General features: G+C 59.0%; 99 protein-coding genes (2 of these 99 cut by a window edge). 39 read left to right on the top strand and 60 right to left on the bottom strand.

Annotated elements, in window-relative coordinates; translation table 11 throughout:
* Positions 1–1,703: the 5' portion of a tRNA uridine-5-carboxymethylaminomethyl(34) synthesis enzyme MnmG gene (gene mnmG, locus ACXZ1M_RS13655; protein ID WP_459053678.1), read on the bottom strand. The gene continues 223 nt to the left of window position 1, outside the view; only the first 1,703 of its 1,926 coding nucleotides appear in the window; it begins with the start codon at positions 1,701–1,703; its stop codon lies off the left edge, out of view.
* 158 nt (positions 1,704–1,861) lie between these two features.
* Positions 1,862–2,626, bottom strand: a complete 765-nt coding sequence (locus tag ACXZ1M_RS13650) for a sulfite exporter TauE/SafE family protein (RefSeq protein ID WP_373992204.1) — start codon at positions 2,624–2,626, stop codon at positions 1,862–1,864.
* Positions 2,627–2,749: 123 nt separating this feature from the next.
* Here ACXZ1M_RS13650 and ACXZ1M_RS13645 point away from each other — a divergent pair, with 123 nt between their 5' ends.
* On the top strand, positions 2,750–3,907 hold the full coding sequence (locus ACXZ1M_RS13645) for an iron-containing alcohol dehydrogenase (RefSeq protein ID WP_459053677.1): 1,158 nt from the start codon (positions 2,750–2,752) through the stop codon (positions 3,905–3,907).
* Between the two features lie 77 nt (positions 3,908–3,984).
* Here the strand turns inward: ACXZ1M_RS13645 and ACXZ1M_RS13640 are convergent, their stop codons facing one another.
* The 8 genes from ACXZ1M_RS13640 to ACXZ1M_RS13605 all read right to left on the bottom strand — a co-directional run bounded on the left by ACXZ1M_RS13640 (position 3,985) and on the right by ACXZ1M_RS13605 (position 13,643).
* Positions 3,985–6,042, bottom strand: coding sequence for a 3-hydroxybutyrate oligomer hydrolase family protein (locus ACXZ1M_RS13640; RefSeq protein WP_459053676.1), 2,058 nt, complete (start codon positions 6,040–6,042; stop codon positions 3,985–3,987).
* Positions 6,043–6,049: 7 nt separating this feature from the next.
* Positions 6,050–7,033, bottom strand: coding sequence for a branched-chain amino acid ABC transporter permease (locus tag ACXZ1M_RS13635; RefSeq protein ID WP_459053675.1), 984 nt, complete (start codon positions 7,031–7,033; stop codon positions 6,050–6,052).
* A complete protein-coding gene (locus tag ACXZ1M_RS13630) occupies positions 7,033–7,917 on the bottom strand; it encodes a branched-chain amino acid ABC transporter permease (RefSeq protein WP_373989792.1) in 885 nt (294 codons plus the stop codon). The genes ACXZ1M_RS13635 and ACXZ1M_RS13630 overlap by 1 nt, the downstream gene beginning before the upstream one ends.
* 116 nt (positions 7,918–8,033) lie before the next feature.
* The gene (locus tag ACXZ1M_RS13625) at positions 8,034–9,233 is read right to left on the bottom strand and encodes an ABC transporter substrate-binding protein (protein WP_459053674.1); all 1,200 of its coding nucleotides are present in this window, start codon (positions 9,231–9,233) and stop codon (positions 8,034–8,036) included.
* Positions 9,234–9,261: 28 nt separating this feature from the next.
* Positions 9,262–9,969, bottom strand: coding sequence for an ABC transporter ATP-binding protein (locus ACXZ1M_RS13620; protein ID WP_459053673.1), 708 nt, complete (start codon positions 9,967–9,969; stop codon positions 9,262–9,264).
* Positions 9,969–10,739: an ABC transporter ATP-binding protein gene (locus ACXZ1M_RS13615; RefSeq protein ID WP_459053672.1), complete on the bottom strand. Its 771-nt coding sequence runs from the start codon at positions 10,737–10,739 to the stop codon at positions 9,969–9,971. The genes ACXZ1M_RS13620 and ACXZ1M_RS13615 overlap by 1 nt, the downstream gene beginning before the upstream one ends.
* A gap of 106 nt (positions 10,740–10,845) precedes the next feature.
* Positions 10,846–12,468: a GMC family oxidoreductase gene (locus ACXZ1M_RS13610; protein ID WP_459053671.1), complete on the bottom strand. Its 1,623-nt coding sequence runs from the start codon at positions 12,466–12,468 to the stop codon at positions 10,846–10,848.
* 20 nt (positions 12,469–12,488) lie between these two features.
* Complete coding sequence (locus tag ACXZ1M_RS13605; protein ID WP_459053670.1) at positions 12,489–13,643, bottom strand: NAD(P)H-dependent flavin oxidoreductase; 1,155 nt, start codon at positions 13,641–13,643, stop codon at positions 12,489–12,491.
* Between the two features lie 286 nt (positions 13,644–13,929).
* Here ACXZ1M_RS13605 and ACXZ1M_RS13600 point away from each other — a divergent pair, with 286 nt between their 5' ends.
* Positions 13,930–16,623: a bifunctional diguanylate cyclase/phosphodiesterase gene (locus tag ACXZ1M_RS13600; RefSeq protein ID WP_459053669.1), complete on the top strand. Its 2,694-nt coding sequence runs from the start codon at positions 13,930–13,932 to the stop codon at positions 16,621–16,623.
* Between the two features lie 346 nt (positions 16,624–16,969).
* Positions 16,970–17,656, top strand: a complete 687-nt coding sequence (locus ACXZ1M_RS13595) for a 5'-methylthioadenosine/adenosylhomocysteine nucleosidase (protein ID WP_459053668.1) — start codon at positions 16,970–16,972, stop codon at positions 17,654–17,656.
* Between the two features lie 44 nt (positions 17,657–17,700).
* Here ACXZ1M_RS13595 and putA read toward each other — a convergent pair whose 3' ends face one another.
* Positions 17,701–21,354: a trifunctional transcriptional regulator/proline dehydrogenase/L-glutamate gamma-semialdehyde dehydrogenase gene (gene putA / locus ACXZ1M_RS13590; RefSeq protein ID WP_459053667.1), complete on the bottom strand. Its 3,654-nt coding sequence runs from the start codon at positions 21,352–21,354 to the stop codon at positions 17,701–17,703.
* 213 nt (positions 21,355–21,567) lie between these two features.
* Between putA and ACXZ1M_RS13585 the strand changes: the two genes are divergently transcribed.
* Both ACXZ1M_RS13585 and ACXZ1M_RS13580 read left to right on the top strand, forming a co-directional pair.
* Entirely contained in the window at positions 21,568–22,023 is a 456-nt protein-coding gene (locus ACXZ1M_RS13585; protein ID WP_008443393.1) for an Lrp/AsnC ligand binding domain-containing protein, read from the top strand.
* 57 nt (positions 22,024–22,080) lie between these two features.
* Positions 22,081–23,640: a methyl-accepting chemotaxis protein gene (locus tag ACXZ1M_RS13580; protein WP_459053666.1), complete on the top strand. Its 1,560-nt coding sequence runs from the start codon at positions 22,081–22,083 to the stop codon at positions 23,638–23,640.
* On the opposite strand, the gene ACXZ1M_RS13575 is transcribed toward ACXZ1M_RS13580, so the two are convergent.
* On the bottom strand, positions 23,641–24,612 hold the full coding sequence (locus ACXZ1M_RS13575; RefSeq protein ID WP_459053665.1) for a LysR family transcriptional regulator: 972 nt from the start codon (positions 24,610–24,612) through the stop codon (positions 23,641–23,643).
* A 185-nt stretch (positions 24,613–24,797) separates the two neighbouring features.
* On the opposite strand from ACXZ1M_RS13575, the gene ACXZ1M_RS13570 reads away from it, so the two are divergent.
* Positions 24,798–25,043 (top strand): hypothetical protein, encoded by a 246-nt coding sequence (locus tag ACXZ1M_RS13570; protein WP_459053664.1) that lies wholly within the window; start codon positions 24,798–24,800, stop codon positions 25,041–25,043.
* Positions 25,044–25,078: 35 nt separating this feature from the next.
* Here the strand turns inward: ACXZ1M_RS13570 and ACXZ1M_RS13565 are convergent, their stop codons facing one another.
* The 5 genes from ACXZ1M_RS13565 to ACXZ1M_RS13545 form a co-directional block, all read right to left on the bottom strand.
* On the bottom strand, positions 25,079–25,672 hold the full coding sequence (locus tag ACXZ1M_RS13565; protein WP_459053663.1) for a chalcone isomerase family protein: 594 nt from the start codon (positions 25,670–25,672) through the stop codon (positions 25,079–25,081).
* 89 nt (positions 25,673–25,761) lie between these two features.
* Positions 25,762–26,016, bottom strand: a complete 255-nt coding sequence (locus ACXZ1M_RS13560) for a YfhL family 4Fe-4S dicluster ferredoxin (RefSeq protein WP_459053662.1) — start codon at positions 26,014–26,016, stop codon at positions 25,762–25,764.
* A gap of 12 nt (positions 26,017–26,028) precedes the next feature.
* On the bottom strand, positions 26,029–26,520 hold the full coding sequence (gene coaD / locus ACXZ1M_RS13555) for a pantetheine-phosphate adenylyltransferase (protein ID WP_373989778.1): 492 nt from the start codon (positions 26,518–26,520) through the stop codon (positions 26,029–26,031).
* Positions 26,521–26,628: 108 nt separating this feature from the next.
* Positions 26,629–27,276, bottom strand: a complete 648-nt coding sequence (gene rsmD / locus ACXZ1M_RS13550; RefSeq protein WP_459053661.1) for a 16S rRNA (guanine(966)-N(2))-methyltransferase RsmD — start codon at positions 27,274–27,276, stop codon at positions 26,629–26,631.
* A 63-nt stretch (positions 27,277–27,339) separates the two neighbouring features.
* On the bottom strand, positions 27,340–28,236 hold the full coding sequence (locus ACXZ1M_RS13545) for a DUF6279 family lipoprotein (RefSeq protein WP_459053660.1): 897 nt from the start codon (positions 28,234–28,236) through the stop codon (positions 27,340–27,342).
* 26 nt (positions 28,237–28,262) lie between these two features.
* On the opposite strand from ACXZ1M_RS13545, the gene glmU reads away from it, so the two are divergent.
* On the top strand, positions 28,263–29,627 hold the full coding sequence (gene glmU, locus ACXZ1M_RS13540; RefSeq protein WP_459053659.1) for a bifunctional UDP-N-acetylglucosamine diphosphorylase/glucosamine-1-phosphate N-acetyltransferase GlmU: 1,365 nt from the start codon (positions 28,263–28,265) through the stop codon (positions 29,625–29,627).
* A gap of 421 nt (positions 29,628–30,048) precedes the next feature.
* Here the strand turns inward: glmU and ACXZ1M_RS13535 are convergent, their stop codons facing one another.
* On the bottom strand, positions 30,049–30,501 hold the full coding sequence (locus ACXZ1M_RS13535) for an Lrp/AsnC family transcriptional regulator (RefSeq protein WP_459053658.1): 453 nt from the start codon (positions 30,499–30,501) through the stop codon (positions 30,049–30,051).
* A 131-nt stretch (positions 30,502–30,632) separates the two neighbouring features.
* Between ACXZ1M_RS13535 and glmS the strand changes: the two genes are divergently transcribed.
* The 4 genes from glmS (at position 30,633) to ACXZ1M_RS13515 (ending at position 36,874) form a co-directional block, all read left to right on the top strand.
* A complete protein-coding gene (glmS, locus tag ACXZ1M_RS13530) occupies positions 30,633–32,462 on the top strand; it encodes a glutamine--fructose-6-phosphate transaminase (isomerizing) (protein WP_459053657.1) in 1,830 nt (609 codons plus the stop codon).
* 675 nt (positions 32,463–33,137) lie between these two features.
* Positions 33,138–34,280, top strand: a complete 1,143-nt coding sequence (locus ACXZ1M_RS13525; protein WP_459053656.1) for a dsDNA nuclease domain-containing protein — start codon at positions 33,138–33,140, stop codon at positions 34,278–34,280.
* A 38-nt stretch (positions 34,281–34,318) separates the two neighbouring features.
* Complete coding sequence (locus ACXZ1M_RS13520; RefSeq protein ID WP_459053655.1) at positions 34,319–36,064, top strand: hypothetical protein; 1,746 nt, start codon at positions 34,319–34,321, stop codon at positions 36,062–36,064.
* 45 nt (positions 36,065–36,109) lie between these two features.
* Positions 36,110–36,874, top strand: a complete 765-nt coding sequence (locus tag ACXZ1M_RS13515; RefSeq protein WP_459053654.1) for a hypothetical protein — start codon at positions 36,110–36,112, stop codon at positions 36,872–36,874.
* Between the two features lie 144 nt (positions 36,875–37,018).
* Here ACXZ1M_RS13515 and ACXZ1M_RS13510 read toward each other — a convergent pair whose 3' ends face one another.
* The 3 genes from ACXZ1M_RS13510 to ACXZ1M_RS13500 all read right to left on the bottom strand — a co-directional run bounded on the left by ACXZ1M_RS13510 (position 37,019) and on the right by ACXZ1M_RS13500 (position 39,672).
* Positions 37,019–38,779 (bottom strand): TnsD family Tn7-like transposition protein, encoded by a 1,761-nt coding sequence (locus tag ACXZ1M_RS13510; protein WP_459053653.1) that lies wholly within the window; start codon positions 38,777–38,779, stop codon positions 37,019–37,021.
* 65 nt (positions 38,780–38,844) lie between these two features.
* Entirely contained in the window at positions 38,845–39,183 is a 339-nt protein-coding gene (locus ACXZ1M_RS13505) for a hypothetical protein (RefSeq protein ID WP_459053652.1), read from the bottom strand.
* A 12-nt stretch (positions 39,184–39,195) separates the two neighbouring features.
* Positions 39,196–39,672 (bottom strand): helix-turn-helix domain-containing protein, encoded by a 477-nt coding sequence (locus tag ACXZ1M_RS13500; protein WP_459053651.1) that lies wholly within the window; start codon positions 39,670–39,672, stop codon positions 39,196–39,198.
* Between ACXZ1M_RS13500 and ACXZ1M_RS13495 the strand changes: the two genes are divergently transcribed.
* The 4 genes from ACXZ1M_RS13495 to ACXZ1M_RS13480 all read left to right on the top strand — a co-directional run bounded on the left by ACXZ1M_RS13495 (position 39,661) and on the right by ACXZ1M_RS13480 (position 44,606).
* Positions 39,661–39,948, top strand: coding sequence for a DNA-binding protein (locus ACXZ1M_RS13495; protein ID WP_459053650.1), 288 nt, complete (start codon positions 39,661–39,663; stop codon positions 39,946–39,948). The genes ACXZ1M_RS13500 and ACXZ1M_RS13495 overlap by 12 nt on opposite strands.
* Before the next feature lie 663 nt (positions 39,949–40,611).
* Complete coding sequence (locus ACXZ1M_RS13490; RefSeq protein ID WP_459053649.1) at positions 40,612–41,181, top strand: PDDEXK family nuclease; 570 nt, start codon at positions 40,612–40,614, stop codon at positions 41,179–41,181.
* 3 nt (positions 41,182–41,184) lie between these two features.
* Complete coding sequence (locus ACXZ1M_RS13485; protein WP_459053648.1) at positions 41,185–43,263, top strand: hypothetical protein; 2,079 nt, start codon at positions 41,185–41,187, stop codon at positions 43,261–43,263.
* Positions 43,260–44,606, top strand: a complete 1,347-nt coding sequence (locus ACXZ1M_RS13480; protein WP_459053647.1) for a hypothetical protein — start codon at positions 43,260–43,262, stop codon at positions 44,604–44,606. The genes ACXZ1M_RS13485 and ACXZ1M_RS13480 overlap by 4 nt, the downstream gene beginning before the upstream one ends.
* Before the next feature lie 168 nt (positions 44,607–44,774).
* Here the strand turns inward: ACXZ1M_RS13480 and ACXZ1M_RS13475 are convergent, their stop codons facing one another.
* The 4 genes from ACXZ1M_RS13475 to ACXZ1M_RS13460 all read right to left on the bottom strand — a co-directional run bounded on the left by ACXZ1M_RS13475 (position 44,775) and on the right by ACXZ1M_RS13460 (position 47,162).
* Entirely contained in the window at positions 44,775–45,539 is a 765-nt protein-coding gene (locus tag ACXZ1M_RS13475; RefSeq protein ID WP_459053646.1) for a hypothetical protein, read from the bottom strand.
* Between the two features lie 247 nt (positions 45,540–45,786).
* Positions 45,787–46,026 (bottom strand): hypothetical protein, encoded by a 240-nt coding sequence (locus ACXZ1M_RS13470; protein ID WP_459053645.1) that lies wholly within the window; start codon positions 46,024–46,026, stop codon positions 45,787–45,789.
* On the bottom strand, positions 46,023–46,709 hold the full coding sequence (locus ACXZ1M_RS13465) for a TniQ family protein (RefSeq protein ID WP_459053644.1): 687 nt from the start codon (positions 46,707–46,709) through the stop codon (positions 46,023–46,025). The genes ACXZ1M_RS13470 and ACXZ1M_RS13465 overlap by 4 nt, the downstream gene beginning before the upstream one ends.
* Before the next feature lie 27 nt (positions 46,710–46,736).
* Complete coding sequence (locus tag ACXZ1M_RS13460) at positions 46,737–47,162, bottom strand: helix-turn-helix domain-containing protein (RefSeq protein ID WP_459053643.1); 426 nt, start codon at positions 47,160–47,162, stop codon at positions 46,737–46,739.
* 57 nt (positions 47,163–47,219) lie between these two features.
* Here ACXZ1M_RS13460 and ACXZ1M_RS13455 point away from each other — a divergent pair, with 57 nt between their 5' ends.
* Positions 47,220–47,969, top strand: a complete 750-nt coding sequence (locus ACXZ1M_RS13455) for a hypothetical protein (RefSeq protein ID WP_459053642.1) — start codon at positions 47,220–47,222, stop codon at positions 47,967–47,969.
* A gap of 38 nt (positions 47,970–48,007) precedes the next feature.
* On the opposite strand, the gene ACXZ1M_RS13450 is transcribed toward ACXZ1M_RS13455, so the two are convergent.
* The gene (locus ACXZ1M_RS13450) at positions 48,008–49,138 is read right to left on the bottom strand and encodes a hypothetical protein (RefSeq protein WP_459053641.1); all 1,131 of its coding nucleotides are present in this window, start codon (positions 49,136–49,138) and stop codon (positions 48,008–48,010) included.
* A gap of 248 nt (positions 49,139–49,386) precedes the next feature.
* Here ACXZ1M_RS13450 and ACXZ1M_RS13445 point away from each other — a divergent pair, with 248 nt between their 5' ends.
* Positions 49,387–54,585 carry an NACHT domain-containing protein gene (locus ACXZ1M_RS13445; protein ID WP_459053640.1) on the top strand — a complete coding sequence of 1,733 codons (5,199 nt, stop codon included), beginning with the start codon at positions 49,387–49,389 and terminating at the stop codon, positions 54,583–54,585.
* Between the two features lie 17 nt (positions 54,586–54,602).
* On the opposite strand, the gene ACXZ1M_RS13440 is transcribed toward ACXZ1M_RS13445, so the two are convergent.
* Positions 54,603–55,700 carry a hypothetical protein gene (locus tag ACXZ1M_RS13440; RefSeq protein WP_459053639.1) on the bottom strand — a complete coding sequence of 366 codons (1,098 nt, stop codon included), beginning with the start codon at positions 55,698–55,700 and terminating at the stop codon, positions 54,603–54,605.
* Positions 55,701–55,913: 213 nt separating this feature from the next.
* Here ACXZ1M_RS13440 and ACXZ1M_RS13435 point away from each other — a divergent pair, with 213 nt between their 5' ends.
* From ACXZ1M_RS13435 to ACXZ1M_RS13410, 6 genes are all read left to right on the top strand, one after another.
* Entirely contained in the window at positions 55,914–56,732 is an 819-nt protein-coding gene (locus ACXZ1M_RS13435; RefSeq protein ID WP_459053638.1) for a hypothetical protein, read from the top strand.
* The gene (locus ACXZ1M_RS13430) at positions 56,704–57,699 is read left to right on the top strand and encodes a TraB/GumN family protein (RefSeq protein ID WP_459053637.1); all 996 of its coding nucleotides are present in this window, start codon (positions 56,704–56,706) and stop codon (positions 57,697–57,699) included. Before ACXZ1M_RS13435 ends, ACXZ1M_RS13430 begins: the two co-directional genes overlap by 29 nt.
* A 55-nt stretch (positions 57,700–57,754) precedes the next feature.
* Positions 57,755–58,456 carry a hypothetical protein gene (locus ACXZ1M_RS13425; RefSeq protein ID WP_459053636.1) on the top strand — a complete coding sequence of 234 codons (702 nt, stop codon included), beginning with the start codon at positions 57,755–57,757 and terminating at the stop codon, positions 58,454–58,456.
* On the top strand, positions 58,453–59,571 hold the full coding sequence (locus ACXZ1M_RS13420; RefSeq protein ID WP_459053635.1) for a hypothetical protein: 1,119 nt from the start codon (positions 58,453–58,455) through the stop codon (positions 59,569–59,571). The genes ACXZ1M_RS13425 and ACXZ1M_RS13420 overlap by 4 nt, the downstream gene beginning before the upstream one ends.
* Before the next feature lie 154 nt (positions 59,572–59,725).
* Positions 59,726–62,269 carry a hypothetical protein gene (locus ACXZ1M_RS13415; protein ID WP_459053634.1) on the top strand — a complete coding sequence of 848 codons (2,544 nt, stop codon included), beginning with the start codon at positions 59,726–59,728 and terminating at the stop codon, positions 62,267–62,269.
* 2 nt (positions 62,270–62,271) lie between these two features.
* Positions 62,272–64,815 (top strand): hypothetical protein, encoded by a 2,544-nt coding sequence (locus tag ACXZ1M_RS13410; RefSeq protein ID WP_459053633.1) that lies wholly within the window; start codon positions 62,272–62,274, stop codon positions 64,813–64,815.
* Positions 64,816–65,078: 263 nt separating this feature from the next.
* Here ACXZ1M_RS13410 and ACXZ1M_RS13405 read toward each other — a convergent pair whose 3' ends face one another.
* Complete coding sequence (locus ACXZ1M_RS13405) at positions 65,079–65,861, bottom strand: hypothetical protein (protein ID WP_459053632.1); 783 nt, start codon at positions 65,859–65,861, stop codon at positions 65,079–65,081.
* A gap of 429 nt (positions 65,862–66,290) precedes the next feature.
* Between ACXZ1M_RS13405 and ACXZ1M_RS13400 the strand changes: the two genes are divergently transcribed.
* Both ACXZ1M_RS13400 and ACXZ1M_RS13395 read left to right on the top strand, forming a co-directional pair.
* Positions 66,291–67,289 carry an ImmA/IrrE family metallo-endopeptidase gene (locus tag ACXZ1M_RS13400; protein WP_459053631.1) on the top strand — a complete coding sequence of 333 codons (999 nt, stop codon included), beginning with the start codon at positions 66,291–66,293 and terminating at the stop codon, positions 67,287–67,289.
* A complete protein-coding gene (locus tag ACXZ1M_RS13395) occupies positions 67,286–67,939 on the top strand; it encodes a hypothetical protein (RefSeq protein ID WP_459053630.1) in 654 nt (217 codons plus the stop codon). Before ACXZ1M_RS13400 ends, ACXZ1M_RS13395 begins: the two co-directional genes overlap by 4 nt.
* Here the strand turns inward: ACXZ1M_RS13395 and ACXZ1M_RS13390 are convergent.
* Complete coding sequence (locus ACXZ1M_RS13390) at positions 67,936–68,511, bottom strand: hypothetical protein (RefSeq protein WP_459053629.1); 576 nt, start codon at positions 68,509–68,511, stop codon at positions 67,936–67,938. The two genes, ACXZ1M_RS13395 and ACXZ1M_RS13390, sit on opposite strands and share 4 nt — an antisense overlap.
* The gene (locus ACXZ1M_RS13385) at positions 68,511–69,344 is read right to left on the bottom strand and encodes a bis-aminopropyl spermidine synthase family protein (protein WP_459053628.1); all 834 of its coding nucleotides are present in this window, start codon (positions 69,342–69,344) and stop codon (positions 68,511–68,513) included. Before ACXZ1M_RS13385 ends, ACXZ1M_RS13390 begins: the two co-directional genes overlap by 1 nt.
* 396 nt (positions 69,345–69,740) lie before the next feature.
* On the opposite strand from ACXZ1M_RS13385, the gene ACXZ1M_RS13380 reads away from it, so the two are divergent.
* From ACXZ1M_RS13380 to ACXZ1M_RS13370, 3 genes are all read left to right on the top strand, one after another.
* Positions 69,741–70,295, top strand: coding sequence for a hypothetical protein (locus ACXZ1M_RS13380; protein WP_459053627.1), 555 nt, complete (start codon positions 69,741–69,743; stop codon positions 70,293–70,295).
* A gap of 136 nt (positions 70,296–70,431) precedes the next feature.
* Positions 70,432–70,617, top strand: a complete 186-nt coding sequence (locus ACXZ1M_RS13375) for a hypothetical protein (protein WP_459053626.1) — start codon at positions 70,432–70,434, stop codon at positions 70,615–70,617.
* Between the two features lie 1,102 nt (positions 70,618–71,719).
* Entirely contained in the window at positions 71,720–72,469 is a 750-nt protein-coding gene (locus ACXZ1M_RS13370; RefSeq protein ID WP_459053625.1) for a hypothetical protein, read from the top strand.
* An 896-nt stretch (positions 72,470–73,365) separates the two neighbouring features.
* Here ACXZ1M_RS13370 and ACXZ1M_RS13365 read toward each other — a convergent pair.
* From ACXZ1M_RS13365 to ACXZ1M_RS13355, 3 genes are read right to left on the bottom strand one after another with little or no spacing between them, the layout of a single operon-like run.
* Positions 73,366–73,827: an RES family NAD+ phosphorylase gene (locus ACXZ1M_RS13365; RefSeq protein WP_459053624.1), complete on the bottom strand. Its 462-nt coding sequence runs from the start codon at positions 73,825–73,827 to the stop codon at positions 73,366–73,368.
* A gap of 7 nt (positions 73,828–73,834) precedes the next feature.
* On the bottom strand, positions 73,835–74,125 hold the full coding sequence (locus ACXZ1M_RS13360; RefSeq protein WP_459053623.1) for an MbcA/ParS/Xre antitoxin family protein: 291 nt from the start codon (positions 74,123–74,125) through the stop codon (positions 73,835–73,837).
* 50 nt (positions 74,126–74,175) lie between these two features.
* Positions 74,176–74,583, bottom strand: a complete 408-nt coding sequence (locus ACXZ1M_RS13355; protein ID WP_459053622.1) for a GFA family protein — start codon at positions 74,581–74,583, stop codon at positions 74,176–74,178.
* Between the two features lie 113 nt (positions 74,584–74,696).
* Here ACXZ1M_RS13355 and ACXZ1M_RS13350 point away from each other — a divergent pair, with 113 nt between their 5' ends.
* Positions 74,697–75,176 (top strand): nuclear transport factor 2 family protein, encoded by a 480-nt coding sequence (locus tag ACXZ1M_RS13350; RefSeq protein ID WP_459053621.1) that lies wholly within the window; start codon positions 74,697–74,699, stop codon positions 75,174–75,176.
* A 29-nt stretch (positions 75,177–75,205) separates the two neighbouring features.
* Here ACXZ1M_RS13350 and map read toward each other — a convergent pair whose 3' ends face one another.
* The 8 genes from map to ACXZ1M_RS13310 all read right to left on the bottom strand — a co-directional run bounded on the left by map (position 75,206) and on the right by ACXZ1M_RS13310 (position 83,903).
* Positions 75,206–75,973 carry a type I methionyl aminopeptidase gene (map, locus tag ACXZ1M_RS13345; protein WP_459053620.1) on the bottom strand — a complete coding sequence of 256 codons (768 nt, stop codon included), beginning with the start codon at positions 75,971–75,973 and terminating at the stop codon, positions 75,206–75,208.
* Positions 75,970–76,182 carry a ParD-like family protein gene (locus tag ACXZ1M_RS13340; protein WP_459053619.1) on the bottom strand — a complete coding sequence of 71 codons (213 nt, stop codon included), beginning with the start codon at positions 76,180–76,182 and terminating at the stop codon, positions 75,970–75,972. The genes map and ACXZ1M_RS13340 overlap by 4 nt, the downstream gene beginning before the upstream one ends.
* A 66-nt stretch (positions 76,183–76,248) precedes the next feature.
* A complete protein-coding gene (locus tag ACXZ1M_RS13335; protein ID WP_459053618.1) occupies positions 76,249–77,508 on the bottom strand; it encodes an MFS transporter in 1,260 nt (419 codons plus the stop codon).
* 80 nt (positions 77,509–77,588) lie between these two features.
* Positions 77,589–79,454: a putative bifunctional diguanylate cyclase/phosphodiesterase gene (locus ACXZ1M_RS13330; protein WP_459053617.1), complete on the bottom strand. Its 1,866-nt coding sequence runs from the start codon at positions 79,452–79,454 to the stop codon at positions 77,589–77,591.
* The gene (locus ACXZ1M_RS13325) at positions 79,451–79,969 is read right to left on the bottom strand and encodes a YfiR family protein (protein ID WP_459053616.1); all 519 of its coding nucleotides are present in this window, start codon (positions 79,967–79,969) and stop codon (positions 79,451–79,453) included. The genes ACXZ1M_RS13330 and ACXZ1M_RS13325 overlap by 4 nt, the downstream gene beginning before the upstream one ends.
* On the bottom strand, positions 79,959–81,956 hold the full coding sequence (locus ACXZ1M_RS13320; RefSeq protein WP_459053615.1) for a TonB-dependent receptor plug domain-containing protein: 1,998 nt from the start codon (positions 81,954–81,956) through the stop codon (positions 79,959–79,961). The genes ACXZ1M_RS13325 and ACXZ1M_RS13320 overlap by 11 nt, the downstream gene beginning before the upstream one ends.
* Positions 81,957–82,074: 118 nt before the next feature.
* The gene (locus ACXZ1M_RS13315) at positions 82,075–82,827 is read right to left on the bottom strand and encodes a LytR/AlgR family response regulator transcription factor (RefSeq protein WP_459053614.1); all 753 of its coding nucleotides are present in this window, start codon (positions 82,825–82,827) and stop codon (positions 82,075–82,077) included.
* A complete protein-coding gene (locus ACXZ1M_RS13310; RefSeq protein ID WP_459053613.1) occupies positions 82,824–83,903 on the bottom strand; it encodes a sensor histidine kinase in 1,080 nt (359 codons plus the stop codon). Before ACXZ1M_RS13310 ends, ACXZ1M_RS13315 begins: the two co-directional genes overlap by 4 nt.
* A 136-nt stretch (positions 83,904–84,039) precedes the next feature.
* On the opposite strand from ACXZ1M_RS13310, the gene ACXZ1M_RS13305 reads away from it, so the two are divergent.
* Positions 84,040–84,828 carry a DUF2306 domain-containing protein gene (locus ACXZ1M_RS13305; protein WP_459053612.1) on the top strand — a complete coding sequence of 263 codons (789 nt, stop codon included), beginning with the start codon at positions 84,040–84,042 and terminating at the stop codon, positions 84,826–84,828.
* Positions 84,829–84,880: 52 nt separating this feature from the next.
* On the opposite strand, the gene ACXZ1M_RS13300 is transcribed toward ACXZ1M_RS13305, so the two are convergent.
* The 4 genes from ACXZ1M_RS13300 to ACXZ1M_RS13285 all read right to left on the bottom strand — a co-directional run bounded on the left by ACXZ1M_RS13300 (position 84,881) and on the right by ACXZ1M_RS13285 (position 92,474).
* Positions 84,881–87,259: a catecholate siderophore receptor Fiu gene (locus tag ACXZ1M_RS13300; protein ID WP_459053611.1), complete on the bottom strand. Its 2,379-nt coding sequence runs from the start codon at positions 87,257–87,259 to the stop codon at positions 84,881–84,883.
* A 202-nt stretch (positions 87,260–87,461) separates the two neighbouring features.
* Positions 87,462–91,043, bottom strand: coding sequence for a response regulator (locus tag ACXZ1M_RS13295; protein ID WP_459053610.1), 3,582 nt, complete (start codon positions 91,041–91,043; stop codon positions 87,462–87,464).
* 95 nt (positions 91,044–91,138) lie between these two features.
* On the bottom strand, positions 91,139–91,885 hold the full coding sequence (locus ACXZ1M_RS13290) for an alpha/beta fold hydrolase (RefSeq protein WP_459053609.1): 747 nt from the start codon (positions 91,883–91,885) through the stop codon (positions 91,139–91,141).
* A gap of 154 nt (positions 91,886–92,039) precedes the next feature.
* Complete coding sequence (locus tag ACXZ1M_RS13285) at positions 92,040–92,474, bottom strand: MarR family winged helix-turn-helix transcriptional regulator (RefSeq protein ID WP_373989733.1); 435 nt, start codon at positions 92,472–92,474, stop codon at positions 92,040–92,042.
* A gap of 102 nt (positions 92,475–92,576) precedes the next feature.
* Here ACXZ1M_RS13285 and ACXZ1M_RS13280 point away from each other — a divergent pair, with 102 nt between their 5' ends.
* From ACXZ1M_RS13280 to fnr, 3 genes are read left to right on the top strand one after another with little or no spacing between them, the layout of a single operon-like run.
* A complete protein-coding gene (locus ACXZ1M_RS13280) occupies positions 92,577–92,795 on the top strand; it encodes a YgaP family membrane protein (RefSeq protein ID WP_459053608.1) in 219 nt (72 codons plus the stop codon).
* Positions 92,795–93,313 (top strand): RNA polymerase sigma factor, encoded by a 519-nt coding sequence (locus tag ACXZ1M_RS13275; RefSeq protein ID WP_459053607.1) that lies wholly within the window; start codon positions 92,795–92,797, stop codon positions 93,311–93,313. The genes ACXZ1M_RS13280 and ACXZ1M_RS13275 overlap by 1 nt, the downstream gene beginning before the upstream one ends.
* Before the next feature lie 46 nt (positions 93,314–93,359).
* Complete coding sequence (fnr, locus tag ACXZ1M_RS13270) at positions 93,360–94,118, top strand: fumarate/nitrate reduction transcriptional regulator Fnr (RefSeq protein WP_459053606.1); 759 nt, start codon at positions 93,360–93,362, stop codon at positions 94,116–94,118.
* Positions 94,119–94,128: 10 nt separating this feature from the next.
* Here fnr and ACXZ1M_RS13265 read toward each other — a convergent pair whose 3' ends face one another.
* From ACXZ1M_RS13265 to ACXZ1M_RS13205, 13 genes are all read right to left on the bottom strand, one after another.
* The gene (locus ACXZ1M_RS13265; protein ID WP_459053605.1) at positions 94,129–94,626 is read right to left on the bottom strand and encodes a FixH family protein; all 498 of its coding nucleotides are present in this window, start codon (positions 94,624–94,626) and stop codon (positions 94,129–94,131) included.
* 11 nt (positions 94,627–94,637) lie between these two features.
* Entirely contained in the window at positions 94,638–96,023 is a 1,386-nt protein-coding gene (ccoG, locus tag ACXZ1M_RS13260) for a cytochrome c oxidase accessory protein CcoG (RefSeq protein WP_459053604.1), read from the bottom strand.
* Positions 96,020–96,967, bottom strand: a complete 948-nt coding sequence (gene ccoP, locus ACXZ1M_RS13255) for a cytochrome-c oxidase, cbb3-type subunit III (RefSeq protein WP_459053603.1) — start codon at positions 96,965–96,967, stop codon at positions 96,020–96,022. Before ccoP ends, ccoG begins: the two co-directional genes overlap by 4 nt.
* The gene (locus ACXZ1M_RS13250; protein WP_459053602.1) at positions 96,960–97,127 is read right to left on the bottom strand and encodes a cbb3-type cytochrome oxidase subunit 3; all 168 of its coding nucleotides are present in this window, start codon (positions 97,125–97,127) and stop codon (positions 96,960–96,962) included. The genes ccoP and ACXZ1M_RS13250 overlap by 8 nt, the downstream gene beginning before the upstream one ends.
* A 1-nt stretch (position 97,128) precedes the next feature.
* On the bottom strand, positions 97,129–97,743 hold the full coding sequence (ccoO, locus tag ACXZ1M_RS13245; protein WP_459053601.1) for a cytochrome-c oxidase, cbb3-type subunit II: 615 nt from the start codon (positions 97,741–97,743) through the stop codon (positions 97,129–97,131).
* 14 nt (positions 97,744–97,757) lie between these two features.
* The gene (gene ccoN, locus ACXZ1M_RS13240; RefSeq protein ID WP_459054012.1) at positions 97,758–99,185 is read right to left on the bottom strand and encodes a cytochrome-c oxidase, cbb3-type subunit I; all 1,428 of its coding nucleotides are present in this window, start codon (positions 99,183–99,185) and stop codon (positions 97,758–97,760) included.
* A 90-nt stretch (positions 99,186–99,275) separates the two neighbouring features.
* Positions 99,276–99,431 carry a cbb3-type cytochrome oxidase assembly protein CcoS gene (gene ccoS / locus ACXZ1M_RS13235; protein WP_459053600.1) on the bottom strand — a complete coding sequence of 52 codons (156 nt, stop codon included), beginning with the start codon at positions 99,429–99,431 and terminating at the stop codon, positions 99,276–99,278.
* Positions 99,431–101,887, bottom strand: coding sequence for a heavy metal translocating P-type ATPase (locus ACXZ1M_RS13230; protein WP_459053599.1), 2,457 nt, complete (start codon positions 101,885–101,887; stop codon positions 99,431–99,433). Before ACXZ1M_RS13230 ends, ccoS begins: the two co-directional genes overlap by 1 nt.
* Entirely contained in the window at positions 101,866–102,654 is a 789-nt protein-coding gene (locus tag ACXZ1M_RS13225) for a sulfite exporter TauE/SafE family protein (RefSeq protein WP_459053598.1), read from the bottom strand. Before ACXZ1M_RS13225 ends, ACXZ1M_RS13230 begins: the two co-directional genes overlap by 22 nt.
* 7 nt (positions 102,655–102,661) lie before the next feature.
* Complete coding sequence (hemN, locus tag ACXZ1M_RS13220) at positions 102,662–104,068, bottom strand: oxygen-independent coproporphyrinogen III oxidase (RefSeq protein WP_459053597.1); 1,407 nt, start codon at positions 104,066–104,068, stop codon at positions 102,662–102,664.
* Positions 104,069–104,074: 6 nt separating this feature from the next.
* Complete coding sequence (locus tag ACXZ1M_RS13215; RefSeq protein ID WP_459053596.1) at positions 104,075–105,691, bottom strand: methyl-accepting chemotaxis protein; 1,617 nt, start codon at positions 105,689–105,691, stop codon at positions 104,075–104,077.
* 140 nt (positions 105,692–105,831) lie between these two features.
* Positions 105,832–106,257, bottom strand: coding sequence for an inner membrane protein YiaA (gene yiaA, locus ACXZ1M_RS13210; RefSeq protein WP_459053595.1), 426 nt, complete (start codon positions 106,255–106,257; stop codon positions 105,832–105,834).
* 25 nt (positions 106,258–106,282) lie between these two features.
* Complete coding sequence (locus tag ACXZ1M_RS13205; RefSeq protein ID WP_459053594.1) at positions 106,283–107,203, bottom strand: DUF808 domain-containing protein; 921 nt, start codon at positions 107,201–107,203, stop codon at positions 106,283–106,285.
* Positions 107,204–107,327: 124 nt separating this feature from the next.
* On the opposite strand from ACXZ1M_RS13205, the gene ACXZ1M_RS13200 reads away from it, so the two are divergent.
* Both ACXZ1M_RS13200 and ACXZ1M_RS13195 read left to right on the top strand, forming a co-directional pair.
* Complete coding sequence (locus ACXZ1M_RS13200) at positions 107,328–107,966, top strand: LysE family transporter (protein ID WP_459053593.1); 639 nt, start codon at positions 107,328–107,330, stop codon at positions 107,964–107,966.
* Positions 107,967–108,045: 79 nt separating this feature from the next.
* Positions 108,046–109,920: a DUF6600 domain-containing protein gene (locus tag ACXZ1M_RS13195; RefSeq protein ID WP_459053592.1), complete on the top strand. Its 1,875-nt coding sequence runs from the start codon at positions 108,046–108,048 to the stop codon at positions 109,918–109,920.
* 96 nt (positions 109,921–110,016) lie between these two features.
* Here ACXZ1M_RS13195 and ACXZ1M_RS13190 read toward each other — a convergent pair whose 3' ends face one another.
* Positions 110,017–110,478, bottom strand: coding sequence for a phage regulatory CII family protein (locus ACXZ1M_RS13190; protein ID WP_459053591.1), 462 nt, complete (start codon positions 110,476–110,478; stop codon positions 110,017–110,019).
* A 251-nt stretch (positions 110,479–110,729) separates the two neighbouring features.
* Between ACXZ1M_RS13190 and ACXZ1M_RS13185 the strand changes: the two genes are divergently transcribed.
* The 4 genes from ACXZ1M_RS13185 (at position 110,730) to ACXZ1M_RS13170 (ending at position 113,376) form a co-directional block, all read left to right on the top strand.
* The gene (locus tag ACXZ1M_RS13185) at positions 110,730–111,437 is read left to right on the top strand and encodes a hypothetical protein (protein ID WP_459053590.1); all 708 of its coding nucleotides are present in this window, start codon (positions 110,730–110,732) and stop codon (positions 111,435–111,437) included.
* Positions 111,437–112,216, top strand: coding sequence for a DUF2491 family protein (locus ACXZ1M_RS13180; protein WP_459053589.1), 780 nt, complete (start codon positions 111,437–111,439; stop codon positions 112,214–112,216). The genes ACXZ1M_RS13185 and ACXZ1M_RS13180 overlap by 1 nt, the downstream gene beginning before the upstream one ends.
* Before the next feature lie 28 nt (positions 112,217–112,244).
* Positions 112,245–113,030: a hypothetical protein gene (locus ACXZ1M_RS13175; RefSeq protein ID WP_459053588.1), complete on the top strand. Its 786-nt coding sequence runs from the start codon at positions 112,245–112,247 to the stop codon at positions 113,028–113,030.
* A gap of 70 nt (positions 113,031–113,100) precedes the next feature.
* A complete protein-coding gene (locus ACXZ1M_RS13170; protein WP_373989716.1) occupies positions 113,101–113,376 on the top strand; it encodes a DUF493 family protein in 276 nt (91 codons plus the stop codon).
* On the opposite strand, the gene ACXZ1M_RS13165 is transcribed toward ACXZ1M_RS13170, so the two are convergent.
* Positions 113,369–114,055, bottom strand: the 3' portion of a protein-coding gene (locus ACXZ1M_RS13165) for a transcriptional regulator GcvA (protein WP_459053587.1). It continues 210 nt past the right edge of the window; 687 of the gene's 897 nt are visible here — the last part of the coding sequence; its start codon lies beyond the right edge, outside the window; it ends in the stop codon at positions 113,369–113,371. The genes ACXZ1M_RS13170 and ACXZ1M_RS13165 overlap by 8 nt on opposite strands.

Below are 114,055 nucleotides of genomic sequence, written 5' to 3'. Positions count from 1 at the left end.
CGCTCGACTTCCTTGGTCTGGCGGTCGATATAGCCGGAGTATTTGAGCTGGATTTCCAGCTGTTCTTTTACCGCCGCATCGCTCTCGCCGGGACCGGCCAGCTCGCGGCCATCGATGCCTTTCAGCGTCATCAGCTTGTCGTACTCCACGCCCGGACGGCGCAGCAGGTCGGCCAGCGAATACTCGCGCTCGATGGCTTGGCCTATCACGCGCTCCGATTCGGCCGCTTCCAGAATGCGGGGATTTACCCACGTGGAACGCAGGCGTTCCAGCTCGCGCGCAACGGCTTCGCGCTTGCGTTCGAAAGCTTCCCACTGCACATCACCAACCACGCCCAGCTTGCGACCAGCTTCGGTCAGGCGCATGTCGGCGTTGTCTTCACGCAGGCTCAGGCGATACTCGGCGCGGCTGGTGAACATGCGGTACGGCTCCATCACGCCTTGCGTCACGAGGTCATCCACCATCACGCCCAGGTAGGCTTCCGAACGCGCAGGCGTCCAGGCATCGCGACCCTGGGTTTGCAGCGCGGCGTTGACGCCGGCCAGCAGGCCCTGTGCCGCCGCTTCTTCGTAACCGGTGGTGCCGTTGATCTGGCCGGCGAAGAACAGGCCGCTGATGGCCTTGGTTTCCAGCGAAGCTTTCAGGCCGCGCGGGTCGAAATAATCGTATTCGATGGCGTAGCCGGGACGCAGGATGTGGGCGTTTTCCATGCCCTTCATCGAGCGCACCAGTTCGATTTGCACGTCGAACGGCAGGCTGGTCGAGATACCGTTTGGATAGAATTCGTGCGTGGTCAGGCCTTCCGGCTCCAGGAAAATCTGGTGCGATTCCTTGGACGAGAAGCGGTGAATCTTGTCTTCAATCGACGGGCAGTAACGCGGGCCGACACCTTCGATCACGCCGGTGTACATCGGGCTGCGATCCAGGCCACCACGAATAATGTCGTGGGTTTTCTGGTTGGTGTGAGTCACCCAGCATGGCATCTGCTCAGGATGCATGGACGCTTTGCCCATGACCGAGAACACCGGTACCGGATCGAGATCGCCCGGTTGTTCGGTCATCAGCGAGAAGTCGATGCTGCGGCCGTCGATGCGCGGCGGCGTGCCGGTCTTCAGGCGGCCTTGCGGCAGCTTCAGTTCTTTCAGGCGCGCGGACAGCGACAGCGCTGGCGGATCGCCGGCGCGGCCGCCCGAGTAGTTGTTCAGGCCGACGTGGATTTTACCGTCAAGGAAAGTGCCGGCGGTCAGCACCACGGCGGGTGCCAGGAACTTCAAGCCGATCTGGGTGACGGCGCCAACCACGCGCTCGCCCTCCACCATCAGGTCGTCGACGGCCTGCTGGAACAGCCACAGGTTCGGCTGGTTTTCCAGGCGCGAACGGATCGCCGCCTTGTACAGGATGCGGTCGGCCTGGGCGCGGGTCGCGCGCACGGCAGGGCCTTTGGAGGAATTCAGGATGCGGAACTGGATGCCCGACTCATCGGTCGCGATGGCCATGGCGCCGCCCAGCGCATCGACTTCTTTGACCAGATGGCCTTTGCCGATACCGCCGATGGATGGATTGCACGACATCTGGCCCAGCGTCTCAATGTTGTGGGTGAGCAGCAGCGTCTTCTGGCCCATGCGGGCGGAAGCCAGGGCGGCCTCGGTACCGGCGTGACCACCGCCGACAACGATGACGTCGAATTTAGTAGGAAATAACATGGTGGAATGCTTTAAAGCGAAGAGATCAAGGTCAAATTATAGAGTCTTTTTGATGCTGCGACTTTTTTAGGCAAAAATATAGTTAGGGATGTTCCACGTGAAACAATGAAAAAGGGACACCGAAGTGCCCCTTTCTGGATGTTCCACGTGAAACAATATCACCAACGCAACCATGCATCGTAGCCAGTCTTGACGATCAACACGGACACCACGAACAGGAACAGGATGCGCACAAACCCGCTGCCATGCTTCATCGCCAGGCGTGAGCCGATCAGGGAACCGGCGATCTGGCACACCGCCATCATCAAGCCCAGCTGCCAGATCAGGTGGCCGCTGTAGCCGAACCAGACCAGCGCCGCAAAGTTACAGGCCACGTTGACGATCTTGGCCACAGCGGACGCGCCGAGGAAGTCGAAGCCGAACACGCGCACGAACAGGAATACCAGGAAGCTACCCGTGCCAGGACCGAAGAAGCCGTCATAGAAACCAATGGCGGCGCCGACCACCAGCGCCAGCGACTGTTCCTTGGTACCAGTGTGGATGGGCGCGTGCACGCTACCGAAGTCCTTCTTGGCGAAGGTGTAGATGGCCACGGCCAGCAACACAACCGGCAGCGCCAGGCGCATGAAGTCTGCCGATACCTTGGTCACGGTGTACGCGCCAAGGAAGGCGAACACCAGTGCCGCCAGCGCGGCGGGCGTCGCCACGGACCAGGCGATGGCCACGCGGCGGGCATAGCTCACCGCCGCGACGCTGGTGCCGAAGATACTGGCCAGCTTGTTGGTGCCGATCAGCGTCGCCGGGGCCATGTTGGGGAAAACCGTGAACATGGTCGGCAGCTGGATCAGCCCTCCTCCGCCCACCACCGCATCGATCAATCCTGCGGAGAACGCAGCCAAACCCAGTATCCAGAAATCCACCATGACGCCCTCTTCCTCAACTTGCAAAGGCTCTATTGTACGGAAGAAATGTGTGCGGGCCGATGCCGATCCGGCATGGCTTGGGGTAAGCTAGACGCTTCAATTCTCGATTGAACGGACGTCGTCATGACCGATTTTGCCTTCAGCACCGTGGCCCATATCGTCTCCGAATTGGGTGCCGCCGCAAGGCTGGGTACGCACATCGCCCAGCGTTTTCCTCTTGCCAGACGTGCTCTGCTGGTCACTGATCCGGGATTCCTGAGGACCGGTTTGGTGGATGCGCCGGCGGCCAGTCTGCGTTCTGCCGGGCTGGCGGTGGAGGTCTATTCGCGCGTGGTGGCCGATCCGCCCGAGGTGGTGGTGCTGGAGGCTGTCGAGGCTGCGCGCACTTTCGGCGCAGACATCGTCATCGGTCTGGGTGGCGGCAGCTCCATGGATGTCGCCAAGCTGATTGCGGTGCTGGCGGCCAGCGACCAGCCGATCGGCGCCATCTATGGCATCGGCAATGTGAGGGGTGCGCGGCTGCCCTTGGTGCAGATCCCGACCACTGCCGGCACCGGTTCGGAGGTTACCAACATCGCCATCGTGACCACCGGCGAGACCACCAAGATGGGCGTCGTGGCGCCGCAACTCTATGCCGATCTTGCATTGCTCGACGCTGAACTGACGCTGGGCCTGCCGCCGCAAGTGACGGCCGCTACCGGCATCGATGCCATGGTGCATGCGATCGAGGCCTATACCAGCAAGCATAAGAAGAACCCGTTGTCGGATGCGTTTGCGCGCAAGGCGCTTGGGCTGCTGTCGGCCAACTTGATCCCGGCTTGCGAGGACGGCAAAAATCCGGCCGCGCGGCAGGGCATGCTGCTGGGGGCGATGCTGGCTGGGCAGGCTTTTTCCAATGCGCCGGTGGCGGCCGTGCATGCGCTGGCCTACCCGATCGGCGGGATTTTCCACGTCCCACATGGTCTGTCGAACTCGCTGGTGCTGCCGCATGTGCTGCGCTTTAATGCGCCCGAGGCGGCCGGGATGTATGCGGAGTTGGCGGAGATCGTGGTGCCGGCGGCGTCCGGCAGCGTCGAGGCGAGGGCGGAGGCGTTGGCTGTTGCGATGCAACAAATTGCTACGGTGACGGGGATTGAGCGGACTTTGCAGCAGGTGGGGATTACAGAGACGGATCTAGATCGGTTGGCGGATGATGCCATGCTGCAGACCCGTTTACTCGGCAATAACCCGCGCCTCGTGACCCGGGGGGATGCGCGCGCTATTTACGCTGCCGCGCTTTGACTATTACCCCGCACTGCGCTCAGCAGGGGTCTGACCCTGAGGGTCAGACCCCGATTTGCCGGGTTCCGCTGTGCCGCTCAATCAGGCACTGTTATCGTTGTCCCGCTCACAGTAATGGTGTTGGGGGCCGTGGGGGTGCTCACGAAGGTCGGGACGTTGGCGATGGTGATGAGGCTGGTGTTGTCGGGACGCGTTATCGTCCGCACTACTTGCGATGGCGGTAGCGGTGTGGAGGTGCTGCGCAGGTTGGCCAGCATAGCGTCCAGCGCGCGGAACAGATAGACGTGCAAAGGCACGATGTTGGCCGGCAGGGCGTTGGTGAACGAGTCGAAGTGATTGGCATTGCTTACCTCGATGTAGCGCAGCTTGCTTGCGCCGCCCTCCACTGTCGCATTCAACCCTACATACGCACGTGAGGCAAAGTTCACCGGAATTAAGGTATCGCTACGACCATGCACGATGATGGCCGGCTTGCCGCGCAGATTGCCTGTCGCCGCCACCTCCGCTAAGCCCGCTTTGACCCGCGCGCTTTGCTCCGCCAGCGTCCCCGCCAGCACCGCGCCGCTCACCGCATCCACGCCCGTGGCCAGCGAACGCAGGCACAGGAAAGCGTCCAGCGCCTGGTCCGCCAGCTGCGTGCTGGGCGATACGCCAGCGTTGTACGCCTTGGCGCCACCCACCGAATCTTCATACACGACGCTGCCGATAATCCCATTTTGCGTGGCGAAGCTGCTGGCCTTTTGCGCGGCCGTGAACGGCATCGGTGCGCCGGTCGCATCGGTCGGTGCGAAGCTCAGGCCGCAGACCTTGTCCGTCACGGAGAACTTGCCATAGGCGTAGGCATAGGTAACGGTCACCAGCACGTTGGTGCCCGCGTGCGCGGCTTGCAGCACGTCGGAGTCCGGCAGCCAACCGTAGGCCCTGAGCCGGGCCTTGGCGTCGTTCTGCTGCGCCATCAGGTCGGCGCCCGACAGCAAGCCCTTGGCGACCAGCGCCGTGCAGCGGCCGGGCGCTGCTGCCGTCGCGGCGATGCATGGCTGGTACAGCGCGGCATAGGTCGAGTAGTCGAACAGCGCCTTACCCTGCCCGCTCACGGCGGCCACGCCCTGCCGCACCGTGTAGCCGCCGCTCTTGGGCTGGATCTGCGGTTCGGTGGCGGCCACGCCGGAGATCAGGCCCTTGGTATCCTGCTCCGCCGCCAGCAAGGCCGAGCCGGCGCCGTTGGAGATACTGGAGGCGATAGTGACCGTATTCTTCGGCGTCAGTGCCACCACGTGGCTCTTGTTGTCTTTGGCCAGCACGCCGTACTTTTCATTCAGCACGTAGAACGCGAACTCCACCGCCTGCAAGGTGGTCTTGCCCCAATCCTTTTCCGGGTTTTGCTGCGAGTGCGCGTGCTTGAACGCGACGCGGCCAGGATATGCGGCGGCAAAGGCCGCCCGCTCGGCGTCGCTCAGCGCCGGCGTGAAGATGCTGTTCTTGCCTGCCGCCGCGCGCGTCGCGCGCAGGCCGTTCTGCAGATTCACGCTGTCGTCGTCAAACGTGTAGAGTCCCGTGCCGCTGCCCTTGTCACTGTAAACCACTGCGCAGTTGTTCTTCAGGCCCCACTCGCCGGCGCTGCCGATGGCGCCATAAATGCCGCGCGAGCCGCTGGAGGTGCCGGTAACGATGCAGGGATTCTTGGAATCGAAACCGGTGGGCACTTGCACCAGCAAGGTCACGTTCTGGTTGCCGCTGCCGTCGTCGGCGTAGGCCACGTATTCGGTGCCGGCGACCTTGCCCTCGCCCGCCCCGACCACACCCCGGGCATCGACGTTGGGGCCGTACAAGGTGCCGTAACCGCTGTTGGCGGCGATGTCGAGCACTGCGCGGTAGTTGGCGTGGATGGCGTTGCGTCGTAGTTCGGCGGCGGTGGGATTGGTGGGGTCGGCGTAGGCCGGAGCGGCGGCGGCCAGTCCGGTCTTGCCCAGGCCGGCGGTCAGCAAGTCGTCGCTGACGCCGTCGTAGGTTTTGCTGCTGATGTCGCCGAGATAGCCCGGCTTGAGGTTCAGGTCTTCCGGCTCGTCATGTTCGTTCGAGCCGCAGGCGGTGACTGCGAGGCTGGCCAAAGCCAGCACCAAAGTTTTGATTTGCATATCGTCCTCACGCGGATTTCCTTTTGCCGTTGTGGCCGAACCAGGCGATCGCCTCGCCAATAATTCCGCGCCGGAACAACAGCACACAAATAATGAAGATCAGGCCGACAACCATGTTGACCGCTTCGCCTATGGTGTTAAACCAGCCGATGCCGGTGACCTGGGCCAGCAGCGTGCCCCAGTCGCCGAGTTTGTTTTCCAGCGCGATGATGATGATGGCGCCGAGCATCGGACCGGCCAGCGTACCCATGCCGCCGACCAGCGTCATCAGAATAACCAAACCGGACATCGTCCAATGGACATCGGTCAAGGTTTCGAAACCCAGCACCAAAGTCTTGCTGGCGCCGGCCAGCGCCGCCAGCGAAGCGGACAGCACGAAGGCCAGCAGCTTGTAGCGGTCGACGTCGTAGCCGAGTGAAATGGCGCGCGGCTCGTTTTCCTTGATCGCTTTCAGCACCTGGCCAAACGGCGAATGCACGATGCGCACGATCAGCGCGAAGGCCAGCACGCAGATGCCCAGCAGCACGAAGTACAAGGTCGTGTCGTTGGCCAGATCGATCAGGCCCAGAAATCTCCCACGTGGAACACCTTGCAGCCCATCCTCGCCGCCGGTGAAGTCCCCTGCCCGCAGCGCGCCGAAGTAGACCATCTGCGCCAGCGCCAGCGTAATCATGGAGAAGTAGATGCCCTGGCGGCGGATCGCCAGCGCGCCCATCACCAGCCCGATGACGGCGCCGGCCGCGACCCCGGCCAGCAGGCCCAACTCGGTAGGCCAGCCCCAGTGTTTCAGTGCGTTGCCGGCCACGTAACCGGACATGCCGAAAAACGCCGCATGGCCGAACGACAGCAGGCCGGTGAAGCCGATCAGCAAATTGAACGCACAGGCGAACAGCGCGAAGCACAGCAGCTTGGAAAGGAACACCGGATAGCCGACGAAGGGTGCGACCAACGCGATGGCAAGGGCGATGAGGTAGCCGATATTCTTGTTCATTATTTTTCCTTACCAAACAGACCGGCCGGGCGCAGCAGCAATACCACCACCATCACCAGAAACACCACGGTGGACGAAAATTCCGGGTAGAACACCTTGGTCAGGCCTTCGATCACGCCCAACCCCAAACCTGTCAGGATGGAGCCCATGATCGACCCCATGCCGCCGATCACTACAACGGCGAATACGACGATAATCAGGTTCTGACCCATCAGGGGCTGCACCTGGATGATCGGGGCCGCCAGCACCCCTGCAAAGCCCGCCAAAGCGACGCCGAAGCCATAGGTCAGCGTCACCATCAGCGGCACGTTGATGCCGAAGGCTTCCACCAGCTTGGGATTCTCGGTGCCGGCGCGCAGGTAGGCGCCCAGTTTGGTCTTCTCGATCACGTACCAGGTCGACAGGCACACCACCAGCGAGGCCAGCACCACCCAGCCGCGGTAGTTCGGCATCACCATGAAGCCGAGGTCGGTCGCGCCGGCCAGCGCTTCGGGCACCTGGAACGGCTGGCCGGAAACGCCGTAGAAGGAGCGGAACACGCCTTCCACCAGCAACGTGATGCCGAAGGTCAGCAGCAGGCCGTAGAGGTGGTCCAGCTTGTACAGGTGGCGCAGCATGGTTCTCTCGATGAGAATGCCGAAGGCGCCCACCACCAGCGGCGCCAGGATCAGCACCGCCCAGTAGTTGAGGCCGAGGTACTCGATGCCCATCCACGCCAGGAACGCGCCCATCATGTACAGCGCGCCGTGGGAGAAGTTAATCACATTGAGCAAGCCGAAGATGACCGCCAGGCCGAGCGACAGCATCGCGTAGAACGAGCCGTTGACCAGGCCCAGCAGCAGCTGGCTCAGAACGAAGGGCAAGGGATAGCCGAAGATTTCCATGGGAATCCGTATTTCGAGTGTGAGAAAAACAACCGTCATTCCCGCGTACGCGGGACGGTCCGCCGCTGCGGTCCATACTCAGCATGGTCTCCCGCCTGCGCGGGAGAGACGCGGATTTATTTCCACAGACTGCACTTGGTTTCCGCCTTGGTGGCGTAAGCCTGGTCGCCCGGGATGGTGGCCACGACCTTGTAGTAATCCCACGGATACTTCGATTCCGCAGGCTTCTTCACTTCCATCAGATACATGTCGTGCACCATGCGGCCGTCCGGACGGACCGTGCCGTTCTTGGCGAACATGTCGTTGATCTTGTTTGCCTTCAGATAGGCCATCACCTTGTCGGCGTCGTCGGTGCCGGTCGCCTTCACCGCTTTCAGGTAATTGCCGGCGGCGGAGAAGTCGGCCGCCTGCAGCATCGACGGTTCCTTCTTCATTTTCTCAAAGTAACGCTTCGACCAGGCGCGGGTTTCAGGATTGGCGTCCCAGTACCAGCCGTCGGTCAGGTACATGCCCTGCGTCAGGTTCAAGCCCAGCGAATGGACGTCGTTGATGAAGATCAGCAGGCCGGCCAGCTTCATCTTCTTGGTGATACCGAACTCGTTGGCGGCCTTGATCGAGTTGATCGCATCGCCGCCGGCGTTGGCCAGGCCCAGGATCTGCGCGCCGGACGATTGCGCCTGCAGCAGGAAGGACGAGAAGTCCGATGCCGACAGCGGATGCTTGACCGCGCCCAGTACCTTGCCGCCGCCCGTCTTCACCACTTCCGCCGTGTCTTTCTCCAGCGACTGGCCGAAGGCATAGTCGGCGGTCATGAAGTACCAGTTCTTGCCGCCCTGCTTGACGATGGCGCCGCCGGTGCCGCGCGCCAGCGCGATAGTGTCGTAGGCGTAGTGCACGGTGTAGGGCGTGCACTCCTCGTTGGTCAGGCGGGCCGAGCCGGCGCCGATCGAGATGAAGACTTTTTTCTTCTCCGCCGCGATCTTGGCCATAGCCAGGTTGGCGCCGGAGTTGGTGCCGCCGATCAGCATGTCAACGCCCTGCTGGTCGAACCATTCGCGCGCCTTGGAGGCGGCGATGTCGGCCTTATTCTGGTGGTCGGCGGAAATGAATTCGATCTTCTTGCCGTTGATGTTGCCGCCGGCGTCGGCGATCGCCATCTTGATGGCCTCGGCGCCGCCCGCGCCATCGATGTCGGTGTACAAGCCCGACATGTCGGTGATGAAGCCGATCTTGATCGTGTCGTTGGAAATCTGCGCCTGCGCGGCAAACGATGCACACATGGCCAATGCTGCAAGGGTGATGGTTTTGATTTTCATTACTCGTCTCCTACCAAGGTTATCGTTCTCAAACACCCAGAAGCTCGGTCAACACCGGCATCTTGGCGCTCAACTCGGATGCAACAAAGGTCTCCACGATCTGACCGTGTTCCATCACATAAAACCGGTCGGCCAGCGGTGCGGCAAACCGGAAATTCTGTTCCACCATGACGATGGTGTAGCCCTTGGATTTCAAGGTGGTGATCATGCGCGCCAGGCCCTGCACGATCACCGGCGCCAGGCCCTCGGAAATTTCATCGAGCAGCAGCAGGCGCGCGCCGGTGCGCAGGATGCGCGCCACCGCCAGCATCTGCTGCTCGCCGCCCGACAGGCGGGTGCCCTGGCTGTGCTTGCGTTCTTCCAGATTGGGAAACATGGCGTAGATTTCCGCCACCGACATGCCCTTGTCCGCGCCGTTCAGGTGCGGCGGCAACATCAGGTTTTCCTCGGTCGACAGCGAGGAAAAAATGCCGCGCTCCTCCGGGCAATAACCGATGCCGAGGTGGGCGATTTTATGGGCCTGCAAGCCGATCGCTTCGGCGCCGTTGACCTTGATCGAACCCTTGCGCGCGCCGGTCAGGCCCATGATGGCGCGCAGCGTGGTGGTGCGGCCGGCGCCGTTGCGGCCCAGCAGCGTCACCACTTCGCCCGGCTGCACCGTCATGTTGACGTTGTGCAGAATGTGCGACTCGCCGTACCACGCTTGCAGGTTGGAGATTTCCAGTGCGGCCGTCATCAGTGCGCTCCTTCCAGCACGGCGGCTTCGGTACCCATATAGGCCTCCATCACCTGCGGGTTGGTCGAGACCTGGGCATACGTGCCTTCGGCCAGCATGGCGCCGCGCTGCAAGACCGAGATTTTGTCGCAGATGCCGGACACCACTTTCATATTGTGTTCGACCATCAAAATGGTGCGGCCGGCCGAAACTTTCTTGATCAGTTCGGTCACGCGATGCACGTCCTCGTGGCCCATGCCCTGGGTCGGTTCATCGAGCAACATCAGCTCCGGCTCCATCGCCAGGGTGGTGGCGATTTCCAGCGCGCGCTTGCGGCCGTAAGGCATGTCGACCGTCACGGTGTCGGCAAACTCGGTCAGGTCCACCTCGGCCAGCAATTGCATGGCGCGGTCGTTGAGCTTGTCGAGCGCGCGCTCGCTCTGCCAGAAGTTGAAGCTGGTGCCGAGCTGGCGCTGCAAGCCTATGCGGACATTCTGCAACACGGTCAGATGGGGAAACACGGCGGAAATCTGGAACGAGCGGATCACGCCCATGCGGGCGATCTGCGCCGGCTTGGCGGAGGTGATGTCTTTGCCGTTGAACAGGATCTGGCCCGAGGTTGGCACCAGGAACTTGGTCAGCAAATTGAAGCATGTGGTTTTTCCGGCCCCATTGGGTCCGATCAGCGCGTGGATGTGGCCGCGCTGTACTCTGAGATTCACATCATTGACCGCGGTGAAACCCTTGAATTCCTTGGTCAAGTGCTTTGTTTCCAAGATAACGTCGGACATCCTGTCTCCTTGTTATTCTTTTCAAAGTACTAAAATTTTTTAGATCATACACATTAACAAATTAGCTAACAATACAGTATAACTACGGTTGCTTTTTGATCTTGCTCTATGCGCTGCGGATCAGTTGTGCTGCTTTTTCCGCGATCATGATGGTCGGTGAATTCGTGTTGCCGGAGGTGATGAAAGGCATGACGGACGCATCCACGACACGCAGTCCAGCCACGCCTTTTACGCGTAACTGGCTGTCGACCACGGCCGCCGCGTCGTCCGCCCGGCCCATCTTGCACGTGCCCACAGGATGAAAAATCGTGGTGCCGATGGCGCCCGCCGCGTCGGCCAACTCCTCCTCGGTGCGGTAGTGGATGCCGGGCTTGTATTCTTCCGGCGCGTACTGTTGCAGCGCCGGCGCCGCGACGATTTTGCGCGTCAAGGTCAAGGCTTCGGCGGCGACCTTGCGGTCTTCCGGCGTGCTCAAATACATCGGTGAAATTTTGGGCGGCGCATACGGATCGGCGCTGGCGATGCGCACGTGGCCGCGCGAGGTCGGCCGCAGGTTGCAGACGCTGGCCGTGAAGGCAGGGAAAATGTGCAAGGGCTCGCCGAACTTTTCCAACGACAAAGGCTGCACGTGATATTGCAGATTCGGCGTCGACTCGCTGGCGCTGGAACGCGCGAACGCGCCCAGCTGCGACGGCGCCATCGACATCGGCCCGCTCTGGAACATCGCATATTCCAGGCCGATCTTCATCTTGCCGAACCAGTTCGACGCCATCGTATTCAAGGTGCGCGCGTTCTTGCCGACCTTATAGACCATGCGCAATTGCAAATGATCCTGCAGGTTTTCACCCACGCCGGGCAGGTCGACCAGCGGCTTGATGCCAAGTTCATGCAAGCGCGCCGCCGCGCCGATGCCCGAGCATTGCAAAATTTGCGGACTGCCAACGGCGCCTGCCGCCAGCAGGGTTTCCTTCTCGGCGATGGCGGAAAAAACGGTGCCACCGCCGGTGAAAATCACACCTTTGCACACCGGCCCGTGCTCGCCCATTTCGATCTGCAAACGTTCCACGTGGCAGCCCGTCATCACGGTCAGGTTGGGACGCCGCGCGGCCGGTTTCAGGAACGCCTTGGCGGTATTCCAGCGTATGCCGCGCCGCTGATTGACGTCGAAATAACTGGAACCGGCGTTGTCACCGCGATTGAAATCGTTCACTTTTTCGATGCCGACCTGCTCGGCCGCGTCACGGAAAGCGTCCAGGATCTGCCACGACAAGCGTTGTTTTTCCACCCGCCACAAACCGCCGGCGCCGTGGAACTCCGAGGTGCCGCCGTGGTAGTCCTCGCTCTTTTTAAACAAGGGCAGCACAGACTCCCAGCGCCAGCTGTCGTCGCCGGTGAGATCGGCCCAGCGGTCGTAGTCGCCGGCCTGGCCGCGCATGTAAATCATGCCGTTGATGGAGGAGCTGCCGCCGAGGACTTTGCCGCGCGGGTACAGCAAGCTGCGGCCGCCAAGGCCGGGATCGGCTTCGGTGCGGAATTTCCAATCGGTGCGGGGATTGTCGATGCAGTGCAAATAGCCGACCGGGATGTGTATCCACACATAATCGTCGCGTCCGCCGGCTTCGATGAGTAGAACTTCTTTATCCTTGTCGGCGCTGAGGCGGTTGGCCAATACACAGCCAGCCGAGCCGGCGCCGATGATAATGTAATCGTAACTACCTGCTGATTCCAAAAACAGTCTCCTCCAATAACTTACGTTGCGCTGATCTCCGCCAGCAAAGTCTCCACCAGCTTCGCCGCCGGCATGGGTCGCGCGCGCGCCACGCCGGTGCCGCACCAGAGCGACATCAGTTCGGTCTCGCCGCGCTTGGTCGCTTCCGCACGGATAAGCGAAGTTAAAGCATTTTGAACAGGATATAACGGCACTTGACGTTCGATAGACGCCATTTCCCGCATGAAGCGATTTTCCAGACCGCGTGCGTAGCGGCCTGAAAAAGCCCGTGTAAGTCGGGTGGGCTGTTCGCTGGCGTTCAGCAAGCGCTGCCTGTAGCCGACGGAAAGAGTAGCCTCGTCGTTCACCAGAAAAGCCGTGCCCATCTGCACCGCTTGGGCGCCACCATCCAGCGCCCGCTTGATATCGGCGCCATCCATGATGCCGCCGGCAGAAATGACAGGAATTTTGACGGCCGCAACAACGGTCTGCAGCAGTTCAAAAGTGCCCAATTTCGCGTCTTCTTGCGGACCAATGAACGTGCCGCGATGTCCGCCCGACTCCACGCCGGAAGCGATCACCGCATCGGCACCCCGGCTTTCCCAGGCCAGCGCTTCATCGACATGGGTAATCGTGCCGATCACAAAAATCCCGGCCTCATGCAAGCGCTGGATTTGCGCCGCGCTGAGTATGCCGAAGGTAAAACTCGCCACAGCGGGACGTAGTTCAATCAGCGTTTCAAACTGGGCGGAGAAATCTTCACACCACTTGGCCGGCGTCGGCAACTCGGTCCAGCCAAGGGATGACCAGAACGGTTTCAGCCATTGTTTGGCCTGCTCCACTTCTTCCGCAGACGGTGAAGGCGTGTCTTGAACAAAGAAATTCAGGCAAAAAGGACGGTCGGTCAGCGCCCGGATCTGGGCGGTTTGTACGCGGATCACGTCCGGCGATAGCAGCGAACAGGCCAGCGAACCAAGCGCGCCGGCATTGGAAACCGCCGCCACTTGGGCAGGCGTATTGAAGCCACCGGCCGTCGGCCCCTGGATGATTGGATGCGGAAAAACAGATGCTAACGTCATCGATTCCTCCCTCTTTACCCCTGTGGATAACCATATGGATATCCACAGGTGCCGAATGTGAGTAAACAAACGAATTTTTGGGAGGACTTTTTTATCCCAAAACAGTTCTTTGCTCATACAAGGTTTACGAGCCCGCTTATAAAGCTCGTAAACGCCTGATTTTAATCCAAAAGGTGCACTTATCCACAGAAAAGTGTCGATGTTAACAACTATCACTATTTTTATATCTACATCTTTAGAGTAAACCATAAACCCAAAAACCACAGGCATAAGTGCCTGAAAGCTCGTTCCTCGCAGAAACCCGATATACTTAATTGGCAAACAGACAGCCTCAGCTGGAGCCGTTTTGTCCTCCCAACCCAAAAAACCCCGGTCGCCTGCCTACCTGCGGTTTAGGCGACGTTTGATCACCGGCCTTTTTTTGATGGCCTCGCTAGCCATTGCTGTCGTCGTTAGCCAATTCCGTGCTTCCTATGTGGAACGCGAACTTTCCGTGCAATCCCAGACCGAGCATTACGTGAAAGCGATGGAAGCGCACGTGATCTACTCGATTCAATCGGTGGATTTGTCGCTGATCAGCTTTGCCAACGCCATCAAGGTTCTTCCTTCCAAGCAAACTTATTCGCCTGAAACCATTGCAGACCTGCTGTCTTCACGCGGTTCGAGTTTCAACAGCGATTACTGGATCACGTTTATCGATCCCAAAGGCAATGCAGTCGCTACTTCCACTGGTCGGACCATTGCGGGCACGCCGTATGCCGACCGCGATTACTTCAAAGGGCATATGGACGGCTCCCAAAAAAACAAACTCATCATTGGAGAACCGTCTGTCGGCAAAGTCAGCAAAAAAAAGCTGTTTTTCGTCAGTCGTCGGGTAGAAAGCGTGAAAGGTGAATTCCTCGGGGTGGTGGTCGCACCCTTGAGCGTCGATCGCTACGTCAACGTGTTTGAAAATTCGCGATTTAATTCGGACATCTCTATCACGCTGGTCCACGGCGGCGGCAAGATCATTGCCCGCGTACCAAATTTCGAGCAGGCATTTGCCAGGGATCTCGGTCCCACCGCCTTGTTCGACAACATACGGCGCAGCAATACCGGCACCTACAAAACCGTCAGCAGCATCGACGGATTGACGCGCGTTTTCAGCTACCGCGTGATTGATGGCTTGCCGCTGATCATGGTTGTCGGCAGCAATGACACCGAATCCACCCGGTTGCTGAAGCAAAACTCGCTGACGGCCGGCGCCGGACTAGCGATGTTGCTGCTGCTGATGCTGGGTGCTGGTCATTTTTCCCTCAAAACCTACTCTCGCCAGGAAGAACGCGAACAACGTTACCGCGCGCTGTACAGCGCCAGCAAGGAAATGGAAAGCCAGCTGCTGGCCAACGAAGAATCCTTGAAGCTGACCGCCCTGCTATTCCAGAATAGCGGCGAGAGCATGATGGTCACCGATGCAAACGGCAAAATCCTGACCATGAATGCAGCGTTTTCGCTGCTCAGCAACTACACGGAAAAAGAATTGGTAGGACATTACGCCTATGAACTGGCTTCCACGCGCAATACCCAGGAATTTTTCAACCGGATGTTCGCCTGCGTGGCCGATACCGGTTACTGGAAAGGGGAATTGTGGGCACGAAGCAAGGACGGCGAGGAATACCTGGTCTCCATGTTGGTCAACACCGTCTACGATGAACAGGGAGATCCCTTCCGTTACGTCGCTTTGCTCAGCGACATCACGCAAAAGAAAGCCTCGGAAGAATTGATCTGGCGCCAGGCCAACTTCGACGCCCTCACCGGTCTGCCGAACCGGCGCATGTTCAACGAGCATCTGCGCCTGGAGATGAAGAAAACCGATCGCTCGCACCTGCCAATGGCCCTGGTGTTTGTCGACCTGGACCACTTCAAGGAAATCAACGACACCTTGGGCCATGACAAAGGCGATGTGCTGCTCAAGGAAGTGGCAACCCGGCTATCGAGTTCGGTTCGCGGCACCGACATCGTGGCGCGCTTGGGTGGTGATGAGTTCACCGTCATCCTCAGCGAGCTGCGCAATGCCGGCGACGTGGTGCGCACCGCACAGGAAATACTCAAGAAAATGAACTCGCCCTTCCATCTGGGCGAGAACATTGCCCATATTTCGAGCAGCATCGGCATCACCTTGTACCCGGAAGACGGCTCGGATGCTGAAACGTTAATCAAAAACGCCGACCAGGCCATGTACGCGGCCAAACAGCAGGGGCGCAACCGCTTCAACTACTTTGCGCCGTTCATGCAGGAAGCCACCCGCGTGCGGATCACCCTGGTCAACGAATTGCGCGAAGCGGTGCAGCGCGACCAGTTGCGCATCATGTATCAGCCGATCATCAATCTTTCCAACGGCGCCATCGTCAAGGCGGAAGCATTGGTGCGCTGGCAGCACCCGGTCCGTGGATTGCTGAATCCGGCCGAATTCATCAGCGTGGCGGAAAGCAGCGGCATGATTATCGGTATCGGCGACTGGGTATTCCGCCAGGCAGCCCGTGAAGTGCAGAAACTCCAGGCCCTGAGTTCACCCAATTTCCAGGTCAGCGTCAACAAATCCGCCTGGCAGTTCCGTGACGACGGCAGCAACTACCAGGAATGGCTGAGTTTTCTGCAGGAACTCAAGCTCAATCCCCACAGCATCGTCATCGAAGTGACGGAAAGCCTGCTCCTGGAGACGGCGAACGCCAATTCCGATCGCGTATTGGCGTTCCAACATGCCCATATGCAGCTTTCTCTGGACGATTTCGGCTCCGGCCAATGCTCGATCGCTTTTTTAAAGCGCTTCGGCATCGACTACATCAAGATCGATCCGGCTTTTGTGGCACTCAACGGGGACGGATTGCTGATTTGTGAGGCAATTATCGCCATGGCGCACAAATTGGGGATCAAAGTTATCGCGGAAGGGATAGAAACGCCGCAACAACTGGCAGCACTGACGGCCGCCGGATGTGATTTTGGACAGGGATATCTGTTCTCCAAGCCTATTTTGGCCGAAGAATTGGAGAAACAACTACAAAAACAGTGCTCGCCTGTGAATAACCTACTGGATATCCACAGGACGACTTGTGACTAAGCAAGCCTTTTGACCACAGGCCAGTATTTTATCCAAAAACTGTTCCTGAACTGATACAAGCTTTATGCAGCACGTTGTTTACGTCGTAAACAGATGATTTGTAAACGTATACACGACTTATCCACAGCAAAGTGCTCGTTTACTATTACCACTATTTTTATATAAACCTTTTGTAAACAACTAAAACCACAACAGCAAAGAAGCTCCGGACGGAATAGGAGCCCTGTTCGCCATCTGAAAGCCCTCCAGCCCGTAAGAAACGCCTTAAAATTCACTTTTTTTCGCTACGCGCTGTGGAAAACGCTGCTGATCTCCACAAGCGACTACTCAAAATTGAAGGAAAAGCATGCGTTTAGGCATCATTAGCGCGTTGGCTGAAGAACAGCATGGGCTGATAGAAGCCCTTGAGAGCCCCTCCAGCACGATTTATGGCATGAGGCAGTACACGACCGGGAAACTCTGGGAAATCGACGCTGTGTGCGTTCTGTCGCGTATAGGCAAGGTTGCTGCAGCGATGACAGCTGCGATTCTTGTGGAAAAGTACGGAGTTACCCACATCGTCTTCACCGGCGTTGCTGGAAGCGGGGATAAAAACGTCAAAGTCGGCGATATCGTGGTGGCTGATACGCTGATCCAGCATGATTTCGATGCCAGTCCGCTGTTTCCGAAGTTTGAAATTCCGCTGACCGGGCTTTCAAGCTTCGCCACGGATGTCGATTTGACCGAAAGATTGGCTGGCGCTGCCGGGCAAGTCACACGTGTACATCGCGGTTTGATTGCCAGCGGTGATCAATTTATAGGCAAATTGACGCAAATTCATGCCTTGAAGACCGCTTTGCCTGATTTATTGGCAGTGGAAATGGAAGGCGCAGCGGTGGCGCAAGTGTGTTTTGAGCTTGGCATTCCGTTCGCGGTGATCAGGACCATCTCGGACAACGCCAACGACGAAGCCGCCGTGGATTTCATGCATTTCATCAAAACCGTCGCCTCGCGCTACGCTTTCGACGTCATTCGCAACTTCTGCAAGGCGTAAAAAAAGCCGGGACCAGCCCGGCTTTGAAGGACAACAGGTTCTTTTTACGAGGCTTGCAGCGTCATCAGGCTGGCGTTGCCGCCCGCTGCCGTCGTATTCACGCACAGAGCGCGCTCAGCAAGCAAACGCCACAGGGGGATGGCATTGTCCTCATTGGTCGTGATTAAACCCACCAGAGCGCCGCTACGGGCCGCCATGGGGCCGTGCAGTTGCGCTGCCAGCATCGATTCCACCAGCGCGATCTGGAATTCGCTGGTTTCGAGGCTGGAAACGGTCCGGATGTGCTCTTTCACCGTCGCAGGTAGGTCGGCCGGCAGCAGCTTGGCCGTTTCAGCCGTGACCAAGGCGGTATTGCCGGTCGCCAGCGTTGCCGCCAGCTGGTTCAGCAAGCCGCCCAGGGTGCCCGCCGCGCAAGCCACCGCGCCACGGGATACCAGCGCCAGCGTATTGCGCTCGCCGGTAGGGCCTGGCAGCGTGGTCGAGCTGCCCAGCAGGGTGGAACGGCCATATTGCTCAGCCAGGCTGGCGATGCGCTCGTGGCCCTGCATTTTCGACCAGACCGCCAGTGCATCCAGCCCAGGCGTGGCCTGGCGATCAGCTGCAGCCGCCGTGATGGCGCCGCGTTGCAGGCGTTTCAGGTACAGCGGACCGCCGGCTTTCGGACCGGTGCCGGATTTGCCTTCGCCGCCGAACGGCTGCACGCCCACCACTGCGCCGACGATGTTGCGGTTGACGTAGATATTGCCCACATGCGCGCTGGTGCTGATGTAGTCGATCGTTTCATCGATGCGCGAATGCACGCCCAGGGTCAGGCCGAAGCCGCTGGCATTGATTTGCTCGATCACTTTCGGCAAATCGGCGCGCTTGTAGCGGATCACGTGCATCACCGGGCCGAAAACTTCCTGGGCCAGCTCGGCCAGCGAGCGGATTTCCAGCACGGTCGGCGGCACGAAGGTGCCGGCGCCGGCGGTATTGGCCGGCAGGTCCAGCGAGAAGTAGTCCACCGCCGTGCTTTTCAGCTTGTTGATGTGCGCCAGCAGGTTTTGCTGCGCTTCCGCATCGATCACCGGGCCGATATCGGTCACCAGGCGGTCCGGCGTGCCGACGTTCAGCTCCAGCATCGCGCCCTTGAGCATTTTGATGGTCTTGTCGGCGATGTCTTCCTGCAGGAACAACACGCGCAATGCCGAGCAACGCTGGCCGGCGCTGTCGAAGGCCGAGGAAATCGCATCCTGCACCACCTGCTCCGGCAGAGCCGAGGAATCGACGATCATGGCGTTCTGGCCGCCGGTTTCGGCGATCAGCGGGATGTCGGCGTTTTCCGCCACGGCGCGCTTGGCCAGGGTGCGGTTGATCAGCTGCGCCACTTCGGTCGAGCCGGTGAAGATCACGCCTTTGACGCGGCTGTCGGCTGTCAGCGCGGCGCCCACCACTTCGCCACGGCCCGGCAGGAATTGCAGCGCGGCGCGCGGAACGCCCGCTTCATGCAGCAGCTCCACCGCACGGTGCGCGATCAGCGGCGTTTGCTCGGCTGGTTTCGCCAGCACCACATTGCCTGCGGCCAGCGATGCCGCCACCTGACCGGTGAAGATCGCCAGCGGGAAGTTCCACGGGCTGATGCAGGTTACAGGGCCCAGCGCCAAGGTATTGGCAGCGCCGCTCACTTCCGCCGCGTAGTAGCGCAGGAAGTCGACCGCTTCGCGCAGTTCGGCGATGGCGTTCGGCAGCGATTTGCCCGCTTCGCGGATCGCCAGCGTCATCAGTTCCATGGCGTTGGCTTCGAACAGGTCGGCCGCCTTGAACAGTGCGGCGGCGCGCACCGTTGGTTCGGTGGTCTGCCAGTCCATGGCATATGTGCTGGCGCTGGTCAGCGCGGTTTCAACATCGGCGGCGGTGGCTTCCACCAGTTGGCCGACGATGTCGCTGCGTTGTGCCGGGTTGGTGACGTTCTGCACCGGCTGGCCGACGCTGATTTCACCGGCCAGCAGCGGTCCGGCGTGCCAGCTGCGCGGCGTCGCCAGCGCGGCGGCGATGTCGCGCAGCACGTTTTCATTGGCCAGGTCGAAACCTGCCGAGTTTTTACGCTCGGCACCGAACATCTCCAGCGGCAGCGCGATGCCCGGATGCGGCAAGCCGCCCTGCTCGCGGGCGCTTTGCACCGGATCTTTCAGCAGCGAGTCGATCGGGATCGATTCGTCGACGATCTGGTTCACGAACGACGAGTTGGCGCCGTTTTCCAGCAGGCGGCGCACCAGGTAGGCCAGCAGCGTTTCATGGGTGCCGACCGGCGCGTAGATGCGGCAAGCCTTGTCCAGGTTGTCCTTGCCCACCACCTGGTCGTACAGCGATTCGCCCATGCCGTGCAGGCACTGGAATTCGTAGTCGGTCACGCCGTCGCGCTTGGCCCAGGTGTAGATGGTCGACAAGGTTTGCGCGTTGTGGGTGGCGAACTGCGGGTAGATCACGTCCGTGGCGGCCAGCAGTTTCTGCGCGCACAGCAGGTAGGAGACGTCGGTGTAAACCTTACGGGTGTAGACCGGGTAACCGCTCATGCCGTCCACCTGGGCGCGCTTGATTTCCGCATCCCAGTAAGCGCCTTTGACCAGGCGCACCATGAACTTGCGGCCGCTGCGCTTGGCCAGGTCGATCAGGTAGTCGATCACGAACGGGCAGCGTTTCTGATAACCCTGCACCACGAAACCGATGCCTTCGAAACCGGCCAGCGCCGGGTCGGCCGCCAGCGCTTCCATCAGGTCCAGCGACAGTTCCAGGCGGTCGGCCTCTTCCGCATCGATGTTCAGGCCGATGTTGTAGTGCTTGGCCAGCAGCACCAGTTCACGCACGCGCGGCAACAGTTCTTCCATCACGCGGGCGCGCTGGGCGCGGCTGTAGCGCGGGTGCAGCGCCGACAGTTTCACCGAAATGCCGGGGCCGTTGCGGATGCCGCGACCATTCGAGGCCTTGCCGATCGCGTGGATCGCGGTTTCGTAGGAAGCGTAGTAATTCTTGGCGTCGGCTTCGGTCAGCGCGGCTTCGCCCAGCATGTCGTAGGAATAGCGGTAGCCGCGCGCCTCGTTGGCCTGGCCGTTCTTGATCGCTTCGTCGATGGTCTGGCCGGTGACGAACTGGTTGCCCAGCATGCGCATCGCCAGGTCCACGCCCTTGCGGATCAGCGGCTCGCCGCCCTTGGAAATCAGCTTGGTCAGGGCCGAACCGAGGCCGTTTTCGCTGTTGGTGGACACCAGCTTGCCGGTGATCAGCAGACCCCAGGTGGCGGCGTTGACGAACAGCGACGGCGATTCGCCCAAGTGCTTGCGCCAGTCGCCTTTGCTGATTTTGTCGGCAATCAGGCGGTCGGCGGTGGCGTTGTCGGGAATACGCAACAGTGCTTCGGCCAGGCACATCAGCGCCACACCCTCGTCCGAGGACAGCGAAAACTCATGCATCAGCGCATCCACGCCGGACGCGCGGGTGCGCTCCACGCGCACCGAACTGACCAGTTTATGGGCCAGTTGCTGGGCTTGCTGGATGCTGGCGGCGTCATGGTTTTTCAGCTCGTCGAGTAGCCACTGAACGGCGCTGACTTCGTCCTTGCGATAGGCCGCAGTGACTGCTGCGCGCAGGGGAATCGGGTCGCGCAGTACTTCAGCCTGCAGGGCTGCGAATGGAGTGAAACCGGTGGTGCTTGCTGCTTGCATGGGGAACTCTCAGAAAGAAATTTGTCGAGCCGGTCCACGTACAAAAACACGCCCGTCCGGCGGCGCCGGCGAGCGTGAATCGGGGTGAACTGCTAATGATTCGATTGTAGTGGGATTTCTTCCGGATTAATTCTGATATTACGAGGGACTAGCAATAGATTGTTTTTAGTGAGACAATTTAACCAAATAATATTTATTTGGGAGTTCCCGGAAATGTTAGACAAGATCAGCAAAAAAATCTTGATGGAATTGCAGAGCGATGGCCGTATCTCCAATGTGGAGCTGGCCGCGCGGGTGAACCTGTCGCCCGCCGCTTGCCTGGAACGTGTGCGCAAACTGCACGAATCCGGGTACATCATGGGTTACACGGCGCAACTGAATCCGCAGTTGCTCGACGTGTCCCTGCTCGTCTTTATCGAAGTAGTGCTTGATCGCACCACGCCGGAAGTATTCGACGCCTTCAAGCACAGCGTGCAGGTGATCCCGGAAGTGCTGGAATGCCATATGGTTGCCGGCGGCTTCGACTATCTGGTCAAAGCGCGCGTCAAGGACATGGCAGCCTATCGCGAATTCCTCGGTAAAACCCTGCTGCAGAAAGGCGTGCGCGAGACGCACACCTACGCCGTCATGGAAGAAGTGAAGAATACCACCAAGTTACCGATAAAATAGTACCAAAGAAATAAATTAGCGGCCGTTAGAGGCGCCTGTTGTTAAAACGGGGGACAGATGAAGCTTTTGCAGCATAAGTTGGTGCAACGTGGATTGTGGATTTTGGGGGCGACGGCAGGCGGTACTTGTCTCGCTTATTTGTCTAATCTGTTGGGCGCCGGGGCTGTTACGGCCGCGATTCCGGCCGCGCTCGGCGGCGCAGCCGTGGCCTGGTGGGCCGCTGGCCGCGACCGCGACGAAGGCGGCGTGCGCCACTTTGCCCACACCGTGGGCGAGGAAATCGACGCCATCATGATCGGCGCGGCGGAAACCTCCTACTTCGTCGATTCGGTGAAGAAGAAGATCGAACTGGACGTCACCACGGCCGGCAACATCGTCCAGAGCTCCAGCCAGAACGCCGATACCACCGAACGCATCGCCGACAACGCCGAGCGCGCCGCCAAAATCGCCGCCCAGGTGCGCGGCGAAACCGTGGCCGGCCGCACCGAGGCCGACAGCGGCCTGCAGCGCATCCGCACCGCGCGCGAAGAAGCGCAAACGGCCGCCGCCGTGATGACGGCGCTGCAAGTCAATTCCCGCAAAATCTATGGCTTCACTGAGGCCATCAGCGAAATCTCCGCGCGCACCAACCTGCTGGCGCTGAACGCCGCCATCGAGGCCGCGCGCGCCGGCGAACAAGGTCGCGGCTTTGCCGTGGTCGCCAGCGAAGTGCGCCAGCTGGCGCTGCGCACCAAGGAAGCCACCGACGAAATCAGCACCATGGTGCGCGAGATTAACCAGCAGGCGGAAAAGGCCGCCAACGGCATGACGTCGCTGGCAATCAAGGTCAGCGAAGCGGCCGGCAATGTGGAGACCGTGCACGGGCTGCTCGGCAATATCGAGCGTTCGTCGGGCGTGTCGGAAGAGCAGATCGGCGAAATCGCCCGCGCCTCGCGCGAGCACGTCGCCACCACCGGCGACATCGCCCAGGCCATCGCCAGCATCCGCGACAGCTTGTTATCTACAGAGAAGGAATTGCCGCGCGCGGCCAAGTCGGCCATGGCCTTGGCGGAACGGGCCGAGGTCATCACCGGCGCGCTGGGCGAATCGGATATCGAAACCTCGCACGATGAAATCCGCGAAGCGGCGCAGCGCGCGGCGGCGGAAGTGGGCAAGATGTTTGAACAGGCTATCGCCTCGGGCAAGATTTCAAACGATGGCCTGTGGGACCGCAAGTACGTGCCGATCCCGAACACCGATCCGCCCAAGCACAAGACCAAGTTCGACGATTTCACGGACCGCGTGCTGCCGGTGTTGCAGGAAGGTTTGCTGCAAGCCCTGCCGCAGCTGGCTTACGCCGGCGCTGTGGATAACAATGGCTATTTCCCCACCCACAACAAGAAGTTTTCCCAGCCGCTGACCGGGAACTACGACGTCGATATCGTCAACAACCGCACCAAGCGGATTTTCAGCGACCGCACCGGCAAGCGCTGCGGCTCGAACACCAAGCCCTTCCTGCTGCAGACCTACAAGCGCGATACCGGCGAGGTGATGCACGACTTGTCGGCGCCGATTTATGTGAACGGCAAGCACTGGGGCGGTTTCCGCATCGGCTACCGCTCCAGCAGCAAGCACTGATTAGCGTGAGGAAGCCGGCGGGGTCGGCGGATTGGCCACCCTGCTCTGGGTCACGCTGTTCATTTTTTCCAGATGCATGCGCAGCCACTTGTGGGCCGGGCTGCGCGCATCGCGCTCGTGCCACAGCATGTCCAGGTGGACCGCCGGCAATTGGAACGGCAATTCCTTGTGGATCAGCGCATCGGTCATGCCGGTGGCCGCGATCAGGTGGCGCGGCAGCACGGTGATCAGGTCCGAGTTGGCCACCACGCGGCCGGCCGTGAAGAACTGGTTCACCGTCAGTAGAATGCGGCGCTCGCGTTGCAGCTGGGCCAGCGCTTCGTCGACCAGGCCGTGCGCGCGGCCCGAGAAACTCACCAGCAGGTGGTTGGCCTCGCAGTAATTTTCCAGGTTCAGCTCGACCTTGGACAGCGGATGGTCACGCCGCATCACGCACACATACTTACCCGAATACAAGCGCTCATGGCGGATCGGCGAGCCGGTCTCATACGACAGCTGCGCCGCCACGCCGGGGAAGAAACCCACCGCCAAGTCGATATCGCCGCGCAGCAGCATGGGACGCGGCTCGCGCGTGGTCAGCGGCACCATGCGCACGTTCACGCCCGGCGCCTCGCTCTCGATCGAGCGCATCAGCGACGGTAGCCACATGGCGGCGGTGGCATCGGCCATGGCCATGCGGAAGGTGGCGTGGGCGGCCGAGACGTCGAAGGTTTCCGGAGCCACCGCCGCTTCCAGGCTGGCCAGCGCGCTGCGCACGGACGGCCACAGCGATTCCGCGCGCGGGGTCGGCTTGACGCCGTAGGCGGTGCGGATCAGCAACTCGTCGCCCAGGCTCTCGCGCAGCCGCTTGATGGCGTTGGAAACGGCAGGCTGGGTCATGGCCAGGTGGCCGGCGGCTCGTGTCAGATTTTGCTCTGTCATCACGGCGTCGAAAACGCGCAGCAAGTTCAGGTCCAGCGTCAGGAAGCTCATGGTGGCTCGGGAGAGTTAGAGTAGGTGTTGAAGTAATAACGATAGCACAGTCCATTCACCAAACGCATAATTGTTATGGGAGAAGTAAATTGGATACTTATGTTGCGCCGCACTATAGTTACGTCAGATTCTAAGGCTACCGTCTGACCATGTCCATCATCATTTCCGCAGTACAAGATTTTTCATTGCTCGCCGCGATTAAGCTGGCTTTGCTTATCGCCGTCGGCGGTGGCTTGCTGGTGCTGTTCCAGCCGCTGCTGCGCGGCTGTGCGCGCGCCGCCGTGCTGGTGGTAAAGCCGAAATTGAGCAAAGAGGAACGTCTGCAGCGTCGCCAGATGCGCGACGCCGTGCTGCTCAAGCGTATGCTCAACCGCAGCGATTGCGACCCGAGCCACGCCGCCGACCTGCGCGCCATGGCTTCGCGTGCCTGAACATCAGGCGCGGTAACTCCTACCGCGCCGCAGCATTACTTCTCGCCGAGCAAAGCCGTTTTCAGGGAACCATCCACCGGCTTATCACCCAGCCAGATACGCAGCACCGCGTTGTAGAACGCCTGGTCCGGCATCAAATCCCCCAGTTTCTTCCCATTCAGATAGCACTGCGTGCCCTCATTCGGGGTCCAGTCCAGCGACAGCTGGTCGCCCTTTTTCAGCGCCGGCGTCTGCGCGAACACTTCACCGAACTTCATGATTTGCGGCAGGATCTTGTTGCGCTCTTCCTTGCTGGTATTGGCGTTCAGGCCTTCCATGAAGGCCTTGCCGAAGTCATCCGATGGCACATCGCGCAGCATGGTGATGGCCACGCGGCGCGGACCCGGCACCGCCAGCACGTCCGGCACGGTGGTTTTCTTCTCGCTCAGGTAGAGACCGGCGGCGTAGACCTTGAAAATCATCTTGGTGCGCACGCCGGCGCCGTTCAGCTTGAGCTGCTGCCCGGCCACGGTGATGCTGTCGTCGTATTTGACGCCGGCCACGTCGACGGCGGCGAACGCGGGCATGACGGGCAGGGCCGCCAGCATGGCGGCGGCCAACAGGGTACGCAGGATGGTTCTACGATTCATGGAAAGTCTCCGGTGTGGTTGTCATTGGACTATACCACCGTGGAGACGCGGCGGCGCAGAAGGCCGCACGGTCATGCTTTTTATTGCGATCAGGCCTTGGTGGCCTGCAACAGGTTGAACTTGGCGAACAGCTGGTCTTTGGTTTCGCGCACTTCCGGATTGAACGGAATGCAGCTGACCGGGCACACTTGCTGGCACTGCGGCTCGTCGAAGTGGCCGACGCATTCGGTGCATTTGTCCGGATTGATTTCGTAAATTTCCGCGCCCATGTAGATCGCATCGTTCGGGCACTCGGGCTCGCATACGTCGCAATTGATACAGTCGTCGGTAATCATTAAGGCCATGATAGAACTCGCTTATTCGGTCCGGGTGGCGGCAATTTTCTTCTGCAGCCAACGGTCAACCGATGGGAACACAAACTTGGACACATCCCCGCCCAGCATGGCGATTTCGCGCACGATGGTGCCGGAGATGAATTGATACTGGTCGGACGGCGTCAGGAACATGGTCTCGACGTCCGGCAGCAGGTAGCGGTTCATGCCCGCCATTTGGAACTCGTATTCGAAGTCGGACACGGCGCGCAGGCCGCGCACGATGACGCGGGCGTCGTTGGCGCGCACAAAATCCTTCAGCAGCCCGGAAAAACTCTCGACCCGCACATTGGGATAATGGCCCAGCACTTCATTGGCAATTTCCAGGCGTTCATCCAGCGAAAAGAAAGGCTTTTTGTTCTTGCTGTCGGCCACACCGACCACCAGCGTGTCGAACAGGCCCGATGCGCGACGCACCAGATCTTCATGACCGCGCGTGAGCGGATCGAAGGTTCCCGGATAAACAGCTACTACCATTGCGGCTCCCTGCAGTGCACCAATATAGAACGCGCATTATGCCTGAAAAACGTCTGTTGCCTTAAAGTTGCCTTAATTTGGAGCAGTTTTAGCAGCAAATACGGTTCGTCAGGCGGTGTATTTTAGTAAATGATAGAACACCATCCCGGCTTTGTCAGCCCGGACCACTTCCCAGCCGGCCATCCATTCCGGCGCTTCGCCGTCGGCGAACTCCAGCGCCATGCCGGACTCGGCGTACACCAAGCCGCCGGCGCTCAACAGTTGTGCGCACAGCGGCAGCGCGCGTTCCAGCAAGCCCTGCTGGTATGGCGGATCGAGGAAGATCAGGTCGAACTGCTGGCCGCGTGCGGCCGCCGATTGCGCGGTGGCCAGCGCGTCGCCGCGCGTCAGCTGCACGTTGTCGGCTTTGAGCTTGGTCTTGATCTCGTCCAGCTGGCGGATCACCTGGGTGTTGGAATCGATCATGATGACCGACTGCGCGCCACGGCTGGCCGCTTCAAAGCCCAGCGCGCCGCTGCCGGCAAACAGGTCGAGCACGCGAGCGTTGGCCCAGTTGGCGTCGCGCTGGTGGTTGATCCAGTTAAACACGGTCTCGCGCACGCGGTCCGGCGTCGGCCGCAAGCCGAGCGCGCTGAGCACCGGCAGCGGCGTGCGTTTCCACTGGCCGCCGATGATGCGCACCTGGTTGGCGTGCTGGGGTCCGTGGATCGGGACTTTGGCGGGTTTGGCAGGTTTGCTGAGCGGCTTCTTCGGCATGTGGCTGTGTTCTAAGTCATTGATTCAACAGGCCATCATACCACAGCGGCGCCTGCCGCCAGGCTAGCGCGGGGCCGCCGCCAGGTTGTTGAAGTCCTCGATCCAGCCTTGCATGCGCTTCTGCGCGTGGGCTTTCTGGGCCGGCGTGGCGGTCTGGATCACGGTCAATATCAGCTGGATATTCGCCGTTTCAGCAGCGTCGAAAAAGGCCTTGCGCTCGGAATGCTCCAGGCGGTCGAAGCTGTCCTTGATCAGCTTGTGCAGCAACGCCATGGTGGCGTCCTTGCTCAGTTTCTCCTGCTGAATCTTGCGCACGGCGACCAGGATATTGTTCTGGCGGCGCTGGCGCTCCTCCAGCCAGATCGTATTGTCCAGCGGCCGGGAGTCCGACGCTTTGCGGATCACGGCTTCCTGCTCCGGCGTGAAATTGCCGAACCACAGCTCAAACTGTTCCATCGATTTCTTGTAGCGGAACTTTTGCTGCGCTTCGCGATCGCCCTTCATATTCTTCTTGCGGAACTCGGCGTTGTTGGATGCGAACTTGCGTTCCAAGGTGGCGATCTGGTCCGGCTGCAGTGAACGAGCCAGGTCGGCCAATTCGGGCAGCGCTTTAAAGAGCAGCAGCTGGGTGCGGTTTTTGATCTCGTCGAAATCGTTTTGCAGATCGGCCTGACTCGGCCCGCCGGCCAGCTGGCGTTGCGCGTTCTGCAGGATCTGCACGTAATCGCGCAGCTGGGTCTTGCGGTGCCAGTGGAACAGCTCGTCGATATCCTCCTTGACGGCGCCTTTTTGATCGCTGGTCAGGTCGATGTAGCCGTCTATCCACCAGTACAGCAGGGTGTCGCCGTTGTTATAGGCCAGGCGCAGGGAACTGCAGCCCGCCAGCAAGGCAAATAGGGCAATTAGAAACAGGGTGTGCAGCGATCTGCGGCCCGAGTTCGGCATGTTAGACTTTGACATTTATACACTCTTTATCTGGCACCTCTATGAACGTCGTTATCCTCGCCGCCGGCATGGGCAAACGCATGCAATCCGCGCTGCCTAAAGTTTTGCATCCTTTGGCGGGCAAGCCATTGTTACAACATGTGCTGGACACGGCGCGTAGCCTGTCCGCCGGTCGATTATGCGTGATTTACGGACATGGCGGCGCAGCCGTGCAAGCCCTGCTGTCGAAGCAGCCGGTTGCGGTCGCCACGGCGCTGCAGGAACAGCAACTCGGCACTGGCCACGCCGTCATGCAGGCGCTGCCGGAACTGGACGACAGCGTCCCTACCCTGATCCTGTACGGCGACGTGCCGCTGACCACCGCCGCCTCGCTGCAGGCGCTGATCGACGCCGCCGGCGGCGACAAGCTGGGCATCCTGACCGTGATCCAGGATGATCCGACCGGCCTGGGCCGCATCGTCCGCGAGGGCGGGGAAATCAAGCGCATCGTCGAGCAAAAAGACGCCAACGAGGCCGAACGCGCGATCAAGGAAATCAACAGCGGCATCCTGGTGGTGCCGACCGTCAAGCTCAAGCAATGGCTGGGCGCGATCAAGAACGACAACGCGCAGGGCGAGTACTACCTGACCGATATCGTCGCCCTGGCCGTGGCGGATGGCGTGCCGGTGGTGTCGGCCCAGCCTTCGGCCGAGTGGGAAGTGGCCGGCGTCAACAGCAAGGTGCAGCTGGCCGAGCTGGAACGTATTCACCAGCGCAACATCGCCAACCAGTTGCTGGAACGCGGTGTCACCTTGATGGATCCATCGCGCATCGACGTCCGTGGCGAGCTGATCTGCGGACGTGACGTCACCATCGACGTTGGTTGCGTGTTCGAAGGCAAGGTCGAACTCGGCGACGGCGTGCATATCGCCGCCCACAACGTGATCATCAACGCCCGCATCCTCGCCGGCGCACAGATCAAGCCGTTTTGCCATATCGAAGAAGCGGTGGTTGGCGAAGTCTCGCTGATCGGCCCTTACGCGCGTTTGCGTCCAGGCACGGTGCTGGCCGAGGATGTTCATGTGGGTAACTTCGTGGAAATCAAAAACGGCCAGGTCGCCGCGCACAGCAAGGCCAACCACCTGGCCTACATCGGTGACGCCACCATCGGTTCGCGCGTCAACGTCGGCGCCGGCGTCATCACCTGCAACTACGATGGCGCCAACAAGTTCCGCACCGTCATCGAAGACGACGCCTTCATCGGCAGCGACAGCCAGCTGGTGGCCCCGGTCACCGTCGGCAAGGGCGCGACCATCGGCGCCGGCACCACCCTCACCAAGGATGCGCCGGCCGGCAAGCTGACGGTGTCGCGTCCGCGCCAGGTCACCATTGAAAACTGGACCCGTCCGGTGAAGGTCAAGAAGTAAGCGGATTTGTTTCCATCAGTATGGCGCCTTCGGGCGCCATTTTTTTTGTGGATAAACATGTGTGGAAGTCGTGGGCAAGCACGGGATAAGCAAGTTGTTCAGCGATGAAATAGCTGTAGCCATATCAAGTCGCGTCATGTCGCCTTCATTTTCGGCAAATGTGTATAACTTTGTGGGTAAGTTATTGTGTAAGTGCTGGATAACGCTGAATAAGTGGCGGATAACTTATTCAGCGCGGAATTGGCTGTGCATAAAGCTGTGGAGAAGTAGTGGGATAGCGGCAGGATAAGCCAGGGATAAGTCGGCACACTTGACGCTGCAATTGTCGTGCATCTACCGTGTGGAAAAGCCTGTGGCTAACCATGTGCAAATCTTGTGTGGATGCCCGTTATAAGTAGTGGGATAACTCTGTATAACTTGCTCACACCGCAATGCGCGTCTCGAATTTGCTGCGGAAAGTAGAGAAGTAAGCCTTCACATTCCGCACATTCGCGTGGCTGGTGAACACCCGGTGCGCCAGCGCGTGATAGGCCGGCATATCGGCCACCTGCACCACCAGCACAAAGTCCGGCCCCGGCGCCACGCGGTAGCATTGCAGCACTGCCGCCTCGCCGGCCACCACCGCTTCAAACTCGGCCATCCGCTCGGCGGCCTGGACATCGAGCGAAATCTCCACCACCGCCGTCAGGCTGGGCCCGACCTTTTCCGGCGCCACAATGGCAACCTCGCGCTCGATCACGCCCGTTTCGCGCAGATATTTGACGCGACGCAAGCAAGTGGGTGGCGAAACATGCACGGCGGCCGCCAATTCAGCATTGGTTTGAGATGCATCAACTTGCAATGCATTAAGTATGCGACGATCTATTTCATCCATATATCTAATTTGAAATAATATTTCATGATGTGGGTGTGATGAAATTTTATATCAAATATATGCCAACTTCGAAAACATATTTCATGACGCCTGCTCTACGATGGCTTTCGGACTAACTGAAGAGGTTTCTTATGTGCGGCATCGTCGGCGCAGTAGCGCAACGCAATATCACTCCCATCCTGCTGGAAGGCCTGAAACGGCTGGAATATCGCGGCTACGACTCCTGCGGCGTCGCCCTGCACGTGGATGGCCAGTTGCAGCGCTCGCGCAGCACCTCGCGCGTGGCCGATCTGGAAAAGCAGATCGCGGGAGCGCATATGCAAGGCTTCACCGGCATCGCCCACACCCGTTGGGCCACGCATGGCGCACCGGCGTCGCACAACGCCCACCCGCACTTCTCGCCGACCACCGAACAGGCGCGCATCGCGCTGGTGCACAACGGCATCATTGAAAACCACGACGAACTGCGCGCCGAGCTGACCGCGCTCGGCTACGTCTTCCAGAGCCAGACCGACACCGAAGTCATCGCCCACCTGGTCGACCACATGTACAACGGCGACCTGTTCGATACCGTCCAGCAAGCCGTCAAGCGCCTGACCGGCGCCTACGCGATCGCCGTGTTCAGCCGCGAAGAGCCGCACCGCGTGGTCGCTGCGCGCCAGGGCTCGCCGCTGATCGTCGGTTTGGGCCAGGGCGAAAACTTCGTCGCCTCGGACGCGATGGCGCTGGCCGGCACCACCGACCAGATCATCTACCTCGACGAAGGCGACGTGGTTGACCTGCAACTGGGCCGCGTATGGGTCGTCGACAGCAACGGCAAGCCGGTCCAGCGTGAAGTGAAAACCGTGCAGGCGCACACCGGCGCGGCCGAGCTGGGCCCGTATCGCCACTACATGCAGAAAGAAATCTTCGAACAGCCGCGCGTCATCGGCGACACCCTTGAAGGCGTCACCGGCATCATGCCCGAGCTGTTTGGCGACGGCGCCTACAACGTCTTCAAGCAAATCGACCGCGTGCTGATCCTGGCCTGCGGCACCAGCTACTACTCGGGCCTGACCGCCAAGTACTGGATCGAATCGGTGGCCAAGATCCCGGTCAACGTCGAGATCGCCAGCGAATACCGCTACCGCGACAGCGTGCCGCACCCGAACACCCTGGTGGTGACCATCTCGCAAAGCGGCGAAACGGCCGACACGCTGGCGGCCCTGAAGCACGCGCGCAGCCTGGGCATGGAGCACACGCTGACCATCTGCAACGTCGCCACCAGCGCCATGGTGCGCGAATGCAAACTGGCCTACATCACCCGCGCCGGCGTGGAAGTGGGCGTGGCCTCGACCAAGGCCTTCACCACCCAGCTGGCCGCGCTGTTCCTGCTGACCTTGTCGCTGGCGCAAGTCAACGGCCGCCTCAGCGACGAGCAAGAAGCCGAGCACCTGAAAGCCATGCGTCACCTCCCGGTGGCGATTTCGGCGGTGCTGGCGCTGGAGCCGCAAATCATCGCCTGGGCGGAAGATTTCGCGCGCAAGGAAAACGCCCTGTTCCTGGGCCGTGGCATGCACTACCCGATCGCGCTCGAAGGCGCGCTCAAGCTCAAGGAAATTTCCTACATCCACGCCGAAGCCTATCCGGCGGGCGAGCTGAAGCACGGCCCGCTGGCGCTGGTGACCGACGAAATGCCGGTCGTCACCATCGCGCCGAACGACGCGCTGATTGAAAAGCTGAAATCGAACATGCAGGAAGTGCGCGCGCGCGGCGGTCAGCTGTACGTCTTCGCCGACGTCGACTCGCGCATCACCTCGGGCGAAGGCCTGCACGTGATCCGCCTGCCGGAACACTACGGCCTGTTGTCGCCGATCCTGCACGTGGTCTCGTTGCAGCTGCTGGCCTACCACTCCGCCCTGGCACGCGGCACCGACGTCGACAAGCCACGCAACTTGGCCAAGTCGGTGACGGTGGAGTAAAGGGCTGAATCGAGACAATAAAGTCCGTCGGAGAACAATAAAGTCCGTCGGGCTTTTTAGGACGTCGCTAGTGGCGGTGTCTTACTCTGGCACCGTGTTCATATACCGAGCTGGGAGCAGCGGTAGAGGATGGCGGCGGGCTGCACTCGGCAACATTGCGGTAGAAATCGAGTGCAGTCCCTGTTTCTCTAGTTACTCGTTGTGGCGTGCATGCCGCCACCGCTCCCAGCCCTGAGCAACTGGCCGGGGAGCCTGCCCGTTGAAAATCCTATTTCATACCGCTTTCGCGGCTCCGTCGTTGTCGTCAGACTCTTTTGTCTTCTTCGGTTGGGCTTTGTGGACGCTAAGCGACACCTGTTCGCCGGTTCGACAAGCTTGTTTTCTCAGACATTGCCAACAACCTGCGGATTAACGGCCTGCTAGCCTTTTCGCAACAAACCCGCATGGGCTTTGGCTTTTGGCGAAACTATTGGAATATTTCATTGCGTTCTATCAGTTTCCGGCATGAGATTTAAAGCCCTTCTTGATTTATTCCCCAGCTAACAAGTTCATCCGGGCCTCTTCTGCGGTTACAAAAATTGGCAATTCGATTACTAACTGATAGATTATCAACAATTACGCGGAGCAACGGCGCGCGAACCTGACATTTCACGAGCGACACTTACCTGACCATCTATGGCGCCTGCGCAAGCAAAACTCACCGAGATATTCTCCCTCAGCCAAGACCCCAAGCTGGCCGAGGCGGGGGGCGGCCATGGGCAGAAGGGGGTGGATTTCCAACGCTATTGGGCCATCCTCAGGATATTCGAGCTCAAGGAAAAGGGCTCCAATGACTTCCTCCTGCTTTTCGAGTCCATCCAAGACGTCGCAGAATTCGACTCTGAAACATCTCCGAGCCGGATCGACATATACCAGATCAAGAAAAAAGACGGTGGCGAATGGTCGTTTAACGACCTTACCGGCATGCTGAAGCCTGACGGCCGTAAGAAGAAGGTAGCCCCAACTTTGTCCAAGGTGGAAAAGAGTCCCCTCGGCAAGCTGTACAAGGCTGGACTGTCGGTTCAGCAGTTGGATGCCAACGCGCATTTCGTTTCGAACGCCGGTTGCGACCTCCCGCTGGCGACGAGTGGCATGGCCTCGTCGCTGATCAAGTGCCTGGTCTCGGAACTAGACGCGGCCCACTTATCTTCCTTAGCGGATGGTCTCGCTCTTCTTCACGCAGCTCCGGGGGCGGTACCAGATCTTAAGCGCCTTACCCTGCGGAAAACGACCTTGCACCCCGAGGATCCACACCTTCTGGCATTAGGTGCCGCGACTGCGTACCTGAGCAAGCACCTGCCCGCGAGCGCTGGCCAGGCTAAGGCCTTCGTGGATGCCCTATTCGTCCAGCTGAGCGCTCTCGGGAGACAGACCCAGCCGGTATCCTCCTTCGAAGAATTGAGGCACCAAAGGGGCTACTCGATGGCGCAACTGGACGCGGCGCTCAGTGATCTCAAGGGCGTTCCGGACCTTAATTCTCACCTCGAAAAGGTGCTCGATGGTCTTTTGCTGGAGGGCCTCCCACCTCTCAAGAGGCTTTCCATCGACGTCTGCATGGCGAAGTACTTTTCCGCCCTCGTGTCGGGATCTCGTGGGGCCGACGAGCAAGCTCTTATCGACGAGTGCGAAAAGGCCGCGCCTCCAATCCTAGCCGCGTTTCCGCTTCTTCCAGCGCTTGAATCAGAAGCTGCCAGGATCGCAGCATCGCATCCGGCCTTCAAAAGTATCGAGGTCCTCGCCTATTTGCTAATTCAGGTGACGAAAAATGCCGCAGCCTAACTTCAGAAAACTCCTTCGAGCCCTTTCCACAAAATCTTATGAGAACCTTCCAATTCGAAAGCATTTCGCTGCTATCGCACCGCGACAAAAAAGCAAGGAAGGTCAGCTTTCATCCCCACAGGAACCTGATTCAGGGCGAGAATCACACGGGGAAATCAAGCCTCGTTAAGCACCTCTTCGTGACGCTTGGAGCCAAGCCACTGGGAACCCTTGAGCAGTGGGACCCGCACACTGTCTCTGCAGTACGCTTTAAGGTGGACGGGAGGCCATTTACAGCGATCCACCACAATGGTTCTAGGTCACTTTACGGCCCGGTCGGAGAGCTTTTGAAGGCAACTGATTCCCATCCTGACTGGGCGGAAGCATTCGCAGAACTAGTCGGATTCAATCTGATGCTGACCTCGCGGAAGACAGGCCAAGGTGTACTCGCCGACCCCGCGTGCTTCTTCCTGCCCTTCTACATCGACCAAGACGGGAGCTGGCGTGAAAAGTGGGACACGTTCCCTGCGACCATGCGATACGCGGCCCCGGTACGCAGTATCCTAGAGTATTTCAGCGGCATCAAGCCTGCCGAATACTATGAGCTCAAAAGCGAGTACAGCGCCGTGTCGAAAGAAGCGGACGCGCGGACCAGCGAGATGAAGCTCCTCGAACGCGCCCGCGCTAGGCTCAGCCAGACGCTTCCTGTAGGCACCGTGAAGCTGTCAGAACAAGGTTTCGAGGAAGAAATCCAGCGTTTGACTGTGGAGGCAAGCGAGCTGAACGGGCTCCAAGAATCTTTGCGGGAGAAATTCGTCAGAGAGGGTGAACTCGTGGCAAGCATCGACCGCCAGATCCAAGTGGCGCTCGCGTCACTGAGGGAATATGCAGGAGACCAGAAGTACCTCGCAAGCATCGCGAATGCTCACGAAATTGTATGCCCAACGTGCGGCGCTGAGCATGAGCAGTCGTTCCTACACTACCTGGGATACGCTGAGGACGCGCGAATACTAGAGGAACTTACCCGCACTCTTCAGAAGGATCTCGTTGCGGCCAAGCGCCAGTTGGGTACAACTAGCACCGAGCTCCAGTCGCTGCGTGGCAACTACGCCCGGATCAGGGCGATCCTCGATACGAAGCGCGGAGAAATGCGTTTCAGTGAAGTCGTGGAATCTCACGGGGCGCAGGCCGCCCACACTGCGTTCGACGCCGAGCGCCAACAGATATCAGGCGAGCTCGCTGAATGGAACGCAAAGCTGTCGGGAATCGCCTCGCGGCTTGACGCGCTCGCGGACAAGAAGCGCACCAAGCGCATCGTCACGGCGTTCCGGGAGGCTTACTCCCAGGCGAGGAAGGCGCTCAAAGTGCCAGATCCCGCTGGTAACCCGAACATCGCCAGCAGGCCAAACCGCTCGGGCAGCGGCGGCCCTCGCCTGCTCCTCGCCTACTATGCGGCGCTTTGGAAGGTATGTCACGACGAGCAAGTCGGCATGTCGATCCCAGTAGTTATCGACTCGCCGAACCAGCAGGACCAGGATGACCTTAACTTGCACGTCGTGCTTGGATTCATCGCGGAGAGCCTTCCTGCATCAATGCAACTGATCGTCTGCGTGACGAAGCATTCTGACGCACAGCTCGACAAGACGGTCATTTTCAATAAGAAGTACAGCATGCTCCTCCCGGAGTTCTATGATGAAGTCGAAGCCGAAGTTGGCCCGCTCTATCGCCAGATGAACGCAGCATTGCTAAGCACTCCAATAGCAGAGGATAGGCAAGGTGAAGTCGCCTCTGAAACGGACGAATAGCCCAGCGTGAGGGCCATAGAAGAAGGCGGCAAAGGACCATCACACATGGATTTCCCCTTGGGCCATCGCCCGCTTGGCAAACGACCCAACGTGCGCAGAGAGATTTCTCGGGTAAAGCGCGATCCGCTCGAACCGTGGTTCACCTCAATGGAATTTGATTTGGATCCCGTGATTAGTACGGACGTCTCGCGCTACCGGGACGCATACAAACTCTACTATCTCTCGGTTCGGCGGTTCCTCACAAATATGTCCATTGTGGCTCGCTATATGAGCTCCGCTTACTACGCTCGCAAGTACCGCCAAAAATACTCCCCTTCCCAGAGAGCTATCGCGGAGAGGTATCGCGAGGTGGCTCCGTACACAGAGCTGGAAATAATAAACTGCCTAATCCACGCGAGAATCCTGTTGGATCGGGTGGCATCCCTGTCAAGCCACTTTCTGAAAGTCGGCAACCGGCCAAGCTTCAAGTCGTTTAACGACCACAAGAGGTTCTTCAAAAGGTTATTAACACCTTACGGCGACCATGAGGCTTACGCCGAACGCATCAAAAATGGCACCGACTGGTTCGACATGCCGCTAAAAGCAGTACGGGATGACTTCGTTGTCCATTCCGCGCCCAAACACATGAGATTCGTTGCCCTTCCGAACGATTTCGAAGTGGAACTACTGATTCTCCGGGCCGAGGGAGTCCCTCCTGAAAAGCCTCTTGCCAACTCCACACCTATCACGGTGAATGTCCTTCGTATGAGCCATGACATCGAGGACTTTCTAAGGTGGTACTGCAACTACGCCATATCAAAGCAATCTTAGGGATGCTGGAAAACGTAGAAGCAAGCATTTGCGGGTGGTGTTCGGCCCTTCGTATTAGAGCTATTGAAATACGTCATTGGCAATGAATCCAATTGCTGAGCAGCCTGATATTACAAGACCTCGACATAGGGGCCTTAGAGCATACTACTTAAATAGCTTCTCAGACAGTGCAAGTTGTCGCGAGGTGACAGCATGCTCAAGAGCTTTGCGAGTTTGCGGTAGCCTATCAAGTACACCCAGCTTCGCCTTGAGTTCCGGAATGCGCTGGTAAATTTGCCACAGGCGTAAGGGTAGACGATCAGCTGATCCGAGTAGCTGTAACGCAACTGCCTGTACCTGCCGGGAAAGCGTGGTGTCCCGTTCATCCCAGTGCACAGGTGATCGACTTGCCGAGCGTGTCATGCCTATTGCCGGCTGATGGTTTTTTAGCCATTCCCGATCATGGCGGTAGAGCCACATATAGGCTGCAGGCGCCTCGGCGCGTAAAAGCTTTATACCGAAAGATGGAAACTGCGTACGCTTTGCTTGCCATATCTCTCTCATCGATTGTAGCTGGTAATTGGTACGGGCGTTTAGCCAGGCGTCGTGCAGTCCCACGATGCTATTTCTTGTTCTTGTTATTGTCGTGATGGAGAGGCTATGTTTGACGGCGATATCCTTTATCGTAGTGCCGCTTCTAAGATCGTCTACGACCGCGTCGAGCAATGTGCTGCGTAAAAGCTTTGGGCGCTTTTTGCTCGTAATGCCCTCTTGAGCCAGCGTCGCCATCGCCGTGTACACATCCATTCCAAGTTCGCGAGATGCACCCGAGACAGAAAAGCCTTTCTGTAATAACCTGATCAGCTCAGGCGTGGATGGCGCTTGCATAGGCTCCTGTTTCGGCACCGCCTCAGCGCCAGCCTGCGGAATTGCTGTGATGCTGACCGTTGCGTTATAGGCGCTGATAAATTGATCCCAACTGCTGAACAGCCAGCTAATAAGAACTAAGTGTCTTAGTGGATGTGTGCCGCTTCTAGATAGGCGAAGGATTCGGCCGAGCTGTGCCTCTAGGTCCGCCGAATCGGGCTTTTGCAGATTGAGTTCAGGGATGGAGCTCAACGGCGCAATGTGACGTGCAAATTTTTGGCTGGCTTCGCTCAATCGTAGGCTGCCGCTTTTCGAAGTCAATCCATGGCGATTCAGTGCCACATTGTAGGTGGCCTGTAATGCGGTGGCTGAAAAGTGAAAATGTGCCGGTAGCCTAGCCAAACCGAGTGAGCATGAAGAGAGAATCGATAGGTGCTCATGGATTTGATCGATGTTGCTAGCGGCCTCTTCGTGCTGCCATGCCGATTCCAAGATATTGTGGTTCGGAAGATAGAATTGGAAGCGCCCCACGCCGTTTGCCTTAACGGTCGCCTCGCGGAGTGCAGTGCCGTGGTCAGGACATAGCCATACACCTGGAAATTGATGGCTGAGGTGCCAATAGGATACTGAGTGCCTAGCCTGATCCTCTCGCATGCACTCGGTGCAGGCCTTGAGCGGATGATGTGCGCGAAATCTACTGGTGAGTATCCCCAACCTGAATTTCAACGATGAGATATCACCAGCCTCGAACGCTGCCGTTATCTCTGATGCGTGCATGGGCTGGCGCATAGGAAGATAGAACGGCAGGACTGTGCGCTGGTGAATGATTTGGGAAGCCGTACCCAAGGTGGAATTGGTGCGACTGGCAAAAGCGTCTAGGCCGCTGGGGAAATCGTGTTGGTATCCAAGCCGCGGTTGCCCGAACAATTGATTTAAAGTAGTTTTTGACGTGGCGTTGCAACTTAGGCGGTGGTAACGGCACGCTAAGCTGTAGAACGTCTCATCAGGCAGCCATTTAGGTAGATCAAAGGCGGCGAATAAAGGCATCGAGTGCATCATGTTCTCCATCCAGCATGCCGCCAGGCGTGCAGATTTTGTTGACCAGAGCCTTAAGTCTGCCAAGCTTACTTTATACGACGGAGCTGTTCTGGCGCGGGGACAGGTGCAGGCGTAGGCGGCGGCTGATGAGTTTGGACCTTTGCTCGGTCAATGTACCAAGCGCCGACAATGAGCAATACCAAAGCGAAAATCCCCAAGATCACGCGTGATAACAGATCGACAGGCACTGGTAGGCCAGCCACCACGACAACAAAGACTGCCAGAATCATCAAGGCGAGACCGAAAGTCTTCCCGGATTCTCGTCGTGCATCCCTTTGACGGGTATCACTTTGCACGCGTTCCATCACCTCATTTAAGGTGTCTTGCGCTTGTTTCGCAACCTCATCAATATCTGTCTTGTCCATAACGGTGTTGATTCACGCTGCACTGCGTAGGTAAATGTCGATTTCTTTGAGATCAAAGCTCTCATGCTGGGCAAACTTTTCGTACAAGAGCTTTTGAAGCAAAAAGTGGTTTTGAGTCGATACCACCATGTTGTGTTCGGAGGCCCAATTGTTGATGCCAACGTTGATTGCTTGTAGAAGTCGCCAATTGAGGCTGCTGTGCATTCGCCGACCAGTCACTAAGAACAGAATATCCACGCCAGCCTGATCCGCGCGCTCAAGCAGTTTCATATCCAGAAAGCTCTTGCCGATTTCGCAGTTCGCGATGGTTCCCCGACTTGTCCCCAACGCTTGTGCTAACTCTTCTTGGGTCAGGCCCTTCCGGTTGCGCTCGTCTTTAAGACGGCTGCCATAGTCACCAGCACTCATAGATTTGTACAAATAATTGACATCATGCGCAATCTTGACACATTTACTTAACATCGGCATCATGTTTTTATGAATACCCATTCTTCAGATGTCAGAACTTTGGAACAGGCCCGTCATTGGTTCGAGGCTCGTGGCATCAGTGTTTCAGATTGGGCTAAAGAGAATGGCTTTCCTAGAGATGTGGTCTATGCGGTATTGGCCGGTCGAACGCGTGGTCGGCGAGGCCGAGCGCATCAAGTCGCTGTTGCGCTCGGTATCAAACCAGCACCCCCCGCCACTGTTGAGCTTGGCGCTGTAGAGGCCAAGGTAGAAACAGATTCTGGAAATTCTTCTAAGGAGAATGTCATGCCACCATAAAATTTATGGGGGAGAAAACACAATCGCCCAGAGCCTTGGGGAAGGCATCTGAGCGATTTTGGACTGTGCATGGAAAACGCCTAGTTTTCTTACCATCACTTTCCGACGAAATGCTCTCTTTGTCAAGAGACACGGGTACCTGCTGCCCGTATTTTGTGTGTGTTGCCCCTCCAATCCCGTCTATAAGATAGTCACGCCGGCTTAAGTCCGGTGTGGTTCTTCACGCTCCCAAAGAGAGAGGATCAAATGGGGTACCTCACGCGGCCGAGCGCCGCCAGACTTAAGCAAATTCACGACCGGCAAGATAATCCAGGCTGGGGTAAAAAATATGTTCCCTCGATAAAAGCGACAAGGGAGGAGGCGCCGTCGAGCAGTCGGCCAGCGCTGGTGTACTCCGGGAAATTAGAGCGAGATGTGCACACCTTGTCGAAGGTGGAAACAGAGGCTCTTTTGATAGGACTGTATTGTCCGAAGGTGTTCGACCTACATGAAGAACGAATGTTGGCGTACCTGCCTTGTACGCATCCGTTAGCACAGCATCCTCGCACCAGGCATCTTTCGTGGCCGAACTCCCGTGGAACACTTGCTGCGGCCGAAGAGCTGTCTGCGCTGAGGTGCCATCCAACGATCAAGGTTCCGGATCCTAAGTTGGACGGAGAGCTGATGGAAATTCCATTCCCCTTGATCGGAGATTTTTTATGGTTTCTTGAGGACGAAGCCGGATGCTATTGCGTCAATTGGACGATAAAAGGAAGCCGGGAAGATTTCGCGATCAGTCCTCAATTTAGCTCTCCAGTAATGCCGGCAACGAAAGCCACCGGCGCCGCGTGGAAGGCGTCAATGCGTCATGGTATCGAGGAAATCTACTATTTGGACTTCGGAATCAGAACGCAACGGATCACCCGAGATGACTACTCGCGTGCGTTGGTTAATAACCTGGCTCAGATTTTCGGGTGGATACACAGGCCTGTTGCACTGCCGGAAGCCGTGCAGAAGAAAATCTTTAACTGGCTGTGCGTTGCGCTTTCCACGGGGATACCGCCTTTTCAAATGTGGTCCGAGCTGGCAAGCACGGAACGTGTGAGTCTATACGATGTTAAGTATGTGATGTATCGCGCGATATGGGAGAGGCAACTGAAGGTTGACCTATTTCAACCTATTCATATCGACTGGCCATTATTGCCGGAGAAACGAGATGCGTTAGATGTGTATGCCGAATGGTTTCGGCGGTAGGCCATGGGCATTCAAATTGGTACCCAGCTCATTGCACCCAACGGCTATAAGAAGTTGGAAAAAGATGTTACTTATTATTTTCTACGCAGCAGTGCGCGCACGGAACGAGTAACGCTTGTGCAGTACATCGTGTCTCCGTCTGGCAGAACACGAAATGGAAAACTTGTAGCAGACGCTGAGGCTCAATATCGCACTCAGATGGTCGTGCTGCCTCGATGTCAGTTCGAGCAAGGTATTCAAACTAAGAAAATTTTACCTTGCGCGCGTCAGTCGACATTGCCGCCATGGTTAGCCGGATATGAAGGCATAGATCTAGGTTGGTCGGATGAAAACCGACGGAACGCGCGCGTGCGGCATAGTGATCGGATCGACAATCGGCTGAAACTTATTCAACCATTGTTGAACATAAAGACGGATATCCTCGACTCTGAAAAACCTGAGAAGGCGATCAACAAATATGCGCGAGAGTGCACTCCTGTGCAAAACGAGCGCCGATTGCGTCTTTGGTTTTTGACATACATTCTCTTCGGTCAGAATCGCTTCGCTTTGCATTACGGTATTGCGGCAATAGGCCGCTGGGAGCGGAGTAGTGTGGGAACAGTCAAACGCGGTGCGCCATCAACGTACAAAGGGAAACACCACGGCTATAACGTCGACGAAACCATGTACAAGAAAATCATCGAAGGATTTGATCGCTTTGCTCGCAGAGGGGTTAAGAGAGGAATCATTTATGAGAAAACTTTGCAGTATGTCTTCGAGTGCAAAGTGATCACCGGCCAACACCGACGAAAGAGTTACGTTCAGCCTGATGGTTTGCCATATCCCTCAGAACGACAGTTTTTTTATTGTGTCGGTAAAGAGTACGGAACGAGCACGGTTGCTGAAATCAAGATCGGCAGAGGTCGTGCGCGCATGGAGCTGGCTCCGTCACAAGGCCCTTTCACGGAAGCGGTGAGTAACCTGATGGAGTCCGTTGAAGCCGATGGTTATTTCTTCGAGGATTTGCCAAGCGGTATTATCGACGGATGTCCCCTACCGCCCCTTTGTGAGGTCCGCTTGCGAGATGTAGCGAGTGGAGCAATTGTCGGTATTGGATTTAGTCAGGGCGCAGAACGTGCTGCGGCATATCGCATGGCAATGTTTTGTGCTGCGATTTGTAAGGTCAAGTACTGTGCGCTGTTTGGAATGACCATCGAGCCAGAAGAGTGGCCTACCATCGGCCTGCCTTCAAAGTACATCACTGATCGCGGAGTCGGCGCTACTCCCACAGCCTTCGCGCGCGACATTGTTTTCAAGCCAGCAATTAGAGAGCTAACGCCTTCGTACTCAGGACAGTCTAAAGCAGTGATTGAGTCTTCTCATCCGAAGACGACAAGCAACTTGGATGCACCTTTTCATAGGCAGTCTCAACTCAGGCCGACACAAATGATCCGCCGCGAAATTTTGGCTACGATTCGTGACAATGATTGCATGCTGGTGCAATCGCGCCTGACACCAGATCTTGTGGACAAAGTGCGTACCCCCACTCCGATAGGAGTTTGGGAAGCTATGGACAGGTTAGGGAGAAATGATGCTCAGCGAATATCCTTTGAAGATGCGGTGAGAAATTTTTTATCTATCATCCCAGTAAAAGTAAGAGCCGATGGCGTATTTTTGAATAGCCGTAGATATGATTCAGAACAATTACGTGCCACGAGAATATTGGATAAGGTAGCCCGATCGCAAGGGTTGGATATGCAGGCTTACCACCTTGACGGGACTGTTCGGTACATATGGATTCAAGTCGGAGGCCAGTTGGTTGAGTTAGAGATTCAACTGGCGTTGCGCGTTCAAGAGAGCGCAAAGAATTTAACTCTGGAAGAGTTGCAGCAATGGGAAGCGCACGAGCGCCAACAGCGTTCTATTCACAAGGAGCATGTGCATGCCTCTAATACTGAAATGCGGATGCGTTTCGAGGAAGAGACAGGAAAGAAGTCGGACAGCGTCACCACAAAAAGTGGTCGAGCACGCCGAGGAACTGCGCAGGCCAAGCGTGAAGCTGCTGAAGCTAGAGCTGAGCATGAAGGTGGTCGTGCCCGATGAGCAAAAAGGAAAACCCTTGGTCAAAAAGGTTTCAAGACATTCTGGATATTGATGAAATTAAACGGCGCGCAGGTCGGCCTGCACGCCAGCTTCTATCGTTGGAAAAAGATACCGTTGAACATGCCTGCTCTCGCATTGATGATGAGCTTCAAGAGATTTTTGTAGCTACGTCACGGGCTGTTGAAATTCTCCATAAATTTATTGAGCACGCGCATAGCCATTCGCTGTCGCGTTATTTGGATATGCCCATGTTCTTGCGTCAATGCTATGACGGCGAGAATGATACAGAGCCATACTTACCATATATACTCACGGGCCCTGCGGGCACTGGCAAGACCCAACTCGCGCATGCATTGATGCGGATTCTCCCGCAATCATCCACCATTCAACCGGACCCTTATCATCCAGCGATTCCGTTGATCGCAGCCAGGTATGTGGCCATAAAAACGATAAAGAAATTATCTGGCGTGCTGCAAACGTTAGCTGGACCTACATCGGGATTAGGGACATTGGGATCTCGTGCGGCCACTTCAATTGATGCGTGCGCGCGATGGCAGTATATATGTGGCACTTCGCTATTGATTGCTGATGAGCTCCAGTTCATTTCGCAAAGCAGTCAGGCCTCTACCCGCATTGCACAAGTGTTACTAGGTTTGTCTTACCTACTCATGCCCACAGTCTTTATCGGAAATTACAGCCTGATACATCGGCTGCGCAAACGACCTCAAGAAGAACGTCAGCGACTTCTGGGGCGGCCGCTTATTCTACTACTGCCAGACTTGCCATCGAGCGCAGATTGGGCCGCAGTCTTGACTGAGTATCAGCGCGCCGTGCCAGGGGTCTACCAATTTGATTTTGTAGAAAAGCGGAATGAACTATGGTCGTTGTGCGCAGGGCTGAAGCGCGAACTCATAAAGTTGCTGATTGTCGGCTATCGGCAATGTCGCCGGCGTGGTAAGACCACAGTTTCTTGGGAGGATATTGAGTTCGCATACCGATCGCCAGATTTCTTCGATCAACGGACAGACATAGAAGAACTCATTGTGCAGTCAATTGATGGGACAAAAGGCCGAGATGATCTGCGCTGTCCGATACCCACGGACCTCTCGTTGGAAAATGAATACCTGCAGGCCTTGAAAGACGTCAGGGCTAAAAAAGTGGCCGAGGTAGTGATCTGGGATGCTATGACGAAGGATGAACGAATGGCCGCTAAGCAGGAACAGGCTGCGGCGCCGATGCATCGGTCAAAGCATCAGGCTACATCTCAACGACGGCGCGAGAAACTGTCTGCGAGTGACTTACAGGAAAACGCAGCACGATACAGAAACCAGTCCCCAAAATAGGGGTTACGCGAATGGTTTGCGCCGATGTTAGTAAGTAGCCGGCCGCTGTCTGCTTCACCTTGCCCTACGTGCTCACCTGCATCAGTTTCCTAGCGCAATGCTGCGAAGGACTGTCGCAGGTGGGCATACCGAATGGATGTGCAATACTGCCGGCGCTACACCTATGGCTTACATGATTACGCGGCCACGATCCCCATACCCTGCAGGCCGGATTTCCATTGAAGCCAATTGGCCGAGCAAGGAGTTCCTGCATTTGAAGCTACCGGTCGCGGACTGAATCCACGCTCCCCGTTCGCGTTCAAGCCATGATGCCGCAAACGCATTGCCGGCCTTAAAACCAGCTTGATAATTGGATAACCAGTCGGAGGCCTTCGCTTCCGGACAAATCGCTACGTTGATTGCTAACTCGGAATATCCCGCATCGGCTGCATAGGCCATCGCTGGAAGACCGTTGGGTAGTTCGAATGAGAAGCGTACGGACGAGTGATCATGCGGGTTGTCAGGCCCAGTCCAACCTGGCCAGCGGTTATCCTCTGGCCGCAGTGTGAAGAGTTTGCGCCGGAGTCCCTCGTTCACTGCTGCCACCACCATGTTGCGGTAAGCCTTTTCACGCTGGCTCTTATAGTGAATATCGTATGCGCGCCTACAAGTGGTTTTGAGCAGCACCGGCGAGTCAATGAGTTCAAATCCAAACGACAAATCAGGTTCGTGGCCCAACTCCTTCAGTCGGCTATCAAAATCCTCATCCACGAGCAGTACGTAGTCGTTATCGCTGCTCGACTGCATGGCGTCAATTAAGGATGCATGTGTTCGAAACCCGAGCGCGGCGGCCAACGCTTCGCTCAAATGGGATGAACCAACTTCAGGGTATTCCTCTCGAAGCGCTTTTTTAACCTCAGCAAGGTGTTCTTTGCGCAGCAAAATGGAAGACATAACAACCTCCAATCAATTTACTGGCCAGCGTCCGCCGATTACGCACCGACCATAGATTGAAGGACGGGTATAGGTAAGAAACAGTCTGATTTAACCCGGCGGCAGGTTTGGCCCAGACGGCACGCCACAAGCATACCTGAGATCGGCAAAATTTCAAGGCTTGTGGGGTGTTTGGTAGGAACGCAGGTATCTTCTATTCGCATACCAAGTTCGCGCTCAAGCTCTGGTAGGACTTAATCCAAATAGATCACTTTTGCTTCGCTTTTATTGGGGACATAGGTACCAGATAGCCAAAGCCCGCTTTTGGATCATCGAAAAAAAGCGCTAGGAAGAATGCAATTGCTGCGCTGTTCGACGGTTTCGGTGAGCTTTCTAAAATAACCGAATCGATCAACCCAAACATTTGTCGACTTCGCTTTTTATGGATGCTTGGGAAGATATCGGCGAGCCATTCTCTTGGAAGCCTAGAAATGAGCAGGTCGCTCAAAAAGAAGTCTTGTTCATCTTGGCGATCGTTTGATCTTGCTGACCAAGAATGTCAAGACGCTGCCGCAGCGCCTGTTTAACAGCATTGTGGGTGAGCTGTGCTTCGCTTCTGATCATGAGTTCGACTACCTTGTGAAACCGTACGAGTAGCTCCGGGAGATTACTATAGTGATGATCTAAGTTTGTCGAAGCCGAAACTGAGAAGTGCAATTGGCGGTGCGGCATGTGAAAGAAGTCATCTTCTATCGGGCTGGTTCTGAGTATCGAGTTGTGCTTAACACACCAGTACATTCCTGGAAACTGATGTGCTCGGTGCCAGTAGCTGACGCTGTGCTTTATCAAATCGTCTGCAACACAGTCCTCGCATAGATGTGGCGGCCGAGAGCCAGGTACAACTAAAGCCCTTCTATTTTGCGTTCTTCTGTTCCATGTGTCTCCGCTCCAGTCAGTGAAGGCGAGATATGAAAGGAAGGTGTGCTCATGAATGTATTGTTTTGATGGCATACCGCATTGCTGAGCGACCGCTGCAATTTTACTGAGCTTGTCTTTTGCCGCTAGGCCTTGGTTGCTCAATCGCTCAAATGCAGCGATTGTTTCGGCGATAGAACTTAAACCATTGAGATGCCCGAGTCTGGCAATATGGCCTCGACAGTATTCGTCAGGATATGGTCGCGTGATAAGCATGATCTTACGTAGGCCGAATACCTCTCATCACGTCTTGTCATCACGGCTTGAGAGTTTTGCGCACATTTCAGTGACCCAGTTGTGTACCCAAACGCGATCATCTTCGTTTAGTCGATTGAGCAAAGCCGCCAGATCAATAGCTTGGTCGATTGATCTGGCGGAGCCGGCGCGAACGAGGGCATCCAGAGGTACATCAAAAACTTCAGCGAGATCAATTAACCGCAGCAGTGGTGGCAGCGTGGCGCCGCGTTCGAATCTTGAGATCGTTTCTTGTTCCACTCCCACCTTCGCAGCGACCTGCTCCTGAGTCAATTTGCGCGCAATGCGCTGCTTGGCCAATGCCTGCCCGATTCTTTTTGCAAATTTCTCTTCCTGCCGAGCCGTGACCATCTTCCACACCTTATGACTAGTAACCACATGAATGGTGGTATCGCCGTTGAATTCTGGTAACATCGCTTTATGTGGTAAGACCACAAATTTTGCATATATAGAGAGGGATGGAGATAGTTGATGCTCATTTCACACGTTGCTTTCAGATGCTTGGTAGTGGGCTTCTGGCTTGCGTTATCCGGATGTGCCACAACGCAGATACCAAAAGAGCAATTGCAGAATTTCGCATTGGTCGTGCCGCAGGATCTCTATGGAAATGGTGCTGCTATCACCTCAGTCTTTAGCGGTTCACAGAGAACGGCACTGCAGATGTCGATTGAAGGGCCGAATGTGCTAGCAGGTGTATTGACACGCCCTGGCGTGAACGTGCTACCTGGGCGGTACAGAGTTCAGGCTACGACATGCGGTAACTCAGGATGGTCTAGCTGCGCGCCTTATACTTACGAGTTTGAAGCTCAGGCCGGGATGGTGTACGTTCTTAGAGGGGCAGGCCAGCGTATCAATGTACTGGATCGGTTTAAAAAGACGCCGCAGGGATTCTTAAACCCCATTGCAGGCAATACATACATCACCGACCAGGAACTGATGGCCAAGCGTGAGCAAGAGTTGGTGGCTGATACAAATGCCAGCCTAGCAGTCGCGGAGCAACGCAAACGTGATCAGATATTTATTCGCAAAATCGGCGCCCATGTTTGTAAGGAATATGGGCGCGGCATCATCTATTCAGGTTATGTCGAGAGTATTACGGACGACAAAGTACAGATTCACATCGCCGCCGCTTACTTTAAGGACAGCCCAAATTTCCGTCCAACAGGTTTTTCTCCATCGACAATTTGGGAGTCTCCGCTGCAGTGGGACTTGTGTAGATGACACGGACAAATGCTGATTATCTGGCAGCGCTGCGAAAATTAAAATTTTGATGGCTTAAGTATCCGACAAACTTCCGCGAGAACCGTTTCTAGTTCCTGAGAAAAAGCGACCTCTTTGAGTTCAGGAGCCATTTCGCTTTTTCGCATAGATTGATGGAGAAGTCGATCTGCCACTTTCCTTACGTGTTGTTCCAGGCGTTCTACGCAAGCTTTGAACGACCTCCCCCCACCGCCATAGTTGGCAGCTACCTCAGCAAATGACTTCAAATTGAACACAGGTGGGATGTGATCAAGGATTGCTCGCGTAAGGAAGATGACTGCGTGGGCATGGCGTCCAGCGGCGCATGCGTTTAACTCTTCACACAGGCAAATCAAGCGGGTGCAATCAAAATTAGGGTGCTCTATACGCCTCAATGAGTCCAGTCGCGCTGCGGTCACGAATTTTGAGTCTTCTGAACTCGATACACCGACAACTGCTTCCCAACTTAATCCAAGTCCAAATGACTGAGCAGGGAATAACGATGACGATACATCGCAAAGTTCCGGTGGGCGAGTCGCCATGGCAAGCTTATTTTCAAAAAAAGTTACGCTGCTCGGCGAATGACATAGCTCAATCACGTCCTCAGTAATTGCAAGAAACCATTTACTCCGGTCTGCTGACTGCCCGCCAAAATAAATAGGCATGGTGGGCAAGTTAACGATCCGTGTGATTCCAGCGAGCTCGCGAGACTCGCTTGCAGACAATCCGAGCTTTGCACAGATGAGATCGGAGTCGATTTGGCGTAACTCGCAGTCTTCTTGGTGCAACGATTTCACCAGATCCAACAGGCGGATGAAAAGGTCCGTCAGTACTTTGCCTTTCGATGTCGATAACGCACCTAGTAACGTCAATGCGTACCCTCGTTCGCCAGATTCGAATTGTTCAAAAAAGAGTCCTGGTGCCATGCCTGCGACGACATCGGTAAATGGCTGCGTGCCCAACACCCGCAAGAGACTTCGCTTCGGGAATGATGTTCCTGTCTCGCACAAACGTTCCCATAGAGCGTCCAATAGAGTGAGTTGATCTGCGGTCAGGCTGTTCGGGAGGTAAGACATCACGAATAAGGACTGTTTGGGAATTGCATTTATGAAGGCGGCCGAGAATTCATCGGCCTTTCGATTCTGCAGCATAAAATCATCTCATGAGACATGACTGTCGCACGCGCCCCGCAAGAGCTTCAATGAGGCGGGGGCATTTATCGCGGTATATCTTGAGAATTATTGTACTGAAACGCAACTATAGAGCATCTTTGGCAAATAAAACATTCCAAAAAAGGAATAGCAACTTATAGCATGTGCTGATGGAATAAAATCCAAGCCAATAGGTGAGGCTAGGACTCCACAGCTTATTACCTACTGATAATAGGGGCGCAAAGACTTTGAACGAGAACAACAAACCTGCAGCAACGAACGGCGCCTCACTGGCCACTAGTACGGCGGCAAGTGGCCCAGCCGGGAGCCATTTTGAAGGCCAGGTTGCTGCCTCTTATTTGTTAGCAATGTTGAGCTGCGCTCCACCACGCGGGCTGCCTGGAACAATGATTGAGCGTGTGGCTCTTCAGCAAGCCAATACTGGCCGGGCGCTCGACGATGTCGTCATACATGCCCACGATATTTCTGGTGGTAAGGCTGTGCTTGAGATCCAGGTTAAAAGGGATATAACTTTTTCGCCGGCGGACCCGATATTTCGTAAGGTAGTTGGTCAGATTGTGAGAGCCTCGCGCCATGAGGATTTCTCCAAAGTCCGCTACGAATTGGCGATCGCGACCACGAAGGGATCACGAAAGATTGATGGGGCGTATCAAGACGTACTTATGCTTGCGCGACAGATTGGTGACGCGACCACGTTCGTCGCTCAAATCGGCCTCGCTGGCGCAGCGAATGATGACATGCGAGCATTCGTACAGACGTTCAGAACTCATCTTCGCGATGAAGGCGCACCTGACGACGACATCTCTACATGGCAGTTGCTCCGCAGACTTCAGATACTCACTTTCGATTTCACAGCAACGGGTTCTGCATCTGAGGATCTTGCGCGCGAACGTGCCGCGCATGTTTTGCATGGAGATGATGTTTCCCGGGCCGGAGCGCTATGGGGAGTTCTCGTCGAGACGGCGATCAACGTCGCCAAAAATGGAGGGGATCGCACACGAGAGACGTTGCTACAGTTGCTTTCCTCCCTCGGCTTTCGTTTTGTCGGAGATCGGCGTCATGCAACGGCGCGTTCGGCTTTAGCCGAGGCTTCGAGACTGGCCGTCGCAGATATTCGCAATCGCGTCGGAAATGTTGTACTGACTAGGCAAGAGCGAATTGCTGCTGTCTACGATGCGCTTGATCGTGGTCGCTATGTTGAGATCAGGGGGGACGCTGGCGTCGGAAAGTCAGGAGTGCTGCGACACTTGGCGGAGCAGCTGAGCGCCGAAGGTCAAGTTGTGGTGCTAAGTCCCGGACGGTGCGTGCCCCGCGGGTGGCAGGCAATGCGGGCACAACTTGGCTTCGATGGCAGCATCCGCGAGCTCCTGGTTGAACTTGCGAATGACGGTGGTGTGGTCCTCTTTATCGACAACCTCGACTTTTTCACCGACGAAGAGCGACTGACAGTGGTTGATCTTGTACAGGAGGCTGCTTCTGTGCCGGGTATCGCCCTCGTTACTACGGTCCGACAAGGATTCGATGTTGAAGAACCAACTTGGCTACCTGCCGATGCTCTTGACCGTTTGGGGCGAACTACGCCCATCGAGATCAATGGTCTAAGTAAGGCGGAGATTGAACAGTTGAAGGCAGGCGATCCAGCGCTTGCGCAACTCTTGGCCGACAGCCACCCGGCGCATCAAGTGACGCGAAATCTATTTCGTTTAGCGCGTCTTGCGGGCCAGACCGTCACAGATCCTTTGCCGCGAACAGAAATTGACATGGCGGTGCAATGGTGGAAGACCGCAGACGGAATTGTCGATAAGGGATGGCGTGACCGTGGACGACTGCTCCAAGATGCAGCGGAGCAAACGCTTCGTCGGGCGGATACACTTGATGTTAAGGGCAGGTCATCTGAATCTATCGACGCATTGATCGCCAGCGGAACATTCCGGAATCTGGGAATTGATCAGGTCGCTTTCCGCCATGATGTTTTCAGAGAATGGGCGATCGCAAATGTACTACACGCAGACGGTAGCTGGATTGATCGCTTAAGTCTGGAGCGACCTGCACCTGCGACATTGGCAAGAGGAATTGAGCTAGCAGCGCGTGCCGCGATCGAGCGTGCCACGGACGGTAGCGCTTGGTATTCCTTGGTAGGGCGTCTGAGCCGGACTGGCGCACATCAGAGTTGGCGTCGTGCAGCTATGCTCGCGCTCGTGCGCACCGAGGCCGGTACCGTGGCGCTGCAGCGTGCAGCTCCTGAGCTAAATAAAGACAATGCTGCGCTGCTCCGCGAACTTATCCGCACTGTCTTGGCAGTAGAGGTCGTTCCTGCGGCAACTCAATGGACACCGGATGTGTTGCGGGCGCTAGGTGTTGATCCTGAAATTGTTCCAACGAATTTGAACATACCGCGAGGATCGGTGTGGCTGGAGTTGATCCTCTGGCTGTTGAGCCTTGGTGATACGGTGCCGACAGCAGCAATTCCTGAGATCGTTGAGTTGTACACGACCTTTTCAATCGGAACTTTCGGGCTTACCGACATAACACCGCTCGTAACGCGCCACATATACCGCTGGTTGAGGTTGATGGAGCCGAGTGATGCGATGCTATCACTTAATCAGGGGGCCGTCTTCTGGGCTGGCCTCCAACGCGAGCAGCTGCAGTCACTCAAGTCCGATTTGCGCAGCGCTTTTCTGATGTTTTGCAAACATACACCTAAACTCGCGGCAGAGTACTTGCGGGCAGTGGCGCAAAGCAAATATAACGATGACCTAGTGCGTAGCATCTTGAAGATGCGTGGGACTTTGGCGCAGGCCGCACCTGCGGAACTGGCGGATATCACAGCCCAAGCACTAATAGAGAAGCTGCGACCACGCGATCATCACTTTGGTCACGAACGGGAGGAAGCTTTTACATTCCTCGATAGCGAATTCCTCCCAGCGTCTCCTGCACAGGGGCCGTTCTTCGACCTATTAACCAATGCACCGACGGACGGGCTGGCACTGGTCAGAAAGCTTGTCGATCATGCTGTTGCGCATGGGAGTCGCGGACGCAGCCCTGAAACGGATATGATCAACCTCCCACTGGCTGGTGGTCCCCGTAGTTTTCCTTGGACGCAAACCTATTTCTGGTCACGTGGAAGCCACTACTACAGCGTCACTTCTGCGCTCATGGCACTCGAAGCGTGGGCACATCATCGGATTGATACTGGAGCAGCCTTTGAGGATGTTCTCGCAGACGTTTTGGGCCCCGTTGCTTCCCCGGCCGCCTATTTGCTTGTGGCAGTGGATTTGATCATCTCCCATTGGCCCAAATCAGAGGACGTCGCCGCTGAATTTCTGGGGTGCCCTGAACTGCTTTGTCTTGACCATACGCGCCAAGTCCACGATAGCCATGAAGAGTTGGATTTCGTTCTTGCGGGCGCTTGGCGTCCCGAACCGCGTGGTTCTGTCAGTAGAGTGGAACTTAAGCGGCGCGCGTCTAGGCGAACAACTCTGGATGAAATGATCGGCAACTATGCGCTGACGGTAACGCAAGAGCAGCGAGCCAAGCTAGTTGCGCTGCTTCAGCAGGCGGCAGTGCGCCTCGGTCCTCCAGATCCTGAATCCACACTCGGCAACCCTGCATTTATGGTTCTGCATGCGTTAAATCTCGCCGAGCCGGCGAATTGGCGTGAGGTAGCTGTACCCCTGACAGATGGCTCAATTAAAACGGCACGACAGTATGTATCACCAGCCGCGGAGCAATTACATCTTCAAGCGTTAAGGGATGTGGCGGCCGCATCTACGGCCGATTTAGCGACCCAGTCAGCGATAAGGCTCGCTGTCGAAAATCCATCGTACTTGTCGCCTCAAGCCCGCTCGGCTGCTGTCGCATGGGCTCGTCGCGTAGCAAGCGAAGCCGGTCCCATGCTCGAAGAGAGTGATGATGATGGCACGCAACGCATGCAGAAAATGTCAGTACTTACAGCCGCAATGATCGTAATGAGGGACGGCGATGACGCGCTACGAGCTCAGAATCAAGCATGGGCTCGGGCTCAGCTGGAGGCTGCTCTGAATGCAGGAGAGGATGACCCGGTGCATCAAATCCGTACCGGGCTGCACTACAATCCGACAGCGACCGCATACCTTGGGATGATCTATGCACTAAGATATCGCAATTCACGGGAGGATGTTCGCGCTCTACTGGAAATTGTGGCAGGCGATAACCCCGCAGTGGCGCACGGATTTGGCGCAGCCATTTCAGTTTTGGCGGCTATCGATTCTCGACTACCGCCAGCGTTGTTGCGATGTGCATTAAGCTCCTGTGTAGTACCGAACCGCGAATGGAATTTGGCGGCGGAAGAGGTTACCGCACGTGCGAAACGGCGGCTGCAGTGTGCGAAGGCTGCGGTTGATGCAGAGATCGAGTGGCTTATGGATAGCGGCCAAGAACCGAAATGGCCACTCGCTCCTCATGAGCACGCTCGTCGGAAAAAATCGGTTCGGTTTCCCCAAACACCTCGTATCGATGAAAAAATACCGGAACCGCAGCCTGCCACGGAGTATTTTAATCATCAAGCTGCTGCATTGTGGCTTCGTCAAGCCCATGGTCTGCTTGATGAAAAAGCCCCTCCATGGTTCTTGGAGTTGGTCAGGACTTATATGCCTTGGACGATCAGGGCAAATGGCGCCGAATTAGACGATTGGGATGAAGCTGATCACCCGCCGATGGAGTGGAACAATGCTTTCTTTGCGCTTGCAGCACGTTGCATGGCAGGGCTCAAGTTTGAGGAAGCTACGACGATGGTCGTGAAGCCCATCACCACCTTGCCAGACAGGCATTTCTTTAATGTGGTCGCCGATTTTCAGCGCGGCATCGACAGCGTATATTTTGGAGAGGGTGACATTTCGACTTCAGTTGCCGTTGAGATTCGGGCAGCTCTGGCGACGCGCATGATGACAAGCCGTGGTTGGGAGCGGCTGAAGGGAAGCAAAGAGATGTCGATAGAAATGCACATCGGCCCTGCGATCGCGGTACTATTTTTCAACGACCATTACTTCGCGCAAAGCACGAAATGTTATTTGCACCCAAAAGGCGCTGAACGCGTTGGACCTTTTCTACCGCTGCTCGAAGGTTTAACGAAGTCAGCACCATCGCCTTTCGTTGCGCTGGTGTTGCTGAATCTGCTTGAGGTCGCTCCGCATCCTGAATACCTCGACATTCTAGTTGTCGCGGGAGGAGCATGGCTCGGTGCTTACTCAGACTTTCGACCGTTTTGGGTGGATCATAGCTTCGGCCGCCGTTGGTGCGCGATTGTGGAGAACATTTGCACCCAAGTTCCTGCTGCCGTTGATTCGCAGTTACCGATTCGTGATGCTATTGATGGCATAGTAGCTGCGCTAGTATCGCTCGGCATTCCTGAGGCCAGTCGGCTTGAGGAGGCGTTGGCTCGTATTTGAAACGAAGGCACGCAGTTCTAGATCTTGTAGCCCAGCGCATTCGCAGCAAGTTGTACTGCACTGTAGGCGCCACCCAAATCTGACACGACGCTAACCGCCGTACCGATCATAGGAAGAAGTGCCCCGAGCCGTGCTTTGCTAGGTTTAACTTTAGCAAGCTCGGTACGAGTGTCTGCGATTAACTCGGTAATCTCACCTTTGTCATGATGTGGAAGAGCTGGGATTTTTTCTAAACCTTCTAATAATTGGCTTAGTGTGCTCTCAAGTTGCGCGTATTGGGACTGTTCGGGATGAATGGTGACGTTTGCGATCGACGAATCGCCGGTCAAAACGGAACCAACTGTTGAGTTGTTGAAGACGAAATTATTCATAGGATAGCTCTGTTGGGTTTGGGGTGATGCGGTAGGTAGCGCATTTTGCACAAAGCGCGAAAATTTCCGCTCAAAGGGAACAAGAACGCCTCCCACTAACTTACGAAGGTTGGATGTGTAGCTGTTTCCTGCGTTGTAGAAGGTTATAGCGAAATTGAGCGGGAAATCTGCATCCTCAGCGAATCGATCAATTAATAAGATCGTCATGCCGAGCTCAGCCTCTGAACTATCGGGCCAATCCAAAATTGCACTACCAGCCATGCCTCCTTGCGTCGCGTAACCAAGCGCTAGCCAAGCATCCAAGTCTAGACTGGTAGTCAGCGAGTTGACTAGGTCTTCCAATTCGGGCCGTCTCACCAGTCGCGCGAGTTCCTTGAAGTGTCTGGAAGCTGTTTGGTAATCGGCGGATTGAAGATCCAAAATAGCTTCGCGAATCTCATCCAATAAGGTTGAAATAGTGTTGCCTTGAGGCATTGATTTCTCTCCCGCCACTCGAGCCGTCTGTGCTCGCTCTAGAATTAGCTTACGTAATCCGACCTTGTATTGGTCGCCCATCTTTTTAATAATGCCGTTTCCAGGATACTTGGAAACAATCTCGTCTATACATCGGTCTGCCGCAGCCAACGTAGTCTCTATCGCAGTTGGATCTGTTGCTACAAAACTGAACTTCGCCTCCACTCCCTGATAGGCTTCTTGCGCTTGTTTTAGCTCGCGCTGCAATTTGTGTAGTCCGTCAAGTTTCAAATTTATCACCATTATTTGAGCCGTTCATAGATGTAAAGCGAGATTACGAACTGTCTCCGCGCCAATCTCGCAGGGCCAAGCTGTTAAGTTACACTGAAAATTGCCTAAACGCTCATGCGAATCAATATGCCTCAACAGTCATTAAATGGCCCGTACTTGCTTTTATTTGGCAATTAGATTATGTTTCCCGTGGGAAAAATCAGTTAACTTCAGATGAAATACTCCGAATGGTTGAGTAATTGCGAGCAAGTCGTGGCTGCCGTGCTGCCGGAATGCTTCGAGGACGGAGCTATCAGCGGATGGCAGGAAGACTACATTACCACCCGTCTGTTGAGCGTCTTAAAAAGAACCGGTACTGAGCTGTCTTGGGACGATGCGGGCCAGAAAACGACGTGGCAGGCATTTAAGTTACGCGGCCTTAGCGAACGGAAGTTTGGCGACATAGCACTTCTCGTGCGGGTGTATCTCGGCCCGGCGGACTTCCTTGAAGGTGTCGCCTTTTACGAAGCGAAACGTGGGTATTATGGCCCCCATGGTCACCCGCAAGGTTTTTTGGCGCTGCGTCCAGCACAACTATCCGCAATCCATCAAACCACGCATGCTGGCCATGTCCTGTTCTATGAAGTCCAGTCCAACCCTACAAAAGGATATGAAGGAATCGCAACAGCTGTCCCTACTGCGTTCGTCAATAAGTTGCGCCAAGACGATGCGGTGCGGCACGCGGCACGATTACGCTCACTCGGCCGGCCGTGGATTGAAAACCTAGGCGCAAATATGCGTGGGTTTAATCTGGATTTCAGCCCAGACGCAGTAAATGCTATTAAGCGTGCAGCTGATTCCCTTCGACCGCCGTCCGTCGTTCTGCAGGTCGCGATTAGTACCGTTCCAAGCATGAATCCGAAACTCGACTGGTACCAGCCATCGCCTACGAAATATGCCGCTTGGTCTGACATGCCAGAACCTAATCTATCCTCGGACGATATCGACGAACCGGAGGAACCAGATGAGCCGCGCCGTACAATCGCACCATAACAAAGTTCAGGTTGTGGGCTTTCTTCTACGTAGCCTGCTGCTGACCACACTTTTCCACTCCAGCAGTTTTGCTCTGGAAGCCGGCGTGATGCCTCCTTTTGGAGGTGTGCCAGCTTACGAAATACGTGCACCGAACGGCGAACTAAGCCTGGTGATCGGCAGTTTGCATGTCCCTCATGCCGAACTGCGTCAACCAGCCCTTTCGGTACTGGATGCGGCTAGGGTCTATGTTGTCGAGCACGTTGAAAATCAGCCTCAGGCACCGTCGCCGCTTGCCGACGCTCGCCACCTGCGCCTCGGGCCAGATGGCGTGACCAGACGTGCCGATTGGGCGGCATCCTTGTCCGATGTGGATGTAGAGACATTGCGCGCCAACTTATCCTGTGCGACAGGTGTGCAAACTCCGCAGTCTTTTATGGACCTGTTGATGCTCAGCCGAAGCGCTAGGCTATTCAGCATGATTGCTTACAGCCCTTGTGCTCCACCGGGGATGATGTCGCGTGATTCGCTCTTGCAACGTGCAGCAGATCAGCGTGGTGTCGCTACCGTTGCGTTGGAAACGCAGGAAGCAATCGAAAAAAGACGGGCATCGATATCCGAACGCGTTTATCGAGCGACTTTGCATCATGCGCTGACGATGGACATCGATAAGGAATTTAAAAAGATCGTTCAAGCTCTGAACGATGGCGATTTCGAAGCGATCGTGACAATCAACGAGCAGGTTGTGGGCACGAACGAAGCACGAAGGTACTACCGCATCATGGTGAAGGAGCGCAACCAAGCCTGGATGGCGCCACTTAAAATCCAGCTGAACCAAGGGCGTGCCGTTGTTTTAGTGGGAGCGGCACATCTACCAGGGCGCGAAGGGATTCTGGCATTGTTGGCGAAATCGGGCTATCGAATTCGAGAGGTCCGCTTGCCAGCAGCAGATACCGTAATCACACCTACTAGCGATGTTGATAGATGAGATTGCTACTTGATTGATTAGCCAGCTCGCTCAAATTCGTACACAAGGAGCGCCGATGCGCCAGTTACATGATGCATGGACAATTCGTCATGAGTTTACACGGTTTTCGCGTTGGCAGATGCTTGCCGCAGCACTTTGCCGGCCCAGTCTCTATTATCTTGCCGATATTTATTTGGGCCTCATCATTGCTGTCTTGTTGATGTTGGCAGGCCAACTGCAGCAAAATGTCCTGATCATGGTAGCGGCACTCGGTCCTATTCACTTCGCGAGAAAGGCTATTACGCCAGCCCTTCGGAATGCGCATCCGGTCGCAGACAATGAGATCGGACTGGAATATAAATACCGCCGAGACTTTCAATATTTCCGTTTTAAACTGTTCTCGCAGAGCCTGTTGGCGAAGGGGATCACGCGTGATAGGGTAAAAGAGCTCAGTGGAATGATTCAACTGGAGTCGGAGCTTGGTCAGGCACATCCACCAGCTGCTGGACGTTCAGTTTTTGCCATCCAGCTCACGCTGTTCCTCGGGTTGCTCGCGGCCTTGGGCAGTGTCGATAGATTCTGGATACAGGGATATGTTCCTATGATGCTGGCAACACTGCCGATGACAATGTATGTCACCTATTATCTGCTGGCTGTGTTTCCTCCGCAGCTTTATCAGGAAAAAGAGCTCGCTTTATTTTTGCAATGGTATTGCCTCTCCGATTCCGAAAAACGGCCAGCATATGCTTCCGGCGCATCGATTCAGGAGAGGCCATGAGCTACTCTGCGTTCATAGCGTCGGTTCAGCGGTGTGTAGAGAAAGAAGGCGTGCTGGTGTCTGTCGAAAGTTTGGTTGCCGCTGCGTCACCGAATTGGACCAACGAAGAAGCAATATGCTTGGAGATCGAGATTCCTAATATCAGGTTCTACGAGCATTGGTCTGCCGCAGACGGTATCTGGATCGTCAGGGGGAATAATGGAAATGAGATCCACCCTATCGTCGCAGCGTTCGTCGTTGCACCCAACGAGCACCTGCCACTGGCACGCGTTTACTTTTCTCAGCTCACATTTTTGGAAGCAGCGATCTTTCTCACAAAGAAGAAGAATGCGAACATTGCCGTGGTCGACGTGATGTCGCAGGAACAACTGAACCAGATCGTCGACGCGGACGGTGCAGGCAAGCGTATTCGACGCTATCAAGAAATTTACCAATCTACAGCGAACCAGACGCTCACGGAATTGCAGTCAGGTCGTGTCGCCAATACATTCGTCACAAACGTAGATCTATTAGATACCGGTGATCGTTGCTTTGTATGTGATCAGTTAAGCTCTAGGATCATGACAATGACGATTGGGCGTTCTGACACTGGAGCATCTTCCATCTGTTTCTCGCTGTGCCAGCCTCATGCGGAAGAGGCAAACGGACAATTTTTGATTGAATTCTTGGCGGAGAAGTTCGGCATCAAGGTGCCATTTGATATACAACCGATTGAACAGACTCAAGCCACTGAAACTCTTGCGCTACGAGCGCTAAAGGAATTGGACTGCGAGGTGTACAAGAAAGATCTTGATCGGCAAACTTTTTATGGTCGGCGAAAGTCAGGCTTCGAAATTATCCTACGCTGTTACACGCGACAGTTGGATAGTTATGCATATATGGTACTTACCCCTGCAGTGAAGGGAAGCAAACAGGAAAATGTTCGCCGAATTGACGATGCGAAGGATCACCCCGAACAAACCATTAGATGGGATCATCGGCATACCAGTTTGCCGAAGAGTAATAAGGAAGTCCAGCCAAGCTTTACATTCGGTATGCCGATTGCCGATATTCAGCTGATTAAACGAGAGGTCGAAGAAGCCGAACAGTGCTATCAGAAAGCCAAGCTCATCTAGTGAGCAAGACTTGTACTTGAGACGAGCGCTCGTAAACTCAATCGCTGGAACTACTGTTGTCTCAAATTCGACAGGTACAACGGTAGGTAACTATATTTCTTCTCAGAAATCATCTTAATTGTTAGTATTGCTTTATCGCTTAACAACGGAAAGCATGACAATGACGCAACCCTCAATCGAACTTCAGGTCGACGCAGGCGATTTTGAGCACGGTCTAAGCCTGAATGATCGGTGGCAGCGCGACGCCTCGGCGAGCTTAGTGCATGCATTACGGCGAACAGGTGAATTTGCTATGGTATATCGGACGCGACGAGCTAAAGCCCCCGATTTTGTTCACGCAATTCATGACGCAATTTTTGTGGCCGCACCGCGTGGCGCTGGAAAGACCGTATTCTTGCGCAATGCCAAGGCAATGTGGGAGGAACAAGAAAAGTCGAATGAGATTAAGTTGCACTTCTGCCCGGAAGTGGATCCTACCTTGCTAGTTGATAATGATAATTTTGCAAATGTTGTGATCGCACATTTATTTAATCAAGTCGAGCAATGTCTTGGGGATGACTCAACAAACAGCAAGCTACGCCCTGTCTTTTATGAAGCGCTTGAGCATCTAGGCGCCGCCTTGGGCAATGCAGAACATGCTAGCAATGATTTAGCAGGGATTGACCGTATTATCAGTTATCGCTCTGGCATTCAGCTGGAACGCTATTTTCATGATTATGCTCAGGCATGCGCTGACATACTTGGAGTTACCGCCATTGTTCTCCCGATCGACGACGTTGATATGGCCCTGGGGCGTGCGTTCGAAGTCTTGGACGTGGTGCGACGTCTCCTAGGCTGTCCGTACATCATTCCCTTAGTCAGCGGTGATAAATCCCTATATCAACCGATTGTAATTGATCACTTTGTTCATGGTGGTGATACGGCGAGCGGACGTAAACTATTATCGCTAGCTGATGCGGAAAAGCTTACCGATGCATACTTGACGAAGCTATTTCCAATTGAATATAGAGTTGGATTGCTGCCTCTTGATGAATTAGTATCTTCAATGAACATTGTAGAAAAGGGCGTTGAAGATAGTACTCCTGCTAATTATTATTTTTCGCTGCTTCAAAATGAAGTTTGTCCTTTTGTAAACGGTGAGGAAAAAAGTCACAATTGGCCCCGTCCGACGACTGCGCGCGAAATGGTACAACTTTGTCGTCTTCTCCCTCCAAGTTTCGTATGGGCAGAAGACTCCAAAACTAAAGATTTTTGGTATCGCTATCAGGCGCTTGCCGAAGCGCGTTATCATGGTTCGGCTTACTTGACCGCACTTGCAGAACGTCGCCTCATGAATATTCGGATTTCCGAGGAATTTATTCGGCTTAATGAATTAACTGCTTTTAACTTACTGCAACAAGCTCGGCAGGAGCAAAGTGAGTGGAATGAACGCTCTTACTTTGAACAAATCGATGCTGCAATTCTTGCCTTAAAATTAAGTCCATCAATTGAAAATTCCCAAAGGCATTTCGTTAAGGATTTGAAGGATCGTCCTTTTACATTGCGTAGTATGCCACCAGTCGAGTTCTTCACGGAAGTCCTACAAGTACCAAAATTCAAGGAGCAATTACGGGACCATAATATTAATGGTCATGACCGCTTCGTCTTCAATCTGTATTGCCATCATGCTTTTTACGGTACGTCCAGGCGTACTTCAGCACAGATATTTTTTGGACGTCCACTTGAAATTTTGTTTCTTTCTCTGTTTTTAGCCAATGGAACAGAAGAGCCCGGGGATGAGCGTGTAGATCAGTGGAATACTTATTTGGATCGGATTATTGCAGCTCCCCCGTTTCATTCCGCCTACTCTTTAGCTCCAACGAAAACGCTGGACGATGATAATTTAGAAGCAATGGGCGATGAGGACTCTTCTAAAGCTAGGGGGGACTCAATGATGGAGAAAAAACTCAACAATGCCGCTGCTAATAGTCAACGCACCTTCGCGCAAAGGATTGCCAATTGGGAGTTTGAGAATTGGGACGCATTGAAGCATGCACAAACTACTGGCCTTGTCAATCTACTGCATTGTGTATTTAATAAGTCATTTACTCAACTTCATATCATGCGCGTTAAAGCAAATCATATATTTGTCAGGGATGAGTTGACCGACGTAGTGAGACGCTTCGAATATGTTTTAATAAACGCATTTGCTAGTTTTTTGAATCCTAAGGTGGTACAACAGAATACAGCTCACACGCCCAATGTCGAGTTGATAAGAAATCCAAGTTTATATGGACAGAAAGATCCTTCTTTTCGCGATAATGTTATTAATTTTATCGGAAACCGGGAAGCGGCGCTTAATAGAAAAAATCTCAAGACTATTGAGCAAGCTTTACTGGGCGCTATATGGGCGCACCCACTATTTGAACTGGTTGTTGGGAAGTCTAAAATTACGCTAATGCGATCTGGGAAACGTCGGATCACTAAACCAAGCGCTAGGAACCCTGCTACATTCGCTATGCAGTTACGCAACATGATGCCCCGTTCCCAGCGTTTAGTAGAGAATATGACAAAAGGGCAAGCGGCAAAGTTACTCTCGCAAATGCGAGAACTTTGCCGCAGTCACCAAACCAGTCTGGAGAAAGTGTATGAAGGCCGCGCACGGGGCAAAGCGCTATACATGAGTGTACGAAGGGTCGCCGGCCTCAAAGGATCATAATCTTGTTAACCTTAGAGCTAGACTGGCTTGCTGCTGTATCGCTGCTACGCTCCGATCGATGGCTGGAATTCTACATGCAACCAGAGCGAACGCTCCAGTCTTTGGAACCGAGCAAGCTTGCAGTTGCAGCGCTAATGGATCTGCAGTATTACCAGAGCGATGGAATACGCATTGAAGATGCGAAGTCCGCGCTAGAGCCATGTTTGGCAGACCAGTTGGATAACTCATCCAGCCTCGATTTCCTAACGGCCATAGCGAATCAGCTGCTAGATTTTTCCGAGATTACTGGCAGGGTAACCGTTAAGGATGAGTGCCTGGAATTATGGACTGCTTTAATCGCTAAGGTGGATCCAGTTTGGTTTATCGCTGCTCGCCTAGCCGAGCAGCTGTCTAATCAAGCTGAACCTGCAAACATGGTTGAGCAGCTCGAATCGGTAGAACAATGTGCGAACGCTTTCGGCATTAGCGAGGCAGGACTGAAGTATGCCGACAATCATCTACACATAAGTGGCATGGGAGGTCCGGCATTAGCTCTACTAGATTTCGCAGTGAGTTTAGGCTCCTCATTTCGTAAAGGCGACACCTGGCCACATCAGCCGGAATTCACTCTATACGGAAGTGGAAAACGGGACCTCGATGAGCTTCCCCGACTTTTGAATAATTTGTTTTATTTCTTGGCTAATGACATTTTTGGGATCAAGGCACAACTACGTTTTCCTCGTTGGCAGGCGCCAAGCCTTTGGGTACCTGTAAAACAAAGCATTCATAGGAGCATGGATACAGGCATCAAAGATACGATTTGCCAACACCTGCTGCATATCGTCTTCGACCAGGCAGCTGCGCCGCAACGTCGTTGGCTAATGCTCGCAACAGCCTTACTCTTGCATGACCGCATGGCGTCTCCGCAGAATGTCAGGCACTTCGCATTACGTGCGTTTATGCATGCGAGTAATGTATTTCGTTCAAGCATGATTTCTGCCGGCACAGGCCTAGGCAGTTTTCTTGAGCATTTCCGATTTGTAAGTCGAAAAGGACGAGATAACGAAGCCTATCGGAAATTTTCCGTTATTCATAATGCGGCGACCAACGTTTCTTGTGAATTTAAGGTAGGAAAGGTTGATATAGAGATAAGCAAACTAGCTAGTAGCGCTGGACTACTGATCCAGTCCGGGCGGGCCGACAATGCGCATTTTGTCTATCACTTTACTCGTGAAACTGGAAACAGAGCAGCTGGTGATAGGCTGTATGCAGGGAAACGTCACTCAGCCAAAGCCGTTGCCGAGAATATTTTAAAGACGCTGCTGTCATCTAAAGCACGCAAGCACATACTGTCATTGCCATCGAGTTCAGTTAGCGTGACTTTGGATTTAGCTCTGCTACTTCGAGGAATTGATGTTGCAGGTGATGAAAATGGCTTGCCTATCGAAGTATTTGCGCCAGCTATTCGTTATCTACGCCATGAATGGATCAATAAGACACCTGTTCCATTGATTGACTGCTCCAGTATGCAGCCTCTGCACCTTAGCATTCACGCGGGGGAAGATTTCAGCCATATCGCTAGTGGCATGCGTGCTATCGACGAAACAGTCGAATTCTGCGCTTACGGTGACGGAGACAGGCTCGGTCACGCTTTAGCACTTGGGATTGATGTTCGCCAATGGATCGCACGACAGCGGAAAATCTACATCAGCTTACAAGAGCACTTGGACAATTTAGTTTGGTGCCACTCCCGAGCTATGACCTGGATACCACCTGGTCACCCGGGACGGCAAGCCGCCATTGAAATTCTTGAACAAAAAATTGCGGGCTGGTCCGAAAAGCTTTATGGAGCAGTTCAGACGCCCGCTGTATTGCACACGGCATGGACACTCCGAAAAAACTGTCCTCTCAAAGCTAAAGACCCCGTCGCGGCGCGAGCTCCTATGCAAAAACCTTGGGTACCTGATGCAGATTATTTGGCCAACAACCGGAAATCCATAGAAGTTAAATTATGGCGCCAGTACATCGATCCTCTGCAGTTACAGCATCGCGAAAGGCAGATTCGACTCTATACGAGCGATAGCCTGTTACCAAGTTTGGAGGTGGTAGGCAATGATACTGAGGTGATATCAGAGCCAGAAATTGAACTGCTGACGATGTTACAGGACGCTATGATGGAAAGCCTAGCTGAGAAGAAAATCGCGATTGAAGCTTGTCCCACATCTAACGTGTATACAGGGCGTCTTCGTAATCATCAAGAACATCCAATCTTTCGTTGGGATCCACCAGACTCTCGCGAGCTGGTCGCGGGGACAGGTATGGCAAATATTCACAGCTTACGAACACAGCCGCTTCGCGTCTGCATTAACACTGACGATCCGGGCTTGATGCCTACCACAATCGCGCATGAGTACAAGCTAATCGAGTCTGCAGCGCAGCGGCTCTATCATGCAGTGCCTGCGCAAAACAACAATGTGCAAACTTGGATTACCCGCATACTTTCAAATGGACAGGAAATTTTCGATGGTCGTCATCGGCGTTGGCAGATCCAGAAACTTAACCCCTAGCGCCGATGACTTGGGTGCGCGGTGCAGTCTTAGCTACACCGAATATTTATCCAAGCCGCTGGATGATCGCCGCTCCGTATAGGAGCGGCTCAGTTATTTCCGATAGTAGATAGCGTCGGACGGCATCGCGTGAGATGCCGAGTCGTCGGGCAATCTATCGTATGGGGATCCGGTCACGACGGTGCGAGCGTCGAATTATTCTTAGCAATTAGGGAGAAAACTGATTTACTCAGGTGCGATCAGGGCGCGCGCTCTATCACTCTCTAGGCCTCGAGAGCAAATAGATCCTCTCCCATTGCTAACTCAGCTTGAGTGCGTGCGGCTTTCCTTACTTTAGCGGCTAGAGTGGCCCATTCGGAAGCAGATGCAGCGGCGCATGCCTCGTTATAGAGCTCGCTGATGGAACCCTGCACCACGACTGGATTCACTAACTTCAAGAATCCCTGGCCATGCAATGCAGCGCGAAATGCCACCCTATATGGAGCATCCCCGGCAACTACGCAATCGCTGCCGCCATACCGAACCATCGACGTTACCTGGGACGCACCGATCGGGTTACTGCTTGCCAGATTGCGCGCGCAGGTGGAGTAAATAAAGTCATTTACATCGCTGGCGCTAAGGCTACGATCGCTATGGCATAAAAGGGCGTAGTGGCCTCGTTTGTTGGCGCCCCCGCGGCTGGTGATTAGCAGATGTTCTGGAAGCGGTGCGACGCAGCCATTGCTCTCAATGTAACTGAGCCAAAGAACGGTTTCGGAAGGTGCCACATCGACCTGCTTTGGGGCGCTTTTCATTGGCGTGAAAATCACATCAACCTTACCAGTTGGACTCAACTGTCTTGCCAACGCGACGCCACCGCCCAGCGAGCTACCGATCCCCCAAGCAAACACGCCATCGCCGGCCATGCGCTCCAGCTCCTTGCGCTTGAGGATGGCCTCTAGCGTTTGCCCAGCCTCAGTTCCCATCTTCGTCCAGCAGAAGATGTCAGGAATGGAATCTTGGGATAGTTGTCGGCCTATTGCTGGCTCGTTCAAGGGATCGAACATCACGGCCTCAAATGTGCATAATATTTGGTATTATATAAAAATATGCACAAAACGCAAGCGACATGGAGTAACACGAGGACCCAGTTGAATGAGGCGTTGGCCTCGTACGCCGGTACACCAACAGAGCTTGCTAAGGCGAGCGGAGTGAACTTTTACGCTGCTCGTAGGTTCCTAAGAAATGGGGCAACTAGCCGAGGGGAAAATGCATTGTTGCTGTGTGCATATTTTGGTGTCAATGTGAAAGAAAGTGCACGCAATGAGGACGAAATGCTCAATAGCCTGTGCAAGTTGGTAGGCGAGGTTTGGGACGGCACTCCCCCTCACGCCGCATTGTTGGCAGAGCTGATTAATAGCACCCGTTCGTATACTATTAAAGAACGTCGGCACGAGGATTGATGAGGGCGTATTTTTGCACCTAAGGAGGCTCTGTTGGCAAACAACGCGGATGAATTTCGGATACGCCTAGCTAAATCTACTGGGCTGACAGACTCTGCCATACGTGCGGCCTGGCCAGAATGGTGGAGTGAGGCAGCTGATGCCTCGCCTTCTGCACAAGCTGAGTTGCGCTTCTCTCTTGCTCGCAACCTCGGTCTGGATCCCGTTACCGTGCTGGACGATCAGACCCCCAAGTTCATCTGGGACGATTCAGCAAAGTACAAAAGCTTTAAAGGGGACGATGAACGTGACAAGCCTGCCATTACGGCATTCGGTAAGTCCGTCACGCGAATGCTAGTCAAATCTATTGCCCAGGCAATGCCTCTCGTCGGAATGCCCGCTTCGCAGCTTCGGCAGTCAATTTTGCGCAACAACCAGTACGTTGGTCTTATCGAGCTCCTCGCTACGCTATGGGCGGTCGGAGTGCCGGTTCTTCATCTGCGAGTTTTTCCTTTGCCAGCTAAGCGCATGAGCGCGATGGCTACCAGTTTCCAGGATCGACATGCAATCCTCTTAGCAAAAGATTCGACATACCCAGCGGCGATTGCTTTTAACGTTGCACATGAGATTGGCCATATCGCCTGTGGTCATGTGGCTGCTGGCTCCGCACTTATTGACATGGACGATGATGGTGTCCCGCAAGAGCAGGACGGAGAAGAGCTTGAAGCAGATCATTATGCGTTGGAGCTGCTAACGGGAGACCCCGAATTTCAGATTGAAAAGCAGGGGCAAGGTCGTAGCGCCCGTGACCTTGCTAAGCAGGTACTCGCAGCTGGGCCGGAGATGCGTATTGAGCCAGGCACAATGGCCTTGTGCTACGGATTCGCCACTGGAGAGTGGCCTACGGCACAAGGAGCATTGGGCCATATTTATGACAATGCCATCCCAGCATGGGAGGTGGTCAACAAGATCGCCGTGCAACAGATGGATTGGACAAAACTGTCTGATGAGAGCACCCATTTCCTAAAAGCAGTCATGGGAGCACCAGCATGAGCGGCGCATTGATCGATACAGATATCTTGCTTAAAACTGCGTCGTATCAGTTACTCAAACAGCTCCTCTTGACCGCCCCATTCGGGACTAAGAGGCCCGCTATGATTGGCGCCGCGCAGTTTGTAGTTACGGGGAAGTTGAAGAGGAAGCTCAAAGGCGATCAAGAGGTGGCGGCCAAGGCGCACTTCCTCGACGCCATTCAGTCGATCGCTGCAGTGGAGCCAACGCCATCGGAACTGCAACTAGCTGCCAAGCTTGAAAGCGCCGCCCTTACGTTGGGAGTAGACCTCGACATTGGAGAAAGTCAGCTATGCGCGTTGATGTACACGCGCGGCATCGGCTTGATGATGACAGGCGATAAGCGTGCTATCAAAGCCATTTCAACCCTGAATCACGAGGATCCGTGTGCCTATGTCCACGGAAAGGTGGCATGTCTGGAACAGCTTATCCTGTGGATGATAGATCACGCTGGGATCGGCGCAGTGCAGGCTCCTGTATGTGCAGTACCGGCAGTCGACACCAGCTTGACAATGGCCTTGGGATGCAACTCCGGTGGAAGCCCCGAGCCATCGTGTAGAGAGGGGCTGGCAAGCTACATTAACAACATCAAAGCGAGCGCTCCTGACGTGCTGGTGTCTTATCCAGGCTAGTTCTTCAAAAAAACAGCGTAGGGATTGCACAACTCAGCGACTAAATCAATCTGCACGAATTTCTCGTCAGGCGCCGGAGGAATATCGACCCCTTCCCCCAGCTCCAGGCACGCTTTGTCTACGCGCCCATTGATATACCTAAGTCCAGACATGCCTTTGCTATTGCCGATCGCTACTGCTGACTTTCCCAACGGTAGGACCAGCTTCTCGCGGCGAAGTTCCTTGATCGCTAAGGCATACCTTGATCCTAAAACATTAATCTCTTTGGGCACCTTCTCCCAGTCAGCGCCGTCTACCGAGTAGTACTCGGCGCGTACGGGATCTGCAAAGTGATTGGACTTCATCTCGTTCATGCACAAGATCACTTTTTCTCCACGCCCCTCACGTTCAGTGACAAACGGTTGAACCTTGGTAGTCGGATGGCAGGTGTTGCCGCCGTAACCCCACAAAGCGAATCCAGCCTCTTTAATTTCCTTTGTCTTGCGCTCGATAATGTCCTCAAGCGATTCCTGAGCGTGGACTCCCACTTTCATAAACAGGATGCCGCGGTTCGGCACAATGATGTCACCCATTATTTGCCCTCCTCAGCGAATTCCTCGTAGCGGTACTCATCTTCGTTTGCCTTGCCATAATCGACGCGTCTTTTCTCTCGCACATAGCGAATCTTGATTTTGCGATCCTTGCCGTAGAAGTTTTCCAGCCTCGCAGGATCGTCGATCGGGGCCGAGCTCGTGATGGGAGTGAGTTCTGGCAAGGACTTGATCATCAGGTTGCATGAGCGTAGCGTAGGGTTGTCGTCCAAATGATATTGATGAACCTTCGAGGCCATGCGCTGGACGAAAAATCCAGCTGATAGGGCGAACTTCTGGACCTCAGAGAGAACCACTTGCGGCCAGGCCAGCTCATGGTCATCGGCGATGACAATCATTCCCTCGCCCTTGTTACCGACAGCCTCCATCCCACGTTGGGAAAATACGTTGACGCTCGCCCCACCGTTACTCGCCCCCCACGGCGGATTGGTGTAGAAGCAATCAAACTCACCTACTTCTGGAAATGCCTCCAGAACGTTGTAAAGGGTCGAATCGAGACTATCAATGCGCTCCCGGTCCGCGAAGCGTTTGATTGCGTTGCAGATACGCTCGTCGAAGTCGAAGACTTGGATTTTCGAGGGACCGTACGGAAGAATCTTGCTGTGCATGAGGAACGCGACGCTGACGCTGATGGCGTCACCGTCACCGATGAACGCCAGCCGTTTTCCATGAGCCCATTTGGCAACAATCTCGCTCTGAAGAACCATGTCGCCGGTCTTCATGTAGATCTGATCCATTTCGCGCAGGGGACGCGGACGATTTTGGACCACATCAGAAATCGCATTGATTGCTGCTTTGAGATCGATCTCCGCCATTCGGCTCTCCTGACTAGAAGTTGCACATAACAGTAGTGACGAGAAAATTAACTCAAGCAAATAGTAGCTGATCTTTATGCTAACTGACCAGCATCAGCACGTAACTCGCATAATGCTATCGAGATCCTGTTGGACTCTCGAAGATGCGAGAAAACACCAAATAATTGTTCTTATGCAACATTGAAATCGGCTCCACTGATGAACTTCTTGTGGTGAGGCTGTACAGCGGCGAAACGCTTGGATGTGAACATAAGTAGTGCCGGGTTGCTGGGGTAAGAAAGTGGCATAGGCGTGGAATATTTACACCAAAATAAGTGCAGAACACCTTATTTGGTGTATTATTGGTTCGTAGATCCTAGGTACTTTTAAAACGTTGTAACTAGCTAGGAGCAGTTGATGAACGAGCCAATTCCAATGACTCCCGACGAGTACCGCGCAGCGAAGGCTCGTTCTTGCATTTCAGTTGCCGACAACTGGTGTGCGGCAACAAAGGTGACAAAAGATCAAGATAAGTCTTACTCTTCTGGTCGTACGGTAATCCCGGACACGGTTGCTAAAAATGTTCGCATGCTCATAGAGGTCTTAAGTGCGCGTGGACGGAGTTTGGCAGACAAGATCGGTGAAGCTCTGGCGGAATGCACAGTTAACTTCGATGACGCTAATGGCGCTATTACGCTTACATTCGCTTCAATGAATAAGGTGCAAATCGAGTGCGCCGGCGTTGACACCCTGAACTTAGCGCCGGTGTATGTATTTGCTCGGTCGACCAAAAATGAGGCAATCTTCATTTACTTTGGGGATCGCTCTATCATGAAACCGAAGCATATTACTGGTGGTTGGTTTCTTTGGCGCGGTAACTTCTCGGAAAGTCGTCACATGCACCGCATGCAGAATTACTTCAACTATATCGAAGAGCCGATTTTAATGATGGCCTTCAACGCTTATGTATGATTGTCAGATTCAAGTGCTATGGCCTTGTCTCCCTTGTGTTCGCAGCGGGGGAGACAAGCTAACTAGCGTCTTATAAACACTGACGCCCATTGCGTTCCGCGCCGGCCGGTCGCCGGTATGTAGATACAGGAACTATATGCCTCAGTACGATGAAGATGATGAAATCTCCGAATATCAGCGCAAACTGAACACGCAGATCCAAGAAGAATTGGATGATCGTGGCGCTGGTGGAATCCCTTGGGAAGAAGTGCCTGATGATCTGTTTGAGGAAGCCGAGGAGGCAGCTAAAAAGATCGTCGGAGAAGACCCTGACACGGATTAAGCGCTCTCCCCTAGCAGTGACCGATGTCCGCAAGAAGTGGGCATCGGTATTGAGAGGGGCGGCTGGGGTACCTGGTCGGCAAGTAAAACGTTCTTCAGCGACGGCCAAGTCGCTCTGGACTGGTCAAAGTGTAATGACACGGCCGGCGTGGTGCTGGCCAAGAGAAAAAATGAACCAAGTGCAACAGATCCTAAACTTGCTAGCGCGAGGCCAGAAGCCATCAGTAGCTGATTTGGAAGCAAGGGGTATTTGCCCGAAGCCATCAAAGCTGTAATGGGGCGAGGCGATGTGGTGACATGCTATGGCGCAGTACGCGACACCAGTCAATCATGTAAGAGCAAGGCCACGACGGAGGCAAATCTGAAGTGGCTGGACAAAGCGCGGAGCTAGGTATCTCTCGAACATCGGTCGGCGCTACTTGCGTTCGGAAACGACCTAGCCGGTCACGCTGAGCGCCAATTGGCCACTGCAATCGAACCATACGCTTTCCATCTCTGAGGTTGGAATAAGACCGAGGCGGTGAAATACCGTAGCCAAACGCACAAGCCCGACGGACTTTCGCCGCATTCAACTTTGTTATCCCGGTTTTTCGGTATCTCCGACGGACTTTACATGGTTGCATAGTCGTAAAAAAATCCTAAAAAATCATAAGTTTAGGATCCCCTCTTCCGACGGACTTTATTGTCTGGATTCAGGGCTCTGAATGCCTGACTCGACACAATAAAGTCGGTCGGAGAACAATAAAGTTGGTCGGACATAGGCAGGTGCTCGTCAGCGGTCGCTGGTCTTGCCGACTAGGCTCCTGTAGAGTTAGCACTGCCGACAGGCTGGTTTCGGCTGCAGCAGTCGTTCGACGGGTAGTCGCATAGGTGGCTTCGGCAGCGCCGTTCGTTGCAAGTTCATGCGCTCGGTCTAATATGGCGCTCAAGTCGGACGGGCCGGTACGTGGCGCAGTTCATTGTTTAATTTGCGGGCGGCCATCCGCTTAACTCTACGTTAGGCCTCAGATGCCCTCAGAGTATCCAATCGCCCTGCGGCCGCTTGACGCTAGGCATACGAGAGTGCAATATCAACGGCGCAACTAACGCGAAAGGAAAGAGCAATGGCGACCGACTTCGTTGTACACCGAGGATCTCCCGTTACCCTAGACGCAAATTCGGTTATTGAGCTTTACTACAACCGCTTTGTCCTGCAGTCGGGAGCAAAGCTGATTCTCAAGCGCTTATCTTCCGACTTCAAGGTGGGCGAGCTCATCATCGAAGATGATGTAGAGATTCTTGGTGCTGGCAAGAGCGGTGTTCATGGCCCCGACGGAGTCAGCGATAAGGTCCAAGCTGGTATCGGCGACGGTGGCTGGCCCGGTAACCCTGGCGGACACGGCACGAATGGATCCCCGGGATCCAGCATTGCCATTACTGCGGTTTCAATGCATGCCATTGGGCGAAACTTCCAAGTTGACCTCAGAGGCGGTGATGGCGGCCACGGCGGTCACGGCGGAAATGGCGGTATGGGCGGAAATGCGGGCTGTCCGCAGAAAGGTGGCGACGGCGGACCTGGCGGCGATGGCGGCAACGGCGGCGATGGCGGGCCTGGAGGCAAGTTCATCGTTACGGCTTCAAGTTACATACCGGGCGGCGCACTTCCTGAGCCTACGCCTGATCTATTTTTGGTTAAGGGAGGCGCCGGCGGTAGGGGCGGCCAGCCTGGCAGTGGCGGGCACGGCGGCGATGCGACCACTTGCGGCCCGTGGGGAACCCTACAAGTCGACGGCGGTGGCCCGGGCGGCTCCGGCAGGCCAGGAAAGCGGGGACGCGGAGGCGAAACGCATCGCCCAGTGATTGTTGGCGTCTAGAACATCAAATGCCTGTTCTTTCTCCACGCTGAGGCCTAACCCCTCGCTCAAGCGGAGCGCCAACGGCAGGGCGCCAGGGCCCGGTCGGCGGTACGCGTCATGCGCTCGGTCTAATAAGGCGCTCAAGTCGGGCGGGCCGGTAGATGGCGCAGTTCATTGTTTAATTTACGGGCGGCCATAGGCTTAGCTCTACGTTAAAGCGCGATAACACTCAATGCGATTTGTCACGCAAATTTCGTATTAACCTCAGTTGCTGGCGACTTGTCGTGCGCCTGGGAGCCCTAAGTGTCCGCTTTCGGGAAACTGCTATGACCGGTGTGGGGGAGAAGCGGCCTTACCCGACCAACTTTACCGTGGGGGCCGAAAGGACATTGTCCATAGCTGTGCTACGACCAACTTTGCTCAGTTCTCCAGTCCTGCCAAATCAAGGACTTGTCTCGCGTAGTCCGACCGACTTTATTGTTTCCTTTCATGCCATACTGATGTTTCGTGCAAATATAGTCTGAGACATACAATTAAAGTCTGAGACGTGTAATTAAAGCTTGAAACAAATCGTCGCTGTTACAGAAAGCGGAAACGTTGGCAGGGCTAACGCTTCCGCTTTCTACGCTGTCAGCCTGGGTATTCTCATCGCTACCGCCATTCGTTCTCTCTGTGAGCACCAGGGCTCAGCCCGGGTTTCTTATATTTCCCCAGTTGATCTAGCAGTGCTCACGCCACCTTTCACAAGGCGACGACCCAGCCCCCTCGAGAATCACATCTCATACACCACGCCTGGGGACACAATCTCCGACGAGAGACTTCAGATCTCGAACAGGACATCCACAGCCGCTCACGCGGCTGACCGCATTGAAGTTTTCCCTTGTGGTCGGTTACCCGAAAACGTCATTAGGTGTTCAAGAGAAAAAACGGGAATCGTAAATCCAGCGCTTCACGGTCACGGCACTAATGGCCGCTACGTCCGGGTGTTGCGGATTAATCAGTACATTGTATTCATCAGGTACGCTCACCGATGGCACCAGTAGCAACGCCGAACTGCCGGATGCCACCAAGGCATCACCGGCGGTTCGGCTTGTCATGCCGGAAGGAACGACGTCCCAACCGCCTGGCAGCGGGTCGAGCACCTTGTGCTTGGCCCAGACATCGTCGGGAACGTCGATCCGCACCAGAAAACGATTGAATGGCAGGCCGCCGCCGCGTATGTGCAGGACCGTTTCAATCGTCGCTAGCGCAATGTTGGTGGCGCTATAGATGAGCGGCGTTCCAACGCTATTCCAACGTCCACCTGTCATCTTCGCACCGGTGCCGCTAAGGTCATCGGCGGTATGGCTTGGCGCTTCGACGGAAATGCGCCACAAGGCATGGTCAAGCGTAGGCCCCGCTTTGGCTCATAGACAGCAATTCGGCCACAAGCTTTTGCCCTTCGAAAGTGTTCATGTAGCACGCCGGCGTGGCTCCACCAAGTGCTGGTAGTGGCTTGGCCAACCAGGCCGCTACCCATCGTGCCGCGTCAAAGCCGGTTGGGTCGCCGGACTCCTCCACCATCGCTTGTACTTTGCCTATCAAAGACGCGACGCCCTCGCGTTTGTCAGGGGCAGCTTGGCCTGTAGAACTGCTTGCTGCCTGCCGCGTCGCTTTAACCTTGGAACTTGGCATGGTTGTCTCCTTAAGATTGGCGTATAGCGCAAATGATTGGATAACCAGAATCAACCCAGCCCCTCGCTGCGGCTGCGCGGATATTGCGGCAGACCGTCGGCGATGGCATTCCACGGCAGCCGGTAGTCAGTCTGGGTGTGATCGGCCGGAGCCATTGCTTCGGGTTGGTCGAGGCTGCAGATGGTGACGTCCAGTTCTTGCGGCAGATCGTCCCGGCGGTAAGTGAGGGCGGTGCCGCAGGCTGCGCAGAAGGTGCGCGTGACGTGTTCGCTTGAACGTAGTTCCGCTGGCGAGCCGCTGAGCAAACGAAATCCCTCGCTTGCTACGGTGAACCACGACACGGTAGGCGCACCTGACACGCGTCTGCATGTCTGACAATGGCAAGTCGTCTTGTTCGTGATGTCGCCGTCGACTTGATAGCGCACCGCGCCGCAATAGCATCCTCCGGACCTTGTCATGATCGCCTCCCCCCGTATTATTGCGTTGTCGTCACTGGACTATTCCGCCGTCGGTGCTGCTCCCTGGACTAGCTTGAGCATAGAATGGTTCATCCCCCGCACAAGGAGCCAGTATGACCACGACCACCGAATCCCGTCCGCCGTTGCCGCCCTTCGACCGCGAATCCGCGCTGTTGAAGGTTCGACTTGCCGAAGATGGCTGGAATTCCCGCAATCCTGAAAAAGTCAGTCTGGCCTACACGCCGGACAGCAGCTGGCGCAACCGCGCCGAGTTCGCCACGGGCCGCGCGGAAATCGTGCAGTTCCTGTCACGCAAATGGGCCAAGGAGCTCGACTATCGCCTGATCAAGGAGTTGTGGGCATTCGAAGGCAACCGCATCGCCGTGCGCTACGCCTACGAGTGGCACGACGATTCTGGCAACTGGTTCCGTTCCTACGGCAACGAGAACTGGGAATTCGATGAGCAAGGTCTGATGCAACGCCGCTTTGCCTGCATCAACGACATGCCCATCAAGGAAGCGGACCGCAAATTCCACTGGCCGCTCGGCCGCCGTCCGGACGACCATCCCGGCCTGACCGAACTCGGTTGCTGATGCCCAGCCGGCCTGGCGAATAAAGCGGCTTAGTTAGGCGTCGCTTCCTCGGGCCGCAGCGTCAGCACGCGCACGCCGTTGCGCGTGACCGCCACGGTGTGCTCGAACTGGGCCGACAGTTGGCCGTCGCTGGTCACCACCGTCCAGCCGTCCTCTTCGGTGTGCACTTCGCGGCGGCCCTGGTTGAGCATGGGCTCGATGGTGAACACCATGCCTTCGCGCAAGATCAGCCCGGTTTTCGGGCGGCCCCAGTGCAGCACCTGCGGCGCTTCGTGCATTTCGCGGCCGATGCCGTGGCCGCAATATTCGCGTACCACCGAGTAGCCGTGACGCTGGGCGTGGCGCTGGATCGCGTAGCCGATGTCGCCCAGCTGCGCGCCCGGGCGCACCGCCTGGATGCCCTTCCACATGGCTTCATAGGTCACCTGCACCAGCCGCTGCGCCGCCGGCGCCACCGCGCCCACCAGATAGGTTTTGCTGGAATCGGCGATGTAGCCATTTTTCTCCAGCGTGATGTCGAAATTGACGATATCGCCGTCCTGCAGGATATCGTCCGGGGACGGCACGCCGTGGCACACCACCTGGTTGCGCGAGGAATTCAGCGCGTAGGCGTAGCCGTATTGGCCCTTGCTGGCCGGACGGGCATTGAGCGCGTTGACGATGTAGCCGTCGACCAGGTCGTTGACCTCCATGGTCGACATGCCGATCAGGTTGAGCTGGTCGAGGCGGCCGAAGACGCCGGCCAGCAGCTTGCCGGCCTCCGCCATCAAGGCGATTTCCTCCGGCCGCTTGGTCATGCCGCCACCGCCCGCAAGGCCGGCGATTCCACCCCGGCGGCGCGCAGCTCGCGCACCACGATTTCATTGAACGACAAGGTCGGGTTCATCTCGCTGAGCATGCCGATCTTGATCCAGAACGCCGCCTGCGCGTTGATCGAACGGCAAGCCACCGCGCTGGCCTTGCGGATCTGGTCGTGCAGATCTTCGTCGATGTTGACGATGCCCATAAACTACTCCTATATACGAAACGTATACGAAGTATATATTCGTTCAGCCGAACCGCGCAAGCCGCTTTATTCGGGAATCGGCTTGATTACCAGGAAGTGATAGGTCAGCGCGCCGGCGAAGGCGATGCCGGCGCCGGTCAGCAGGGCCGGCACGAAGGACCAGCTTTGCGCGATGTAGCCGGTCAAAATCGGAGCCAGCGCGCCGCCGAGGAAGCCGCCGAAGTTCTGGATCGCGCCCAGCGAGGCGATGCGGCTGGGCGGCGCCGCCACCGTGGCCAGCGACCAGGCGCAAGCCGAGGAGGCGTTGGCGAGGAAGATCACGATAGCGATGCAGGCCACGGCCAGCACATTGCTCTCGACCAGCGCCGCCGGGATGGTGAACGCCACCATGCCCAGCATGGTCAGCACCACCGCGTTGCGGCGGCCGGCAATCGGCGAGGCCGCGCTCTTGACGATGCGGTCGGAGGCCCAGCCCGCTACCAGCGCGCCTGCAAAGCCGCAAGCGAAGGGAATGGCGGCGGCGATGCCGGCGTAGGCCAGGTCCATGTGACGTTCGGCCCGCAGGTAGCCCGGCAGCCAGGTCAGATACACCCAATTCAGGTACACCGAGCCGAAGAAGCCCAGCATCATGCCCCACGTCGTGCGATGACGGAACAGGGCGCGCCAGGTGGCAAAGTTCGCCGGCGGCGCGGCGGCAGCGCTGTCGGCCAGCTCCAGGTAGGCGCGTTCGTCGGCGCTCATCTCGGCGCGCACCGGGTCGCGGTACAGCGTCACCCACGCCACCGCCGCCACCAGGCCCAGCGCGCCGGTGACGAAGAAGGCCCAGTGCCAGCTGGTGGCGAGGATCAGCGGTGGCAGGCACAGCGGCGCCAGCGCCATGCCCAGCGGCGAGGCGGAATTGAAGATGCCGGTCGGCGTGCCGCGTGCGCGCGGCGGGAACCAGTTGCTGACCGCCCGCGCCGCCGCCGGGAAGTGCGGCGCTTCGCCGATCCCCAGCGCAATGCGCGCCAGCACGAAATAGCCGAAGGTGGCGGCCAAGCCGCCGGCCGCCTGCGCCAGCGACCACAGCACCAGTCCGGCGAACAGCAGCCAGCGCGGGCCGATGCGGTCGACCAGCGCGCCCACCGGCAGCTGGCACAGCGCGTAGCTCCACGAGAAGGCCGACAGCAGCAGCCCCATCTGGCCGAGCGAGAGGCCGAGGTCGGCCCGGATGAATTCGTTGGCCACGGCCAGGGTGGCGCGGTCCAGGTAGTTGATCACGCCACACACCACCAGCAGCACCAGCGTCAGGGTTTGTCTACGACGAATTCGGATAGGGGGCTGCACGTGGTCACCAGGGAAAGGGAAAATGAGGGCGAGTATAAGTGCACTTGCGGCGCAACACGCAAATATCCGTGTTCCTGGCCCTAGGGCCTGGCCTGCGCCGCCAGGTAGCGCGCGACAAACTCCTCCGGCGGCATCGGCTTGCCGAGCAGGAAGCCTTGCGCCAGATCGCAGCCGGCGGCGCGCAGCCATTCGAGCTGCGACGGTTCCTCTACGCCCTCCGCCACCACCGACAGGCCGAAGCCGTGCGCCAGCGCCAGAATCGCGTGGATCACCGTTTCGCCGCTGTGCGGCAGCAACTGGACGAAGCTGCGGTCGACCTTGAGCTGGTTGATCGGGAAGGTCTGCAGGTAGGCCAGCGACGAATAGCCGGTGCCGAAGTCGTCGATCGCCAGCCGCACGCCGAGTGCGCGCACCGCTTGCATGAAGTCCACGGCGCCGCCCACGTCCTCCATCAGTACGCTTTCGGTCAATTCCAGCTCCAGCCGTTCCGGCGCCATGCCGCTGCGCGCCAGCGCGCGCTTGACGTCGTCGATGAAGCACGGCTCGCGCAACTGGCGGGCCGACATATTGACCGCCAGCGAGAGCGGCGCCGCTTCCGTTAAAGTCCAGCCGGCCACGTCCTGGCAGGCGCGGTGCAGCACCCAGCTGCCCAGCTGCACAATCAGGCCGCAGTCTTCGGCGATGGGGATGAATTCGGCCGGCGAGATCAGGCCGTGCTCGGGATGGCGCCAGCGCAGCAAGGCCTCCACGCCCAGCAAGGCCCCGCTGGCGCAGCAGAATTGCGGCTGGTAGTGCACCGCCAGCTGCTCCTGATCGATGGCGCGGCGCAGCTCGCGTTCCAGCGCGGCGCGGCGCTGGGTGGCGGCGGTCATGGCCGGCACGTACTCGGCCAGCCGGTTGCGGCCGCCGTGCTTGGCATGGTAAAGCGCGGTGTCGGCGCTGCTAACCAGCTCGCTCACACTGGTGGCGTCGTCCGGATACAGGCAGAAGCCGACGCTGGCGGTGGCGAAGAATTCGCCGCAGTCGAGCTGGAACGGGCGGCTCAGCGCCTGCGTCACCTTGGCGGCCACGGCCAGCGCGGCGGCGCGGTCGGTCACCGGCCACAAGACGATGGCGAACTCGTCGCCGCCGATGCGGCCCACCAGGTCGGCGCCGCGCACGGCGCCGCGCAGCGCCGCCGCCACATGCTTGAGCAGTTCGTCGCCGGCGCTGTGGCCGGCGGTGTCGTTGACGACCTTGAAGTTGTCGAGATCCACCAGCAGCAGCGCCAACTGCAGCCGCTGCGCGCGGGCGCGCTCGAGGTCGGCCGTCAGGCGCGCATAGGTCGAGTGGCGGTTGGGCAGCTCGGTGACGTGGTCGGTATGGGCCATGTAGTCGAGCTGGCGCTCGGCGGCGGCGACGCGGGCGCGGGTTTTGCGTCCCAGCGCCGCCACTACCAGCATCGCCAGCAGCGAGGCCACCACCAGCAGCCCGAGGTAGCGCAGCATGGCCGCGCGTACCCGTTCGGTGCTGGTGTGCAGCACCGTGTGGCCCAGGTCGGCATTGCGGTAGCGCACCGTCTCGGTAACGGTCAGCACGCCGTCCGGCGCGGTGTCCGGATGGGCCAGGCGCGCCGGCAGGCGGCTGTCCGGATAGGAAAACTCGGCGAATAGCTTGCCCTGCTGGTCGTAGATGCCGACCGCCCGCAGGCCCGGCGCGTAGCGGAAGGCCCGCAGCGCATCCTTGGCCGCCTCGCGGTCGCCGAACATCAGCGGCGCGGCCACGCTGTCGGCCACGATGGCGACCTGCACCTTGCCGGCCTCGGCCAGCGCGCGCCGCATGTCCAGCAGCTGGTAAGCGATCAGCACCACCCCGGCGATCACCAGGGCGGCGACGGCCGCGATCAGCTGGCTGGTGCCCAGCGCGCTGGTGAGCGGCGCGGTCTTGTCGGCGATGCGGCGCTTCATCGGACGTTCCTTGCCAGCCGCAGCAGGCGCGAGCTGAAGTGCAGGCCGGCGCGCGCCGCCTCCACCGTGTCGATGTCGAAGCGCAGGTGCTGGTCTTCCTCGATCAGGGCGACGGCGCCGGCGTAGCCGCCCTTGGGACCGTCGACGATGGTCAGCGTGCCGTTGACCGCCTCGGGCGGCCGCGCGCTCACGGTGCGCAGCACCAGCACATCGCATTGCGCGCCGGGGGCCGCTTCCAGCACCGCCAGCCGCCGCTCGCCCACCGGCTTGCCCTGCAGCCGGCGCAGGCTGTCCCACAACACATGCGAGCTGCTGACGCACACCTGCAGCGGGCGCGCGACGGCCGCACCGGGCCAGGTGGTGAACTGGGCGATGTTGTAGACATAGGCCGCTTTCAGCGCCACGTCGTCGGTCTGCGCGCCGCCGTCGCGCGCCAGCGCCAGTAGCGTCAGCAGCGCGGCCAGCGTGCGCCACGGCGGCAGGCGCCGGTTGCGGAAGCAGGCGTCAGAACGCATAGCCGATCTTGGCGATGATGCTGCGTCCCTCGCGCGGAATGGCTTCCTGCACGAAGGCCGGGCCGGCCGGATCGGCGTAGCGCCGGTCGGCGGCGTTGTACAGGCTGACCGACCAGTCCAGGCCGGCGCTCAGGCGGCGCGCCGGCGCCAGGGTCAGGCTCCAGGCGCAATAGCCGGCGGCCAGGGCGTTCTCGGTCAGGCGCTGCGAGACGCACTGCCCTTCCATGCCCAGCCGCAGCGCGCCATCCGCCAGCGGCACCGTGCCGTTCAGCTTGGCCAGGTGACGCGGCGAATTGACCAGTCCGGCGCCATCGCCATCGCGGCTTTTTTGCCAGGCGTAGTTGGCGCGCAGCCGGACGCCGCCGGCGAACAGCCGTTCGCCCGCCAGTTCCAGGCCGTTGGCCGAGGCGCGCTCGGTGTTGTCGAACATCAGCATCTGGTCCGGCCTTACGGTTTCGGTGATCAGGCCGGAGATGCGGTAGTGGAACACGGCCAGCGATACCTTGCTGTAGGCGTCCGGCCGGCGTTCCCACACCAATTCGTGGGTGGCGATTTCCTCGGCATGCAGGCGCGGATTGGCGGCCTGGCCGCCGACGTCCACGCCCACCGCGTAATACAACTCGTAGGCGTTGGGCGAGCGGTAGGCGGTGCCGTAGATCAGCTTGATGGTGTCGATGGCGCTGCCTTGCCAGATCAGCGCCGCGCGCGGGCTGAAGCGCGTGCCGGTGATGCTGTCGCGGTCGAAGCGCAGGCCGGCGTTGACCAGCACGGTGGGGGTGACCCGCATCTCGTCCTCGACATAGGCGCCGAAGCGGTTGTCGGCGCGGCGGTCGTCCAGCTGCAGTTGGTAGGGATCGAGGTTGAAGCTGAACTGGTCGCGGCGGGCATTGCGCTGGGCCTCCAGGCCCACCAGCAGCTTGTGGCCGGCGATGCCGCTCAGTGTGGCGTCCAGGTTCAAGCCGTACCAGGCCGCGTGGTCGCCGTCCACGTTCTGGCGCGGCCGTCCTGCCTGGTCCTCGTACCAGCCCACGCCCAGGTAATCGGCGCGGCCCCAGTTCAGGCGCGCGGCCAGCGACAACTGCGCGCTGGGCGCCGTGTGGTACGCCAGGCTGGCATAGCTTTGCGTGTCGCGGGTGGAATTGGGAGTGTTGAAGATGGCGCCGTAGGAAGCGGTCGGCACGCCCTTCGTGCGATCGATGTAGCCGGCGCTGAAGCCCCACTCGCCACGGCTGGCCTTGACGAACGCGCCCTGCGAGCGCTGGTAGTCCAGGCCTTCGGCCAGGCCGTGGTTCTGCTCGGGCGTATCGAATTCCGGCGCGTACAAGGCGCCGCCCCGGCGGTTGCTGGCGTTGACGGAGAACAGCAGATCGGTGCCGTCCTGGGCGTGGTAGCCGTAGCTGGCGCGGCCGCGCCGTTCGCCCTTGCTGCCGGCCGAGACGGTGGTCTGGGCGCCGGCCATGGCGCTGCCGGCCTTGGTGATGACGTTGATGACGCCGAACAGCGCGTTCGAGCCATACACCGCCGCGCCCGGTCCCGGCACGTATTCGATGCGTTCCACCAGATCCATGTCGACCAGGCCGTCGCTGCCGATGGTGGCCTGGTCGTACACGCTGTCGTTGACGCGCACGCCGTCGATCAGCAGCAGGAAACGGCTGTCGTAGTCGCCCGGCCGCAAGAAGCCGCGCGCCCCCAGGTAGTCGTAATTGCGGTCGCTCGACACGTACAGGCCCGGCAGCGTGGCCAGGGCGTCGCCGAGGGTGCGCCAGCCGTGTTCGCGCACATCCTGCGAGGTTAGCACCGCCACGGCCGACGGCGCATCGCTGGCGCGCTGGGCAAAGCGCGAAACGGAGGTCACCATGGTGACGTCCATCAGGCTTTCCAATGGCAGCTTGCTGAGCTCGTCCGGGAGTTCCGACGCCTGTCCATGACAGGTCTGGTAAAGCAGGCCCAGCAGTAAGGCTTGGCGGGCGCGGTGGGAGGCGTTCACGATAGACGACGGCTTAATATTGATGTTCGGAAAATCATGTTACTCCCAGCGGAGGTGAAAAATGAATTTCTGTAACATTTTACAAACCTACTGGTGCGCCATTGCAACAAAGGTCGATCTACATCTGGCGGAAGTGATGCAGGTAGTTGCGGCTGACCGGCAGCACGGCGTTGTGCTGGCGTAAATGGAGTTCGGCGGTTTCGTTCACGCCGCGCATCACTTCGCGCACGCAAGACAGGTTGACGATGACGGAACGGTGCGTTTGCACGAAGCGCGCAGGATCGAGTTCCTCGCTGAGTTCGCGGATGCTTTTGCGGATCAGCGCCTCGCCCTCTTCCCACGCCACCAGCGTGTATTTGTCGTCGGCGCGCAGGAAGTGCACCTGTTCCACCGGAATCAGGCGCACGCTGGAACCGACCGACGCCTTGATCCATTGCAGCCACGCGCGTGGCTGGGCGCGCTGCGCCATGTGGCCGGCCAACCGGTCCAGCACGGCGTGCAGCGCATCGTTGTCCGGCTTGCGCGCACGCAGGCGTTGCACCGTGTCGGCCAGGCGCGCGCTGTCGACTGGTTTCACCAAGTAGTCGATGGCGCCCTGTTCGAATGCCTGCACTGCGTACTGCTCGTAGGCGGTGACGAATACCACGTGCGCACGCCGCCCCAGCGCGCGCGCCGTTTCGATGCCGTTCAGGCCCGGCATGTGGATATCCAAAAACACGATATCGGGCTGGTGCTGCTCGAACAGCGCCAGCGTTTCCGGGCCGTTGCGGGCGTCGTCGATCAGCCGCAGCTCGGGCCACAGCTGCGCCAGGTGGCTGCGCAGGCGTTCGCGCAGCAGCGGTTCGTCGTCGGCGATGAGGGCGGTGGTCATGTTGGCGTTCCTGGATGAAAATGCAGTTCCACGCGCACGCCCTGCGGCGCCTGTTCGTGAACGTCGAGATGCGCGCCGGCGCCGTAGAAACCCTGCAGGCGCGTGCGCAGATTGGACAGGCCGGTGCCCGGCTGCGCCGTCTCGGCCATGCCGACGCCGGTGTCGCTGACCCACAGCACCACCTTGCCGCTGGCGGCGTCGGCCGCGCCGCCCACTTCGATGCGGCCGCCGGTCATGCTCGGATCGATGCCGTGGCGCACCGCGTTCTCCACCAGCGTCAGCAGCGCCATGGCGGGGAAACGCATGCTGGACAGCGCCGGCAGGCTGGCGACATCGAATTGCAGCCGATCCGGCATGCGCAGATGCATCAACTCCAAGTAGGTGCGTACCAGTTGCAGCTCGGTGCCCAGGGTGGCGTCGGCGTCGTTCAGGCGCGGCATGGCGGCGCGCAGGTAGGCGATCAAATGGCGCAGCACTGGCCCGGCGTTCGGCGAGCCGGAGGCCACCAGCGCCTCCACATTGGCCAGCGTGTTGAACAGGAAGTGCGGCTCGATCTGCGCCTGCAGCAGGCGCAGGCGCGCATCGAGCAGTTCGCGTTCGAGCGCATTCTTTTCCAGTTCCACCTGCAGGCGATCGGCGCGCTCGCGCTCCTTGCGTTCGCCGCGCATCGACAGCATGGACATCACCGTGCCGAAGATCAGCGCCAGCACCACCATCATGATGTAGCCGCTCAGCTTTTCCACACTGCGCAGATAGGTGAAGACGTTAGCGCCCTGCATGATGACCGCCGTCGCCAGCGAAGCCAGCGGCGACATCACCACGATCGCCAGCAGCCGCGCGGCGCGCAGCGACAACCAGCGCGGCCGCAGCGGCCCCGCCGCCGAATACGCCATCAACAGGCAGGCGGCGATAAAGCCGATGTGGCCGATGACGATGTGAAACGCCGTGCGCGACGCCTTGTGCAACAGCCACGACAGGATCAACACGAACAGCGTGACGATCAGCGCCTGGCGCCGGGTGGGCAGCAGCGTACGGTAGGAAAATGGCGCTGTGGGAGAGGTGGGCGTGGAAGTCATCGGTCCACAATAACCGCAATGCCGCCGTCGTTCAAGCCCCGGAAACCGTCGTTCATCGCATCGAAGCCGGCACTGTCTTGAGACAGTGGGGCCGGCTGGCTATCGTGAGTCCGATACAACAAACGGAGCAAACGATATGAGCAAGTCCTCCTACGCATTGAATGCCTCGGCCACGCTGTGGTTCGTGGCGACCCTGGCCGGCCAGCTGATCTTCGGCGCCTACGTGGTGGCCCTGTATGGCGGCGCCGCCATGCACGGCAACCTGAACGGCTGGAACGCCGTGATGCCGCACGGTTACGTCGCCGGCGACCCTGCGGGCAACACCGCCATCGCCGTGCACCTGCTGCTGGCGGCCATCATCATGCTGGGCGGCGGGCTGCAACTGGTGCCGCAAGTGCGGGCCAGGGCGCCGCTGTTTCATCGCTGGAATGGACGGGTGTACCTGACCGGCGCGGTGGTGGCCAGTGTGAGCGGCTTGTACATGCTGTGGTTTCGCGGCACCGTCGGCGACACCACGCAGCACCTGGGCACCACGCTGAACGCGCTGCTGGTGCTGCTGTGTGCGTATCAGGCCTTGCGCCATGCGCTGGCGCGCCGCTTCGATGCCCATCGCGCGTGGGCGCTGCGGCTGTTCCTGTGCGTGAGCGGCGTGTGGTTCTTCCGCATCGGGCTGATGTTCTGGATCGCCCTCAACGGTGGCCCCGCCGGTTTCGATCCGGCCACCTTCACCGGCCCGTTCCTGAGCTTCCTCGCCTTTGCGCAATACCTGCTGCCGCTGGCGGTGCTGGAACTCTACCTGCTCAGCCGCAAGCAAGGCGGCGCGGCCGCACGCGCCGGCATGGCCGCACTGCTGGCGCTGGCGACCGGCGTGACCGGCGTCGGCACGGCGGTCGCTACGCTGGGAATGTGGCTGCCGCGCATGTAAAAAAGCCCCGCCGGTAAGGGCGGGGCCGGGCAACCGGAATCGGAACCGGTGCTTAGAACTTGATGTTGGCGGTCAGGCTGCCCGAGCGTGGCGTGCCCGGGGTGTAACGATAGCCCGACTTGTTGATCGCTTGCACGTATTCCTTGTCGGCCAGGTTGTAGACGTTCAGGCGCAGGTCGATGTGCTTGTTGATCGGATAGGCCGCCATGGCGTCGAATACCCAGTACGAGTTGGCGTATTTCGGCGTGCCGACGGCGCCGTCGGTGCCGCGCGCCAGCTTGTCGCTGAAGCGTGCGCCGCCGCCGATTTGCAGGCCGAACGGCAGGGTGTACGAGGTCCACGCGGTGAACGCTTGCTTAGGCGTGTAGGTCAGCTGGTTGTCGCCGCTGGCCGTGATCACGCGGCCGGCGTTGACGCTGGTCGACTGATGGGTGTAGCCGGCGCTGACCAGCCATTTCGCGATGATCTCGCCGGTCACGCCCAGTTCGATACCCTGCACGCGCTTCTTGCCGGTCTGGTAGTACAGCGCATCAACCGGATCCTGCTCCACTTCGTTTTTCACTTCGGTGCGGAAGAAAGCTGCCGACAGCGACAGTTTCTGGCCCAGCAGATCCCACTTGGTGCCCACCTCGTAGTTGGTGGTTTCCTGTGGATCGAACTTTGGATTGGCGGCGCTGCTGGCCGAGGTGCTCAGCGCGAAGTTGCCGCTGCCCGGTGGCGCTTTCGACGACGCTACCAGGGCGTAGACGCTGCTGTTGGCGGTCGGCTTGTACAGGGCCGACAGTTTGCCGTTGACCAGGTTGTCCGACGCTTCGATGGCGCTGCCGACCAGGGTGCCGACAGGAATCGTCTGCGGCGTGGTGACGGCCTGCACGGTGAGCGCGTTGTAGCTGGTGTTGTAGTGGTCGACGCGCACGCCGCCGTTGAAGATCCACTGCTCGCCGACCTTGATGGTGTCGAACAGGTACACGCTCTGGGTGTTGGTGGTGCCCTCGGTGCGGCCGCCGTTGCGCTGCAGGTTGACCTGGGCGCTGGTGATCGGCGTGTGCGGATTCGGGAAGTAGATGCTGGTCGCTGGCAGGCCGGCGGTGGCGGCCGGCGCCGTGTTGGCATACGTGTAGTTGGTCTGCTTCTCGTTGGTCAGCTCGACGCCGCCGACCACGGTGTGCTTCAGCGCGCCGGTGATGAAGTCGGCGGTCACGGTGGTCTGGTTGGTCAGGATTTCGTTCAGCTGATCCTTGGTGGTCAGGTTGGTGCGCAGCATGGTCCAGTCCGACGGATTGGTCGCGGCGGTGTTGGCGGCCAGGTTGGTGTTGCTGGACATGAACGAGGTCAGCAGATAGTCCTGCTTGGTCTTGCCGTAGCGGCTGGTGTTGACCAGCTTGGCGCCGCCGGCGAAGTCGTGCTCGACCTTGACGGTGGCCATGTCGGCCTTGACGACGTCGTGGTCCAGCACCGAACCGTAGAAGTTCTTTGGATTGACGGTGGCGGCGCCGGCCATGAAGGCGAAGCTCTTGGCCGGAACGGCCGGGCGGGTCGGGGTGGCGGCCACGGCGGCGATGTCGGCCGGCGGGGTCCAGCCCGGCAGGCCGATGGTCAGCACGCCGCCGTCAGGAATATTGTCCTGCTTGACGTGGAAGTAGTTCAGGTAGACGCGGGTCGGCGAGTTCAGGCCGAAGGCCACGCTCGGCGCCACGCCCCAGCGCTTGGCCTTGACCACGTCGCGGCCCGGGTTTTCGCTGTCCTGGTCCAGCAGGTTCAGGCGGAACGCGGTGCCCGCATCGGCGTTGATCACGGTGTTGATGTCGGCCGTGGCGCGGCGCTGCTTGCCGCTGCCCAGCGTGACGGAACCCTGGTAGGCGTTTTCCAGCAGTGGCTGTTTGCTGACCAGGTTGATCGAACCGGTCGGCGACGAGCGGCCGTTGTCGGTGCCGGCCGGGCCTTTGAGCACGTCGATCTGTTCGATGTTGAAGGTGTCGCGCGAGATCGAGCCGATGTCGCGCACGCCGTCCACGTAAATGCTGCTGGAGGCGTCGAAGCCGCGCATGTAGATGGCGTCGCCGGTATTGGTGTTGCCGTTTTCGCCCAGGAAGAAAGCACCCACGCCAGGGGTGTTGCGCAGCGCTTCGCTCAGGGTGATGGCGCCTTGCTGTTCGATCAGTTCCTTCTTGATCACGGTCAGGCTCTGGGCGGTGTCGACCAGTTTTTCGGTGTACTTGGCGGACGAAGCACGTTCGGCTTTGAAGTCGTTCTCACGGCTGGCGTTGACTTGCACTTCCTGCAGGGTGGTCGGCTTGGACTGCTCGGCGGCGTCCGGCAGGGCCGCTTCGGCGGCGTGGGCTGCGACCGGCAGCAGCATTGCGGTGAGCGCTGCGCTGACATGTTGGTTCAAGCGCGTTTGAGCGTGTTTGCGACTTTTAATCATTGCCATGTGCTTCTTTCTGTTGGAAAAGAGACGGCTGGCGACGTTCTGAAACAGTGTTCCTGATGCGTCTGGCTTGCCGGTTAGATGTAAAAATAGTGGGAAATATTGTAACAATAAAACGCAGAAACGTAAATGCGAATTATTATCAATATGATTTATACACCGGCGGAGGGGGGCAACTGCGGAGAAATCACGGGGAAATTGCGGTTCAGGACTGCTCGCGTTCGAGCCAGGCGCGGGCGTGGCTGAGGGTCTGTTCGAGCTCGGCGCGGACGGCGCGGAAGTGTTCGTCGAGTTCTTCGTCGCGCTGGTCGTTGATGGCTTCTTCGGCGGCCATGGTGGCCTGGATCAGGCGTTTGGCGCCCAGCACGCCGACCGCGCCGCGCAGCACGTGGAAGGCGCGGGCGGCATCGCGCAGCCGGCCTTCGCGCAGCGCCACGCCGGCTGCATCGAGCGGTTCCATACCGCCGTCGATGGCGCCGCGCACCATCTTGAACATGGCGGCGCGGCCCTTGGCGTCCTTGCCCATCACGCGCATCAGGCCGTCCATATTGAACACGGCCGCCTCGCCCGCCGGAACGGGCGAGCTGACCAGCTTGGGCGGCGGCGCCGGCCGCAGTGGCGCCGCCGCAGGCAGTGCTGCGGCGGCCTCCATCGCCGCCAGCAGATCGTGCTGGTGGTCGAGCGGTTCCGGCGCCGGCGTTGGCACTGGCACTGGCGCCGAATGCTTCGGCAGGTGGCGCCGCAGCACGGCCAGCATTTCCTCCACCTCGATCGGCTTGGGAATGAAGTCGGTGATGCCGGCGTCGCGGCTGCGTTCGCGCTCGGACTCCAGCACGCCGGCCGTCATGGCGATGATCGGCAGCGCCAGCTTGAGTTCCTGGCGCAGGATGCGGGTGGCGGTAAAGCCGTCCATGACCGGCATTTGCATGTCCATCAGCACCATGTCGTACTCGGCCGGGCGCTGGCGCAGGATATCCACCGCTTCGCGGCCGTCGGCGGCGATGTCGAGCGTGGCGCCGGCGTGTTCGAGGATGCCGCGCGCCACCGCCTGGTTCAACAGATTGTCTTCCACCAGCAGGAAATGAATATCGGCCAGGGTGCCGACGATGCCCTGCTCGGTCACGGCCTGCGGATCGGCCTCGCCCTGCACCGCCAGCGCCTGGTGCAGCGCGTCGAACAGGTTGGAGCTGGTGATGGGCTTGACCAGCACCACGTCCGCCTCCGGCGCGCTGGAGATTTCTTCGATGCGGTCGCGGGCGAAGGCGTTCAGCATCACCACGATGGGTTGCGGCCGCCCTGCTGGTGAGCTTGCGCTGGCCACCGCGCGGATGCCCTTGGCGGTAGCCAGCCCGTCCATGCCGGGCATGTGCCAGTCGGCCAGCACCACGTCGTAGGGTTGCTGGTGTTCCAGGCTCTGGCGGTAGCGCCGCAGCGCCGCCTCGCCGGAATCGACCTCGTCGGCTTGCCAGCCCCAGGCCCGGATCAGCCGCGCCACCAGCTCGCGGCTGGTGCGGCTGTCGTCGGCCACCAGCAGGCGCAGTTGGCCCAGCGCCGACTTGCGCCGTTCGTCGGTCTGGTCAGCCTGGATCTCGAACGGCAGGTTGAACCAGAACGACGAGCCCTGCCCCGGCCGGCTGCTGACGGCGATCTGGCCGCCCATCAGCTCCACCAGCCGCTTGGTGATCGCCAGCCCCAGGCCGGTGCCGCCGAAGCGGCGCGTGATGCTCTGGTCGCCCTGCGAGAAGGCGTTGAACAGCTGGCCCAGCTGGGATTCGGTCATGCCCATGCCGGTGTCGCGCACCTCGAAGCGCAGCAGCGCGCTGCCGTCGTCGCGCGCGCCCAGCTGTACGCTGACCACCACCTCGCCCTGCTCGGTGAACTTGATGGCGTTGCCGGCCAGGTTAATCAGGATCTGCTGCAGGCGCATGGAATCGCCGCGCAGGCGGTTGGGTACCGCCGGATCGACGCTGATGGCCAGCTCCAGTTCCTTGTCGCCGGCATTCATGGTCATCATGGTGCCCAGCGAATCCATCACATCGTTGAGCGCAAAGTCCACCGGCGACAGCTCCAGCTTGCGCGCCTCGATCTTGGAAAAGTCCAGCACGTCGTTGAGGATGCCCAGCAGCGATTGGCCGGAGACGCGCACCATGTTCAGGTACTTGCGCTGCTGCGCCGTCAGCTGCGTGTTGCCGAGCAGATAGACCATGCCCAGCACGGCGTTCATCGGTGTGCGGATTTCGTGACTCATATTGGCCACGAAATCGCTCTTGGCGCGGTTGGCCGCCTGCGCACGGTCGCGTTCGCGCTCCAGCTCCAGCGCGCGCGTTTCCACCTCCTGCTGCAGGCGGTGGCGTTCGGTGATGTCGGATATCACGGCCAGCACCTTGGTGCCCTGGTCGGTGCGCACCGCGCTCAGGTTGACTTCGATCGGGAATTCGCTGCCGTCGCGCCGGCGGCCATACAGCACCTTGCCCTGCCCCATGCGCACCGGCTCGGCGCTCAGGCGGTCGGCGAAGAAGCGGTGGCGGTGCGCCGCATGCTGCGCGCGCAGCCGCTCCGGCACCAGCGTTTCCAGCTGCTGGCCCAGCACCTCGTCGCGCTCATAGCCGAAGCAGCGCTCGCCTTCGCGGTTGAAGGTTTCGATGCGGCCGTCCACGCCCACCACCACGATGGTGTTGGGTGCGAACTCGACCAGGCTTTGCAGCCGGGCGTCGGCCGCCAACCGTTCGTGCATCAAATCGTTAAAAGCCGAGGTCAGCTGGCCGACTTCATCGTGTGCGTGCACCGGCAGCGGCGTGAAGCGGGCCGGATCGGCGCGCAGCGCCACGATGGCGTTGCGCAGCTTGATCAGCGGCGCCATCAGCCGCAGCGTCAGCACGCTGATGAGCAGCGCGGTCAGCAGGGCGGCGATGCCGCTCCAGATCAGCACCCGCTTGAGCACACCATCGAACGGTTCGAAGGCTTCCTCGGTGGGCAGCGAGGTGGCCAGCAGCCAGTCGACAGATTTCAGTTGTTTATAGCTGTTGAGCGCGCGTTCGCCGGTGCTGGTGGTGCCCACCACCGTGCCCTCGAAGCCCTGCTCCAGCGCCAGCGTGGTGGCCGGGTTGGCGTTGGCGGCGCGCGGCTTGAGCAGGCGGGCGATATCGGGATGCAGCACGTAGACCGGGGTCTCGGTGCGGGTCAGCGCGAAGTAATAGCCGGTGCGGCCGACCTTGGCCGTGCGCAGGTGGCCCAGCAGGTTGTCCTTGTATAGGCGCAGCACGCCGATCAGCACGCACACCACTTCGCCTTTGTCGTTGAGCACCGGCGCCACCATCTGCACGATGGGCTGCTTGTTGGCGCGGCCGATCAGCGGCTCGGTGATCATCGGCTTGCGGGTGCGCATCACCGTTTTGAAGTAGGCGCGGTCGGCAGCGTCGATGCCGACGCGGCCCGGCACCATCGGCAGGTCGGAGATGACCTTGCCCTGCGGGCTCAGCACCAGCAGGTCGTCGAACAGGGCCAGCACGGCGCGGTTCTCATAATACTCGCGGAGTTTTTCGGCGGACTCGCCCAGGTTGGCCGGCTGGTTGCGGGCCGACATCGCGATGATATCGAGCAGCATGGTCAGCTTGTCGTCGAGCTCCTGCGCGGTGCGGGTGACCAGCGCGGTCTGCTGCGTGAACATCACCCGCTTGTAATCTTCCTGCATGCGCTGGGTTTGCACCAGCGTCACCAGTCCTATCATCAAGACCGAGGTGATGCTGGTAGCGAGTGCGACTTTAGCCTTGATGCCGAGTGGCTTCATATCATCCTTGGAGGTACCGATGCGTTATCGATTCTCCTATCAATGGCTGCCCTTGGCAAGCGGGTTGCAAGGCGCTTGCAACCCGCTTTTTTACTTTATCGCTGCGCGGCGGCGATCAGTACCTCCGCAACCTGGGCCGGCTGCGACACCATCGGCACGTGGCTGCTTGGCAGCGTGGTGGTGGTGGCGTTGATTTTCTTGGCGAAGGCTTGCTGCAGGCCTGGGTCGATCATGCGGTCTTGGCTTGCAACGATGTAGTAATTCGCCTTGTTTTTCCACGCGGCCACGGTGGTCGGTTCGCCGAAGGCTTTCAGGGCGATCGGGCCTTGGGTGGCGTTGATCAGCGCGGCGGTGGCCGGCGACACGTCCTGCGCAAAGTTCTTGGCCACCGAGTCGGCCGGCAGCCAGCCATAGCCGGTAGCGTCCGCCTGGATGGTGGCGATGCCGGCTGGCGTCGGGTAATCCTTGCCCAGGTTGCCGGTGGCTTCACCTTCCGATGGCGCGAACGCCGCCACGTAGACCAGTGCCTTGATCTTGTCGCTGGTGCCGGCCTGGGTGATCACGGTGCCGCCCCAGGAGTGGCCGGCCAGCACGACTTTGCCGGTTTGCGCATCGACCACGCGCTGGGTGGCGGCGACGTCGTCGGCCAGCGAGCTCAGCGGGTTCTGCACGGCCACCACTTTGTAACCTTTGGCTTGCAGGATAGGAATCACCTTGTCCCAGCTCGAACCGTCGGCGAAGGCGCCGTGTACCAGAACGATGGTGGTGTCGTTGGCAGGAGCGGCGGCGTGGGCGAAAGCGGTGGCGGCCAGCAGTGCGGAAGCGATGATCGTGCGTTTCATGGTAATTCCTTTCAATGTTGTGTGCTATTAATTAGTGCGCTAAGTGTTGGTCTTTAAAAAACGCCACTTGTTTAAGTCGCGTCCATGAAGAGCAATATAGCGCGCAATTAATTAGTGCGCAAGCTAATTTCGAAATAATTTTTATGGGGTCAAATCAGGAACCGAGGTTGTGGTTCAGTTTACCGAGGTTGCGCATCAGCGAGGCAACCTCCTCGTTATCGATGGAGCAGTGGCCGGCGAAGTCCTGGCTGACCTTGAGGGCGGCCGCGCGCAGCTCCTGGCCGGCCGGGGTCAGCGTCAGCACGCGGTTGCGCTCGTCGCGCGGATCGCGGCTGCGGATCAGGTAGCCCTCCGCCTCCAGCCGCTTGACCACCGGCGTCACCGAGCCGGAATCCTGCTGCAGGCGTTCGGCCACGTCCTTGATGCCCAGCCCGTCCTGCTCCCATAGCACCACCATCACCAGGTATTGTGGATAAGTCAGCTTGAGCGCGGTCAGCAGCGGCTTGTAGGTCTGGGTCATCTTCAGCGAGGTGCTGTAGATCAGATAGCACAGGTGCTGGTCGAGGGTGGGAGGCTTGGGCAGGGTCATGACCGTAGCCTAACAAAATATTTTCACCGGCGCGAATCCAAATGCGATGCGCGGTCCTCTTAGTAGCCGAGGGTCTTCCTCTACAACTATTTGGAGAGCAAAATGTTCTATGTTAAAAATGTACCAACTTGGGAGCGCGTGTTGCGCGTGGTCGTCGGCCTGATCGCTGTGTATGTAGGCTTCGCGCTGTTGGGCGGTTTGTGGGGCACGGTGGTGGCGGTCTCGGCGGCGGGCATCGTCGCTTCCGGGCTGGTGGGTTTCTGCCCGATGTGCGCCATGGTCGGCCGCCGCCTCGACAAGGCGGCGAAACAAGGGAAATAATGAGTCTTGCGGAACAACATTTGCCGGTGCTGGACGCCGCCCATCGCGGCGATCCGGCGGCGCTGGCGCAGCTGTTGCGGCTGTGCCAGCCCGATATCCGCCGCTACGCCCAGCGCAACTGCTTGATCGCCGATGTCGACGACGCTGTGCAGGAAACGCTGCTGGTGTTGTCGCGCAAGCTGGCGTCGGTGCGCATGCTGGCGGCGTTTTCCGGCTGGTTGTTCCAGGTGGTCAAGCGTGAATGCCACCGCCTCGGCCGCGCCGCGCTCGGTCACGATCCGTGGGACGACGAACGCGCCGAGCAGTGGCTGGCCCGCCAGGACACCGCCGGCTTGCGCACCGAGTTGATCGGCGCGCTGGAGTCGCTGCCGGCCGATTACCTGAAGGTGGTGCTGCTGCGCGACTTCGCAGAATTGTCGATCGCGGAAATCGCCCAAGAGACAGGCGACTCGGTCGCCGCCGTGAAAAGCCGCTTGCATCGCGCAAGACAAATGGCGCGCGAATACTTGATCGGATGACTGCGGAATAGGCGCCAAACGACGCTTGATGGGCTACACTGGCCGCATGATACGAGAACTTCCTTCGCTGCTTATTCCCGGCACCACCATCGAGGTGCTGAAAGCCAGCTGCGCTTCGTGCAGCATGCACCAGCTGTGCCTGCCGATGGGGCTCGACAACAATGACATGGAGCGGCTCGACGAGATCATCGGCCGCCGCCGCAAGGTGGCGCGCGGCGCGACGCTGTTCCGCATCGGCGACAGCTTCCAGAACCTGTACGCGATCCGTCTCGGTCATTTCAAGACTTACCAGGTCAACCGCGCCGGCGCGGAACAGATCACCGGCTTCCAGATGGCCGGCGAGCTGCTGGGCATGGACGCCATCAGCGCCGACGTACACCATTGCACCGCCATCGCGCTGGAAGACAGCGAAGTGTGCGAGATTCCGTTTGGCACCTTGCAGCAATTGCTGGCGGAAATGCCGACCTTGCTGCGCCATTTCCACCGCATGATGAGCCAGGAAATCACGCGCGAACAAAGCGTGATGCTGTTGTTGGGGAATATGCAGGCGACCCAGCGCTTCGCCGCCTTCCTGGTCAACCTGTCGTCGCGCTACGAGGCGCGCGGCTATTCGCCGAACACCTTCCAGCTGCGCATGTCGCGCGAAGAGATCGGCAACTACCTGGGCCTGACCATCGAAAGCATCAGCCGCCTGCTGTCCAAGTTCAAGAAGGAAGGCCTGGTGCGCGTCAGCAATCGCGAGATCGAACTGCTCAACCCGCCGCTGCTCAAGGCCATCACCGCCGGCACTGAAACCTGCGCTTGATCCGGAAGCCTTAGTCCGGCAACAGCGCAATGCCGCGCTGCGCCGGCCAAGTCCAGGCGCCGGCCAGGCGCCAATCGCGTTTCTTCCCTTCCACCAGCACGATCCAGCGGCTGCGTTCGAGCAGCGGCAGGCTGGCGCTGAACGTGCCGTCCTGGTCCGGCACCAGGATCAGCTTGATATCCTTTTCCGGCAGCGTGGCGTGCGACAGATGCAGCAGCAGTGGCCCGCTATCCTTGCGGTTGATGCGTCCGCTCAGGGTGCCGGTGGCGGCATCGTAGCCGAGCGCCACCGACAGTCCCATTTGCGACGCCACATGGTCGCGCCGCAAATCCTGGTTGATGGCCTTGCCTTGCTTGTAGTAGTCGCCCACCACCAGCGCATCGGGCGCCGAGACGGCCAGGTAGCCGGCGTAGATGCTGGCCGTCACCACAATCGCCGGGCCGGCCATCAGCAGCCACGGCCAGCGTTGTTTCCACCACGGCGCGACCGGCATAGTCAGCGTGTTCATGAACATTCTCCTTAGCGCGGCACAATGAAGACCGCGGATTCTTTTACATGCAGCGACGGATCGTCGACTGCGGTCAGGGTGACTTCGATCTTGTTCGAGCCCGGCTTGCCGGCGCCGTGCGCGGTGCGCAGGCGGATCGGATAGCCCTTGGTCTCGGTGGCCTCCACCATCACCTGGTCGGCGGTGACCTGCGCCAGCGTCGGCATGCCGCCCACGGCGATCTTGTACACGTGCGCTTGTTCGGAAGTGTTCATGATCTGCAGGCGGTAGACGTTTTCGATCATGCCGTCCTCGACCTCGCGGCCCATGGAGCCGCGATCGCGGATCACGTCCAGCTTGAGCGGCGTGCGCAGGGTCAGCGCGCCGGCTGTGGCGAGCATGATCAGTCCGAGCACGGCGCTGTAGATCTTCACGCGCGGGCGCAAGGCGCGGCGCCGGATCTCGGTCGGCGTCAGGTGGTCTTCCATGGCGCGCTCGGTGCTGTAGCGGATCAGGCCGCGCGCCTGGCCGGTCTTGTCCATCACGCCGTTGCAGGCGTCGACGCAGGCGGCGCAGCCGATGCATTCATATTGCAGGCCCTTGCGGATGTCGATGCCGGTCGGGCACACCTGCACGCACAGCGAGCAATCGATGCACGAGCCGCCATTACCGTGGCTGTTCTTCGACAGCGGGCCGCGCGGCTCGCCGCGTTTGGCGTCGTAGGTGATGATCAGGGTGTCGCGGTCGAACATCGAGCTCTGGAAGCGCGCATACGGGCACATGTACTTGCACACCTGCTCGCGCAGCCAGCCGGCGTTGCCGTAGGTGGCAAAGCTGTAGAACACCACCCAGAACCATTCCCACGGGCCGAAGGTCAGCGTCGCCACTTCGCCCATTAAATGCGTGATCGGCGTGAAGTAGCCGACGAAGGTGAAGCCCGTCCACAGCGCCACCGCGCCCCAAGCCAGGTGCTTGGCGCCCTTCTTGCCGAACTTGCGCAGCGAGGCCGGCTGGCGGTCGAGCGCGATGCGGGCGCTGCGCTTGCCTTCGATCTTGCGTTCTATCCACAGGAAGATTTCGGTGTACACCGTTTGCGGACAGGCGAAGCCACACCACACGCGCCCCGCCACCGCCGTCGCCAGGAATAGCAGATAGGCGCTGATGATCAACAGCGCCGCCAGGTAGATGAAGTCCTGCGGCCACAGCACCAGGCCAAAGATATAGAACTTACGCGCGCCCAGGTCGAACAGCAGCGCTTGCCGGCCGTTCCACTGTAGCCAGGGCGTGCAGTAGAAGGCCAGCTGCGTCAGCCAGACGAACAGCCAGCGCAGGCGCGCATAGCGGCCGTCCGTCTCGCGCGGATAGATTTCCTCGCGGGCGGCGTACATCTTGATCACTTGTGGCTGCGGCTCGTTCATTTTTCGGCGACTGTTTCAGCTGGCGCTGGTTGACGGACGTCGTTGGACAAACTCCATACGTAGGCGGCCAGCACATGCACCTTGGCGTCGCCGAGGAAGTCATCGAACGGCGGCATGGTGGTGGTGCGGCCCTTGGTGATGGTTTCCTTGATGGTCTCGGCGCTGCCGCCGAACAGCCAGATCTTGTCGCTCAGGTTGGGGGCGCCCAATGCCTGGTTGCCCTTGCCGCCGGCGCCGTGGCAGGCCAGGCAGGCGCCGAACTTCTCTTTGCCGAACACGGCCTTGATCGGATCGGCGGTCGAGCCGGACAGGGTCAGCACGTAATGGGCGACGTTTTCCACATCCTTGTCGCCGCCCAGCGCCGCGCCCATCGGCGGCATGGCGCCGACGCGGCCGTGCAGGATGGTTTCCTTGATGGTTTCCGGCGTGCCGCCGAACAACCAGTCGTTGTCGGTCAGGTTGGGGAAGCCCTTGTTGCCGCGCGCGTCGGAGCCGTGGCATTGCGCGCAGTAGGTCAGGAACAGCCGTTCGCCGATGGCGTGCGCCTGCGGATCGGCCGCCACGGTTTTCAAGTCCTGCTTCTGGTACTTGGCGAACAGCGGGCCGAACTCGGCGTCGGCCTGCTTCAGTTCGCCCTTGTATTCGGCGGTGGAGGTCCAGCCCAGCCTGCCGGCGTAGGTGCCCAGGCCGGGATACAGGAACAGGTAGGCCAGTGCGAACACGATGGTGATGTAGAACAGCCACATCCACCAACGCGGCATAGGCGTGTTCAGCTCGGTCAGGTCTTCGTCCCAGACGTGGCCCGTGGTATCGGTCTTGCCGTCGGCCGTCTTGGCCAGCTTGACCTTCGCTTGCGAGTACAGCAGCACGCCGCAGCCGAATACGCCGAGCAGGGTCAGGACCACGATGTACCAATCCCAGAAGCCGTTGGTGAAATCAGCCATGACGCTTCTCCTCTTCGTCGGCGAACGGCAGTTGCGCGGCCGTGGCGAAATCGTCTTCCTTGTGGCGCACGTAGGCCCACCACAGGATGCCGGCGAAGGTGATGAACGAGATCACGGTCATCACGCTGCTGGCGTTGTCAAACAGGGTATCGAGTGCCATGTCAGTTCCTCGTCTTGATCAGGGTGCCCAGGCCTTGCAGGTAGGCGACCAGGGCGTCTTCTTCGGTCTTGTCCTTGAGCTGTTCCGGCGCGGCGGCGACCTCGGCGTCGCTGTAGGGCACGCCGAGGCGGCGCAGCGCGTTCATCTTCGGTATCACGTCGGCCGGCGCCAGCGTGGTCTTGGCCAGCCACGGGTAGTTCGGCATATTCGATTCCGGCACCACGTCGCGCGGATTCTGCAGGTGGGTGCGGTGCCATTCGTCGCTGTAGCGGCCGCCCACGCGCGCCAGGTCGGGACCGGTGCGCTTGGAGCCCCACTGGAACGGGCGGTCGTAGACGAATTCGCCGGCCACCGAGTAGTGGCCGTAGCGTTCGGTCTCGGCGCGGAACGGCCGCACCATTTGCGAGTGGCAGTTGTAGCAGCCTTCGCGCACGTAGATGTCGCGGCCGACCAGGCGCAGCGGCGAGTACGGCTTGAGGCCGGCCACCGGCTCCGTGGTCGACTTCTGGAAGAACAGCGGGGCAATCTCCACCGCGCCGCCGACGCTGACCACCAGCGTCACCAGCGCGATCAGCAGCCAGGGGTTTTTCTCGATCCATTCATGGGTGAATTTCATACTGTGCTCCGATATCAGGCGTGGGCCGCATGCACGGCCGGGATGCGCGCCACGGCGGTGTCGCGGTCACGCAAGGTCATCCAGGTGTTGTAGGCCATCACGCACATGCCGCTCAGGTACAGCAAGCCGCCGGTGAAGCGCACCACGTAGTACGGGTAGGTGGCTTTCACGCTCTCGGCGAAGGTGTAGGTCAGCGTGCCGTCTGGATTGACCGCGCGCCACATCAGGCCCTGCATCACGCCGGCGATCCACATGGCGGCGATGTAGAGCACGATGCCGATGGTGGCGACCCAGAAGTGCAGGTCGATCAGCTTGGTGCTGTACATCCTCTGCTGGCCGGCCAGGCGCGGCAGCAGGTAGTAGATCGAGCCCATGGTGATGAAGCCCACCCAGCCCAGCGCGCCGCCGTGCACGTGGGCGATGGTCCAGTCGGTGTAGTGCGACAGCGCGTTGATGGTCTTGATCGACATCATCGGGCCTTCGAAGGTGGCGATGCCGTAGAACGACAGCGAGACGATCATGAACTTCAGGATCGGATCGGTGCGCAGCTTGTGCCAGGCGCCGGACAAGGTCATCATGCCGTTGATCATGCCGCCCCAACTCGGCGCCAACAGCACCAGCGAGAACACCATGCCGATCGATTGCGTCCAGTCCGGCAGCGCGGTGTAGTGCAGGTGGTGCGGGCCGGCCCACATATAGGTGAAAATCAGCGCCCAGAAGTGCACGATCGACAGGCGATACGAGTACACCGGACGCTCGGCCTGTTTCGGGATGAAGTAGTACACCATGCCGAGGTAGCCGGCGGTGAGGATGAAGCCCACCGCGTTGTGGCCGTACCACCACTGGATCATGGCGTCCTGCACGCCGGCGTAGGCCGAGTAGGACTTGAACAGCGAGGCCGGCATGCTGGCGCCGTTCACCACGTGCAGAATCGTCACGGCGATGATGTAGGCGGCGAAGAACCAGTTGGCGACGTAGATGTGCTTGACGCGGCGCTTGAGCAGCGTGCCGAAGAACACCACGGCATACGCGATCCATACCAGCGCGATCAGGATGGCGATCGGCCATTCCAGCTCGGCGTATTCCTTGCCGCGCGTGAAGCCCATCGGCAGCGTGACGACGGCGCTGAGGATCACCGCCTGCCAGCCCCAGAAGGTGAAGGCGGCCAGCTTGTCCGAGAACAGCCTTACCTGGCAGGTGCGCTGCACCACGTAGTAGGACGTGGCGAATAGGCCGCAGATGCCGAACGCGAAAATCACCGCGTTGGTGTGCAGCGGACGCAGGCGGCCGTAGGTCAGCCACGGTATGTCCAGGTTCAGCGCCGGCCAGGCCAGTTGGGCGGCGATGATCACCCCCACCAGCATGCCGACCACGCCCCAGACTACCGTCGCCACAGCGAACTGCTTGACGACCTTGTAGTTGTAATGTTGATCCAATTGGATTCTCCCGAAATACTTTGATGATGTGGATCAAAGGTTACTTTCAGGCACCTCAAAAAACTTTGATGTGGATCAAAATCTGCCGGATCGCTGCTAGTTCGTTGGGGGGAGGTCGTCGTCCTGCAACAGGCGCAGCGCGGGACCGACCAGGTCGTCGAACTGGCCGTCGTCCGAGGCGCGGAAGAAAATCCACAGCGCGGCGAACACCAAGGCCACGCTGAGGGGAATCAGCAGATACAGTGCTTCCATCACGAACTCCTGCGCAATCTGAGCGCGTTGACCACCACCACGGCGGAACTGAGCGCCATGCCGACGCCGGACAGCCACGGGTTGAGCAGGCCGAACGCGGCCGCAGGGATCGCCACCAGGTTGTACACCGTGGCCCAGGCCAGGTTCTGGCGGATGATGCGCATGGTGCGTTCGGCGGTGCGGGCGCTGTCGGCCACCGCGCTCAGGCGGCCGTTGAACAGCACCGCATCCGCGTGGGCCTGCGCCAGCGCAGCGCCGCCGCCCATGGCGAAGGAGACGTCGGCCGCGCCCAGCACGGCGGCGTCGTTGATGCCGTCGCCCACCATCGCCACCACGCAGCCGCGTCGCTGCAGCTGCTGGACGAAATCGAGCTTGTCGGCAGGCAGGTAGCCGCCGACGGTAGTTTCGATGCCGAGCTGGTCGCCCACGCGGCGCGCGAGCATGGCGTCGTCGCCGCTGACCAGCACCATGGTCTTGCCGCGCTGCTGGAAGTAGTCGACCGTGTCCTGCGCATCGGGCCGCAGGCCGTCGTGCAGGTGGAAGCAGGCCAGCCACTGTCCTTCCGATCCGAGGTAGACCGGCGTGACGCCGCCGGCCACGTCGCGCGCCGGCGCCTCGCCGCTGATGCCGGCGACGAATTGCGCGCTGCCCAGGCGGTAGCGGCGGTTGTGGACGATGCCTTCCAGGCCGCCGCCCGGCGTTTCATGCAGCGCGGTGGCGGTCCAGTCCTGGCGCCACGCTTCGTTGGCGGCGCTGATGATGGCGCGCGCCAGCGGATGAACGCTGCCGGCTTCCATGGTGGCGGCGATCTGCAGGCAGAACTCGGCGCGCATGCCGCTCAGCGCCTGCGTCTGTTGCAGCACGGGGCGGCCCCAGGTCAGCGTGCCGGTTTTGTCGAGCACGATGTGGGTGGCGCGGTGCAGCGTCTCCAGCGTTTGCGGGCCGGTGATCAGCACGCCCTGGCGCAGCAGGCTGTCGGTGGCGGCGGCCAGCGCGGTCGGCGTCGCCAGCGACAGCGCGCAAGGACAGGACACCACCAGCACGGCGATGGCGATCGGCCAGGCGCGCCCGGCGTCGCCGTCGAGCAGGAACCAGAAGCCGGAGGTCGCCAGCGCAAACAGCAGCAACGCGGCGACGAACCAGGCGGCCACGCGGTCGGCCCATTGCGCGATGTGCGGCTTTTCGCCGCCGGCGCGGTGGATCAGTTTGATCAGGTCGGACAAGGTGCTGTCCTGCGCGCGCCGGGTGACGCGGGCGAGGATGACGCTGCCGGCGTTGATGGCGCCGCCCGGAATGGCGTCGCCGGCTTGCTTGGGCAGCGCCGCGCTCTCACCGCTCAGCAGCGACAGGTCGAGCGAAGTATGGCCTTCGATGATGACGCAGTCGGCGGCCACCGCTTCGCCGGGCTTGATAAGTATGACGTTATCCACAGCCAGCGCGGCCGCGTGCACCACGGTGGCGGCGCGGCTGGCCGGATAGTTTTCCAGCAGCGAGGCCGATGCCGGCAAGGCGTGCTGCAGCCGCTCCAGTGCGGCGCCGGCCTTGCGGCGCGCGCGCAGTTCCAGGTAGCGGCTGCACAGCAGCAGGAAGATGAACATGGTCACCGAGTCGAACCACACGTCGCCCTTGCCGCTGACGGTGGCGATGACGCTGGCGCCGAAAGCGGCGGCGATGCCGAGCGCCACCGGCACGTCCATGCCGAGGGCGCGTGCGCGCAGGCTGGCCCAGGCGCCGCGCCAGAACGGTAGCGCCGAGTAGCAGATCGCCGGCAGCGTCAGCAGCAGGCTGGCCCAGCGCATCAGCGTAGCCATGTTGTCGTCCAGCGTGCCGTCTTCGGCCAGGTAGGCCGGGGCCACGTACATCATCACCTGCATCATCGACAGGCCGGCGACGAATAGCTGGCGGCCCAATGTTTTGGCGGCGCGCTGTTGCTGGTCGGCGTGGCGGCCGGTGTCGTAGGGATAGGCGGCGTAGCCGATGGCGTGCAGCGCGCCCAGAATGTCGCCCGGCGTGCAGCTGTATGTATCCCAGCGAACATAGAGTGTTTCGGTGGCGACGTTGAGCTGTGCGCTGTGCACACCGGAGAGGCGCATCAGGCGCTGTTCGATCAGCCACACGCAGGCGGCGCAGCGGATGCCTTCCACCGTGAAGGTGGCTTCGCGGCTGTCTTCATCGAGGGCGAAGCGCGGATCGGCGTTGTCGTAGAGTTGCAGTTCCGGTGGCAGTTGTTGCGCGCCTTCGGCACTGGCGGCGTAGGCGGTGCGGTCGCGGTAGTAGTTTTCCTGGCCCATGTCGACGATGGTTTGCGCCACCGCCGCGCAGCCGGGGCAGCACATGGTGTGCTCGACGTGGTCGATCAGGACCGTCCAGGCATTGTGGCCGGCGTCGCTCGGCAAAGCCTGCCCGCAGTGGTAACACGCGGCAGGCGTGCCGCTCAGGCGTGGGGTGTGAGGCATAACATCTCCATCCATGCGGGCGCGAGGTTGCCCGTTACGCCGGCGGCGCGCGCCACGCCGAGCACGCCGAAGCTCAGCACCAGCAGGCCGGCGGCGATGCGCATCGGGCGGCGCTGCATGGCCTGCGCCACGCGCGCACCCAGCAGGCCGAGGGCGGTCAGCATCGGTAGCGTGCCCAGGCCGAAGGCCAGCATCATGGTGGCGCCGTCGGTGGCCGAGCCGCTCAGCAGGGCGGTGGTCAGGGCGCTGTAGACCATGCCGCATGGGAGCCAGCCCCACAGCGCACCCAGCGCCAGCGACTTGGCTAGGGTGTCGGCCGACAGCAGGGGGCGCATCGCCGGTGCGAGGCGGCGCCACAGCACGCGGCCGCCCTGCTCCAGCAATGCCAGGCCGCGCCAGGCGTTCATCAGGTGCAGGCCGAGCGCCACCAGCATCAGGTTGGCCAGCCAGTAAAAGCCGAGCTGGACGCCGGCCACCGCCGCCATGCTGCGGGCGCCGCCGGCCAGGCCGCCCGCCAGTGCGCCGGCCAGCATGTAGCTGCCGATGCGGCCGGTGTTATAAGCCAGTACCCGCACCCCGTCATTCCGCATCGGCGGACCGCAGCATAAGCGGGAATCCATGCTGACTATGCGTACCGGCGTTCTATGGGTTCCTGCCTGCGCAGGAACGACGGAGATGGCGGTTACGATGCCGCCGCACATGCCCGCGCAGTGGATGCTGCCGGCCAGGCCTACCACAAACACGGGCAGTAGCTGTGCGGTGTTCATGAGCTGCTCAGATCGTTTTCGAATAGCGCAACGGTTGCAAGGCTTGCGGCTGGCTCAGATAGCGGTCGAACACCATGCAGATGTTGCGGATCAGCAGACGGCCTTTCGGCGTCACCGCAATCCAGTCGGCTTCGATGGTCAGCAGGCCGTCATCCTCGAACGCCTTCAGCTGCGCCAGTTCCCTGGCGAAGTACAACCGGAACTGGATCGGGAAGCCCTGCTCGATCGACGAAATCGACAACTCGAAATTGCACATCATTTTTTGAATCACGATGCGCCGCAGCAGGTCGTCGTTATCGAGCTTGATGCCGCGCGTGACCGGCAGCACGCCGCTTTCCAGTTTTTCGTAATACGCCTCCAGCGTCTTCTCGTTCTGGCTGTAGGTCGCACCGACCGCGCTGATGGCCGACACGCCGCACGAGATCAACTCCGCTTCCGCGCGCGTGGAATAGCCCTGGAAGTTGCGCTGCAAACGGCCCTGGCGCTGGGCCACCGCCAGCTCATCGTCCGGCTTGGCGAAATGGTCCATGCCGATATAGATATAGCCGGCGTCGGACAGGCGCTGGATGCACATCGCCAGCAGCTCCAGCTTCACCGCGGGCGACGGCATGTCCGCCTCGGCGATGCGCCGCTGCGGCTTGAAGATGTGCGGCAGATGCGCGTAGTTGTACAGCGCGATGCGGTCCGGATTGGCGTCGATTACCTTGTCCAGCGTTTGCGTCATGCTGGTCATGGTCTGCTTGGGCAGGCCGTAAATCAGGTCGATGCTGATGGAGCGGAAACCGGCGGCGCGCGCCGCGTCCATCACCGCGCGCGTTTCCGCTTCCGGCTGGATGCGGTTGACGGCTTTCTGCACCTCGGGATCGAAATCCTGCACGCCCAGGCTGATGCGGTTGAAGCCTTGCGCGCGCAGGCTGTGCACGCGCTCCACGCTCACCGTGCGCGGATCGATTTCGATCGAATACTCGCCCTGCTGGTCGGAAGCGAAATCGAAGTTCGCGTGCAGGTGGACCATCAGGTCGCCCATCTGCTTGTCGCTCAGATAGGTCGGCGTGCCGCCGCCGAAGTGCAGCTGCTCGATCTGGCCCATGCCGTCGAACAGGCGGCCTTGCATGTCGATCTCCTGCTTCAGGTAGCCGAGGTAGACGGCGGCCTTGCTGTGGTCCTTGGTGACGATCTTGTTGCAGCCGCAGTAGTAGCAGACCGTGTCGCAGAACGGAATGTGAATGTACAGCGACAGCGGCCGGCGGCTGCGGCGCATGCGCAGGCCGGCCACCGCTTCCAGGAACTGGCCGTAGCCGAAATCGTTCTGGAAACGGTCGGCGGTCGGGTACGAGGTGTAGCGCGGTCCCGACTGGCTCAACTTGCCGATGATGCCGGCATCGAATTCAACGGGTGGGAAAGGCGTGTTCATGATGGCTTATGCGGCGAGGCGTTTTACATTCTGGGGTGCACGGCGTGCGGTGCGGGCCGGGCCGAACTTGAACAGGCTGACCGCCTGCGTCAGGCCGCCCGCTTCCATCGCCAGGCTGGCGGTGGCGGCGGCCGCTTCTTCGACCAGCGCGGCGTTCTGCTGCGTGACCTGGTCCATGTGGGCGATGGCCGAGTTGACTTGGTCGACGCCGATGCTCTGCTCGTGCGAGGCGACCGAGATTTCCTTCATGATGGCGGTCACCTGCTGCACCGAGGCCACCACTTCCTTCATGGTGGCGCCGGCGCGGTCGACCTGCACCATGCCGGCGCTGACCTTGCCGACCGAAACGTTGATCAGGTTCTTGATGTCCTTGGCGGCGGTGGCGCTACGCTGGGCCAGGTTGCGCACCTCGCCGGCCACCACGGCGAAGCCGCGTCCCTGTTCTCCGGCGCGGGCCGCTTCCACGGCCGCGTTCAGCGCCAGGATGTTGGTCTGGAAGGCGATGCCTTCGATCAGGCCGATGATGTCGACGATCTTGCGCGAGGAGCTGTTGATCTCGTCCATGGTGGCGATGACGTCGGCCACGATCTCACCGCCCTGCACCGCTACTTGCGACGCGCTTTGCGCCAGCTTGTTGGCCTGCTCGGAATTGTCGGCGTTCTGCTTCACGGTCGAGGAGAACTGTTCGACGCTCGATGCGGTTTCTTCCAGGCTGGCCGCCTGCGCTTCGGTGCGGCCGGACAGGTCGGCGTTGCCGGCGGCGATCTGGCGGGTGGCCACGGCCATGGTCTCCACGTTGACGCGCACGTCGCGGATGGTGGCGATCAGGTTGCTGTTCATTTGCTGCAGGGCGCGCAGCAGCTGGCCCACTTCGTCGGTGGCGTCGGTGTCGAAGGACGACGACAGGTCGCCGGCGGCGATGGCGCGGGCGCCTTGCAGGGCGCGGTCGAGCGGCTGCAGCACGGACACGCGCAGCGTGTACCACAGGAACACGTTGATCAGCAGGCCGAAGAAGGTAGCGGCAAAGATGGCGTAGTTGTGCGCGCTGTCGCCGTTCAGCAGCACGGCGCCGCACACCAGCACCTGCAGCACGTTGACCACGCTGGTGGCCAGCCAGATGCGCATGCCGAGCGAGACATGGCTCAGGCGCGATAGCAGCGAGCCGACGCCGGCCTCGATCACCTGGCCGTTCTTGATGCTGATGCCGTGATTGGCTTCGGTGCGGATGGCGCGGTAGGCTTGCTCGGCCTTGGTGATCTGGTGGCGTTCGGGTTTCACGCGCACCGACATGTAGCCGATGGTGCGGCCGTTTTCGCGGATCGGCGTGATGTTGGCGCGCACCCAGTAGAAATCGCCGTTCTTGCAGCGGTTCTTGACGATGCCGGTCCATGGCGTTCCAGCCTTGATGGAGGCCCACAGGTCGGCGAAGGCCTCGGCCGGCATGTCCGGGTGGCGCAGGATGTTCTGCGGCGCACCAAGCAACTCATCTTCAGAGAACCCGCTGATTTCTGTGAAGTACGGGTTCACATACGTGATATTGCCGTCCAAATCCGTTTTCGAAACGATGGCCTGGTCGTCCAGGACTTCCACTTCGCGATTGGTGACAGGTTGATTGTTGCGCATGACATAACTCCGGCTGGTTTTATTGCTGTATCGCAATAGGCCTAGCCAGTTTACGTAGTACGCCGGTCGATTTTATTGATGTAGATCAAATTTCCCCGGATTGGGCCGGTGTATGGCCCATCCGGGATAAGCAAGCTTGTCTAGTTGGCATTATCCGGGCGCGCAGCCTTCAATGCAGCCACATCGCGCACGTTTTTCTGCACGGTCACCGCCGCAAACAGGCTTAGCAGGAAAGCCATGGCGTAGAAGCCTTTTTCGCTGGGCGCCAGGGTGGCGTTCCACAGGCCGGTGATCAGCAGCAGGATGGACAGCAGCACCGAAAACCAGCACAGGCCGAAATACATGCCGGTGACTGGAATGCCATCATTGCGGTCGCGCACCGACTTTTGCAGCGAGATGGCGGAAAACAGGCCGTACATTAGCACGGTGAAGTAATAGCCCTTTTCGTTGAGCTGCATGCTGGCGTTCCACAAGCCGATCAGGTAGGTGGCGGTGCCGGCCAGTAGTGCAAGCCAGGCGGCGCCGATGAACGCGGCGGTTGGACCTTGTTGGGTATTTGCGGGCATGTTTGCTCCTTTGTATGAAATCGTATCAGGCTGGCTTTTTGACCAGACGGAGGATTTTGCTGCCGATCGTAACCACCACCAGCGCCAAAGCACCGGCGATCACGCCCGCGACCGCATCGAGCACCGTCGGCACGATCGCCCCCAATACCGGGCCGGAGGCTTCGGCGGCGTGGTGGATCAGGTCGTGCGCGAACGGCAGGCCGTGGGTGAGGATGCCGCCGCCGACCATGAACATGGCCACCGTGCCGACCACGCCCAGCAATTTCATCAGTTTCGGCGCGGCGTTCAGCAGCACGCGGCCGAGCGCACGCACGGCGGCGCCGCCGCGCTGGCTCAGGTAGAGACCGGCGTCGTCCATCTTGACGATGGCGGCCACCAGGCCGTACACGCCCACCGTCATCACCAGGGCGATGCCGACCACCACCGTCACCTGCTGCGTGAACGGCGCGGTCGCCACCGTGCCCAGCGCGATGACGATGATTTCGGCCGACAGGATGAAGTCGGTGCGGATGGCGCCCTTGACCTTTTCCTTTTCCAGCACCATCAGGTCGACGTCCGGATTGGCCAGCGCTTCGTGCAATTCCTGTTTGTGGTGTTCGTCCTCCGCGCTGTGCAGGAAACTGTGGGCGATTTTCTCGAACCCTTCAAAGCACAGGTACAGGCCGCCGACCATCAGCAGCGGCGTGATGGCCCACGGCGCGAACGCGCTGATCGCCAGCGCGGACGGCACCAGGATGGCCTTGTTCTTCAGCGAACCGACGGCCACCGCCCACACCACCGGCAATTCGCGTTCGGCGCGCACGCCGGACACCTGTTGCGCGTTCAGGGCCAAGTCGTCTCCCAGCACGCCGGCGGTTTTCTTCGCGGCTACCTTGCTCATTGCGGCGACGTCGTCGAGGATGGTGGCGATATCGTCGATCAGGGCTAACAGGCTGGAACCGGCCATTTGGGGAAACTCCATGTGTGGTGTGATCAGCAATATTAACCCAAGCGGGATGCCCGGCGATACCGCTACAATGGTGATCGCCCTTGTGATTGCTTTAGTAATCGATTATCTGAATGGAATTGCCATGAGTTTCGCCACCTGGTTCACCTTCTTCGTTGCCGCCTGCATCATTGCCGTTTCGCCCGGTTCCGGCGCGGTGCTGTCGATGTCGCACGGCCTGTCGTATGGCGTGCGTCGCGCCAGCGCCACCATTTTCGGCTTGCAGACCGGCTTGCTGCTGGTGTTTTTCATCGCCGGCGCGGGCGTCGGTTCGTTGCTGATGGCGTCGGAAGTGGCGTTCAACGTGGTGAAGACGGTCGGCGCGCTGTACCTGATCTACCTGGGTCTGAGCCAATGGCGGGCCAAGGTCAGCATCAGCCAGCAACAGCAGGCGGCGGTCGAAGTGCCGACCGTGAAAAAACGCTTCCTCACCGGTTTCCTGACCAACGCCACCAATCCGAAGGGCATCATCTTCATGGTGGCGGTGCTGCCGCAGTTCATTACCCATGAGGCGCCGCTGTTGCCGCAACTGCTGATCCTGGCGGTGACCATGTGCTGCATCGACCTGGTGGTGATGCACAGCTACGCCTTCCTGGCATCCTCGATGCAACGCTTTTTCCGCGATGCGAGCGCCGTCAAAAAGCAGAACCGCGTGTTCGGCGGCTTGCTGATGGCGGTTGGCGCGGCGCTGTTCTTCGTCAAGCGCGGTAGCGCTGCGGCGTGAATTGAAAGTATTTGTAACCCGTGTATTCGAACTTGCTGGCGCGGCGTTAAATCAAGCATCATCCACAGGAGACGCAGCCATGAGCCGCAAAATCATCCATACCGTCGTGCTGGCCGCTTTGGCCAGCTTTAGTGCGTTGGCCTTGGCCGAGGATCCTCCGGCGATGGTCGGACGCATCTCCAGCGTGCAGGGGCAAGTCACGCTGGTGGGCGACGGCGAGCCCATGGGTGCCTCCTTGAATTTCCCGGTAACGGTTGCCAACCACATCAACACCGCCTCCGGTGCGCGCACCGAATTCCGCGTCGGCTCGACGGCGGTGCGGGTGGATAGCGATTCCGATCTGGAAATCGTCGGCATGGACGACGACCTGCTGCGCCTGCGCCTGAATTACGGCAGCGTCAGCATCCGCGTGCGCAGCCCCGAGCTGCTGCGCGACTTTGAACTGACCACGCCACAAGCGCGCATCACCATGATCGAGCCGGGCGTGCTGCGGGTGGACGTGGACCGCACGCCTGATACCAGCCAGATCAGCGTGCTGGGCGGCGCCGCGCGGGTGGAAGGTGTCGGCTCGTCGGTGGTGGTGAGCAATGGCCGCCACGTGGACGTCGGCGCGGAAGATGTGCGCACCAGCGTGGCGCGGCGCGACGGCTTCGACGTCTGGGCCGAGGACCGTGATCGGCTCGACAGCGCCACCACGACCACCCGTTATGTCTCCAGCGGCATGACCGGCTACGAGGAACTGGACCGCAACGGCAGCTGGACCGAGAGCGTGGAATACGGCCCGCTGTGGTCGCCGCGCAATGTGGCGATGGACTGGGCGCCCTACCGCGACGGCCGCTGGGTATTCCTGGCGCCGTGGGGCTGGACCTGGGTGGACAACGCGCCGTGGGGCTATGCGCCTTCGCACTATGGACGCTGGGTGATGGTGAATCGCCGCTGGTGCTGGGCGCCGGGACGTCCTGCGGGACGGCCGGTGTGGGCGCCGGCGCTGGTGGGCTGGGTCGGCGGCAATGGCGGTGGTGGTCATTCCGGGCCTGGACTGGGCTGGTATCCGCTGTCGCCACGCGACCGTTTCGTGCCGGGCTACCGCGTGTCGTCGGAATACGAGCGTCGCGTGACGTGGACGCACAATGGCAAGCCATTCCAGCCGCGAAACGACTGGAATGGTCCTCGTGACGGTATGACGGTGCTGCCGCGCGAGCAGTTCGAGGGACGCCGGCACGTGGTGGTGAATCGCGGCGCATCGGTTATTCCGCCGACCAATTTTGTCCGCAATGTGACGGTGGTGACACCGCCGCAGCCGCCGCGCGCGCCGTTGACGACCAATCGTGGCGGCGACCGTGACCATGACGGCATCCCGGATCGTTTCGACCGCAATGATGGCCGCAACGACAGGAACGATCGTAACGACCGCAATGACAGGAATGATCGCAACGATCGGAATGACCGCCCTGGCCGCGTAATCACTGCGCCATCGCAGCCGGTGCAGGTGCCGGCACAGCAGCCGCGTGGCCAGATCAGCACCTTGGCGCCGAACCAGTTCGGTCGCCCGGACACGCCGCCGCAGACCATCAATCCAAACGACATCCGCGTCGACGTGCGGCCGCGATTCAATCCGCAGCAACAGCAACCGCAATCACCGCGCGACCACACTGACCGTGGCGGCGACGATAACCAACGCCGTTTCCGTCCGCGCGACGAGCAGCGTCAGCCGCAGCCGCAAATCCAGGTGCAGCCGCAGCAACAGCAGCCGCCGCAAATCCAGGCGCAACCGCAGATCCAGCAGCCGCGCCAATTCACGCCGCCACCGGTGCAGCAAGCGCCGGCCCAAGCACCGCGTCAAGTCACGCCACCGCCGCAGGCACAGCCGCCGGCCCAGCGTGACAACCGCGCCGAGCCGTCAGACCGCCGCCGCGACGACAATCGCGACCGCCGCCAGCAAAACCAGCAGTAACCCAATTCGGGGTCAGTTCCGACATTCGGACACGAGCCCAGCCCTAGCGATCGCTAGGGCTGGGCTCGTGTCCGAATGTCGGAACTGACCCCGAATTTATTGTTGGGCTTTCAGGCGCAGGCGGGCGCGCCATTCTCCCAGGGCCGAGAGCGCGCCCTGGAATTCGCGCTCGATCAAGTCGGCTTCGGCTGGCGTGACCTTGCCGTCCATGAGCGCGGTGGATACGGCTTCCGCTACCGCTCCCACCTGGCTCATGACTTTGCAGACGGTCTGCGATAGATCGTCTTCGCCTATCGTTTCCGGCATCGGCACCACGAAGGCCGCCATGCCGTGCCGCGTCAGCAGCGCGTGCAGCGGCAGGTGCGCTTCGTTCACGCCCGCCTTGTGGCACAAATCCACCACCGTCGAAACTTCCTCAAACGAGGGATAGTGCGAGGCGATCGTCGGCGCCAGTTTGTTGCGCAGGACGTTGACCGAAATCCCCATCGCCTGCGCCAGCGCATCGATGCCGCCGGGATACGCGCGCGCCACCTTGTAGAGCGCGTCGTGTTGATTCATGTCCAAGTATTTGCGTGTCATGGTGAAGCGTGCCTTTTATTACCGATGCAACCGAGCTTGCGCGGCGCTATGCTGTTTTTCATTCAACTTCTTTGTGAAAAGACATCATGAAGTCATTTCGATCCGCGCTGCTTTTGATGGTTTGTCTTGCGTTCGCAAGCAACGTGCCGGCGGAAGCGCGTCCGGCTTCACATTCTGGCACATCGTCGTCGTTTAAAAGTGGATTTTCTTCACAAAAGAACAACTCCACCGTGCACCGCCAGCCGTCCGCGCCGCCCGCCAATCGCCAGAGCGGCCCCGGCGCCTTCGGCAAGCAGGCCGGTTCGCCGGCCTCGGCCCAGCCGTCGCGCAATACCTCGGCGATGTCGCGCGATGTCGACCGCAGCGCTGCCAATGACCGCGCGCTGCAGACCTATGACCAGCGCCGCGCTGCCGAAAACGCTCGCCCCTTGCCGCCGCTGAACGACACTTTGCGCCAGCCGCAGCAGGCGCAGCGTCCGTCGCCCGCCTATCAGGCGCCCTATCCGGCGCCGGGGCCGGTGTACCAACAGCCGTCGTCCGGCAACGGGATGATGGCCGGCGTGATCGGTTTCATGCTGGGCCGGGCGATGAGCCAGAGTCACCAGCCGGTGGCCTATCCGACCACCAGCGGCAACCAGCCGACTCCGGCGCCCGCGCCCGCCGACACCGGCGCAGCGACTGGCGCGGCAGCGGCCGGCATCCCGGACGGTACGGGGATGGTGGGCGGCATGCCTGGATTGGGCGATGCGCCGACCGCCACCGCTGCACCCGCCGCCCCGGCAGCGCAAGCGCCGCCCGAGCCATCGTTCATGGCCAGCGTGCTGCGCCTGTTCGCTTGGTTGTCGGTGCTGAGTTTGCTGGGTTGGGCGGCCGTGTACTCGGTGCGCAAGTTCCGCCGCCTGCGCGCCGGACCGAATTATTCGTTTGAAAGGAATTGATGATGGGCTGGACCGATGCATACAACTACCTGCGCAATGGCGCGGCCAAGCTGGCCGGCAACGATGCGCCGCGCACCGATACCGATCTGCCGCTGGGCGCGCGCATCGGCAGCGTGGTCGGCATCCAGCAGTCGCCGCTGCTGCGCGCGGTGACCAACGGTTCGCTGATCGCGCTGCCGGATGCCGACGACACACGCATCGTGGCCGTCTCGCAGATCCGGCTCAAGCAGTCCGGCGGCTTGTATCGCTACTACCTGGAAACCGGCGACCGCGACGACAAGGAGAAGTTCCTCCAGGTCTACCAGAACGCCAACGGCGAAGTCAGCGAGGTGATGTATTGCAGCCAGCTGGCGCGCGTGATTCCGGAAACGGTGGAGGACCAGGACGCCTACACCGGACGCGCCGGCGCCGGCCTGGGCGACCGCAGCTACACGCTGTGGCGCGAGCAGCTGGCCGATCTGGGCCTGGATCTGGAACTGGTGTTCGGCGCCAATGAGGGCGTCGATTACTGGCGCGATGCCGGCGATCCGGAAGTGGCCTATGTGCCGCCCTTCACCGGCACCGAAACGCGGCTGGACGACGCCACGGGCAACACCGGCCTGCGCCAGGAGATGTATTTCATGCCGTATGTGCGCGAACTGCGCAGCGGCGGCCACGAATATTTGCTGATCACGACGGAAATCATCCACAGCGTGAACGGCGACCACGGAAAACGCGGGATCCATGTCGACTTCGTCATCGGCATCCCGGTGGAGCAGCAACGCATCGTTATCCAATGATGCGCAACTTTGATTGAGGAAGACTGACATGAGCAACTTGAATGGCTGGGGCCTGACCGCGCGACTGATTACCAAGCATTTCGGCGCGCTCGGCAATCGCGTGTCCGAGGCGATCGCCAACTTCGACCCGGAAACCGCCACCGAGGCCGACCGCGACCGTCTGGCCGATAACCTGCGCAGCGTCGCCCAGAAACTGGCGGCCGCCCGCGCCGCCTTCGACAAGGAAGCCAGCGACGTGGTCCAGCTGCGCCAGCTGATCGCCACCGACGAGCAGGCCGCCGGCACCCTGGCCGATCGCCTGGCGACCGGCAAGATTTCGGAAGCGACCATCACCCTGTTCTGCGATGAACTGGAAGGCAACAAGGCGCGCTTGCCGCAGGAGCTGCAGGAGGAAGCCGACGCCAAGCAGTACATGAGCGAGCTGCAAACCATCGTCGATGCGCTGTCGAAGCAGCTGTCCGAGTTCGATGCGCAGGCGAAGAAGGCCTTGCAGGCGCTGTCCTCGGCCCGCGCTCAGCAGGATCTGCAGCAGCTGCGCGCCGAACGCCAGGCCCAGTTGACCGGTTTGCAGGGCATGCGCGGCCAGTCGAGCGCTCTCAGCGCCCTGACCCGCCGCGCCGAAGCGATCCGCACCGACGCCGAAGGCTTGCGCATCGTCACCGATATCGGCCAGAAGCCGCTGGACCAGGCCGCCGAGCTGGAGGCGATCCGCAAATCGGTGAGCCAGCCGGCGCTGGGCAACGAGTCGGCGCTGGCGCGTTTGCAGCGCCTGTCCGGCCAGAGCAGCGAGCCGCTGGCGCTTGCAAAGTCCTGATCGGGCTACAATATAGGCCGGAGGCATCGCGTTGATGCCGCCGGTTTTATATTTTTAGATTGGAATGAATATGCAAGCGATCCCGCCATCAGAGTCCCTCATCGAATACCCGAGCGACTTCCCGATCAAGGTCATGGGTCCGACTCATATCGATTTCGCCCCGGCCATCATTGTGGTGGTGCAAAAGCATGACAAGGAATTCCATGAGGGCAAAATGGAAGTGCGTCCATCGGGCAAGGGCAATTACACCGGCCTGACCTGCACCGTGCGCGCCATCAGCCGCGAGCAGCTCGACGCGCTGTACACCGAGCTTTCGGCGCACCCGATGGTCAAGATCGTCATGTAAGGTGCTGGCGCTGGAAGGCGGCGATTTCTTCCAGCAGCCACTCGCGGAACGCCACCACCTGCGGCTTGCCGGCCGCGCCGGGCGGCGAGACGAAGTAATACTCATCCGGGCTGGGCGTCGCGATGTCGAACAGCCGCAGCAATTGCCCGGAGGCGATCTCCTGCATCGCCACCACGTGCCGCACCAGCGCCACGCCGTTGCCATCGGCAGCGGAACGAATCAGCATCGATAAATCCTCAAACAGTAAGCCGCCCGACGGCTCCGGAAAGTCGACTCCGGCCGCGTGCAGCCACGGCGTCCAGCGTTCCACCGAGCGCAGCAGCGCGTGCCCGGCCAGGTCATTCGGTACGGCAGGCAGCTTGCCGCCGCGATAGTGGGGACTCACTACAGGGTAGTAGACGTCGCCCATCAGCCGCACCGCGACCATGCCCGGATAGTTGCCGCGTCCAAAGCGGATACCCACGTCCACCCCCTCGCGCGCCAGATCTTGCATATGGCCGCTCGACTGCAGTACCACCTCGATATCCGGATAACGCTCGATGAAACGCCCGAGCCGGGGCGCCAGCCAGCGCGCCGCAAACGAGGGTATCGAGGTGATGGTCAGCCGCTGGTGGATGCTGGCCGCGCGCATGGCGTCGGTGGCGGCGCCGATGTCGGCGAAGGCTTTGCCCAGGAACTG

The organism is Duganella paludis (assembly GCF_054461335.1).
The sequence above is the reverse complement of the archived record's forward strand: the minus strand, read 5'-3'. Positions and strand labels throughout refer to the sequence as shown.

What these genes read in the sequence shown, in the direction of transcription:
- ACXZ1M_RS13305 (WP_459053612.1), top strand. Translation starts at nt 84,040, where the DNA reads ATGAGCAAGTCCTCCTACGCATTGAATGCCTCGGCCACGCTGTGGTTC.
- ACXZ1M_RS13180 (WP_459053589.1), top strand. Translation starts at nt 111,437, where the DNA reads ATGATGGGCTGGACCGATGCATACAACTACCTGCGCAATGGCGCGGCC.
- glmU (WP_459053659.1), top strand. Translation starts at nt 28,263, where the DNA reads ATGAACGTCGTTATCCTCGCCGCCGGCATGGGCAAACGCATGCAATCC.
- ACXZ1M_RS13390 (WP_459053629.1), bottom strand. Translation starts at nt 68,511, where the DNA reads ATGGGTGACATCATTGTGCCGAACCGCGGCATCCTGTTTATGAAAGTG.
- putA (WP_459053667.1), bottom strand. Translation starts at nt 21,354, where the DNA reads ATGCAAGCAGCAAGCACCACCGGTTTCACTCCATTCGCAGCCCTGCAG.
- ACXZ1M_RS13510 (WP_459053653.1), bottom strand. Translation starts at nt 38,779, where the DNA reads ATGATGCACTCGATGCCTTTATTCGCCGCCTTTGATCTACCTAAATGG.
- ccoG (WP_459053604.1), bottom strand. Translation starts at nt 96,023, where the DNA reads ATGAACGAGCCGCAGCCACAAGTGATCAAGATGTACGCCGCCCGCGAG.
- ACXZ1M_RS13640 (WP_459053676.1), bottom strand. Translation starts at nt 6,042, where the DNA reads ATGCAAATCAAAACTTTGGTGCTGGCTTTGGCCAGCCTCGCAGTCACC.
- ACXZ1M_RS13330 (WP_459053617.1), bottom strand. Translation starts at nt 79,454, where the DNA reads ATGAAGCGCCGCATCGCCGACAAGACCGCGCCGCTCACCAGCGCGCTG.
- glmS (WP_459053657.1), top strand. Translation starts at nt 30,633, where the DNA reads ATGTGCGGCATCGTCGGCGCAGTAGCGCAACGCAATATCACTCCCATC.
- ACXZ1M_RS13485 (WP_459053648.1), top strand. Translation starts at nt 41,185, where the DNA reads ATGGGCATTCAAATTGGTACCCAGCTCATTGCACCCAACGGCTATAAG.
- ACXZ1M_RS13380 (WP_459053627.1), top strand. Translation starts at nt 69,741, where the DNA reads ATGAACGAGCCAATTCCAATGACTCCCGACGAGTACCGCGCAGCGAAG.
- ACXZ1M_RS13175 (WP_459053588.1), top strand. Translation starts at nt 112,245, where the DNA reads ATGAGCAACTTGAATGGCTGGGGCCTGACCGCGCGACTGATTACCAAG.
- rsmD (WP_459053661.1), bottom strand. Translation starts at nt 27,276, where the DNA reads ATGCCGAAGAAGCCGCTCAGCAAACCTGCCAAACCCGCCAAAGTCCCG.
- ACXZ1M_RS13460 (WP_459053643.1), bottom strand. Translation starts at nt 47,162, where the DNA reads ATGTTACCAGAATTCAACGGCGATACCACCATTCATGTGGTTACTAGT.
- fnr (WP_459053606.1), top strand. Translation starts at nt 93,360, where the DNA reads ATGATACGAGAACTTCCTTCGCTGCTTATTCCCGGCACCACCATCGAG.
- ACXZ1M_RS13195 (WP_459053592.1), top strand. Translation starts at nt 108,046, where the DNA reads ATGAGCCGCAAAATCATCCATACCGTCGTGCTGGCCGCTTTGGCCAGC.
- ACXZ1M_RS13315 (WP_459053614.1), bottom strand. Translation starts at nt 82,827, where the DNA reads ATGACCACCGCCCTCATCGCCGACGACGAACCGCTGCTGCGCGAACGC.
- ACXZ1M_RS13215 (WP_459053596.1), bottom strand. Translation starts at nt 105,691, where the DNA reads ATGCGCAACAATCAACCTGTCACCAATCGCGAAGTGGAAGTCCTGGAC.
- ccoO (WP_459053601.1), bottom strand. Translation starts at nt 97,743, where the DNA reads ATGAAATTCACCCATGAATGGATCGAGAAAAACCCCTGGCTGCTGATC.
- ACXZ1M_RS13525 (WP_459053656.1), top strand. Translation starts at nt 33,138, where the DNA reads ATGGCGCCTGCGCAAGCAAAACTCACCGAGATATTCTCCCTCAGCCAA.
- ACXZ1M_RS13500 (WP_459053651.1), bottom strand. Translation starts at nt 39,672, where the DNA reads ATGGGTATTCATAAAAACATGATGCCGATGTTAAGTAAATGTGTCAAG.
- ACXZ1M_RS13275 (WP_459053607.1), top strand. Translation starts at nt 92,795, where the DNA reads ATGAGTCTTGCGGAACAACATTTGCCGGTGCTGGACGCCGCCCATCGC.
- ACXZ1M_RS13575 (WP_459053665.1), bottom strand. Translation starts at nt 24,612, where the DNA reads ATGAGCTTCCTGACGCTGGACCTGAACTTGCTGCGCGTTTTCGACGCC.
- ACXZ1M_RS13375 (WP_459053626.1), top strand. Translation starts at nt 70,432, where the DNA reads ATGCCTCAGTACGATGAAGATGATGAAATCTCCGAATATCAGCGCAAA.
- yiaA (WP_459053595.1), bottom strand. Translation starts at nt 106,257, where the DNA reads ATGCCCGCAAATACCCAACAAGGTCCAACCGCCGCGTTCATCGGCGCC.
- ACXZ1M_RS13415 (WP_459053634.1), top strand. Translation starts at nt 59,726, where the DNA reads ATGACAATGACGCAACCCTCAATCGAACTTCAGGTCGACGCAGGCGAT.
- ACXZ1M_RS13515 (WP_459053654.1), top strand. Translation starts at nt 36,110, where the DNA reads ATGGATTTCCCCTTGGGCCATCGCCCGCTTGGCAAACGACCCAACGTG.
- ACXZ1M_RS13190 (WP_459053591.1), bottom strand. Translation starts at nt 110,478, where the DNA reads ATGAATCAACACGACGCGCTCTACAAGGTGGCGCGCGCGTATCCCGGC.
- ACXZ1M_RS13635 (WP_459053675.1), bottom strand. Translation starts at nt 7,033, where the DNA reads ATGAACAAGAATATCGGCTACCTCATCGCCCTTGCCATCGCGTTGGTC.
- ACXZ1M_RS13650 (WP_373992204.1), bottom strand. Translation starts at nt 2,626, where the DNA reads ATGGTGGATTTCTGGATACTGGGTTTGGCTGCGTTCTCCGCAGGATTG.
- ACXZ1M_RS13250 (WP_459053602.1), bottom strand. Translation starts at nt 97,127, where the DNA reads ATGGCACTCGATACCCTGTTTGACAACGCCAGCAGCGTGATGACCGTG.
- ACXZ1M_RS13620 (WP_459053673.1), bottom strand. Translation starts at nt 9,969, where the DNA reads ATGACGGCCGCACTGGAAATCTCCAACCTGCAAGCGTGGTACGGCGAG.
- ACXZ1M_RS13435 (WP_459053638.1), top strand. Translation starts at nt 55,914, where the DNA reads ATGAAATACTCCGAATGGTTGAGTAATTGCGAGCAAGTCGTGGCTGCC.
- ACXZ1M_RS13405 (WP_459053632.1), bottom strand. Translation starts at nt 65,861, where the DNA reads ATGTTCGATCCCTTGAACGAGCCAGCAATAGGCCGACAACTATCCCAA.
- ACXZ1M_RS13560 (WP_459053662.1), bottom strand. Translation starts at nt 26,016, where the DNA reads ATGGCCTTAATGATTACCGACGACTGTATCAATTGCGACGTATGCGAG.
- ACXZ1M_RS13295 (WP_459053610.1), bottom strand. Translation starts at nt 91,043, where the DNA reads ATGAAGCCACTCGGCATCAAGGCTAAAGTCGCACTCGCTACCAGCATC.
- ACXZ1M_RS13265 (WP_459053605.1), bottom strand. Translation starts at nt 94,626, where the DNA reads ATGAACACGCTGACTATGCCGGTCGCGCCGTGGTGGAAACAACGCTGG.
- ACXZ1M_RS13520 (WP_459053655.1), top strand. Translation starts at nt 34,319, where the DNA reads ATGAGAACCTTCCAATTCGAAAGCATTTCGCTGCTATCGCACCGCGAC.
- ACXZ1M_RS13490 (WP_459053649.1), top strand. Translation starts at nt 40,612, where the DNA reads ATGGAAATTCCATTCCCCTTGATCGGAGATTTTTTATGGTTTCTTGAG.
- ACXZ1M_RS13225 (WP_459053598.1), bottom strand. Translation starts at nt 102,654, where the DNA reads ATGAACACCGCACAGCTACTGCCCGTGTTTGTGGTAGGCCTGGCCGGC.
- ACXZ1M_RS13585 (WP_008443393.1), top strand. Translation starts at nt 21,568, where the DNA reads ATGTTAGACAAGATCAGCAAAAAAATCTTGATGGAATTGCAGAGCGAT.
- ACXZ1M_RS13535 (WP_459053658.1), bottom strand. Translation starts at nt 30,501, where the DNA reads ATGGATGAAATAGATCGTCGCATACTTAATGCATTGCAAGTTGATGCA.
- ACXZ1M_RS13495 (WP_459053650.1), top strand. Translation starts at nt 39,661, where the DNA reads ATGAATACCCATTCTTCAGATGTCAGAACTTTGGAACAGGCCCGTCAT.
- ACXZ1M_RS13645 (WP_459053677.1), top strand. Translation starts at nt 2,750, where the DNA reads ATGACCGATTTTGCCTTCAGCACCGTGGCCCATATCGTCTCCGAATTG.
- ACXZ1M_RS13300 (WP_459053611.1), bottom strand. Translation starts at nt 87,259, where the DNA reads ATGGCAATGATTAAAAGTCGCAAACACGCTCAAACGCGCTTGAACCAA.
- ACXZ1M_RS13230 (WP_459053599.1), bottom strand. Translation starts at nt 101,887, where the DNA reads ATGCCTCACACCCCACGCCTGAGCGGCACGCCTGCCGCGTGTTACCAC.
- ACXZ1M_RS13450 (WP_459053641.1), bottom strand. Translation starts at nt 49,138, where the DNA reads ATGCTGCAGAATCGAAAGGCCGATGAATTCTCGGCCGCCTTCATAAAT.
- ACXZ1M_RS13505 (WP_459053652.1), bottom strand. Translation starts at nt 39,183, where the DNA reads ATGGACAAGACAGATATTGATGAGGTTGCGAAACAAGCGCAAGACACC.
- ACXZ1M_RS13205 (WP_459053594.1), bottom strand. Translation starts at nt 107,203, where the DNA reads ATGGCCGGTTCCAGCCTGTTAGCCCTGATCGACGATATCGCCACCATC.
- ACXZ1M_RS13170 (WP_373989716.1), top strand. Translation starts at nt 113,101, where the DNA reads ATGCAAGCGATCCCGCCATCAGAGTCCCTCATCGAATACCCGAGCGAC.
- ACXZ1M_RS13465 (WP_459053644.1), bottom strand. Translation starts at nt 46,709, where the DNA reads ATGCTTATCACGCGACCATATCCTGACGAATACTGTCGAGGCCATATT.
- ACXZ1M_RS13385 (WP_459053628.1), bottom strand. Translation starts at nt 69,344, where the DNA reads ATGGCGGAGATCGATCTCAAAGCAGCAATCAATGCGATTTCTGATGTG.
- ACXZ1M_RS13545 (WP_459053660.1), bottom strand. Translation starts at nt 28,236, where the DNA reads ATGTCAAAGTCTAACATGCCGAACTCGGGCCGCAGATCGCTGCACACC.
- ACXZ1M_RS13475 (WP_459053646.1), bottom strand. Translation starts at nt 45,539, where the DNA reads ATGTCTTCCATTTTGCTGCGCAAAGAACACCTTGCTGAGGTTAAAAAA.
- ACXZ1M_RS13480 (WP_459053647.1), top strand. Translation starts at nt 43,260, where the DNA reads ATGAGCAAAAAGGAAAACCCTTGGTCAAAAAGGTTTCAAGACATTCTG.
- ACXZ1M_RS13350 (WP_459053621.1), top strand. Translation starts at nt 74,697, where the DNA reads ATGACCACGACCACCGAATCCCGTCCGCCGTTGCCGCCCTTCGACCGC.
- ACXZ1M_RS13325 (WP_459053616.1), bottom strand. Translation starts at nt 79,969, where the DNA reads ATGCGTTCTGACGCCTGCTTCCGCAACCGGCGCCTGCCGCCGTGGCGC.
- ccoP (WP_459053603.1), bottom strand. Translation starts at nt 96,967, where the DNA reads ATGGCTGATTTCACCAACGGCTTCTGGGATTGGTACATCGTGGTCCTG.
- ACXZ1M_RS13285 (WP_373989733.1), bottom strand. Translation starts at nt 92,474, where the DNA reads ATGACCCTGCCCAAGCCTCCCACCCTCGACCAGCACCTGTGCTATCTG.
- ACXZ1M_RS13425 (WP_459053636.1), top strand. Translation starts at nt 57,755, where the DNA reads ATGCGCCAGTTACATGATGCATGGACAATTCGTCATGAGTTTACACGG.
- ACXZ1M_RS13340 (WP_459053619.1), bottom strand. Translation starts at nt 76,182, where the DNA reads ATGGGCATCGTCAACATCGACGAAGATCTGCACGACCAGATCCGCAAG.
- ACXZ1M_RS13630 (WP_373989792.1), bottom strand. Translation starts at nt 7,917, where the DNA reads ATGGAAATCTTCGGCTATCCCTTGCCCTTCGTTCTGAGCCAGCTGCTG.
- ACXZ1M_RS13395 (WP_459053630.1), top strand. Translation starts at nt 67,286, where the DNA reads ATGAGCGGCGCATTGATCGATACAGATATCTTGCTTAAAACTGCGTCG.
- ACXZ1M_RS13200 (WP_459053593.1), top strand. Translation starts at nt 107,328, where the DNA reads ATGAGTTTCGCCACCTGGTTCACCTTCTTCGTTGCCGCCTGCATCATT.
- ACXZ1M_RS13580 (WP_459053666.1), top strand. Translation starts at nt 22,081, where the DNA reads ATGAAGCTTTTGCAGCATAAGTTGGTGCAACGTGGATTGTGGATTTTG.
- ACXZ1M_RS13280 (WP_459053608.1), top strand. Translation starts at nt 92,577, where the DNA reads ATGTTCTATGTTAAAAATGTACCAACTTGGGAGCGCGTGTTGCGCGTG.
- ACXZ1M_RS13370 (WP_459053625.1), top strand. Translation starts at nt 71,720, where the DNA reads ATGGCGACCGACTTCGTTGTACACCGAGGATCTCCCGTTACCCTAGAC.
- hemN (WP_459053597.1), bottom strand. Translation starts at nt 104,068, where the DNA reads ATGAACACGCCTTTCCCACCCGTTGAATTCGATGCCGGCATCATCGGC.
- ACXZ1M_RS13625 (WP_459053674.1), bottom strand. Translation starts at nt 9,233, where the DNA reads ATGAAAATCAAAACCATCACCCTTGCAGCATTGGCCATGTGTGCATCG.
- map (WP_459053620.1), bottom strand. Translation starts at nt 75,973, where the DNA reads ATGACCAAGCGGCCGGAGGAAATCGCCTTGATGGCGGAGGCCGGCAAG.
- ACXZ1M_RS13420 (WP_459053635.1), top strand. Translation starts at nt 58,453, where the DNA reads ATGAGCTACTCTGCGTTCATAGCGTCGGTTCAGCGGTGTGTAGAGAAA.
- ACXZ1M_RS13310 (WP_459053613.1), bottom strand. Translation starts at nt 83,903, where the DNA reads ATGACTTCCACGCCCACCTCTCCCACAGCGCCATTTTCCTACCGTACG.
- ACXZ1M_RS13615 (WP_459053672.1), bottom strand. Translation starts at nt 10,739, where the DNA reads ATGTCCGACGTTATCTTGGAAACAAAGCACTTGACCAAGGAATTCAAG.
- coaD (WP_373989778.1), bottom strand. Translation starts at nt 26,520, where the DNA reads ATGGTAGTAGCTGTTTATCCGGGAACCTTCGATCCGCTCACGCGCGGT.
- ACXZ1M_RS13605 (WP_459053670.1), bottom strand. Translation starts at nt 13,643, where the DNA reads ATGAGCAAAGAACTGTTTTGGGATAAAAAAGTCCTCCCAAAAATTCGT.
- ACXZ1M_RS13290 (WP_459053609.1), bottom strand. Translation starts at nt 91,885, where the DNA reads ATGAAACGCACGATCATCGCTTCCGCACTGCTGGCCGCCACCGCTTTC.
- ACXZ1M_RS13565 (WP_459053663.1), bottom strand. Translation starts at nt 25,672, where the DNA reads ATGAATCGTAGAACCATCCTGCGTACCCTGTTGGCCGCCGCCATGCTG.
- ACXZ1M_RS13455 (WP_459053642.1), top strand. Translation starts at nt 47,220, where the DNA reads ATGCTCATTTCACACGTTGCTTTCAGATGCTTGGTAGTGGGCTTCTGG.
- ccoS (WP_459053600.1), bottom strand. Translation starts at nt 99,431, where the DNA reads ATGGAAGCACTGTATCTGCTGATTCCCCTCAGCGTGGCCTTGGTGTTC.
- ACXZ1M_RS13430 (WP_459053637.1), top strand. Translation starts at nt 56,704, where the DNA reads ATGAGCCGCGCCGTACAATCGCACCATAACAAAGTTCAGGTTGTGGGC.
- ACXZ1M_RS13355 (WP_459053622.1), bottom strand. Translation starts at nt 74,583, where the DNA reads ATGACAAGGTCCGGAGGATGCTATTGCGGCGCGGTGCGCTATCAAGTC.
- ACXZ1M_RS13595 (WP_459053668.1), top strand. Translation starts at nt 16,970, where the DNA reads ATGCGTTTAGGCATCATTAGCGCGTTGGCTGAAGAACAGCATGGGCTG.
- ACXZ1M_RS13360 (WP_459053623.1), bottom strand. Translation starts at nt 74,125, where the DNA reads ATGCCAAGTTCCAAGGTTAAAGCGACGCGGCAGGCAGCAAGCAGTTCT.